This window comes from Pectobacterium carotovorum (genome assembly GCA_016415585.1).
GTDB lineage: Bacteria > Pseudomonadota > Gammaproteobacteria > Enterobacterales > Enterobacteriaceae > Pectobacterium > Pectobacterium carotovorum_K.
This window is the reverse complement of the sequence record CP066552.1, coordinates 2,883,567-2,998,909: the sequence shown is the minus strand read 5'-3', so window position 1 is coordinate 2,998,909 and position 115,343 is coordinate 2,883,567. Positions and strand designations below refer to the sequence as shown.

General features: G+C 51.4%; 110 protein-coding genes, 2 tRNA genes, 6 pseudogenes and 1 riboswitch (2 of these 119 cut by a window edge). Of the genes and pseudogenes, 76 read left to right on the top strand and 42 right to left on the bottom strand.

Annotation, left to right across the window (positions count from 1 at the left end; all coding sequences use genetic code 11):
* A protein-coding gene (locus tag JFY74_13300; protein QQG27100.1) for an adenylosuccinate lyase family protein crosses the window boundary here: on the bottom strand, nt 1-435 show its 5' portion. Its footprint begins 918 nt before the window's first position; the window shows 435 of its 1,353 coding nt (coding positions 1-435); the start codon lies at nt 433-435; its stop codon lies beyond the left edge, outside the window.
* Between the two features lie 226 nt (nt 436-661).
* On the opposite strand from JFY74_13300, the gene JFY74_13295 reads away from it, so the two are divergent.
* Entirely contained in the window at nt 662-1,402 is a 741-nt protein-coding gene (locus JFY74_13295; protein QQG27099.1) for a GntR family transcriptional regulator, read from the top strand.
* Nucleotides 1,403-1,488: 86 nt separating this feature from the next.
* Here the strand turns inward: JFY74_13295 and JFY74_13290 are convergent, their stop codons facing one another.
* Nucleotides 1,489-2,961, bottom strand: coding sequence for a GGDEF domain-containing protein (locus tag JFY74_13290; protein QQG27098.1), 1,473 nt, complete (start codon nt 2,959-2,961; stop codon nt 1,489-1,491).
* Nucleotides 2,962-3,234: 273 nt separating this feature from the next.
* Between JFY74_13290 and JFY74_13285 the strand changes: the two genes are divergently transcribed.
* On the top strand, nt 3,235-4,149 hold the full coding sequence (locus tag JFY74_13285; GenBank protein QQG27097.1) for a lipid kinase: 915 nt from the start codon (nt 3,235-3,237) through the stop codon (nt 4,147-4,149).
* Nucleotides 4,150-4,219: 70 nt separating this feature from the next.
* Here the strand turns inward: JFY74_13285 and JFY74_13280 are convergent, their stop codons facing one another.
* The 3 genes from JFY74_13280 to moeA all read right to left on the bottom strand — a co-directional run bounded on the left by JFY74_13280 (nt 4,220) and on the right by moeA (nt 6,916).
* Entirely contained in the window at nt 4,220-4,819 is a 600-nt protein-coding gene (locus tag JFY74_13280; protein QQG27096.1) for a nitroreductase family protein, read from the bottom strand.
* 106 nt (nt 4,820-4,925) lie between these two features.
* Nucleotides 4,926-5,678, bottom strand: coding sequence for a molybdopterin-synthase adenylyltransferase MoeB (gene moeB / locus JFY74_13275; GenBank protein QQG27095.1), 753 nt, complete (start codon nt 5,676-5,678; stop codon nt 4,926-4,928).
* A 2-nt stretch (nt 5,679-5,680) separates the two neighbouring features.
* The gene (gene moeA / locus JFY74_13270) at nt 5,681-6,916 is read right to left on the bottom strand and encodes a molybdopterin molybdotransferase MoeA (GenBank protein ID QQG27094.1); all 1,236 of its coding nucleotides are present in this window, start codon (nt 6,914-6,916) and stop codon (nt 5,681-5,683) included.
* A 478-nt stretch (nt 6,917-7,394) separates the two neighbouring features.
* On the opposite strand from moeA, the gene JFY74_13265 reads away from it, so the two are divergent.
* From JFY74_13265 to gsiD, 4 genes are all read left to right on the top strand, one after another.
* On the top strand, nt 7,395-9,296 hold the full coding sequence (locus JFY74_13265; GenBank protein QQG27093.1) for a dipeptide ABC transporter ATP-binding protein: 1,902 nt from the start codon (nt 7,395-7,397) through the stop codon (nt 9,294-9,296).
* Nucleotides 9,297-9,321: 25 nt separating this feature from the next.
* Complete coding sequence (gsiB, locus tag JFY74_13260; GenBank protein QQG27092.1) at nt 9,322-10,863, top strand: glutathione ABC transporter substrate-binding protein GsiB; 1,542 nt, start codon at nt 9,322-9,324, stop codon at nt 10,861-10,863.
* 108 nt (nt 10,864-10,971) lie between these two features.
* Nucleotides 10,972-11,892 (top strand): glutathione ABC transporter permease GsiC, encoded by a 921-nt coding sequence (gene gsiC, locus JFY74_13255; protein QQG27091.1) that lies wholly within the window; start codon nt 10,972-10,974, stop codon nt 11,890-11,892.
* A 9-nt stretch (nt 11,893-11,901) separates the two neighbouring features.
* Nucleotides 11,902-12,807, top strand: a complete 906-nt coding sequence (gene gsiD, locus JFY74_13250; GenBank protein ID QQG27090.1) for a glutathione ABC transporter permease GsiD — start codon at nt 11,902-11,904, stop codon at nt 12,805-12,807.
* Nucleotides 12,808-12,967: 160 nt separating this feature from the next.
* Here gsiD and pepT read toward each other — a convergent pair whose 3' ends face one another.
* Nucleotides 12,968-14,197, bottom strand: coding sequence for a peptidase T (gene pepT, locus JFY74_13245; GenBank protein QQG27089.1), 1,230 nt, complete (start codon nt 14,195-14,197; stop codon nt 12,968-12,970).
* Nucleotides 14,198-14,405: 208 nt separating this feature from the next.
* Here pepT and JFY74_13240 point away from each other — a divergent pair.
* A pseudogene (locus JFY74_13240) lies at nt 14,406-16,001 on the top strand (ABC transporter substrate-binding protein).
* A gap of 50 nt (nt 16,002-16,051) precedes the next feature.
* Here JFY74_13240 and JFY74_13235 read toward each other — a convergent pair.
* Nucleotides 16,052-16,723, bottom strand: a complete 672-nt coding sequence (locus JFY74_13235; GenBank protein ID QQG27088.1) for an epoxyqueuosine reductase QueH — start codon at nt 16,721-16,723, stop codon at nt 16,052-16,054.
* Between the two features lie 339 nt (nt 16,724-17,062).
* Here JFY74_13235 and dusC point away from each other — a divergent pair, with 339 nt between their 5' ends.
* From dusC to pbpG, 9 genes are all read left to right on the top strand, one after another.
* Nucleotides 17,063-17,995, top strand: a complete 933-nt coding sequence (gene dusC / locus JFY74_13230) for a tRNA dihydrouridine(16) synthase DusC (GenBank protein QQG27087.1) — start codon at nt 17,063-17,065, stop codon at nt 17,993-17,995.
* 313 nt (nt 17,996-18,308) lie between these two features.
* Nucleotides 18,309-22,100, top strand: a complete 3,792-nt coding sequence (locus JFY74_13225; GenBank protein ID QQG27086.1) for a hypothetical protein — start codon at nt 18,309-18,311, stop codon at nt 22,098-22,100.
* Nucleotides 22,101-22,246: 146 nt separating this feature from the next.
* The gene (gene mmuP / locus JFY74_13220; protein ID QQG27085.1) at nt 22,247-23,659 is read left to right on the top strand and encodes an S-methylmethionine permease; all 1,413 of its coding nucleotides are present in this window, start codon (nt 22,247-22,249) and stop codon (nt 23,657-23,659) included.
* On the top strand, nt 23,652-24,599 hold the full coding sequence (gene mmuM, locus JFY74_13215; GenBank protein QQG27084.1) for a homocysteine S-methyltransferase: 948 nt from the start codon (nt 23,652-23,654) through the stop codon (nt 24,597-24,599). Before mmuP ends, mmuM begins: the two co-directional genes overlap by 8 nt.
* A 16-nt stretch (nt 24,600-24,615) precedes the next feature.
* Nucleotides 24,616-25,164 (top strand): hypothetical protein, encoded by a 549-nt coding sequence (locus tag JFY74_13210; GenBank protein ID QQG27083.1) that lies wholly within the window; start codon nt 24,616-24,618, stop codon nt 25,162-25,164.
* 383 nt (nt 25,165-25,547) lie between these two features.
* Nucleotides 25,548-26,090, top strand: coding sequence for a class IV adenylate cyclase (gene cyaB / locus JFY74_13205; GenBank protein QQG27082.1), 543 nt, complete (start codon nt 25,548-25,550; stop codon nt 26,088-26,090).
* 58 nt (nt 26,091-26,148) lie between these two features.
* Entirely contained in the window at nt 26,149-26,505 is a 357-nt protein-coding gene (locus JFY74_13200; GenBank protein ID QQG27081.1) for an FMN-binding protein, read from the top strand.
* A gap of 36 nt (nt 26,506-26,541) precedes the next feature.
* A complete protein-coding gene (locus tag JFY74_13195) occupies nt 26,542-27,051 on the top strand; it encodes a hypothetical protein (protein ID QQG27080.1) in 510 nt (169 codons plus the stop codon).
* Nucleotides 27,052-27,200: 149 nt separating this feature from the next.
* Entirely contained in the window at nt 27,201-28,148 is a 948-nt protein-coding gene (gene pbpG, locus JFY74_13190) for a D-alanyl-D-alanine endopeptidase (GenBank protein QQG27079.1), read from the top strand.
* Between the two features lie 57 nt (nt 28,149-28,205).
* On the opposite strand, the gene JFY74_13185 is transcribed toward pbpG, so the two are convergent.
* Nucleotides 28,206-28,892, bottom strand: coding sequence for a glutathione S-transferase family protein (locus JFY74_13185; GenBank protein ID QQG27078.1), 687 nt, complete (start codon nt 28,890-28,892; stop codon nt 28,206-28,208).
* Between the two features lie 400 nt (nt 28,893-29,292).
* On the opposite strand from JFY74_13185, the gene bglX reads away from it, so the two are divergent.
* Together bglX and idi are read left to right on the top strand one after the other, a co-directional pair.
* Nucleotides 29,293-31,599 (top strand): beta-glucosidase BglX, encoded by a 2,307-nt coding sequence (gene bglX / locus JFY74_13180; GenBank protein ID QQG27077.1) that lies wholly within the window; start codon nt 29,293-29,295, stop codon nt 31,597-31,599.
* 100 nt (nt 31,600-31,699) lie between these two features.
* Entirely contained in the window at nt 31,700-32,257 is a 558-nt protein-coding gene (idi, locus tag JFY74_13175; GenBank protein ID QQG27076.1) for an isopentenyl-diphosphate Delta-isomerase, read from the top strand.
* Nucleotides 32,258-32,658: 401 nt separating this feature from the next.
* Here the strand turns inward: idi and JFY74_13170 are convergent, their stop codons facing one another.
* Together JFY74_13170 and JFY74_13165 are read right to left on the bottom strand one after the other, a co-directional pair.
* A complete protein-coding gene (locus JFY74_13170; GenBank protein QQG27075.1) occupies nt 32,659-33,306 on the bottom strand; it encodes a LysE family translocator in 648 nt (215 codons plus the stop codon).
* 52 nt (nt 33,307-33,358) lie between these two features.
* Nucleotides 33,359-34,204: a helix-turn-helix transcriptional regulator gene (locus JFY74_13165; GenBank protein QQG27074.1), complete on the bottom strand. Its 846-nt coding sequence runs from the start codon at nt 34,202-34,204 to the stop codon at nt 33,359-33,361.
* 179 nt (nt 34,205-34,383) lie between these two features.
* Here JFY74_13165 and dinG point away from each other — a divergent pair, with 179 nt between their 5' ends.
* The 28 genes and pseudogenes from dinG to JFY74_13025 all read left to right on the top strand — a co-directional run bounded on the left by dinG (nt 34,384) and on the right by JFY74_13025 (nt 58,400).
* Complete coding sequence (gene dinG / locus JFY74_13160) at nt 34,384-36,483, top strand: ATP-dependent DNA helicase DinG (protein QQG27073.1); 2,100 nt, start codon at nt 34,384-34,386, stop codon at nt 36,481-36,483.
* A 508-nt stretch (nt 36,484-36,991) separates the two neighbouring features.
* Entirely contained in the window at nt 36,992-38,404 is a 1,413-nt protein-coding gene (locus tag JFY74_13155) for a M10 family metallopeptidase (protein QQG27072.1), read from the top strand.
* Between the two features lie 105 nt (nt 38,405-38,509).
* A complete protein-coding gene (locus tag JFY74_13150; protein ID QQG27071.1) occupies nt 38,510-38,821 on the top strand; it encodes a protease inhibitor Inh/omp19 family protein in 312 nt (103 codons plus the stop codon).
* A 17-nt stretch (nt 38,822-38,838) separates the two neighbouring features.
* Nucleotides 38,839-40,566 carry a type I secretion system permease/ATPase gene (locus tag JFY74_13145; protein ID QQG27070.1) on the top strand — a complete coding sequence of 576 codons (1,728 nt, stop codon included), beginning with the start codon at nt 38,839-38,841 and terminating at the stop codon, nt 40,564-40,566.
* Between the two features lie 27 nt (nt 40,567-40,593).
* Nucleotides 40,594-41,922 (top strand): HlyD family type I secretion periplasmic adaptor subunit, encoded by a 1,329-nt coding sequence (locus tag JFY74_13140; protein QQG27069.1) that lies wholly within the window; start codon nt 40,594-40,596, stop codon nt 41,920-41,922.
* A gap of 2 nt (nt 41,923-41,924) precedes the next feature.
* Nucleotides 41,925-43,292 carry a TolC family outer membrane protein gene (locus JFY74_13135; protein ID QQG27068.1) on the top strand — a complete coding sequence of 456 codons (1,368 nt, stop codon included), beginning with the start codon at nt 41,925-41,927 and terminating at the stop codon, nt 43,290-43,292.
* A gap of 219 nt (nt 43,293-43,511) precedes the next feature.
* Nucleotides 43,512-43,841 (top strand): putative holin, encoded by a 330-nt coding sequence (locus JFY74_13130; GenBank protein QQG27067.1) that lies wholly within the window; start codon nt 43,512-43,514, stop codon nt 43,839-43,841.
* A gap of 1 nt (nt 43,842) precedes the next feature.
* Entirely contained in the window at nt 43,843-44,454 is a 612-nt protein-coding gene (locus tag JFY74_13125; GenBank protein ID QQG27066.1) for a transglycosylase SLT domain-containing protein, read from the top strand.
* Nucleotides 44,444-45,118: a hypothetical protein gene (locus tag JFY74_13120; GenBank protein QQG27065.1), complete on the top strand. Its 675-nt coding sequence runs from the start codon at nt 44,444-44,446 to the stop codon at nt 45,116-45,118. The genes JFY74_13125 and JFY74_13120 overlap by 11 nt, the downstream gene beginning before the upstream one ends.
* Nucleotides 45,108-45,437, top strand: coding sequence for a hypothetical protein (locus tag JFY74_13115; GenBank protein QQG27064.1), 330 nt, complete (start codon nt 45,108-45,110; stop codon nt 45,435-45,437). Before JFY74_13120 ends, JFY74_13115 begins: the two co-directional genes overlap by 11 nt.
* The gene (locus JFY74_13110; GenBank protein QQG27063.1) at nt 45,430-45,741 is read left to right on the top strand and encodes a hypothetical protein; all 312 of its coding nucleotides are present in this window, start codon (nt 45,430-45,432) and stop codon (nt 45,739-45,741) included. The genes JFY74_13115 and JFY74_13110 overlap by 8 nt, the downstream gene beginning before the upstream one ends.
* A gap of 262 nt (nt 45,742-46,003) precedes the next feature.
* Nucleotides 46,004-46,471 carry a Gp37 family protein gene (locus JFY74_13105; GenBank protein QQG27062.1) on the top strand — a complete coding sequence of 156 codons (468 nt, stop codon included), beginning with the start codon at nt 46,004-46,006 and terminating at the stop codon, nt 46,469-46,471.
* Nucleotides 46,468-46,665, top strand: coding sequence for a hypothetical protein (locus JFY74_13100; protein ID QQG27061.1), 198 nt, complete (start codon nt 46,468-46,470; stop codon nt 46,663-46,665). The genes JFY74_13105 and JFY74_13100 overlap by 4 nt, the downstream gene beginning before the upstream one ends.
* The gene (locus tag JFY74_13095) at nt 46,655-48,082 is read left to right on the top strand and encodes a phage tail sheath subtilisin-like domain-containing protein (protein ID QQG27060.1); all 1,428 of its coding nucleotides are present in this window, start codon (nt 46,655-46,657) and stop codon (nt 48,080-48,082) included. The genes JFY74_13100 and JFY74_13095 overlap by 11 nt, the downstream gene beginning before the upstream one ends.
* Entirely contained in the window at nt 48,082-48,606 is a 525-nt protein-coding gene (locus JFY74_13090) for a phage major tail tube protein (GenBank protein ID QQG27059.1), read from the top strand. The genes JFY74_13095 and JFY74_13090 overlap by 1 nt, the downstream gene beginning before the upstream one ends.
* 56 nt (nt 48,607-48,662) lie before the next feature.
* On the top strand, nt 48,663-48,959 hold the full coding sequence (locus tag JFY74_13085; GenBank protein QQG27058.1) for a ferredoxin: 297 nt from the start codon (nt 48,663-48,665) through the stop codon (nt 48,957-48,959).
* A 139-nt stretch (nt 48,960-49,098) separates the two neighbouring features.
* A pseudogene (locus tag JFY74_13080) lies at nt 49,099-49,347 on the top strand (phage tail assembly protein).
* Nucleotides 49,286-49,507 (top strand): GpE family phage tail protein, encoded by a 222-nt coding sequence (locus tag JFY74_13075; GenBank protein ID QQG27057.1) that lies wholly within the window; start codon nt 49,286-49,288, stop codon nt 49,505-49,507. The pseudogene JFY74_13080 and the gene JFY74_13075 overlap by 62 nt, the downstream one beginning before the upstream one ends.
* A 222-nt stretch (nt 49,508-49,729) precedes the next feature.
* A complete protein-coding gene (locus tag JFY74_13070) occupies nt 49,730-52,207 on the top strand; it encodes a phage tail tape measure protein (GenBank protein ID QQG30540.1) in 2,478 nt (825 codons plus the stop codon).
* Nucleotides 52,207-53,136, top strand: a complete 930-nt coding sequence (locus tag JFY74_13065; protein QQG27056.1) for a phage tail protein — start codon at nt 52,207-52,209, stop codon at nt 53,134-53,136. The genes JFY74_13070 and JFY74_13065 overlap by 1 nt, the downstream gene beginning before the upstream one ends.
* On the top strand, nt 53,126-53,338 hold the full coding sequence (locus JFY74_13060; protein ID QQG27055.1) for a tail protein X: 213 nt from the start codon (nt 53,126-53,128) through the stop codon (nt 53,336-53,338). Before JFY74_13065 ends, JFY74_13060 begins: the two co-directional genes overlap by 11 nt.
* Nucleotides 53,326-54,486 carry a phage late control D family protein gene (locus tag JFY74_13055; protein QQG27054.1) on the top strand — a complete coding sequence of 387 codons (1,161 nt, stop codon included), beginning with the start codon at nt 53,326-53,328 and terminating at the stop codon, nt 54,484-54,486. The genes JFY74_13060 and JFY74_13055 overlap by 13 nt, the downstream gene beginning before the upstream one ends.
* The gene (locus JFY74_13050) at nt 54,483-55,064 is read left to right on the top strand and encodes a phage baseplate assembly protein V (GenBank protein ID QQG27053.1); all 582 of its coding nucleotides are present in this window, start codon (nt 54,483-54,485) and stop codon (nt 55,062-55,064) included. The genes JFY74_13055 and JFY74_13050 overlap by 4 nt, the downstream gene beginning before the upstream one ends.
* A gap of 58 nt (nt 55,065-55,122) precedes the next feature.
* A complete protein-coding gene (locus JFY74_13045; protein QQG27052.1) occupies nt 55,123-55,470 on the top strand; it encodes a GPW/gp25 family protein in 348 nt (115 codons plus the stop codon).
* Nucleotides 55,461-56,564 carry a baseplate J/gp47 family protein gene (locus JFY74_13040; GenBank protein ID QQG27051.1) on the top strand — a complete coding sequence of 368 codons (1,104 nt, stop codon included), beginning with the start codon at nt 55,461-55,463 and terminating at the stop codon, nt 56,562-56,564. Before JFY74_13045 ends, JFY74_13040 begins: the two co-directional genes overlap by 10 nt.
* Entirely contained in the window at nt 56,557-57,138 is a 582-nt protein-coding gene (locus JFY74_13035) for a phage tail protein I (protein ID QQG27050.1), read from the top strand. Before JFY74_13040 ends, JFY74_13035 begins: the two co-directional genes overlap by 8 nt.
* A 2-nt stretch (nt 57,139-57,140) precedes the next feature.
* Nucleotides 57,141-57,452, top strand: a pseudogene (locus tag JFY74_13030) (phage tail protein).
* 399 nt (nt 57,453-57,851) lie between these two features.
* Nucleotides 57,852-58,400 (top strand): annotated as a pseudogene (locus JFY74_13025) (phage tail protein).
* Between the two features lie 823 nt (nt 58,401-59,223).
* Here JFY74_13025 and JFY74_13020 read toward each other — a convergent pair.
* Complete coding sequence (locus tag JFY74_13020) at nt 59,224-59,574, bottom strand: hypothetical protein (GenBank protein ID QQG27049.1); 351 nt, start codon at nt 59,572-59,574, stop codon at nt 59,224-59,226.
* A 24-nt stretch (nt 59,575-59,598) separates the two neighbouring features.
* On the opposite strand from JFY74_13020, the gene JFY74_13015 reads away from it, so the two are divergent.
* From JFY74_13015 to JFY74_13005, 3 genes are all read left to right on the top strand, one after another.
* A complete protein-coding gene (locus JFY74_13015) occupies nt 59,599-60,174 on the top strand; it encodes a recombinase family protein (GenBank protein QQG27048.1) in 576 nt (191 codons plus the stop codon).
* A gap of 109 nt (nt 60,175-60,283) precedes the next feature.
* The gene (ybiB, locus tag JFY74_13010) at nt 60,284-61,252 is read left to right on the top strand and encodes a DNA-binding protein YbiB (GenBank protein ID QQG27047.1); all 969 of its coding nucleotides are present in this window, start codon (nt 60,284-60,286) and stop codon (nt 61,250-61,252) included.
* Between the two features lie 85 nt (nt 61,253-61,337).
* A complete protein-coding gene (locus JFY74_13005; GenBank protein QQG27046.1) occupies nt 61,338-63,206 on the top strand; it encodes a peptidase M3 in 1,869 nt (622 codons plus the stop codon).
* A gap of 51 nt (nt 63,207-63,257) precedes the next feature.
* Here the strand turns inward: JFY74_13005 and glnQ are convergent, their stop codons facing one another.
* The 4 genes from glnQ to dps all read right to left on the bottom strand — a co-directional run bounded on the left by glnQ (nt 63,258) and on the right by dps (nt 66,309).
* Nucleotides 63,258-63,980, bottom strand: a complete 723-nt coding sequence (glnQ, locus tag JFY74_13000) for a glutamine ABC transporter ATP-binding protein GlnQ (GenBank protein ID QQG27045.1) — start codon at nt 63,978-63,980, stop codon at nt 63,258-63,260.
* The gene (gene glnP / locus JFY74_12995; protein QQG27044.1) at nt 63,977-64,636 is read right to left on the bottom strand and encodes a glutamine ABC transporter permease GlnP; all 660 of its coding nucleotides are present in this window, start codon (nt 64,634-64,636) and stop codon (nt 63,977-63,979) included. The genes glnQ and glnP overlap by 4 nt, the downstream gene beginning before the upstream one ends.
* Before the next feature lie 26 nt (nt 64,637-64,662).
* Entirely contained in the window at nt 64,663-65,409 is a 747-nt protein-coding gene (glnH, locus tag JFY74_12990) for a glutamine ABC transporter substrate-binding protein GlnH (protein ID QQG27043.1), read from the bottom strand.
* A gap of 396 nt (nt 65,410-65,805) precedes the next feature.
* Complete coding sequence (gene dps, locus JFY74_12985) at nt 65,806-66,309, bottom strand: DNA starvation/stationary phase protection protein Dps (GenBank protein QQG27042.1); 504 nt, start codon at nt 66,307-66,309, stop codon at nt 65,806-65,808.
* Nucleotides 66,310-66,655: 346 nt separating this feature from the next.
* On the opposite strand from dps, the pseudogene JFY74_12980 reads away from it, so the two are divergent.
* Nucleotides 66,656-67,206 (top strand): annotated as a pseudogene (locus JFY74_12980) (adenylate kinase).
* Here the strand turns inward: JFY74_12980 and rhtA are convergent.
* Entirely contained in the window at nt 67,194-68,081 is an 888-nt protein-coding gene (gene rhtA / locus JFY74_12975; GenBank protein ID QQG27041.1) for a threonine/homoserine exporter RhtA, read from the bottom strand. The pseudogene JFY74_12980 and the gene rhtA overlap by 13 nt on opposite strands.
* 376 nt (nt 68,082-68,457) lie before the next feature.
* Between rhtA and ompX the strand changes: the two genes are divergently transcribed.
* Together ompX and JFY74_12965 are read left to right on the top strand one after the other, a co-directional pair.
* Complete coding sequence (gene ompX / locus JFY74_12970; GenBank protein ID QQG27040.1) at nt 68,458-68,973, top strand: outer membrane protein OmpX; 516 nt, start codon at nt 68,458-68,460, stop codon at nt 68,971-68,973.
* A 288-nt stretch (nt 68,974-69,261) separates the two neighbouring features.
* Nucleotides 69,262-70,431, top strand: coding sequence for an MFS transporter (locus JFY74_12965; GenBank protein QQG27039.1), 1,170 nt, complete (start codon nt 69,262-69,264; stop codon nt 70,429-70,431).
* A 43-nt stretch (nt 70,432-70,474) separates the two neighbouring features.
* Here JFY74_12965 and JFY74_12960 read toward each other — a convergent pair whose 3' ends face one another.
* The gene (locus JFY74_12960) at nt 70,475-71,875 is read right to left on the bottom strand and encodes an EmmdR/YeeO family multidrug/toxin efflux MATE transporter (protein ID QQG27038.1); all 1,401 of its coding nucleotides are present in this window, start codon (nt 71,873-71,875) and stop codon (nt 70,475-70,477) included.
* A 399-nt stretch (nt 71,876-72,274) separates the two neighbouring features.
* Here JFY74_12960 and JFY74_12955 point away from each other — a divergent pair, with 399 nt between their 5' ends.
* Nucleotides 72,275-72,817 (top strand): rhodanese family protein, encoded by a 543-nt coding sequence (locus JFY74_12955; GenBank protein ID QQG27037.1) that lies wholly within the window; start codon nt 72,275-72,277, stop codon nt 72,815-72,817.
* A 32-nt stretch (nt 72,818-72,849) separates the two neighbouring features.
* Here the strand turns inward: JFY74_12955 and JFY74_12950 are convergent, their stop codons facing one another.
* The 3 genes from JFY74_12950 to JFY74_12940 form a co-directional block, all read right to left on the bottom strand.
* Nucleotides 72,850-73,317 (bottom strand): hypothetical protein, encoded by a 468-nt coding sequence (locus JFY74_12950; protein ID QQG27036.1) that lies wholly within the window; start codon nt 73,315-73,317, stop codon nt 72,850-72,852.
* Nucleotides 73,277-73,366, bottom strand: a tRNA-Ser gene (locus JFY74_12945). Before JFY74_12945 ends, JFY74_12950 begins: the two co-directional genes overlap by 41 nt.
* A 218-nt stretch (nt 73,367-73,584) precedes the next feature.
* Nucleotides 73,585-74,223, bottom strand: coding sequence for an RpiB/LacA/LacB family sugar-phosphate isomerase (locus tag JFY74_12940; GenBank protein ID QQG27035.1), 639 nt, complete (start codon nt 74,221-74,223; stop codon nt 73,585-73,587).
* Between the two features lie 434 nt (nt 74,224-74,657).
* Between JFY74_12940 and JFY74_12935 the strand changes: the two are divergent.
* Nucleotides 74,658-75,020, top strand: a pseudogene (locus tag JFY74_12935) (TetR family transcriptional regulator).
* 44 nt (nt 75,021-75,064) lie between these two features.
* Nucleotides 75,065-75,718, top strand: coding sequence for a tellurite resistance TerB family protein (locus JFY74_12930; GenBank protein QQG27034.1), 654 nt, complete (start codon nt 75,065-75,067; stop codon nt 75,716-75,718).
* Between the two features lie 94 nt (nt 75,719-75,812).
* Here JFY74_12930 and fabA read toward each other — a convergent pair whose 3' ends face one another.
* Nucleotides 75,813-76,331 carry a bifunctional 3-hydroxydecanoyl-ACP dehydratase/trans-2-decenoyl-ACP isomerase gene (gene fabA, locus JFY74_12925; protein QQG27033.1) on the bottom strand — a complete coding sequence of 173 codons (519 nt, stop codon included), beginning with the start codon at nt 76,329-76,331 and terminating at the stop codon, nt 75,813-75,815.
* Between the two features lie 113 nt (nt 76,332-76,444).
* On the bottom strand, nt 76,445-78,214 hold the full coding sequence (locus JFY74_12920; GenBank protein QQG27032.1) for a Lon protease family protein: 1,770 nt from the start codon (nt 78,212-78,214) through the stop codon (nt 76,445-76,447).
* Between the two features lie 177 nt (nt 78,215-78,391).
* Between JFY74_12920 and matP the strand changes: the two genes are divergently transcribed.
* On the top strand, nt 78,392-78,850 hold the full coding sequence (gene matP / locus JFY74_12915) for a macrodomain Ter protein MatP (protein ID QQG27031.1): 459 nt from the start codon (nt 78,392-78,394) through the stop codon (nt 78,848-78,850).
* Between the two features lie 151 nt (nt 78,851-79,001).
* Here matP and ompA read toward each other — a convergent pair whose 3' ends face one another.
* Nucleotides 79,002-80,087 carry a porin OmpA gene (gene ompA / locus JFY74_12910; protein QQG27030.1) on the bottom strand — a complete coding sequence of 362 codons (1,086 nt, stop codon included), beginning with the start codon at nt 80,085-80,087 and terminating at the stop codon, nt 79,002-79,004.
* Nucleotides 80,088-80,449: 362 nt separating this feature from the next.
* Entirely contained in the window at nt 80,450-80,956 is a 507-nt protein-coding gene (gene sulA / locus JFY74_12905) for a cell division inhibitor SulA (protein ID QQG27029.1), read from the bottom strand.
* 223 nt (nt 80,957-81,179) lie between these two features.
* Between sulA and JFY74_12900 the strand changes: the two genes are divergently transcribed.
* Nucleotides 81,180-81,800: a TfoX/Sxy family DNA transformation protein gene (locus JFY74_12900; protein QQG27028.1), complete on the top strand. Its 621-nt coding sequence runs from the start codon at nt 81,180-81,182 to the stop codon at nt 81,798-81,800.
* A 16-nt stretch (nt 81,801-81,816) separates the two neighbouring features.
* Here JFY74_12900 and yccS read toward each other — a convergent pair whose 3' ends face one another.
* Together yccS and JFY74_12890 are read right to left on the bottom strand one after the other, a co-directional pair.
* On the bottom strand, nt 81,817-83,952 hold the full coding sequence (gene yccS / locus JFY74_12895) for a TIGR01666 family membrane protein (protein QQG27027.1): 2,136 nt from the start codon (nt 83,950-83,952) through the stop codon (nt 81,817-81,819).
* A 20-nt stretch (nt 83,953-83,972) separates the two neighbouring features.
* Nucleotides 83,973-84,419, bottom strand: coding sequence for a YccF domain-containing protein (locus JFY74_12890; GenBank protein QQG27026.1), 447 nt, complete (start codon nt 84,417-84,419; stop codon nt 83,973-83,975).
* A gap of 197 nt (nt 84,420-84,616) precedes the next feature.
* On the opposite strand from JFY74_12890, the gene helD reads away from it, so the two are divergent.
* Nucleotides 84,617-86,674 carry a DNA helicase IV gene (helD, locus tag JFY74_12885; GenBank protein QQG27025.1) on the top strand — a complete coding sequence of 686 codons (2,058 nt, stop codon included), beginning with the start codon at nt 84,617-84,619 and terminating at the stop codon, nt 86,672-86,674.
* Nucleotides 86,675-86,759: 85 nt separating this feature from the next.
* On the opposite strand, the gene JFY74_12880 is transcribed toward helD, so the two are convergent.
* Complete coding sequence (locus JFY74_12880; GenBank protein ID QQG27024.1) at nt 86,760-87,218, bottom strand: methylglyoxal synthase; 459 nt, start codon at nt 87,216-87,218, stop codon at nt 86,760-86,762.
* A 137-nt stretch (nt 87,219-87,355) separates the two neighbouring features.
* Complete coding sequence (locus JFY74_12875) at nt 87,356-87,880, bottom strand: DUF2057 family protein (GenBank protein QQG27023.1); 525 nt, start codon at nt 87,878-87,880, stop codon at nt 87,356-87,358.
* Between the two features lie 193 nt (nt 87,881-88,073).
* Here JFY74_12875 and JFY74_12870 point away from each other — a divergent pair, with 193 nt between their 5' ends.
* Nucleotides 88,074-88,487: a CoA-binding protein gene (locus JFY74_12870; protein QQG27022.1), complete on the top strand. Its 414-nt coding sequence runs from the start codon at nt 88,074-88,076 to the stop codon at nt 88,485-88,487.
* 96 nt (nt 88,488-88,583) lie between these two features.
* Here the strand turns inward: JFY74_12870 and hspQ are convergent, their stop codons facing one another.
* On the bottom strand, nt 88,584-88,892 hold the full coding sequence (hspQ, locus tag JFY74_12865; GenBank protein QQG27021.1) for a heat shock protein HspQ: 309 nt from the start codon (nt 88,890-88,892) through the stop codon (nt 88,584-88,586).
* Between the two features lie 222 nt (nt 88,893-89,114).
* On the opposite strand from hspQ, the gene yccX reads away from it, so the two are divergent.
* On the top strand, nt 89,115-89,393 hold the full coding sequence (gene yccX, locus JFY74_12860) for an acylphosphatase (protein QQG27020.1): 279 nt from the start codon (nt 89,115-89,117) through the stop codon (nt 89,391-89,393).
* A 12-nt stretch (nt 89,394-89,405) separates the two neighbouring features.
* Here yccX and tusE read toward each other — a convergent pair whose 3' ends face one another.
* The gene (tusE, locus tag JFY74_12855) at nt 89,406-89,735 is read right to left on the bottom strand and encodes a sulfurtransferase TusE (protein QQG27019.1); all 330 of its coding nucleotides are present in this window, start codon (nt 89,733-89,735) and stop codon (nt 89,406-89,408) included.
* 109 nt (nt 89,736-89,844) lie between these two features.
* On the bottom strand, nt 89,845-90,504 hold the full coding sequence (gene yccA / locus JFY74_12850; GenBank protein ID QQG27018.1) for an FtsH protease modulator YccA: 660 nt from the start codon (nt 90,502-90,504) through the stop codon (nt 89,845-89,847).
* A gap of 289 nt (nt 90,505-90,793) precedes the next feature.
* Here yccA and JFY74_12845 point away from each other — a divergent pair.
* A tRNA-Ser gene (locus JFY74_12845) sits at nt 90,794-90,881 on the top strand.
* A gap of 390 nt (nt 90,882-91,271) precedes the next feature.
* Here the strand turns inward: JFY74_12845 and mazF are convergent.
* The 3 genes from mazF to JFY74_12830 all read right to left on the bottom strand — a co-directional run bounded on the left by mazF (nt 91,272) and on the right by JFY74_12830 (nt 92,277).
* On the bottom strand, nt 91,272-91,604 hold the full coding sequence (gene mazF / locus JFY74_12840) for an endoribonuclease MazF (protein QQG27017.1): 333 nt from the start codon (nt 91,602-91,604) through the stop codon (nt 91,272-91,274).
* Nucleotides 91,604-91,855, bottom strand: coding sequence for a PbsX family transcriptional regulator (locus JFY74_12835; protein QQG27016.1), 252 nt, complete (start codon nt 91,853-91,855; stop codon nt 91,604-91,606). Before JFY74_12835 ends, mazF begins: the two co-directional genes overlap by 1 nt.
* A gap of 131 nt (nt 91,856-91,986) precedes the next feature.
* Nucleotides 91,987-92,277 carry a transposase gene (locus JFY74_12830; protein QQG27015.1) on the bottom strand — a complete coding sequence of 97 codons (291 nt, stop codon included), beginning with the start codon at nt 92,275-92,277 and terminating at the stop codon, nt 91,987-91,989.
* Nucleotides 92,278-92,313: 36 nt separating this feature from the next.
* Between JFY74_12830 and JFY74_12825 the strand changes: the two genes are divergently transcribed.
* Nucleotides 92,314-92,538: a hypothetical protein gene (locus JFY74_12825; protein ID QQG27014.1), complete on the top strand. Its 225-nt coding sequence runs from the start codon at nt 92,314-92,316 to the stop codon at nt 92,536-92,538.
* 193 nt (nt 92,539-92,731) lie between these two features.
* On the opposite strand, the gene JFY74_12820 is transcribed toward JFY74_12825, so the two are convergent.
* The 3 genes from JFY74_12820 to JFY74_12810 form a co-directional block, all read right to left on the bottom strand.
* Nucleotides 92,732-93,103, bottom strand: a complete 372-nt coding sequence (locus JFY74_12820) for a helix-turn-helix transcriptional regulator (protein ID QQG27013.1) — start codon at nt 93,101-93,103, stop codon at nt 92,732-92,734.
* Between the two features lie 70 nt (nt 93,104-93,173).
* On the bottom strand, nt 93,174-93,434 hold the full coding sequence (locus JFY74_12815; GenBank protein QQG27012.1) for a type II toxin-antitoxin system RelE/ParE family toxin: 261 nt from the start codon (nt 93,432-93,434) through the stop codon (nt 93,174-93,176).
* A gap of 68 nt (nt 93,435-93,502) precedes the next feature.
* Entirely contained in the window at nt 93,503-94,108 is a 606-nt protein-coding gene (locus JFY74_12810) for an N-6 DNA methylase (GenBank protein QQG27011.1), read from the bottom strand.
* 1,219 nt (nt 94,109-95,327) lie between these two features.
* Here JFY74_12810 and uvrB point away from each other — a divergent pair.
* Together uvrB and JFY74_12800 are read left to right on the top strand one after the other, a co-directional pair.
* The gene (uvrB, locus tag JFY74_12805) at nt 95,328-97,340 is read left to right on the top strand and encodes an excinuclease ABC subunit B (protein ID QQG27010.1); all 2,013 of its coding nucleotides are present in this window, start codon (nt 95,328-95,330) and stop codon (nt 97,338-97,340) included.
* A 28-nt stretch (nt 97,341-97,368) separates the two neighbouring features.
* On the top strand, nt 97,369-97,800 hold the full coding sequence (locus tag JFY74_12800; protein ID QQG27009.1) for a glyoxalase: 432 nt from the start codon (nt 97,369-97,371) through the stop codon (nt 97,798-97,800).
* Here the strand turns inward: JFY74_12800 and yvcK are convergent.
* The gene (yvcK, locus tag JFY74_12795) at nt 97,776-98,708 is read right to left on the bottom strand and encodes a uridine diphosphate-N-acetylglucosamine-binding protein YvcK (protein QQG27008.1); all 933 of its coding nucleotides are present in this window, start codon (nt 98,706-98,708) and stop codon (nt 97,776-97,778) included. The genes JFY74_12800 and yvcK overlap by 25 nt on opposite strands.
* Before the next feature lie 286 nt (nt 98,709-98,994).
* Nucleotides 98,995-99,143: riboswitch (molybdenum cofactor riboswitch) on the top strand.
* Here yvcK and moaA point away from each other — a divergent pair.
* From moaA to JFY74_12765, 6 genes are all read left to right on the top strand, one after another.
* Nucleotides 99,131-100,120, top strand: coding sequence for a GTP 3',8-cyclase MoaA (moaA, locus tag JFY74_12790; GenBank protein QQG27007.1), 990 nt, complete (start codon nt 99,131-99,133; stop codon nt 100,118-100,120). Its footprint overlaps the riboswitch before it by 13 nt.
* A gap of 34 nt (nt 100,121-100,154) precedes the next feature.
* The gene (gene moaB / locus JFY74_12785; protein QQG27006.1) at nt 100,155-100,673 is read left to right on the top strand and encodes a molybdenum cofactor biosynthesis protein B; all 519 of its coding nucleotides are present in this window, start codon (nt 100,155-100,157) and stop codon (nt 100,671-100,673) included.
* Nucleotides 100,674-100,691: 18 nt separating this feature from the next.
* Entirely contained in the window at nt 100,692-101,186 is a 495-nt protein-coding gene (moaC, locus tag JFY74_12780) for a cyclic pyranopterin monophosphate synthase MoaC (GenBank protein ID QQG27005.1), read from the top strand.
* On the top strand, nt 101,183-101,428 hold the full coding sequence (gene moaD / locus JFY74_12775; protein QQG27004.1) for a molybdopterin synthase sulfur carrier subunit: 246 nt from the start codon (nt 101,183-101,185) through the stop codon (nt 101,426-101,428). Before moaC ends, moaD begins: the two co-directional genes overlap by 4 nt.
* 2 nt (nt 101,429-101,430) lie before the next feature.
* Nucleotides 101,431-101,883 (top strand): molybdopterin synthase catalytic subunit MoaE, encoded by a 453-nt coding sequence (moaE, locus tag JFY74_12770; protein QQG27003.1) that lies wholly within the window; start codon nt 101,431-101,433, stop codon nt 101,881-101,883.
* Between the two features lie 112 nt (nt 101,884-101,995).
* Nucleotides 101,996-102,703 (top strand): Bax inhibitor-1/YccA family protein, encoded by a 708-nt coding sequence (locus JFY74_12765; GenBank protein ID QQG27002.1) that lies wholly within the window; start codon nt 101,996-101,998, stop codon nt 102,701-102,703.
* A 400-nt stretch (nt 102,704-103,103) separates the two neighbouring features.
* Here the strand turns inward: JFY74_12765 and JFY74_12760 are convergent, their stop codons facing one another.
* The 4 genes from JFY74_12760 to hlyD are packed head-to-tail and all read right to left on the bottom strand — an operon-like array spanning nt 103,104 to nt 108,181.
* Complete coding sequence (locus tag JFY74_12760; GenBank protein QQG27001.1) at nt 103,104-104,240, bottom strand: ABC transporter permease; 1,137 nt, start codon at nt 104,238-104,240, stop codon at nt 103,104-103,106.
* Nucleotides 104,241-104,249: 9 nt separating this feature from the next.
* The gene (locus JFY74_12755) at nt 104,250-105,425 is read right to left on the bottom strand and encodes an ABC transporter permease (GenBank protein QQG27000.1); all 1,176 of its coding nucleotides are present in this window, start codon (nt 105,423-105,425) and stop codon (nt 104,250-104,252) included.
* Nucleotides 105,418-107,160 carry an ABC transporter ATP-binding protein gene (locus JFY74_12750; protein ID QQG26999.1) on the bottom strand — a complete coding sequence of 581 codons (1,743 nt, stop codon included), beginning with the start codon at nt 107,158-107,160 and terminating at the stop codon, nt 105,418-105,420. Before JFY74_12750 ends, JFY74_12755 begins: the two co-directional genes overlap by 8 nt.
* Nucleotides 107,153-108,181, bottom strand: coding sequence for a secretion protein HlyD (hlyD, locus tag JFY74_12745; protein ID QQG26998.1), 1,029 nt, complete (start codon nt 108,179-108,181; stop codon nt 107,153-107,155). The genes JFY74_12750 and hlyD overlap by 8 nt, the downstream gene beginning before the upstream one ends.
* 553 nt (nt 108,182-108,734) lie before the next feature.
* Here hlyD and JFY74_12740 point away from each other — a divergent pair.
* The 6 genes in view from JFY74_12740 to JFY74_12715 are tightly spaced (at most 12 nt apart) and all read left to right on the top strand, a layout consistent with a single transcriptional unit that may run on beyond the window.
* The gene (locus JFY74_12740; protein QQG26997.1) at nt 108,735-110,840 is read left to right on the top strand and encodes a TonB-dependent receptor; all 2,106 of its coding nucleotides are present in this window, start codon (nt 108,735-108,737) and stop codon (nt 110,838-110,840) included.
* The gene (locus JFY74_12735; protein QQG26996.1) at nt 110,830-111,849 is read left to right on the top strand and encodes an ABC transporter substrate-binding protein; all 1,020 of its coding nucleotides are present in this window, start codon (nt 110,830-110,832) and stop codon (nt 111,847-111,849) included. Before JFY74_12740 ends, JFY74_12735 begins: the two co-directional genes overlap by 11 nt.
* The gene (locus tag JFY74_12730) at nt 111,846-112,835 is read left to right on the top strand and encodes an iron ABC transporter permease (GenBank protein QQG26995.1); all 990 of its coding nucleotides are present in this window, start codon (nt 111,846-111,848) and stop codon (nt 112,833-112,835) included. Before JFY74_12735 ends, JFY74_12730 begins: the two co-directional genes overlap by 4 nt.
* Complete coding sequence (locus tag JFY74_12725; GenBank protein ID QQG26994.1) at nt 112,828-113,859, top strand: iron ABC transporter permease; 1,032 nt, start codon at nt 112,828-112,830, stop codon at nt 113,857-113,859. Before JFY74_12730 ends, JFY74_12725 begins: the two co-directional genes overlap by 8 nt.
* A 12-nt stretch (nt 113,860-113,871) precedes the next feature.
* A complete protein-coding gene (locus JFY74_12720) occupies nt 113,872-114,723 on the top strand; it encodes an ABC transporter ATP-binding protein (GenBank protein ID QQG30538.1) in 852 nt (283 codons plus the stop codon).
* On the top strand, nt 114,713-115,343 hold the 5' portion of the coding sequence (locus JFY74_12715; protein ID QQG26993.1) for a (2Fe-2S)-binding protein. It continues 179 nt past the right edge of the window; 631 of the gene's 810 nt are visible here — the first part of the coding sequence; it begins with the start codon at nt 114,713-114,715; the stop codon falls past the right edge of the window. The genes JFY74_12720 and JFY74_12715 overlap by 11 nt, the downstream gene beginning before the upstream one ends.

Below are 115,343 nucleotides of genomic sequence, written 5' to 3'. Positions count from 1 at the left end.
ACGGTAACGCGCGGCCAGCCCGGCCAAAATAGAGCGCAGGGCGTCGATGTCCGCTTCAATTAACGCGAAGGCATCACGGATTTGCAGCACCACGGCGGTATCCATAATGTCCTGTGTTGTTGCGCCCCAGTGTACATAACCGCCAGATTGACCGGCCTGTTTGGAAATTTGGTGTACCAGCGGCAGGATAGGGTAGCCCACAATTTCTGTTTCGTGGCGCAGTAACTCAAAATCGAGCGTGTCGGCGTTACAGCTGGCCGTAATTTCTGCTGCAGCGTCTTCTGGAATTACGCCACAGCGCGCCTGCGCATTGGCCAGTGCGATCTCTACTTCTACATACTTACGGATAAGTTCCCGATCATCGAAGATCGCCCGCATTTCCGGGGTACCAAATGAATCACGGAATAGGACTGAATCAAGCACATTCGAAGCCATAACGCCTCCTGAAGCGAGTGTATTAGTGATAAGATGCAGGCCATATTCGCAATAAAATGAAGCGTGTTTCCCTTGATAACGGATATGACCTGAAAGAGTAAATATACGGACAGGTTTAAATGTCCGTATATGCTATGCTTATGACAACATGTACGGACAAGTTAGGGAAGCAGATGAGTGTCATTTTGTGATGCAGGGCATCAATATTGATTAAGAGCGTGAGCCGATGAAAGAACCCTTGTATAAGCGTATTGCCCGTGAACTCAGCCAAAATATTACGCTAGGCCAGTATCCGGCGGGGTCGTTAATCCCCTCCGAGCTGGAGCTCTGTGAGCAGTATCAGGTCAGTCGACATACCGTCAGGGAGGCGCTGCGCGATCTAACGGAGGCGGGGTTGCTATCCCGTCGCAAGGGCGTGGGCTCGGTTGTTGTCGATAATGATGAAAAGCGCGAGCGCAACCATCCTCTGGCTAGCCTTGAGGATCTGTTCGTACTGGCAAAAACCAATCTGCGCGTCGTGAAGAAGATTGATGAAATCGTGGCGGATGTTGAACTGGCACAGATTATCGGCGGCAAGCCGGGCGATCGCTGGCTGCATATTGCCAGTATTCGTGAAGACAGCGAGAAAAAGGATTCGCCGATCTGCTGGACTGATAGCTACGTTAGCCCGGATTATGCCAAGGTCAAAAGTCTGGTGCGCAGCGATCCATTTGCTTTAATTAGCGATTTGATTGAAAAGCACTACGGCGTACAGGGGGAAGAAGTGCGCCAGACGATCTCTGCCGTGGGTGTTCCGGCCAAAATAGCGAAAACGCTGGGCGTTGATGTCGGCTATCCGGCATTAAAAATCATCCGCCATTATCTTGACCGCTCGGGAAACGTCTTTGAAACCACGGTATCGATCCATCCGGCAGACCGGTACACCTGTTCTATTACGCTGAAACGCCAAACGGGAAATCGAACGTAATCCGTTTGATACCTTATTGCAGCCCGCTGGTTTTCTATCGAAATGTGCCTGCATGATTAATGTAGGCACGATCTTTTCCCTTGTCCCTACTGTGCGCGTACCACTCGATTGCGCCCTTGTTGTTTGGCCTGATAAAGCGCGATATCGGCGCGGTTTATCAGCATACTTAGCGTCTCGCCTGCTCGATATTCAGCGACACCGCAGCTGACCGTTACCTGAATAGTTCCTTCACGGTGGGGAATCTGGGCTATCTCAATACTGTGACGTAGCGCTTCGGCACGCTGTTGCGCAGCGTTGATATCACAGTCGTCGAGTAGAATAACGAACTCCTCGCCTCCCCAACGGCAGGATTGATCGCTAGAACGGGTATTGCTCGATAAGAGGGCAGAGACCCCTTGCAGGACAAAATCACCGACGTTGTGGCCATACTGGTCATTGATTCTCTTAAAGTGGTCAATATCAATGAGAAGAATGGAGAGTGATTTATGCTGTAAGGCATTTTTCGTCGCGAGGCGACGGAATAGATAATCAAATGCCTGACGGTTCATGAGGCCCGTTAATTTATCGGTCGTTGCCATCTGCTCCAGACGACGTTGGTAGCCGCCAATGGTCAACCACAGCAGGAATAGGAAGAGAAGGCTGACAAACGTGCTGATTCCCAGGTTTTTTAGCAGCGTGGCGAATAGCCGTTTTTCACTGGGATGACTGGTTTGCTCAACCATCAAATACCAGCCGAATTCAGGGATGAGCCGGGTGTTAAGGAAAATATGTTCCCCGTTTGACTGATATTCATAAGCCCCGCCGGGAGAGGTCAAAATCGTGGTCGCGATCCGGTTCAGCCCCGGCTGTTGCTGAATTTGCAGTGGGCGAGTATAGCTTTCCCCATGTAGCGTAATGTTGCCTTCTTTATCAATGAAATAGATGGTCCTGTTATAGCGCTGTTCGTATTTTTCAATGAGGTGTTTAACGCGCTCAACCGGAATGCCCACGCCAGTAATGCCAATAAAATTGTCTTCATAATCCATGACCTTATGGTTGATGAAAATGTCCAGATGCGTGCGGTCTTCGGGGTCGACCCGGAGATCGATGGCATAAGGCATGGTGTCCGATAAGGTTTTGTACTGGAAATACCACTGGTCGTCTGGGGCGTCTTCCGAGACGGTTTTAAGGATACGCTGAGGATCGTAGTAGCGTTTGGTTTTATCCGAAATGAAAAACGAAAATACGGTATCGAAACGGCGATCGATTTCCCTCAGATAACGGAACATGGCCTGCGGATCGCTTTCGTCTTTCAGTACCCAATCACGTAAAAAAGTATCGTGCGCCATCAGCGATGAAATAAGTATAGGCTTTAACAAATCCTGCTGGATTTCAGAATAGACGTTGTCACTGGTCAGCGGCAGGGTGTTTTCTTCGATTTCTTCTTCCAGTGATTCTTTCGCCACTTCATAACTGGTCCAACTGATCACCAGAAAGGCGGCGAGCAGCATGGCGCCGAGTATTACGATTGCGCGTGTTTTATCCAGCCAGCGGGCGTTATTGATGAATCCAGTCTGCAAAGTAATCTCCCCAGAGAAGCATTGATGGTATAGGTGAATAAGTCTCTGTTTTCACCTAAAAATAGCGGTGCGCGTGCTACTGGAATAACAGTGTAACAAAGCAGGCAAAGGAATCGCTGACTCGTAGGGTTTAGTATAGTGGTTTCAGTGTGGAAGTATTAGCACAGATTGCTGGAACGTAATGTTTTGTATTGTATTGTGGGCTTGTTAAAGCTCCCTTGTCGGTTTGATTATCCCTATGGTTAGATCTAATCAATCAATGATGTTGGGTGGATGACGATGAGCCATTATTCAGCAGCGAAGGAATCAGGCCCAACAGCGCTTTTATTTATTAATAAACAGGCGCGGAACGGTGATTCCTCCGCACGCTATGTAAAAGAATTATTACAACAAAGCCAGATCGGCATCGTCGAACCGGATGAAAAAGACACGGGTTCGTGCAGCGATATTATACGTGCGTATGCGAATCGGGTGGATTTTGTGATTATCGGCGGTGGCGATGGCACGCTGAATTCAGCCGCGCCCGGCCTGGTGGATACCGGGTTGCCGCTGGGCGTGTTGCCATTAGGGACGGCGAATGACTTTGCCCGTACGGTGGGAATCCCCAGAGAGATTCGGCAGGCCGTACAGGTTATCGCTAACGGGCAGCGGCGCGCCGTTGACTTAGGTGAGGTCAACGGGCATCTGTTCTTTAACGTTTCCAGTATTGGGTTTTCTGCTGCATTGGCGCGCGGGCTGTCTGCGAAATCCAAGAAACGGTGGGGAACATTAGGCTATGCGCTGGCGGCTTTTAAGCTCTTGAAACAAAGTCGTCCTTTCCGCGTGCAGATTGAGCATGACGGCATCAAAGAGCGAGTGAGAACGGTACAGGTGTCGGTGGGGAACGGGCGTTTCTACGGCGGTGGCATGGCGGTGGCAGACAGTGCCGCGCCTGATGATGGTCGGCTGGATGTGTACAGTCTGGAGGTTTCTCACTGGTGGGAAATGGTGGCGCTGATTCCCTTTATCCGCAAGGGAACACATGGTCGCTGGCGCAAAGTCCGCGCCTTTTCAGCCAGAGAACTGACGTTGAGTACCTCGAAGCCGCACGATATCAATGCCGACGGTGAGCTGATTGGCAAAACGCCAGCGGTATTCGGGATCAGAGAAAAGGCGATTCAGGTTTTTGCGCCACCGGTGCCTGGTTAAAATCTGAACGTAAAACAAACAGGGACACCGCATGGTGTCCCTGTTTGTTTATAAAGAATGAGTCAGCGGATTATTTAAATACGCGGAAACGTTCTTCAAAGGAAATATAGGTTTTCTCACCGGCTGGCTGCTCGATTGAGCCAAATGGCATTTGAGCACGCAGCTTCCAACTGGCTGGCAGATCCCACTGTGCTTTAACATCATCGTCGATCAGCGGATTGTAGTGCTGGAGGGTGGCGCCAATTTTTTCCTGCGCCAGCGTAGACCACACGGCAAACTGAGCAATACCGGTTGAATGTTCAGACCAGACCGGGAAATTATCGGCATAAAGCGCGAATTTTTCCTGTAGTGATTCAATCACGGCGGTGTCTTCAAAGAACAGGACGGTACCCGCGCCAGCGGCAAAGGAAGCTAATTTGCTTTCTGTTGGGGCGAAAGCGTCCGCCGGTACAATTTTCTTCAACTGCTGCTTAACAATATCCCACAGTTTGTGATGCTGCTCGCCGAACAGAATCACAACGCGTGAGCTTTGTGAATTAAAAGAGGAGGGGCTTTCATTAACGGCTTCGGTAATGAGGGCGGTAACCTGATCTTCTGATATCGGTAACTTATTGCCGATGGCATAGATTGAACGACGGGCCTTGATTGACTGCAAAAAAGCATTACTCATGGTGTGTTCCTCAGTTTACGTGATGGCTTACCTTGATACTGTGTCACCGATTTTCGCCGTATTCAATGGTTTATCGTGCCGGATACCAATCTTTCCACTTTCTGCCTTATCCGCCGCAGACGTCGCAGTGCGGGTTTTTCGGCAGCATCATTTCGCGAAATTGCAGCGTCATCGCATCGAACATCAGCAGCCTCCCTGTCGCCAACCTGCCGTAACCGGTCAGCAGCTTAATGGCTTCCATCGCCTGCAAACTTCCGATGGTGCCCACCAGCGGCGACATCACGCCTGCCTCGACGCAGGTCAGCGTATTGGCACCGAACAGACGGCTGAGACAATGATAGCAAGGTTCATCGGGTTGATAGGTAAAGACGCTGATTTGGCCTTCCATTCGAATTGCCGCCCCAGAGATCAGCGGTGTCTTGAGCTGAAAGCCAATGCGGTTTAGGCGGTTGCGAATGGCGACATTGTCGGTACAGTCCAGCACCGCATCGTGTTTGCTGACCAGCTCGCTCAACGCCTCGTCATCGAGATCGCCATCAACCGTATCGAGCGAAAGATGCGGATTCATGTCGGATAACGTTAGACGCGCCGATTCAACCTTCGCCATGCCGATACGGGCATCGCGGTGCAGAACCTGGCGTTGCAGGTTAGACAGAGAGACGGTATCAAAATCCAGCAGCGTTAAATGGCCGACGCCCGCCGCAGCCAGATATTGCGCGGCGGCACAGCCTAGCCCGCCCAGCCCGACAATCAGCAGGCGTGAAGCCTTCAGTTTTTCCTGTCCGTCAAAATCAAAGCCGCGCAGTACAATCTGTCGATTGTAGCGCAGCGTCTCTTCATCGCTCAGCTCCGGCAACATACTCAGTGCCCCAGCAGCGCATTGAAGGGCTCGATTTCGACCCATTCGCCAGCGGCGACGCGACTGCGATCTTGCTCCAGTACGATGAAGCAGTTACCGAGGCTGAACGAGCTGAAAACGTGTGACCCTTGATGCCCGGTGGTTCTCACTTCCAGTTCACCCTGTGCGTTACGGCTGAAAATGCCGCGCTGGAAATCGGTGCGCCCCGGTGCCTTTTTCAGTGCGCTGGTGGTTTTGACGCGAACACGCGGCGGCAGGCGCCATTGCGTATAGCCAGACAGGCGGGCCAGCAGTGGCTGAACCAGTTGATAGAACGTCAGCGCAGCAGAAACCGGATTCCCCGGCAGGCCGCAGAACCAGGCGTGTTGCAATTTGCCGAAGGCGAAGGGTTTACCGGGTTTGATCGCCAGCTTCCAGAAGTGGATATCGCCCAGTTCATCCAGCATTTGTTTGGTGTAATCCGCTTCACCAACGGAAACGCCGCCGCTGCTAATCACCAGATCGGCAAGTTGATCGGCCTCGTGGAACGCGGCGCGCAGCGCGGCCGGATCGTCACGGATAATCCCCAGATCGTGCACTTCGCAGCCTAGCTGTTCCAGCATCAAACGAACGGCGAAACGGTTGGTGTCATAAATCTGACCGTCTGCCAGCGGTTCGCCAACGGGTTGCAGTTCATCACCGGTTGAAAACACCGCGACTTTCAGGCGGCGCACCACGTCAATCTGCGCAATCCCTAGTGATGCCAGCAGCGGCAGCTCCGCCACGCCCAGCTTGGTGCCTGCGGGTAACACGCTGGCACCCGCCTGAATATCTTCTCCCGCCAGACGAATATTTTGGCCGGGTTTTACCTCATGGGGAAAGCGGATACCGTCCTCGCTGACTTCAGCTTCTTCCTGCATGATCACCGTATCGGCTCCTGCGGGAATCGGCGCGCCGGTCATGATGCGAATGCAGGTTCCGGCAGGCCATTCGCCAGTGAAGGGCGCGCCGGCGAAGGCTTTACCTGCCAGCGGCAGCGGTGCGGCGGCGGACAAATCGGCGCAGCGTACGGCATAGCCATCCATCGCAGAATTGGCGAAAGGCGGGACGTTAATCGGAGAGACAATCGCATGGGCGGTGATCCGTCCTGCTGCGTCGAACAAGGATACGCGCTCTGCCTCGGTAAGGGACGGAACCTGAGAAAACATGTTTTCCAGAGCTTGTTCAAGAGTCAGTAAACCTGCGTTAACGCCTTCCATCTTCACTCCACAGTGTGTTTCATCAATACAACTGATTTTATTAATATGACTTATTTCATCAGTAAGAATCGTGTTCCGGCAACGCGCCGTTAATAGGCGAAAACCCGTTTCCTATGCCAATATTAATTATGTCAGAGTTCGTCACGGGGGTGAATGTATGCAGGTCAAGGAATAAGGCTTTTGGCGCATGAATTCTCGTTAGGCACGGAGCGGCAGGGTCATGGCGTAAAACAGTAGCCTTCTGCCCACAAGTTGAACCATTTCGGGCAAAAGTGAGCGAATTTGCAGGACATATTGCCCCTGATGGCGTGTCTTTACGGCAATTAACCTAATGTTATAAAAGAAATTTTTCGCCGTGCCGATTTCAGTTTCCGCTTTACATCATACCTTGCGCTAAATATAGTCGAAAATCGCTGATAATTTGTCCCTGACCGCGTTGCGCTGATTTCAGCCGCATTTATATGGAGATTCGCCGTTCATGTCGCCCACACAGGATCATTATGCCTCGCTGTCTTCCCCTGTTCCGGGGCTGGTTTTGCCTGAAAAACGGGTGGTGGAGGTGCGCAACCTGAGTGTCTATTTCGAGCAGCAGGAGCAGCGGACAGATGCGGTTCGTAATTTGACGTTCTCTGTCGATCGGGGCGAAACGCTGGCTATCGTCGGAGAGTCTGGATCGGGTAAGTCGGTGACGTCGCTGGCGCTGATGCGGTTGGTTGAACATGCGGGCGGCGTGATTCACCAAGGGGATATGCTATTTCGCCGTCGCGATGGGCAGGTGCTGGATCTCCGCGGTGCCCGTCAGCGTGCGATGCGCACGTTACGCGGTGCGGATCTGGCGATGATTTTCCAGGAGCCGATGACGTCGCTGAATCCGGTTTTCCCCGTCGGTGGACAGATTGCCGAGTCGATTCGTTTACATCAGGGGATGGACAGATGCGCTGCGCGAGCAGAAACCTTGCGCATGCTGGATCTGGTCAGAATACCGGAAGCGCGCAACGTGCTGGATCGCTACCCGCACCAGCTGTCTGGCGGTATGCGCCAGCGGGTGATGATTGCGATGGCGCTCTCCTGCAAGCCGTCGCTGCTGATTGCCGATGAGCCGACGACCGCGCTGGATGTCACCATTCAGGCGCAAATTCTGCAACTTATCCGTGTGTTACAGCGTGAAATGGAAATGGCTGTGATTTTCATCACCCATGACATGGGCGTGGTGGCGGAAATGGCCGAGCGCGTACTGGTTATGCACCGTGGGGAAAGCGTCGAAGCGGGGAGCGTTGGGCAGATCTTTACTGCACCGCAGCATCCGTATACTCAGGGGCTGTTGGCGGCGGTACCGGCGTTAGGATCCATGCGTGGCCAACCGTTCCCGGAAAAATTTCCGCTGCTGGAGCAACGCTCGGGGCGTATTGCGGACAACGTACCGCAAGATACCGTTCCCGCACAGTCGGAACCGATCTTGCGGGTTAGCAATCTGGTGACGCGTTTTCCCATTCGCAGTGGTTTATTGAACCGCGTGACCCGACAAGTGCATGCGGTGGAAAACGTCAGCTTCGATCTCTGGCCGGGCGAAACGCTCTCGCTGGTTGGCGAATCGGGATGCGGCAAGTCCACCACTAGCCGTGCGTTGCTCCAGCTCGTTGAAAGCCAGAAGGGTGAGATTACCTTTAACGGTCAGCGAATCCATCAACTGAAAGGGGGCGCGTTACAGCACCTGCGGCGTGATATTCAGCTGATTTTTCAGGATCCCTATGCATCACTGGATCCTCGCTTGACGGTCGGTTTCTCGATTATGGAACCGCTGCTGGTGCACAACATTTGCCGTCGGCAGGAAGCGGAAAAGCGCGTTGAGTGGCTGTTGTCGCGCGTAGGGCTGGAGCCAGAGCACGCCCGCCGCTATCCGCATGAGTTTTCCGGCGGCCAGCGCCAGCGTGTTTGCATCGCCAGAGCGCTGGCGCTGAACCCTAAAGTGGTGATTGCGGATGAAGCCGTATCCGCGTTGGACGTGTCAATTCAGGCACAAATCATCAACCTGATGCTGGAACTGCAACGTGAATTCGGCATCGCGTTTTTGTTTATTTCACATGATATGGCGGTGGTTGAGCGTATTAGCCATCGCGTGGCGGTGATGTACATGGGACAGATTGTCGAGATTGGCTCGCGGCAAGATGTATTCGAGCGGCCTCGGCACCCTTATACCCGCAAACTGATGTCGGCAGTACCGGTTGCCGATCCCTCACGCCGCCAGCGTGAGCAGGTGCTGCTGGTTGATGAAATACCCAGCCCGATTCGGGCGCTTGGCGACGAGCCGATCACGGCGCCTCTGGTTCAGGTCGGTGAGCGACACTTTGTTGCGCACCATCCAATAGCCGGCGCGTATTGACAGGGATTCACAAGGAGAACGTAGCATGAGCGTAATGACGATAAAGCGGCGCTGGTTAGTGGCTGGCGTAACCGCTGCGATGGCGGCTTCACCCGTCTGGGCAGCCAAAGATGCGGTTATCGCCGTGGGGTCCACGTTTACCAGCCTGGATCCGTATGATGCCAACGATTCGCTATCGCAGACGGTAGCGAAGTCCTTCTATCAAGGGCTCTTTGGCTTCGATAAAGATATGAAGCTGGTGAATGTACTGGCGGACAGCTATGACGTGAGCCCGGATGGCCTGACGTATACCGTCAAGCTGCACCCGGGTGTCAAATTTCACGATGGCTCGGCGTTCAACGCCGCCGCCGTGAAAGTGAATCTGGATCGCGCCAGTAACCCCGACAATCGCCTGAAGCGATATAACCTATTCAAGATGATCGACAAAACCGAGGCGGTTGACGATCTGACGGTGAAAATTACGCTGAAGACGCCGTTCTCCGCGTTCGTTAATAATCTGGCGCACCCGGCGGCGGTGATGATTTCTCCGGCGGCATTAAAGCAGTACGGCAAGGACATTGGTTTCCATCCGGTAGGCACTGGTCCGTACCGTTTTGTGGCCTGGAATCAGACCGACTTTGTCAAAGTCGAGAAATTTAACGGTTACTGGAAGGCGGGGTTGCCGAAACTGGACAGCATTACCTGGCGTCCGGTGGTGGATAACAATACGCGTGCGGCGCTGTTGCAAACCGGTGAAGCGCAGTTTGCTTATCCGATACCGTTCGAGCAGGCCAAGGTGTTGGAGAAAAATGACAAACTGGCGCTGGTGGCGTCGCCGTCGATTCTGCACCGCTACATCAGTATGAATGTGACGCAGAAACCGTTTGATAACCCGAAAGTACGCGAGGCGTTGAACTACGCGATTAACAAAGAGGCGCTGATTAAAGTGGCGTTCTCCGGCTATGCGACGCCAGCCGAAGGGCCACTGCCGAGCAGCATTGATTATTCGGTAAAATATCACCCGTGGCCTTACGATCCGGCCAAAGCGCGTGAGCTGCTGAAAGAAGCGGGCTACCCGGACGGTTTCACCACCACGCTGTGGTCGTCACATAACCACAGTACGGCGCAGAAAGTCTTGCAGTTCACGCAGCAACAGCTGGCGCAGGTTGGTGTGAAAGTGCAGGTGACCGCGATGGATGCGGGGCAACGTGCCGCCGAAGTGGAAGGTAAGGGCGTTAAGGAAACGGGTGTTCGCCTGTTCTACACTGGTTGGTCAGCCTCGACGGGGGAAGCGGACTGGGCGCTGTCGCCGCTGTTTGCCACGGCCTCCTGGCCACCGGCGCAATTCAACACGGCCTTTTACAGCAACCCGCAGGTGGATGCGGATCTGGCGAATGCGCTGAAAACGACGGATCGGACGGAAAAACAGACACTGTACAAAGATGCGCAGGACAAAATCTGGGCGGATGCGCCGTGGATTTTCCTGGCGACAGAGCGTTTGGTGTCGGCTAATAGCAAAAAACTGACCGGGTTCTACGTGATGCCGGATACCTTGTTCAGTTTTGAAGAAGCCGACCTGAAAGAATAACTCGCCGTAAAAGAATGACCAGGGAGTCGGGTGGCCGTTAGGCTGCCCGCAGTGGTCAACACGCGTTCACTCATAGGGAGTCCGACGCATGTCTGTGGAAAACCGTTCATGCTGAATTATTTTATTAAACGACTACTGGGACTGATTCCTACGCTCCTGATGGTGATGGTGCTGGTGTTCCTGTTCGTTCATCTGTTACCCGGCGATCCGGCGCGTTTAGCCGCCGGGCGGGAAGCGGATGCTGCCGTTATCGAGATGGTCCGGCAGGATTTGGGGTTGGATAAACCGCTGCCGCATCAGTTCTGGCACTTCTTTACCCATGTCCTGCAAGGGGATTTTGGTACATCGATCGTATCGAAACGCCCCGTCACCGAAGAGATCGCCATGCGCTTTATGCCGACCTTTTGGCTGACGGTGTGCAGCATGGTGTGGGCGGTGATTTTTGGCATGGCGATCGGCATCGTGTCCGCCGTGTGGCGCAACGGCTGGCCAGACAGAATCGGGATGACGCTGGCGGTCTCCGGCCTCTCTTTCCCTGCGTTTGCGCTCGGCATGCTGTTAATGCAGGTTTTTTCCGTCGAACTGGGATGGCTGCCGACGGTGGGGGCGGATACCTGGCTGCACTACATTTTGCCCTCACTGACGCTGGGCGCGGCGGTGGCGGCGGTGATGGCGCGTTTTACTCGTGCGTCGTTTGTCGATGTCTTGCAAGAAGATTATATGCGTACGGCGCGGGCAAAAGGCGTGCGCGAATCGCTGGTGGTGGTGAAGCACGGACTGCGCAATGCGCTGATTCCGGTGGTTACGATGATGGGGCTGCAATTTGGTTTCTTGCTCGGTGGCTCAATCGTCGTGGAGAAGGTCTTTAACTGGCCGGGGCTAGGACGGCTGCTGGTGGATGCAGTGGAGATGCGCGACTATCCGGTGATTCAGGCGGAGGTACTGCTGTTCTCGCTGGAGTTTATTCTGATCAATCTGCTGGTGGATATGCTGTATGCCGCGATTAATCCAGCCATTCGTTATAAATAAGGAAAGGGAATGAGACACTGGCGACGTAAAGCTATGCTGGCGACGCTCCCTGTCATTAGGGATAAACCCGTTCGCACGCCGTGGCGTGAATTCTGGCGGCGCTTTCTTCGGCAGCATGTCGCGGTCACCGCAGGCGTGTTTGTACTGCTGCTGATTGTAGTCGCGTTTCTGGCACCGTATCTGATGCCTTATGATGCCGAGAATTATTTCGATTATGAACGTCTGAATGAAGGTCCGTCGGCGGCACACTGGCTGGGGGTGGATTCATTAGGACGTGATATTTTCAGCCGGATCCTGATGGGGACGCGTATCTCGCTGGCGGCGGGTATTCTCTCGGTGCTGATCGGGATGATTATCGGCACGACACTCGGTCTGGTGGCGGGCTACTACGAAGGGTGGGCGGACAGGATCATCATGCGCCTATCCGATGTGCTGTTTGCCTTCCCCGGTATTCTGCTGGCGATTGCCGTTGTGGCGATTATGGGCAGTGGGATGGCGAATGTGATTGTCGCCGTCGCGATCTTCAGCATTCCGGCTTTTGCCCGTCTGGTGCGGGGGAATACGCTGGTGCTGAAGCAGCTTACCTACATCGAATCAGCCCGCAGCATTGGGGCCAGTGACTGGACAATCCTTTTTCGACATATTCTGCCCGGTTCGGTATCTTCCATCGTGGTGTTTTTCTCGATGCGCATTGGGATGTCGATCATCACCGCAGCCAGCCTGTCATTCTTAGGGCTTGGCGCACAGCCGCCGATGCCGGAGTGGGGGGCGATGCTGAACGAAGCTCGGTCGGATATGGTGATTGCCCCGCACGTCGCGATCTTCCCTAGTCTGGCGATCTTTCTGACTGTCCTGGCGTTTAATTTACTGGGTGACGGTTTGCGCGATGCGCTTGACCCGAAATTGAAAAGCTGAATAAAAATGCCACCTGAGCCAGCAATTCAAAAAGGAATACGGCATGACGCCATCGGCGCTGAGGCTTGCGCAGAAGTAGACCAGAAAAAGTAGACGGCAAACAGTCAGTGAGGCCTTATTGAAGCGGACCGGTGTCCGCCTCACGCTTTTCTGAACGTTATTATTTCGCTGCCAGCAGGCATAAATTCAATGCCACTTCATACGATTTCACAAATGACGGCACGGGTAAAAACTCAAACCGCGAATGGAAATTGTGCGCGCCGGTGAAGAAGTTCGGCGTCAGTAACCCTTTGGCGGACAGTGCCGCGCCGTCCGTGCCGCCACGCATTGGCGTCACTTTAGGTTCAATGTCCAGTTTCTCCAGAGCGGCAAACAGCAGATCGATGGCTCGACGATCGGAGGTCAATGCGTTGCTGATATTGCTGTAGATATCGGTGAGGGTATAGGTCACGCTGCCCGTCGGGTACTGCGCAGCAATCTTGTCGGCAATCGCGGCGATCTGCTGCTTCCGCTGTTCAAACGTGGTTAAATCAAAATCGCGGATGGACGCTTTAAGCTTCGCTTCATTGGCGTTTGCTGTCAGATCGTTAAACCAGACATAGCCCTCGCGTCCCTCCGTATGCTCCGGCGTCTGCTGGCGATCGAACTGGTTGATAAAGTCATGCGCCATGAGCAACGGGTTAACCAGCACGCCTTTCGCCGACATCGGGTGCGCGGGCACACCGGTAAAGCGAATTTCTGCGGAAGCCGCATTGAAGTTCTCATACACCACTTCACCCAACTCGCAGCAGTCGATGGTGTAGGCGAAATCGACATCAAAGCGTTTGAGATCGAGCGCTTTCGCACCACGCAGCCCAATCTCCTCATCTGGCACGAAGGCCACCACGATATCGCCGTGCGGCGTCGCGTCGGTCAGGTTCTCCATGAGCGTCATCACTACGGTAACAGCAGCCTTGTTGTCCGCGCCGAGTACGCTGGTGCCGTCGCTAAAAATGATGTCCTGCCCAACATACGGCAGAATTTCCGGGTGTTCCGCCGTGCGCAGCCAGATGTCCTGTTCGGCATTCAGACACAGGTCTTCACCGGTAAAGCGCAACGTTTGCGGATGAATATGCGGCGACAGGCCGACGTCAACCGTATCGATATGGGTAATAAAACCGATGCGCGGTGCGGACGGACAGTTGCCCGGCTTCACGGCCGTCACGGTGGCGTGCTCATCAATCACCACATCCTGTAGGCCCAGTGCACGCAGCTCATCCGCCAGCAATTGCGCCATTTCATGCTGTTCCGGCGTGCTAGGTAGCGTTGTCGAACTGGCATCGCTTTGGCTGGTGACGGCGAGGTAACGGTAAAAACGCGTGCTGAGCTGATGAGCCAAACGGTCTGTCATAACGAATCCTTTTTATTCACTCTTTTTTATTCAGTAATAGCTATGACAGTTATCCTAACGTAGAAATTATTTCATTCGATGGTTTTATTTGTCATTTTATGGTCATGATTTTTATATTTCAGACAGCGGAAGTCAGAAAGCCAGCGCAGTAAATGGGACACGAATAACACTAAATGGGATACGAATAACACAATAAGCGAGGACTGGAATGAAAAAAGCAGGAATACGATTGACTTTGGCAGCGTTGACGCTGGCGGTCGCCTCAGCGGCCTCGGCGAATACGCTGGTGTACTGCTCTGAAGGATCGCCGGAAAACTTTAACCCGTAGCTTTACACCTCGGGTACCAGCGTGGATGCCAGTGCCGTGCCGATTTATAACCGTCTGGTGGATTTCAAAGTGGGCACCACGGAGCTGGTGCCGAGTCTGGCAGAACGCTGGGACATTAGCGCCGATGGACGCGTCTATACCTTCCATTTGCGCAAAGGCGTGAAATTCCAGAGCAATAAATACTTCAAACCTTCGCGTGATTTTACCGCTGACGACGTTATTTTCTCCTTCATGCGGCAAAAAGATCCGCAGCATCCTTACCACAGTGTCTCGAAAGGGACCTATGCCAATTTTGAAAGTTTGTCCTTTGGCTCGCTGATCCAGAGCATCGAGAAAGTGGATGACCACACGGTGCGCTTTACGCTCTCCCATGCGGAAGCCCCGTTTCTGGCTGATTTAGCCTGGTACTTCGCGTCTATTCTCTCTGCGGAATATGCCGATGCGATGCTCAAAGCCGGGACGCCGGAGCGCGTGGATATGGAACCGATTGGCACTGGACCGTTTGAATTAGCGCAGTATCAGAAAGATTCCCGCATTCTGTTTAAGGCGTTCCCCGCTTATTGGGAAGGCAAGGCCAAGCTGGATCGGTTGATTTTCACCATCACGCCGGATGCCTCCGTGCGGTACGCCAAGCTGGAAAAGAATGAGTGTCAGGTGATGCCGTTCCCTAATCCTGCCGACCTGCCGCGTATGAAAGAGAACAAGGACATCGTGCTGATGCAAAAGGCCGGATTGAACACCGGCTTCCTGTCATTCAATACCCAGAAGGCACCGACGGATAATGTGAAAGTGCGGCAGGCGTTAACAATGGCGATTAACAAGCCGGCGATTATCGAAGCCGTTTTTCAGGGAACCGGAACGGCGGCGAAAAACCTGCTGCCGCCAGGTGTCTGGAGTGCTGATAGCGACCTGAAAGATTATGACTACGATCCCGAGAAGGCGAAGGCGTTACTGAAAGAAGCGGGTTTGGCGGAAGGCACTGCCATTGAGCTGTGGGCGATGCCGGTGCAGCGTCCGTATAACCCGAACGCCCGCCGCATGTCGGAGATGATTCAGGCCGATTGGGCGAAAGTCGGTGTGCAGGCCAAAATTGTCACCTTCGAGTGGGGCGAATACCTGAAAAGGGTGAAAGGCGGTGAACATCAGGCGGCATTGATGGGCTGGACAACGGCGACGGGCGATCCTGATAACTTCTTCGGGCCACTCTTTACCTGTACGGCAGCCAACGGTGGTTCTAACTCGGCAAAATGGTGTTATGCGCCGTTTGATAAAATCATTATTGAAGCGCGCGCTTCACAGGATCACGAGCAGCGTATTGCCCTATACAAGCAGGCACAGCAGATGATGCACGACCAGGCACCGGCCGTCATGATTGCGCATTCCACCATCTTTGAACCCGTGCGCAAGGAAGTGACTGGATATGAGGTCGACCCGTTCGGTAAGCATATTTTCTATCAGGTAGACGTGAAGAAGTAAGACGTAGTGAAAACGGCACGCCGTACGGCGTGCCTGACTTCGGCGTAGCGTTATTCGGTTTCATCACCGTAATACAGCTTACCGATGCGGATAATATCGCGCCCCTGTGATTTGCGATGCTTATTGGAATCGCGCAGGGAATAAATGCAGCCGCAATACTCCTGTTGATAGAAACGTTCGCGTTTGCTGATTTCGATCATACGCGACGAGCCACCGCCTTTGCGCCAGTTGTAATCCCAGTAGGTGACGCCGGGATATTTCTGCGCGGCGTTCTGCCCACACTCGGTAATCTGCTGCATGTTTTTCCAGCGTGAAATCCCCAGTGAGCTGGAAATAACGCTAAAGCCGTTTTCCGCGGCGTACAGCGCTGTGCGCTCGAAACGCATATCAAAACACATGGTGCAGCGAATGCCACGTTCAGGTTCCCATTCCATTCCTTTGGCGCGCTCGAACCAGTTATCCGAGTCGTAATCCGCATCAATGAAAGGCACGTTATGCTGTTCAGCGAAACGGATGTTTTCTTCTTTACGGATCAGATATTCACGCTGCGGGTGGATATTGGGATTATAAAAGAAAATGGTGTAGTCGATGCTTGAAGCGGTGATGGCTTCCATAACTTCACCCGAGCAGGGCGCACAGCAGGAGTGCAGCAGCAGCTTGTCGGCATTATTCGGCAGAGAAAGCTGTGGACGTTGCAGCGCGCCGGTTTTGATATTCGACATAATAGACTCGTCATACTTCGTTGTGGTCCGTAAGGACGGTGTCGGCACAAATTCGTCACGAATTATTGATGATATGTTCACAAGAGGCAACCTCCGTGCCTACCCAGCGTTATCTTTCCCGTTGCGTTCCCCGTACAATACCCCCTAACATTACCTAATGCCGATCGTTTAAGGATCAAGATACCGGAGGCTACCACGGTGCGAGGTATTCCTGCGGGAACCTCATCATCGTGTTTCCTCCTAAATCCACGCTTAAGTGAACAGCATTACCCTAAGATTGCCTGCTTTTTTTGGTCTGACTGGCTGTGATTAACGATCGAATGATTATTGAGTAGCGTTATGCGTGTTCTGCTTGCCCCAATGGAAGGGGTTCTCGACTCATTAGTGCGAGAACTGCTGACTGAAGTAAATGATTATGACCTGTGCATCACCGAGTTTTTACGCGTGGTGGATCAGTGCCTGCCAGTTAAATCCTTTTATCGCCTTTGCCCGGAATTACAGCATGCCAGTCGCACGCCGTCGGGTACGCTGGTGCGCGTGCAGCTGCTGGGGCAATATCCACAGTGGCTGGCGGAAAATGCGGCACGGGCGGTAGAGCTGGGCTCGTATGGTGTCGATCTCAACTGCGGCTGCCCGTCGAAGCTGGTGAACGGCAGCGGGGGCGGGGCGACGCTGTTAAAAGATCCCGAGCTGATTTATCAAGGCGCAAAAGCGATGCGTGAGGCGGTGCCCACACATTTGCCCGTCACGGTGAAAATCCGGCTGGGCTGGGATTCGGATGCCCGCCAGTTTGAGATTGCTGATGCGGTGCAGCAGGCGGGCGCAAGCGAACTGGCCGTGCATGGCCGTACGAAGGAAGACGGCTACAAGGCCGAATGCATTAACTGGCAGGCGATAGGGGAAATCCGTCAGCGTCTGCGCATTCCGGTGATCGCCAACGGTGAAATTTGGGACTGGCAGAGCGCACAAGACTGTATGGTGACTACGGGCTGTGATGCGATCATGCTGGGGCGGGGCGCACTGAATGTGCCGAACCTGAGCCGCGTGATTAAGTACAACGAACCGCGTATGCCGTGGCCGGAGGTCATGCTGCTGCTACAAAAATATGTGCGGCTGGAGAAGCAGGGAGATACAGGAATGTATCACGTTGCACGCATCAAACAGTGGCTCGGCTATTTGCGTAAAGAGTACGACGATGCCACCGAGTTATTTAGCGAAATCCGTACCTTGAAGACCTCGGCGGACATCGCCCGTGTGGTTGGTGAGGGCTGACCGGCACAGTCCTGGAAAGGTCTGGTTTTCAAATTGTACTGGTCTAAGACTGCCTCCGGTTCATCTCTAGTGTATCCCAGACGAGCTGGTTTTTATGCTGTATACCGATAAGTCATCAGCTCGGTATTCCATAATGTAGCTTTGCGTTCAGAAAAAGCTCGAGCTATTACAGTAATTAATTTTCATCCACAACTTCGAAGATAAATTGTTTTTTGAAAACATTATCAAACCTTATTTGGATAAAATACCCTGCCAGGCTACATTTTGTAGGTATATATAATACAATTAGAATAATGTAATATAGAGAACAGCCATGCCAAAAATTATTTCAACTTATTATCAACACCGACAGTCTATTGGTCATCATACTTATTGGAATGATAGAAAACAAAGCAGTCAGCAACAGTTCAATACAGTATTAAAAAAGATAGCAAGCAGGCCAGGTCTACATACTGGTAATGTCCATAGACAAAACACCGCACAAGCCATGGTAGGTTTACTTTCGATATTGAGTTCAGTACAAATCAGTGGTGCAAACTTAGGAAGTAGGCAAAATAGAAATAATGAACTTGTTATTGATTATCCTGTTGATAAAAAACCAGAACACTTCAGCTTTAGCCTAAATAATGGAAGTTTATCAATTCCCCATCCTATTAATTTAAGAAAAATTGATTTTTTTAGAGAATTACCTCCTCCGTCAAATATAACAAAAAGAAGTATTCTTTATTCAGATGATATACCTTTTAAAATTCTAAAGGCTATAAATAATTTTAACGGTAACTACCAACTCAGAAATACATTCGATATTTTGTTTCGATTGTCCCGCAATTCGCCTGAATATAGGTATGCTGTAAAAGAAACAAAGGGGTTATTTCTTTTGATGAAATTTATTCAAATGATGAAAATTTTTGTCATAAAAAATGAAAGCATAAAAAATAATGTATTTAATGAAGGGAGGGATATGTTAGATGCATTGATGAATATTGCAAGTGAAATTAATAACTCTCATGGAAAAACTATTTTTGATAAATTCAATGATAAATACATGTCTGAAGCGGCAGTTATAAGAATGATGGATTTACCTGATTCGATAATAAATAAAATTTCTCAGGGGAAACGATTTGATAGTGAATTGATTTATTTTTCAAATGATGAGAAAGATAAAATTATTTTTAGGATGAAACGGCATTTATTAAATAATTTTTTATCAAAAAATAGCCAGATAAATTACAGAATGACATCGTTTGAACAAGTGAATTCTATGATTGACTATATTTCTGGTGAGGGCAATGAAAATAAAATGGATATGATAGTAAATATTTTGTTGGAGCCAGTAAGTATATATGAAAGGATTGAAATAAATCCAATTTCAGAAGCTGGGAAAATGGCTGCCATTTCAGATTTTTTGAATTATAGTATTTTAAACATGTCATTATACTCTTGGTGTGTAAGTAGAATAAAAAATATGAGAGATAATGGGCGTAAGATATTTAATTATGGAAATGTTGAAAATAAACTTATTCATCTTATTAACACTAAGTCAAATAAAGTTAAACTTTCTGACATGGCTCGTGTTTATTATAAAAATAATGTGCTTGGGAAATTAATGCCAACATTGATGTTGCCATTATCATCAGCAGAACGTAAAAAAATGAAGAGAATGGATTTTCTTCAACCGCAATGGGGGTTCGTGCATGCTGGTGCTATGTTATTGAATGCTTTTTCCGTCGATGTTAAAAATTTAATATTGGCAGACTTTGAAGATGTCGGCATGGCATTGGATCTCCTTATTCGTAATAAAATAGTGCCTCAGGAATATATCCTCTATTTTGAGTTGCCCGCCATTTTATATTATTTTAGTCTTGATGATAGGCAACAAAATCTATCAAATATGAATGAGGGCGATATAAATAAAATATTCATTTCCTATTTTGAAAATACAAGTAATTGGATGGAAAGTAATAATCCTTATACCCAGCTCAATAATCAGGCTAATGGTTGGAAGTCAAGAACGGAACTTGCCATAGAATTACTGAAAAATCATAATGTTAATGAAGGGAGGCTTTCTGACTATCTCAATGCACACGAAAAATTAACAGTTATTACTGATGGAAACTATATTACACTTCCGAATGTAATTACACTTCCGAATATAGACGAGATTTTTAATAAGCAAAATAATGATCTGGCTGATGCCTCATGTAACGTTGATAAATTGCAGTTGTTGAATTTATTTAACTCCTCATTTAGTGAGGAAGATATTTATTTTATTCAACAATCATCAGTAGTTAGCGTTGCGGTTGAATTTAACGCCCGAGAAAGTATTTATAGTGCTGCACTTCCACCTAGTGCAAGAATGGGAATACAAAATGCGCACGCACTGATTTATAGTATGCCTGATCATACTGATTTTTTCCAGTGTAAACTGAATGACGAAAAACGTATTTATGCTTTGGCGTTTTCTAACAAGACTGGGTCGTACCAACTAAAACGTGTCGATTATAATAGGGAAGAGATGCTTTCTTTATTGGATGATAGTTCTGTACCACGTAGAGATAAGGATTACAAACTTAAAGTTTATCCACGGAAAATGTTAAAAAAGGAAGGCGAACCCATTCGAGAAATAATTAATAATTTAGCAGAATCTCATCGTAATAAAATCTTTGCTGAGCTGTATAATAAAGGTTATGACAAAACTTTTAATGAAAAAATGGGTGATTTCTTACTCAGCCTTATACCTTTTTATAGCTGTATTTCTGAGAGCATAAAAGGTAATGAGAAGGAGGCTATCCCTGCATGTATTATTGATATTATAAGTTTCATTCCATTTTTCGGCCAAGTTACCCGAGTGGGGGCCAAGTTTAGCCTTTCATTCGGAAAATATACTTTTCTTTCTCTGAAATATGGGGCGCGGCAGGCGACGCTTAGTGGAATGTTGAAGCAGACGGCTGAAAAAATGTCTATCTATGCCCCTTCAGTTGCGAAAAATATCTCACCTCAGGTTGTTCGTAACTTGGGGGTGGGTTTTTTACGCAGTATAGATCCTGGTTTTGAATTATTAGAATTAGGTGGAAAAGCAGGAATTCATGCGATGGAAAAAGTGTTTCCAAGGTGGACGGATAAATCACCCGGTATGGTTCGACTCACCAATGCTCTAAAGAAAAATAAGGGGAAATCTGGAGATATATTCAGTGAGAATAATGTTGTACATAGTAACTTAAATGGAGATGTGGCGATTAAAGAATCTATCCTCCAAGGAGGATTTATTAAACGTGAGATTGGTGATGGTTATTATATTCAATATTATACAAAGCCAATGGAAAATGAAGTGGGCAGTAAAGTTCTCGTTATTTCTGCTCATGGCGGATTTATTACGAGTGATACTATCGCCCCTGTGGTTGTGTTGCCTTCAGATATCACGATTAAAATGTTAACACCACATGGTACCTATCTTGAAGATCCTGGATTAGCTACTGTCGTTAATAGAAAGAGTGACTTTACCGCTTATGCTACATTTACACATGGTAAGCTTACTGATGTGAAATTTACACTGCAAACTGAGAATAAAGAGTGGTTGGACGTTGATGGTTATGACCCAAATAATATAATTAATACACAGGGGCGAGAAGAAGGTTTACAAAATTATCGTCATTACAGATATGAAAACGAAAGCGATGAACACATTAGTAACGTGTTAATCGATAATCGTGATCTTGCTAAAAATGGAAAGGCGGAATTGACGGATATCATTACGGTAAGCAATCGTATAAGCGATATCGGAGATACATCGCTAAAAGGAGCCAGTGTTCAGAAAATTATTGATTTAGATAAATCGGGTAAATTAGTGAATGGGAATGGTGAACGTTATAAGACTATCATTTTTTCTCATTGCCGTAATGATTTTCTAAAATCAGATAAGGCAATTTCGACCTATAAAATCGAGCCTCTTCAAACAGATACCTCACAATCGAAAGGTGCAAAAATTAGTAACGTTGAAGTAACTGTCTTATCTCGGAACGATGCCACTTTGCCGTTTACGATAAAACACTACTCTGTTGGCCGTTTTTTATTTAAAGAGGTAATGCCATTCTCTGAGAACCAATAATCTCCTAAAAAGTTGTACATCGGTAACGAATGATAGCCGTTCAGGTTTTATCACTCGCCGCCAGCCTGTACTTTACTTTACGAATCGGTTGACGGTATAACACTCCATCTATCTGGAAGTTTAGACGTCTATAACGAAAGGTCATCATGGAACAACACGCATCAGGCACGGAAGGGCAGTTTAAGCGCACTATGAAAGCTCGCCATTTGGTGATGCTTTCGCTCGGTGGCGTCATCGGTACTGGCCTGTTTTTCAATACGGGCTACATTATTTCAACGACGGGCGCGGCCGGAACGCTATTGGCGTATCTGATCGGCGCGCTGGTGGTGTATCTGGTGATGCTGAGTTTGGGCGAGCTGTCCGTTGCCATGCCGGAAACCGGCGCGTTCCATGTGTATGCTTCCCGCTATCTCAGTCCGGCAACGGGCTATACCGTGGCGTGGCTGTATTGGCTGACGTGGACGGTTGCGTTGGGCTCCAGCCTGACCGCTGCCGGTTTTTGCATGCAGTATTGGTTTCCGCAGGTGCCGGTCTGGACCTGGTGCTTGCTGTTTTGTGTGCTGATCTATTTGCTGAATATTGTGTCGTCCCGCTTCTTTGCTGAAGGGGAATTTTGGTTCTCTATCGTTAAAGTCGTCACGATTCTCGCTTTTATCGTACTCGGTGCTGGCGCGATGTTTGGCTTTATTCCGATGCAGGACGGTTCACCCGCGCCGTTCTTCCAGAACATTACCGCATCTGGCTGGTTTCCACACGGCGGCCTGCCGATTCTGATGACGATGGTGGCGGTGAACTTCGCCTTCTCCGGTACGGAACTGATCGGCATCGCGGCTGGCGAAACCGAGAATCCGCAGAAGGTGGTGCCAATGGCGATTCGTACTACCGTCGCGCGACTGGTGATCTTCTTTCTGGGGACGGTGCTGGTGCTGGCGGCGATCATTCCGATGGAAGAGGCCGGTATTGCTAAAAGCCCGTTTGTGCTGGTGTTTGAAAAGATTGGCATTCCTTACGCCGCCGACATTTTTAATTTCGTCATTTTGACGGCGATCCTGTCAGCCGCTAACTCAGGGCTGTATGCCTCGGGGCGTATGCTGTGGTCGCTGTCCAACGAAGGCACGTTGCCGCGTCGTTTTTCTCGCCTGACGCGTCGTGGTATTCCGCTTTTTGCCATTTCCGTCAGTATGCTGGGCGGGCTGTTGGCGCTGTTTTCCAGCGTGGTTGCACCGGATACCGTTTACGTGGCGCTGTCCGCGATTTCTGGCTTTGCCGTCGTGGCGGTGTGGCTGAGTATCTGCGCCTCGCATTATATGTTCCGCCGTCACCATGTCCGCTCGGGAAAACCGCTTTCCGACCTGCAATATCGCGCGCCCTGGTTCCCCATCACGCCGATTCTTGGTTTCCTGCTCTGTCTGCTGGCCTGCGTTGGGCTGGCGTTTGACCCAAGCCAGCGGATTGCCCTGTGGTGTGGAATTCCGTTTGTCGCGCTGTGCTATGGTGCTTATTATTTCACGCAGTCAATGAAGAAACGTAGATTAACGGGAGCGGAAGACATTGCGTAAAAATACGGTTACCGAAATGCTGGCGACGGCATCAACGATTGTGCTGGACGGCGCGTTGGCGACCGAACTGGAAGCTCGCGGCTGTGATTTAACGGATCCGCTGTGGTCGGCGAAAGTACTGGTTGAAAATCCGGCGCTGATTTATCAGGTGCATCTCGATTATTTCAAGGTCGGGGCGCAGTGTGCGATTACGGCTAGCTATCAGGCGACGCCGCAAGGGTTTGAGGCGCGCGGGTATAGTGAAGCAGAATCACTGGCGCTGATTGCCAAGAGCGTACAGCTGGCGGCGCAGGCGCGGGATGATTACCGTCGCGATAATCCGCAGGCTGGCACGCTGCTGGTGGCGGGGTCTGTCGGGCCGTACGGTGCCTATCTGGCGGATGGTTCGGAGTATCGCGGTGATTATCAACTGCCGCAGGCTGAGATGATGGCGTTTCATCGGCCGCGTATAGTGGCGCTGCATGAGGCAGGTGCCGATCTGCTGGCCTGCGAGACGCTGCCGTCTTTTGCCGAAATAGAGGCGCTGATTGCGTTACTGGCTGAGTTCCCCCAGGCTCTGGCCTGGTTCTCCTTCACGCTGCGTGATAGCGAACACCTCAGCGACGGCACACCATTGCGCACGGTGCTGGCGCGGGTCAACGCCTGCTCTCAGGTGGTCGCTGTGGGTATCAACTGCATCGCGCTGGAAAACGTGACGCCAGCGCTGACGCACCTGTCTTCACTGACGGATTTGCCTTTGGTGGTTTATCCCAATTCTGGCGAGCAGTATGATGCAGTAACCAAAACCTGGGGCAGCGCTCACGATAACGCCTGCTCGTTGACCGCGTATTTGCCCGAGTGGAAGGCAGCAGGCGCACGCTTGATTGGCGGCTGTTGCCGAACCACACCTGCGGATATCGCCAGTATCGCACGCTGTTGCCAACACGGGAGTCAGCATTAAATAAGGGGATGCCGTGATGGAAAATGATGTGAACCTGCAACAGGCGTACTCGCTTGCCAGACAGCGCGTCGCGCCGAATGTGCCGGTAACAGTACTGTATATTGGCGAACAGTTGACGACTGTCGTCTGTGGGACGGCATCACAACCGTCGGCAACCCTGCAATTAACCATCGGTTTTGACAAAACGGCAGCGGCATTTTTCAAGCATCTCCCCCCAACGCCGGACGAAATGGAGCTGGCGATCATGGCGGTTGAGGATGAAGTGACGCGTATTCGCCACGATATCCCTGCGGGTTCCGTTCTGTTTGCTTTCGATCCTGCATTGGTGACGATCGCACAGATCTCGGGATCCGAAGAAGAGGAGGCTGGCTGGCGCTTGCTGCAGGATGACATGGAGCGGACATTTAAACGTCTGGAACGCGTCATGCTAGGGAGTCCGGCTGCCTGGGAAGGGATTCCGCTAGAGAACACCTTCTCCGCCCGATTGCTGATTTTACGTGAGTTTATGCACCATCACGGCTTCGATTCTACACTGATTCAGCTATTACCTACCGTTGCAGCGTGAAGAACTAGCGGTTTTTCCCTTCTCAGCTACTATTAACGGCGGTCAGCGTCCAGCAAGGATTCTGACCGCATTTTTTTGCTGGGAAATCACCGATAGCATTCGTCAACAGATATTCATTGTCAGGAAATTGCGATCGGAATATCTGACGTTGTAAGGTAATAATGCGGCATGATTATCGCGGTGCCAAGATGTGACAGGACGTAAGGTGTTAATCAAGGAGGGTGAGAGGACGGCCATTCGGCCATATTATGTTACCTGTATGATCTATTTTGCGGATGACTGAACCATTATTATCTTGAATTTCCGTATGACAGCGTAATAAAACGCTGTTCTATATGACGGAAAATCAATTTTATTTCAGGGAATCCAGTGAGGGAAAGAACATGGTTGAACATTTCACAGGGAAATATGAAGTTGAACTTAAATTCCGCATCGATGATATAGCCGTTTTCAGGAATACACTTTTTAGCCTTCATCCCGAGGCTTTCGTCTTTGAAAATAAAGAACATGATGTTTATTACGATGATGCAGAGAATCGCCTGCAACAGCAAAATATCAAAATGCTGGTGCGCCGCATGGAGCCATCAGGCATTAAACTCTGGATTGTGAAAGGGCCGGGTGTCGATCGCTGTGAAGCGGTTAACGTTGAAGGTTTTGAAAAAACTGACAGCATGTTACAGACCTTGGGGTATCGGCCCCTTTTTGAAATTCATAAAATCCGCAGCATCTACTTTTTAAACGCCTTCCATATTACGCTCGATTATATTGAGTCACTGGGTTATTTCGTCGAAATATCGGTGATGACCGATGATGAAACCCAGTTGAAAGCACTCAGGGATCGGTGTATAGAGTGTGCGCTACGGCTTAAGTTGCCATTAGATAATATTGAAACGAAATCTTATTATCAATTATTAGGTTTTAATTAGCTGTTGTTTTCTGGTTGTTAAATTGTTTTTTATTACTCGGTTTAGACATGAGGAAATGATGAATAAATCTATTTCGGTGGCGCTGGCTACGGTAGTCATGGCTTTTTCTCTATCTGTTTATGGCAACGATGTGGCGCACTATAAAGACGGTACCTACATCGGTAAAGCTCAGGGGAAGGCTGCAGAGGTTGAGGTCACGGTCAGCATTAAAGAAGGGAAAATTGCCAACGCGGAAGTGCTGAAGCATGGTGATACCGAAGCGATGATGCTGAGTGCTACGGATCAAATCGTGCCGGAGCTCATTGAGACGCAGGATATTAACAAGGTGGATGCGGTAACAGGGGCAACGTTATCAAGCCAGGGCGTGATTAACGCGGTGAAACAGGCGCTGGAACAGGCTAAAATTACGCCGTAATTGTGACCATAGGGTTGATGAAGGAGTTGAGCTGCAGTGGAAAACTTGCTGATTATTTTGCGTCACACGCCTTATTGGGTGTGGATCGTTTTGGGTTACCTGATTTATGCCGGTGTAAAAGCCAGCCAACCGAGACGGCAATCGCTGGCGCGAATGTTAGTGATGCCGATAGTATTCATGGTGTGGGGCGTTAGCGCGATTTTTCACACGTTGATGCTCCCGCTGGCGGCGGCGGCGGGATTTCTGCTGGCGTTGATCGTTGGTCTGGGCATGGGGTGGATGTGGGGGAAGACGTCAGGAACCTATCTGCCGGAGTCGCGCTGTTTTCAACGTATCGGCTCGTGGTGGCCGCTGGTCTTGATGCTGTTGACATTTTGTTCTCGCTTCTATTTTTCCGTCCAACTGGCTCGGTTTCCCTCGTTGGCGCATGACCCCGTGTTCTGCCTGTTGTCCGGTGCGGCAAGTGGGATTACCGCGGGGATATTCAGCGGCGTCAGCCTGCGTCTGCTCAACCACATGCGCAAAATAAGACCCTCTCTGACGTAACATGATAAAAAACAGTAGGTTGCTCAAACCGTCTGTCAACATTTGTCACAAAGCTTTTCTGCTGTATGAGTGCGCAGGGAAGGGCGGTAAATTATAATGCTGATGCCCATCCCTTTCATTTAACAGAATACTGTTTAAGTTATTGAAGAATGACTAAAAATTTTAAGCTTTCTCTTTTTGGCCTGTTGGTGCTATCAACCCATGCTGTGATGTTGCCTCAGGCTGTGGCGAAAGCGCCGACGTACTCCGCTGGCACTGCGCATCAGGAAATTGCTTCCGGTAGTGCCATGGTGGTGGATCTACGTGATAACCACATCCTTTATTCCAGCAATCCTGACGTGGTGGTGCCGATTGCTTCGGTGACGAAACTGATGACGGCGCTGGTGGTGCTGGATGCCAATCAACCGCTGGATGAAATCATCTCTGTCGATATTAGCCAGACGAAAGAAATGAAAGGGGTCTACTCGCGCGTTCGTCTGAACAGTGAGATCAGCCGCCGAGACATGCTGCTACTGGCCCTGATGTCATCAGAAAACCGTGCTGCTGCCAGTCTGGCGCACCACTATCCGGGCGGCTATCAGGCGTTTATCCGCGCGATGAATGCTAAAGCCCGTGCGTTGGGGATGACCCACACGCGCTATGTAGAGCCGACTGGGCTGTCTATCAATAATGTCTCGACTGCCCGCGATCTCACCAAGCTCTTGATTGCCAGCAAGCAATATCCGCTGCTGGGCCAGCTTAGTACCATGCAGGAGAAAACGGCGACGTTCTCTCACCCCGTGTATAGCCTGCCGTTCAGAAATACGAACCATCTGATCTATAAAGAGGATTGGAGCATTCAACTGACTAAAACAGGCTTCACGAATCAGGCGGGACACTGTCTGGTGATGCGTACGGTCATTAATCAGCGACCTGTTGCGCTGGTGGTGTTGGATGCCTTCGGAAAATATACGCACTTTGCAGATGCTAACCGCCTGCGCAAGTGGATTGAAACCGGTAAGGTTAGCGAGGTGCCTGCCGCTGCGTTGAGCTATAAGAAACAAAAATCGCTGGCTTCTCGTCAACCGCAGAGCATGGCGAGTCTCGAAACGGAGTAACCCGTTTCCCTTCCCCTTCCCACTACTGTGGGAAGGGGGCGAGTTTGGACGGTGGCGCTAGGCGCGAGCGCGTAAATCCTCTACGACTTCACCCGCTTTTTTCACTTCTTCGTCATGCTCGGCCTCACGCCAGGTTTCCGCTAAGGCATCCTCTAGCCAGCACTGCATGGCAGGCTGCGCTAACAGATGCTCGCAATAGGTGGCTGCTTCCGGTGAGACAGGAAGCTGATAGGTTTTGATACGGAAGACAACCGGCGCAAAGAATGCGTCCACCGCCGAGAACTGTTTTCCTGCCAGAAACGGCCCACTAAAACGCGTCAACCCTTCCCGCCATAGTTCGCAAATGCGGTTAATGTCGTTGCTGAGCGCCGGAGGGATCTCGCTCATTCTGACGCGTACCCCGCAGCTCATAGAACAGATGTTACGCAGTGCGGTAAAGCCAGAATGCATTTCGGCGGCGGCGCAGCGCGCCCAGGCGCGGGTTTTGGCATCAGCAGGCCAGACGCTGGGATGTTGTTCGGCCAGATATTCGGTAATCGCCAACGAATCCCAGACAGTGGTCTCGCCATCGATCAGGCAGGGGACTTTTGCCGTCGGCGAAAAGGCCTTAAATGCCGGCTGTGCCATGCCCGGCGCAAAGGCGACCAGTTTCTCTTCGAAAGGAATCGACAGTGCTTTCAACAGCACCCACGGACGCAGTGACCAGGACGAATAGTTTTTATTGGCGATATACAGCTGATACATGTCTGAGGCTCCTTGTGTTAACGAAGCCTTAGCATTAGCACGAAAGGTGGGAGAAATCATCCTCCTCTCCGTGGCTTATCTATCGGTTTTGCGCATTGCTATCAGGATGATGATGCAAACGAAAGGTAGGGAATGTGAATTATGCGTATCGTTTAGCATTATTCTTGCAGTTTTTAGTAAATGAAACCTCAATAAATGCACTATATTACGCGCTGTGCATTTGAGTGCGTCGGTGCGGCAACCACTATCGGGAAGCCTTATTCGCTTAAGGCAGGAGAAGGTATTTTTTGCCTTGTCAGAGAAGGGATGTGACCGTCGGAATCTTCAACCTGTCTTGTGCTTCAGCGCCTTGCTCTGACCTGACGCTCTGACGCCTAGATTGACTGGGTCTTTATAACGAATGAAATGGCTTACTTCACTGACTATAGCAATTGGACTTGCCTGTAATCCGGCGTTTGCGCAGGAGCTGACGTCTGCGCCAGCCTCAATATCGCCTTCACATCAGCAACGTGATGCGTTTGTCACGGATCTGCTGAAGAAAATGACGCTGGAAGAGAAAATCGGCCAGCTCCGATTAATCAGCGTCGGGACGGATAACCCGAAAGAAGCCATTCGGGAAATGATCAGAAACGGCCAGGTTGGCGCGATTTTTAATACAGTGACCCGTCCAGATATCCGTGAGATGCAAGATCAGGTTATGCAGCTCAGTCGCCTGAAAATTCCGCTGTTTTTCGCCTACGATGTGGTGCATGGCCAGCGCACGATTTTCCCTATCGCGCTGGGGCTAGCCTCCAGTTGGGATATGGACGCGATTGCGAAAAGTGCGCGCGTAGCGGCGTATGAAGCGACGGAAGACGGTCTGAACATGACCTGGGCGCCGATGGTGGATATCACCCGCGATCCGCGCTGGGGCCGTGTGTCAGAGGGCTTCGGAGAAGATACTTGGCTGACCAGCAAAATTGCCGGTGTGGTAGTCAAATCCTTTCAGGGCGATGACGTAACCGGACGCCACTCGCTGATGACCAGCGTAAAACACTACGCGCTCTACGGTGCGGTGGAAGGCGGACGCGACTATAACACCGTGGACATGAGCCCTCAGCGCATGTTCCAGGACTATATGCCGCCTTACAAAGCGGCGATTGACGCGGGCAGCAGCGGCGTGATGGTTGCGTTGAACTCAATCAACGGTACGCCAGCCACCTCAAATAGCTGGTTGCTGAAAGAGGTTCTGCGCGATCAGTGGAATTTCAAAGGCATCACCATTACCGATCACGGCGCGATTAAAGAGCTGATTAAGCACGGTGTGGCCAGCGATCCGCGTGATGCATCGCGTCTGGCGATTAAATCCGGTATCGGCATGAGCATGAGCGACGAGTATTTCGTGCGCTATCTGCCTGAGCTGGTGAAAAGCGGGGCGGTGAGCGTGCAGGAGATTGACGATGCCAGCCGTCAGGTGCTGAACGTGAAATACGATATGGGGCTGTTTGAAGATCCGTATCGTCATTTGGGGCCAGTCGGTTCCGATCCGGTAGATACTAACGCGGAAAGTCGCTTACACCGTCTGGACGCGCGTGACGTGGCGCGTAAAAGTCTGGTGCTGTTGAAAAATCGCCTGCAAACGCTGCCGTTGAAGAAAGAAGGCACGATTGCCGTGGTGGGGCCATTGGCTGACAGCCAGCGCGATACGATGGGTAGCTGGTCTGCCGCAGGCGTCACGAAACAGACGATTACCGTTTATCAGGGCCTGAAGAATGCCGTCGGCGATAAAGCCACCATTCTCTATGCCAAAGGTGCCAACGTCAGTAATCACAAAGGGATTATTGATTTCCTGAATCAGTATGAAGATGCCGTTCAGGTAGATAAACGTCCTCCGCAGGTAATGATCGATGAAGCCGTAGCCGCAGCGAAGAAGGCTGATGTGGTGGTCGCCGTTGTTGGTGAAGCGGCCGGGATGGCGCATGAAGCATCCAGCCGTTCGAACATCGACCTGCCGCAAGGTCAGCGCGATCTGATTACGGCGCTGAAAGCCACGGGTAAACCGCTGGTTCTGGTGCTGATGAACGGACGTCCTCTGGCGTTGGTGCGTGAAGATCAGCAGGCCGATGCGTTACTGGAAACCTGGTTCAGCGGCACGGAAGGCGGCAATGCGATCGCCGATGTGCTGTTTGGCGACTATAACCCATCTGGCAAACTGCCGATGTCCTTCCCACGCTCCGTCGGTCAGATCCCGATTTATTACAATCACCTGCCGTCAGGTCGTCCTTACACGCCGGAAAATCCAGGCAAATATACCTCTCACTACTACGATGAAGCTAATGGGCCGCTCTATCCGTTTGGTTACGGCCTGAGCTACACCACCTTCAGTGTGTCAGACGTGCGTTTATCCAGCCAGACGATGAAGCGTAATGGGACGATCAACGCCAGCGTCACGGTGAAAAATACCGGTAACCGTGCAGGGGAAACGGTAGTGCAGCTGTATCTCCATGACGTGGTGGCTTCCATCAGTCGTCCGCTGAAAGAGCTGCGTGGCTTTGAGAAGGTGATGTTACAGCCGGGAGAATCCCGTACGGTCACCTTCACGCTCGATCAGGAAGCGCTGAAGTTCTACAATGCCCGCATGCAGCAGGTGGTGGAACCTGGCAAATTCGACGTGATGATTGGTCTGGATTCACAGCGTGTGAAGAGCGACAGCTTCACCCTGCTATAATAATGTTTGTCTCGCCGTCGAAAATTCCGGCGGCGAGACGCATTGTGATGATCGTAATACAGTGTGATTTCCGGAGAATCAGGTATTGCAGGAGAAAGGTATGCCGTTGACCGAAGTGGTGCTGGTTGATGAAAATGACAGGCCAACGGGCGTAATGGAAAAACAGGAAGCGCATGTAAAAGGAGTATTACATCGTGCGATTACCGTCTATATCTTCAACTCTCGCCAGCAGTTGTTATTGCAGCAGCGGGCAGTGGAGAAATATCACAGCGGCGGTCTATGGAGTAATACCTGCTGTAGCCATCCTGCGCCCGGTGAAGAGACGTTGCAGGCAGCACATCGCCGCTTGTATGAGGAAATGGGGCTACGCTGTGCGCTGACGCCGATGTTTACGCTGACCTATCGTTTGCCGCTGGATAACGGGCTGATTGAGCATGAACTGGGGCATGTGTATTTTGGCGTGACGGACGATGTGCCGCAGATGAATCCCGATGAAGTGTCGAACTATGCGTACGAGTCGATAGACGAGGTTGCACAGCGGATGGCGACGACGCCCGACCAGTTTACGGCCTGGTTCCAACTGACCTTCGCGCGTATTCCTGATTACTGGCAGACGTTTCAGTCAGAACAGTCGCATGAGTTAAAACAGTCACATTAGTTAAAAAATCACGCTAGCCCGAACAACCACGTTAGTCTGAACAGTCACGTTAGCCTAAATAACCGCGTTAATTGCCGCGTTTCCGTGCGGCACTGTTCGTGCATTCTTACCGTAAATTTGTGCTGTAAGATAGGGGGAGTGCGGCGGGCCGAAAGCCTCAGCCCGCGTGCTCGATAATAATGTAGCCCACCAGCATCATGCCAGACATTCCACCTAAGGCGAGCAGGGCAAAAAGACCGATAATACCGATTTTTTTAAGAGTCATCAGGTTATCCTTTTGTTAATTGCCCCGAATTATAAAGCCTTCCGCCCATGAAACAAGGCCAAAACGCTCCGCGCTTTTTAACTGCCCTTCATTACCGAAATAACAATTACCGAAATAACAATTACCGAAATAACAATTACCGAAATAACAGCAGTAGACCGAAAAACATCAGAATGACACCGGCTCCGCGTTCAATCGGGTTAAGCCAGCGGGTTAAACGCTGCTGAATCAGCGGGCGAGCGATCAGCGCGGCGATCAATAGATCCCACACCAGAACGACAGAAAACATCCAGCTACCGCTGACGACTTGCTGCGTAGGTGTCACATGTTGCCCAAGAATGCTGGTCATCAGGCTGATGTAGAACAGCATGTTCTTGGGGTTCAACAGTGCTGAACCGAGCCCCAGCAGGATTTGTTTACGCAGCGTCGGGCAACGGTCGGACTGCTGTTCTGCCTGTAGCGATAGCACAGAACGACTTTTCACTAACTGATAGCCAACCCAGAGCAGATATGCCGCCCCGGCTAATTCGATGAAGGTAAAAAGCGTGGGCGAATATTGAATACCTGCCCAGCCGATCGCTGCCAGCAGAATGTAAATGCCGTTGCCCAGCGCGATGCCCAGACAAATTCCCGCACTGCCGCGCAGTCGGTAGCGAATGGCATAGGCCGTCAGCAGAAAGAAGTCCGGGCCTGGGCTCAGGAGCGCCACAAAATGCGCCAGCGCCAGAGCAGGAAAGTGGGTGGGAAAGAGAGAATCGGCGGAAAAAAGGGTATTGATGAACATGCTATTTCTGACCTCGGTAAGTAATCGAGGTCAGTCTAGACAAGGTGTCCCGCTATTTATTGTCAAATATTGATCGCGCGTACTGACCCGGTGTCGCGGCAGTGTAGTGCACAAACGTTTTGTGGAAATGGCTTTGATCGCAGAAGCCGCTTTGATAGCTGGCATCAACCAGCGGCGTGCCTTGTTTCAGCAGCGATTTAGCATACTCAATACGGGCATTATTAAGAAATGCCATCGGTGTAATGCCCGTATCATGACGAAACTGTCGCACGATGGTTTCACGTCGCAGGTTCAGCTCTTCCGCTAGTGTTTCCAGCGAGGGCGATTCTTGCAAATTATTCAGCAGACGTTCGCGTACGTGTCGCGTCGTGGTTTGCGAAGCATGATGGGGTAAGGCGGGCAAACAGGACGGCGCAGGCAGGCAATATTGCCGCCAAATCGGTTCCAGCATCGCTCTGAGGTGATGATCTGCCGACGCAATGTCTCCCCGATACAGCAGGGTCACTACGTGTTGATAACGTATAAACAGTGCGGGATCGCGTAGGACAACGCGGCTGCAACGCAAGGTATCCGCTTGATAACCACTGTGCGTCGCAATCTGATCGAGACACCACTCGGTATCCAGATAAAGCATGTGATAACTGCGTGTTTTTCCAGGAAGTGGGTTACAGCTGTGCGGCTGTTGTGGATCGATGAAAATCAGGTCGCCAACCTGTAAGTGATGGGTTTCGTTGCGGTAATGGCAAAGCGTTTCGCCGTGTTCTATCGCCCCAATCGAGAATTGCGCGTGGCTGTGTGTTTTATAGGCGTGGCTGCTATTGCGCGTGCTGCGGCTTTCAACATGCGGTAACCGTGGCGAAAACCAGTACGATTGGTTAATGGCGTGGACTGAAGACATAATTTACCGAAGCTATTGTTTACGAAAATAGCGTTTACCGCTTGCGACACAGATAGGGTTTACCCTAATCGCTGTGCAGACGATTGTCGAGGCCGGAATTGTCGCGAACGTGATATCGGCTGACGTCGCCGGGCGTCTGTGGGACAATGGCGGCCAGATTACCCAGATACAGAGTATGCATGGCGCTGTCCCCCGCAATAAAATTGCAGATTGGTCAATGGTATAAGGCCCTGCAAGAGCAAATCCCGGATTTTATTTCCCGCGTACCCCAACGACAGATGATTGCCGAAGTGGCGAAAACGCTGGCGGGCGATTACCCGCGCCATCTGGCTATAGAAGCGCCAACCGGCGTCGGGAAAACGCTTTCTTACCTTATTCCGGGTATTGCGGTAGGGCGTGCGGAGGACAAAACGCTGGTGGTCAGTACCGCGAATGTGGCGTTGCAGGATCAGATTTACAGCAAAGATTTGCCGCTATTGCAGAAGTTTATTCCCGAACTGAAATTTACCGCTGCATTTGGCCGTCGTCGTTATATTTGCCCACGTAATCTGGCGATGCTGGCAACCGATCCTGACGCTCAGGGGGATTTACCGCTCTTTCTGGATGATGAACTGATGTCCGCCAGCAAGGAGGAAAAACGCACCTGTGTACGGCTTGAGAAAGCACTGCAAGGTCATGCCTGGGATGGGCTGCGCGATCATTATCAGGATTCACTTGACGATAGCCTGTGGCAGAAGCTGAGTACGGACAAGGCGAACTGTCTCGCGCACAACTGCCATTACTACCGCGAGTGTCCGTTCTTCATCGCACGGCGTGAGATCGAACAGGCCGATGTTGTGGTGACCAACCATGCGTTGGTGATGGCAGCGATGGAAAGCGAATCGGTACTTCCTCCCCCTAAAAATCTCCTGCTGGTGCTCGACGAAGGGCACCACATTCCCGATGTTGCCCGCGATACGCTGGAGATGTCTGGCGATATTCATCCAGCTTATATGATGGCGCAACTGGAACAACTGGTGCAGCTTATCGGGCAATGTATGGCGCAGTTTGCCCCTAAATCGCCACCGCGACTCGCTAACAGCGAGCGGTTAACCAGCCATTGTGAGGAGATCCGCGAGTGCGTGCTGTCTTTCTCGCAAATGTGCGGGCTGTTTCTTCCGCATGACGGACAGGAAACCGAATACCGTTTTGCGATGGGCAAAATGTCGGATGAAATGCGTGAACTCTGCGTGCGGTTGTTCAAACTGACGGATACGCTGCGGGCGCTGGCAGAGTATATGCTCAACGATCTCAGCGAGAAAACCGGCAAGCATGACGTGGTGCGTGTCTATCAGGCATTACTGAAAATGAGTCGCCAACAGGGCTACCTTGAGTCTATGAGTAAACTGTGGCGATTGGCGGCGATGGAGAAATCATCGAACGCACCGGTCTCCAAATGGATTACGCGGGAAATGCGCGATAACCAGCCGCATCTTCACCTGCACTGTGCGGGGATTCGCGTCTGCGATCAGCTTGAAAGGCTGCTGTGGGGGAAGGTGTCGCACGTTGTGATGACCTCGGCAACGCTGCGCTCGTTGAACAGTTTTGCGCGTATACAGGAGCTTTCTGGCCTGAGCGAGCAGGAAGGGGACACCTTTATCGCGCTGGATTCACCGTTCAACCACCGCGAGCAAGGGCGTCTGGTGATTCCCAAAATGCGTTATGAACCGCTGATGGAGTCAGAGGCGCAGCATATTGCTGAGATGGCACAGTTTTTCCGGGCGGAGTTAAAACAGGATAAGCATAAAGGGATACTGATGCTGTTTGCCAGCCAGCGTGCCATGCAACTCTTCCTGACGCAGGTGACCGATTTACGCCTGATGCTGCTGGTTCAGGGAGATAAGCCGCGTTACCGGTTGGTCGAGCTACATCGGCAACGGGTACAGGAAGGTCAGACTAGTGTGTTGATTGGCTTACAGTCCTTTGCGGAAGGGTTGGATCTGAAAGGGGATCTCCTTTCTCAGGTGCATATCCATAAAATCGCGTTTCCGCCTATCGACAGCCCGGTGATCCTGACGGAAGGCGAATGGTTAAAAAGCCTCAAACGGCATCCGTTTATCGTACAAAGTTTGCCCAGCGCCTCGTTTAACCTCATCCAACAGGTTGGACGCCTTATTCGTAGCCATGACTGCTTTGGTGAAATCGTCATTTACGATCGTCGTTTGCTGACCAAAGGCTATGGCGCACAGCTGCTGGCGGCGCTGCCCGTTTTCCCGATTGAGCAGCGGGATATGCCATAGCAAATTCCTATATATTCGTTTGCAGAATAAAGGGGTAATTAGTCCCTATTTAGCGCTATATTTTTTTATTCTTATTTGTTAGATTTATCTCGGAACAGCAAGGATGCCGTTAATACGTATGATAAAATGTGTCATTACGCAGTGCGGTTTTTATCAACCAAGGACAGGTACCATGATGAAAATTAACGCAGTGAATAAAATTTCCTTCCTTTTCAAAAACGAATGCTGTCTGGCATCCGTTTCTCTTGCTGTCCAGACCAATAATAAAAATTAGTCACCGTGACTTTATCATTTGATAATAACGAAAGTAATTGGCGTTATTTTTTAATTATTTCCTTATAGAGATAATTTTTATTTATATGCGTTTTTTGGATATAAATATTTTTAGTGAGCTTTGTCTACCCAGGAGAGGATTAGACCGCGGCTATGTGTGGTACATGCAATACCTCGATTGCATGAAGGGATTTAGGATTCTGATCATCCCGATCAGACTTATGGAGAAGAAAAGATGGCTTTACGAGATTTACAAGATGAAGACACGGTAACATCCGCATTGGATGCGGCTGGTACGGGATTGAACGATGTGGCGCCACTGTTTTATAACCATGTTCGTGGTGGTGATGTCGTTTTGTCGGGTAAACCTTCTTTCACCAGTGAAGAGGCTGGCTGGCAAATTGTTCGCGACGGTCTGACGTGGAATGGTACGGACGTATTCGGTAAACCCGCTAATCTGACCTATTCGTTCTTGCAGAACGTGCGGTCTATCCCTTCTGGCGATCAGGGCTTTGTGAAATTCAGCGCAGCCCAGGAACAACAAGCTAAGCTGTCTCTGCAATCGTGGTCAGATGTTGCCAAAATTACGTTTACTCAGACTACTACCCCTACCGAAAAAGCTACCATCACGTTTGGTAACTATACGCGTGATTCAAGCGGTCGGATGGACTACGATACTCAGGCTTACGCTTATATGCCGGGTAAGTACTCGGCAGCGGGCTCGACTTGGTATAACTACAATGCTGACACGGTGCGTGACCCAACGACGGAGTATGGCAAGCAGACGCTGACACATGAAATCGGCCATGCGCTGGGGCTGAATCACCCTGGTGATTACAATGCGGGTGAAGGTAACCCGACCTACAACGATGTGACTTATGCGGAAGATACACGTCAATATAGCCTGATGAGCTACTGGAGTGAGCACAATACTGGTGGTGACTTCAAGGGGCACTATGCTGCTGGTCCGCTGATTGACGACATCACGGCGATCCAACAGCTGTACGGCGCAAATATGGACACGCGTACCGGCAATACGGTTTATGGTTTCAACTCCAACACCGATCGTGATTTCTATACCACCAACAGCAATAGCCAGAAACTGATCTTCTCCGTCTGGGATGCCGGCGGTAACGATACGTTTGATTTCTCTGGTTACAGAGACAATCAGACTATCGATCTGAATGAAGGTCGTTTTTCTGATGTTGGCGGCCTGAAAGGTAACGTGTCTATTGCTCATGGCGTCACAATTGAAAACGCGATTGGCGGCTCTGGCAACGATATTATTATCGGCAACAGCGCGGATAATATTTTGCAAGGTGGTGCTGGTGCCGATACGTTGACGGGGGGGGCTGGCAGCGATACTTTCGTCTACACCAAAGCGAGCGATTCTTCATTGAAGCTCGGGTACGATACGATTACTGACTTTGAGCGCGGTATCGACAAAATCGATCTGTCAGCATTGAATCAAAAAGGTGATTTGCAGTTTGTCTATTCCTTCACCGGACGTGGCAATGAAGCACTGCTTAACTGGGATGCAGGTAGCAATACCACCGATTTGTGGCTGAATTTTGCGGGTCAGACCACGCCAGACTTTGTTGTGCATATTGTTGGTCAGCCTTCTGTGGCAACCGATTTTATCGTGTGATGTAGCAAGGACGGGGTAATCCCCGTCCTTTTCTGTTATCGACTTGGGGCCACTATGAAAAAGTTAATCATCGCGGCGCTGTTAAGTGCAATAAGCGGAGGATGTATGGCGAGTAGTTTGAAGTTGCCTTCAGCAAGTGAGCTAAGCGGCGTATGGCAATTGCGTGGCGGGGAACAGCAGTGTGAGGTTGTGCTGCACAATACGCCGTTAGTGGATAACACCTGGCGTCTTGAGGGTGATGCGCCGTGTTTAAACGCGCTGCTATCTGATGTGCCAGCAGGCTGGAGGCCTACGCCGGACGGTATCACGCTGACGAAAGAACAGGGTCAATCCGTGGCGTTCTTTAGCAAGGAAAAAGAGGGCTATACGCTGATATTGCCTGATGGCAGTGCACGTACGTTGCATAAACAGCCCTGACAGGAGAGGCAAACGCAGTGAGTCAACTAGCAAATAAGGAACGTTCGTTGTTGAGTATACTGCGTCCTTTCCGGCGCAGCTTTTGGAGCATTGGGATTTTCAGCGCCATCGTTAATCTACTGATGCTGTCGCCTTCGATTTATATGCTTCAGGTTTACGATCGCGTACTGGCTTCGGGGAATGGCACCACGTTGCTGATGCTCACCCTGCTGATTGCCGGTCTGGGGATATTCATGGCGGCACTCGAATGGGTGCGAAGTCTGGTGGTCGTAAGGCTCGGTACTCGGATCGATCTACAACTGAATCAACAGGTCTTCAACGCCGCATTTGAGCGCAATCTGGAAGCGGGTGAGGCCAAAGCCGGTCAGGCGCTGAACGATCTCACGCTACTGCGGCAGTTTATTACGGGCAACTCACTGTTTGCCTTCTTCGATATTCCCTGGTTTCCCTTCTTTTTACTGGTGCTGTTCCTGATCCATCCGGTTCTCGGCTTTCTGGCGCTGGGAGGAACTGTGGTGCTGGTGCTGCTGGCATGGCTGAATCAGTATCTCACCACGTCGCCTTTGGAAGAGGCAAACCATGAAGCGCTACAGGCAACCCATCTTGCAGATACGCAATTGCGTAATGCCGAAGTCATTGAATCAATGGGAATGCTGCCTAATCTGCGCCGCCGTTGGCTGGGGCAACACTACCGTTTTATTACGCTGCAAAATCTGGCAAGTGAACGGGCCGCGGTTGTCGGGGCCGCATCAAAACATGCGCGTATTTTTCTGCAATCGCTGATGCTCGGCGTGGGGGCCATGTTAGCGATTAAAGGCGAAATCACACCAGGGATGATGATTGCGGGATCGATTCTTGTCGGGCGCGTATTGAGCCCTATCGATCAGTTTATCGGTATTTGGAAACCGCTGAGCAGCGCGCGGCAAGCCTGGTATCGACTCAGCCGGATCATGACGGCTTATCCGCCCAAAGCGGAGGCGATGGCGCTGCCTGCACCAGTTGGCCAGCTCAGCGTCGAGAATGTGCTATTGCAGACGCCGCAAGGGGCATCACGATTACAGGATATTCATTTCTCGCTTCAGGCGGGAGAAACGCTGGCGATTCTGGGCGCATCGGGTTCAGGTAAATCGACGCTGGCACGTCTGCTGGTTGCGACGCAAACACCGACGCGTGGCAAGGTTCGACTGGATGGGGCCGATCTCAGTCAGGTAGATAAAACGGCATTTGGCCCGACAATGGGCTATTTGCCACAGGATGTGCAGCTCTTTAAAGGCACGCTGGCGGAGAATATTTCCCGCTTTGGCGAGCATGACGCGGAAAAAATTGTTGCGGCGGCGAAGCTGGCTGGCGTCCACGAAATGATTCTTAGCCAGCCGCAGGGATATGACACGCCTCTTGGCGCTGACGGCAACGGGCTGTCGGGCGGACAGCGGCAGCGTATTGCTCTGGCGCGTGCGGTGTATGGTGATCCCTGCCTGCTGGTACTCGATGAGCCAAACTCCAGCCTCGATAACGAAGGTGAAATGGCACTGGCGCAGGCAATCTCGCATCTTCAGAAGCGGGGAGCGACGGTGATACTGATTACACATCGTCCCGCATTAACCACGCTGGCGCATAAAATTCTGGTGCTCAATCAGGGTAAGCAACAGCGCTTTGGGCCAGCGCGCGACATTCTGAACGAATTGCAGCCGCGTCGTGCCGCCAATCAAGCACAAATGACACCTGCTGCCGCTGTCCAGCCGTAACAGGGAATGACGAATACAGGGAAAGACATGTCCGCATCAGAAATAAGTGAAGAGAGTATGAACCAGACGGCGCGACGCGATGAAAAACGTGCTGTGCGTCTGGGATGGTTGCTGGTGCTCGCTGGGTTCGGCGGTTTTCTTCTGTGGGCACTGTTTGCACCGTTGGATAAGGGCGTCATGGTGAATGGTAGCGTCGTGATTTCCGGCAACCGTAAGGTTGTGCAGCACAATCAGGGCGGCATCGTCGATAAAATCCAGGTGAAAGACGGTGACAGGGTCGAAGCTGGTCAGGTTCTGCTCACGCTGAATGAGGTTGATGCGCGTTCAGCGAGTGAAGGACTGGATGGTCAGTATTTGCAGTTGGTCGCGCGGGAAGGCCGGCTGCTTGCTGAGCAGCAGCGCCTGAGTGACATGGTAATAACGCCTCGCCTGCAACCGCTAGCGGAAAAGCCGGAGATGCGCGTGATTACGGCATTACAGCGTGATTTACTGCACAGCCGTCAGCAGTCGCTTAAGCTTGAGGCAGAAGGAATGCGCTCGAGTATCGCGGGGATGGAGGCGTCACTCAGCGCCCAGCGTCAGGTGATGTCCAGTAAGCAGAAACAGCGGGAGACGCTGGAACAACAGCTGCAAGGGCTGCGTTCACTGGCGGCGGAAAATTATGTGCCGCGCAACAAAATGCTGGAGAACGAACGTCTGCTGGCGCAGCTTAACGGCGATATCGCCCAGTTGGCGGGGGATATTAATCGTACCCGTCGTGATATTGAACAACAAACGCTGCTGATTGCCCAGCGTCAGCAGGAATACGACAAAGAAGTGAACAGCGAGCTGGCCGAGGTGCGGGCGCTGCTGAGCGATGTGGGCAGCAAGAAGGAAAAAGCCGATTTCAATCTGGCGAATATCCAGATGCGCGCGCCGGTTTCCGGCACGGTGGTCGGGCTGAAAGTGTTTACGGAAGGCGGTGTGATCGCGCCGGGTCAGACGCTTCTGGAGATCGTACCGGACGATCAGCCTTTATTCGTGGATGCGCGTCTTCCCGTTGAGCTGGTAGATAAAGTCTGGCCGGGATTACCCGTTGAACTTCAGTTCGTCGCGTTTAATCAAAGCACGACGCCACGCGTGGCGGGAACGGTCGAACTGCTGTCCGCCGACCGCCTGCTGGATGAGCGGGACGGTTCACCCTATTACAGCCTACGCGTTCAGGTGGATGAGGCCGGGAAACGTGCGCTGGAGGGGCTGGAAGTCAAGCCCGGTATGCCGGTGCAAGGGTTTGTTCGTACCGGAGAGCGGTCGTTCGTCAATTATCTATTTAAGCCTTTAATGGATCGCCTGCATCTGGCATTAACGGAAGAATAATCATGCAAAGGATCGCGATAATCGTGCTGTTTGGGCTGCTTTCTTCAGGCGCCAACGCATTAGGACTGCTTGATGCGTGGGAATTGGCGCTGCGTAATGACGCGCAGTTTCGCGCGGCGGGATTTGAGCATGCGGCAGGCCAGGAAGAAGAAACGATCGGGCGTGCCAATCTGCTTCCCAATCTCCAGTATGGCTATAACGCTAATCGTAGCCATTCCAAAGTCACCCAAACGGATAGCTTCACGGGTAACACATTAAAACGCGATTATGACAGCTACACGTCAACGCTGTCGCTGCGCCAGCCGCTGCTGGACTATGCGGCCTGGGCGCGTTATCAGCAGGGTGTTGCCCGCACGCTGATGGCCGATCAGCGTTTTCGCGATCGCAGTCAGGATTTGATGGTGCGATTATATCAAGCTTGGAGTAATGCGCTGTTGGCGCAGGAGAAGCTGCAATTGCTGGATGCGCAGCAGCGGGCCTATCGGGAACAACTGGCGTTGAATAAACGCCTGCTGCTGGCGGGCGAAGGCACGCTAACGGATGTGCGGGAAACGGAAGCGCGTTTTACGCTGATCGAGGCGCAGCGTATTGAGCAGCAGGACAATCTGGATGCTGCGATCACCGATCTGGAAAATATGACGGGGACGGCGCTGGATATCACGACGCTGTATCCCATGACGCTGACTCAACTGCCGTCTGCGGAATCAGGTAAGCAGACGCTGGCGCAGTGGCGCGATCTTGCCGTGCAGCACAATGCCAAACTGGCGACGCAGCGTGAAGGGCTAGCGGTCAGCCGCTATGAAATCGAACGCAGCCGCGCCGGGCATTTACCTACGCTGTCGCTGGTCGCATCGTCGCGCAATAGCCGTTCGGAAAGTGAATACAACTACAACCAGAAATACGACACGCAGAGCGTCGGTTTGCAGCTGAATGTCCCGCTTTACGCTGGTGGTTCCGTCTCAGCCTCCATGCGGCAGGCGGCGGCGGAATATCAGCAAAGTCAGGCGGAACTGGACGATCAAACCAAGCAAACGCTGGCGGAATTGAAAAAGTACTACAATCTGTACAATAACGGATCGGCAAAAATTAAGGCCTGGCAAATGACGGCCTCATCTGCCCAAGAAGCCGTTAATGCCACGCGGCTGAGCGTTGCAGGCGGAGAACGTATCAATCTGGATATTTTGCTGGCCGAACAGGATTGGTATAACGCTCGGCGAGAGCTGGCGGAAGCGAAATACAGCTGGCTTCAGGCGTGGCTATTACTGCGCTATACTGCGGGTACGCTGAACGAGAAAGATATTCTGGAACTGGCGGCCTGGTTTCAGCCTGCAACAGCGTCATTAGCCAACCACAAGATCGGCAGAAACTAAAACAGGTGATAAAAATCATATACGGATAATCGGTTATGATTTTTATCAGCAGGAAGTCTACGTATGGGCAACGTGAAGAATGAAGACTAGAAAGGGATGACGAATAGAAATGGTTCAATTCTGTGAGATCTTGCGCCTTAGTAATACTTAAACTCCTTTAAAATCATCAACCCCCCTCATTTTGCATAATGGCCTCCATTCTTATCAGGAGGCTTTATCGTGAAAAAAATCAAAAAACCGCGTCTTACCGGCTGGATTGTGACATCCGCTTTTCTCTTTGCTGTTATCGGGCTGATTTCACCGCAACAGCTTCCCGTCACCGTCTATAAGCTCTCGCTTATTTCACTCGCTGCGGTATTAGGTTATTGGCTGGATCGCTCGCTGTTTCCTAAAGCGCGTCCCGGTCTGTTCCTCGAACAAGGCGATGAACCTGTACCGCGAGGACGTTTCCCGGTTCGGGACGGCCACCATACCGTATTTGCCGCCGCGATGTTACGACGTGCGCTGATTGTGTCAGCCGTTTGCATCGGCGTAGCGATGGGGTTGTGATATGCGACACCTCCTCATCACGCTGTTTGTTAGCCCGCTGCTTTTTAGCGCTACGGTCTGTGCCGACACGATCCCTCGTGCCGCGCAGGCGTATCGCAGTGATGTGATCCGCAGCGCACGGTTGGATTGGGGCATGAATGCCCCGATTGCTGACTTTGCGGCGCAGTTGCATCAGGAAAGCGGCTGGAATCCTCGGGCCGTTTCACCCGTCGGTGCGCAAGGGCTGGCTCAGTTTATGCCGGCCACCGCCGACTGGTTTAGCGGTATCGTTCCTGAACTTCGCGCTAATCAACCGTTTAATCCTGCCTGGGCTATCCGTGCTCTGACGGGCTACGATCGCTGGCTGTGGACACGAATCAGCGCCAGCAACGACTGCGAACGTATGGCGATGACCTTGTCGTCCTACAACGGCGGGCTTGGCTGGTTACAGCGTGATAAGCAGCGCGCGAAGATCGCCGAGAAGGACATACTCCGCTGGTTTGGTCATGTGGAAACCGTCAATGCCGGGCGCAGTGCCGCCAACTGGCGTGAAAACCGTCATTATCCCGACCGCATTTTGCATCAGCTGGCGCCACGGTACTTGAGCTGGGGGAGGGCGAGCTGTGTGGAATAGTCTGTTTATCAATAGCCTGAAATCCTTTCTTTCGCCACGTATGGTCGCCGTCCTGCTTGTCGTGGTGTTGCTACTCGCGGTCTATCTGACCGGTCGTAATCAGGGTTATCAACTGGCGCAAGCACTGGGGGATGCCGCGCTGGCGAAACAGCAGGCGGCATTCAATTTGCTACAGCAGCAGCAGGCCGAAACCCAGAACCAGCTACTACGTGCGGCGGCGGAGCAATACCAGCAGCAGGTAGAGCGTGGAAATCAACTCGAACAGCGCTATGTCGCAGCGCGTCAAAAACTGTCGGCGGATAACGCCGCTCTACAACGGAAAATTGACCATGTTACTCAGCAATACATTGACGAAAAAGGCAAAGTTCAGCCTGTGCAGTGCGTGTTTACTCGTGGCTTCGTGCAGCACTATAACGCCGCTTTCGGTCTGTCCGCCAACAGTGCTTCAGACATTACCACCGCTGCCCGCCGCACTGTCACAGCGTCCGATGCCAGCGCAACCGCTGACGCCGAATTACAACTTTCAGGCGTCTCCCAGCGCGATATTCTCGCCAACATCAGCGACAACGGAGAGCGCTACCAAGCGCTGAGTGCGCAGGTTAACGCGCTGCTGGATTACATCGAAACGTTACAACAGGCAGGGGAGGTAACACGTGAAGATTGAAGTGGAATTCTGGTCGCTGGTCGGCCTGTTGTTGTCGTTTATGAGCTTCCTGTTTGCCGCCGGGCGAATTTTGCTCACGCAGATTGAAAAGCGGCTGAACGAGCGTTTCGCCGCCCTGGAAAATGCTCGCCAGAAGAGCGAGCAAGGGTGGACGCGGCTGGAGCGTGAATTTCTGGAATTCCGCGCCGATTTACCGCTGGTTTATGTGCGACGTGAGGATTACATCCGTGGTCAAACGGTCATCGAAGCCAAGCTGGATGCGCTTTATAACAAGCTGGAATTGGTGCAGCAGCGGTATTCGGGAGGCAATCATGGCTGATACGCAGCGTATCCGACAGGAATCGATGCGTTGGCACTTGCTCATCGCATTAAATAAAACGCGGCCTTACACCGCGAATGAAATGTTCCTGCTAGCGCTGATGCAGCGGCTGTATGCCGATGCTTCAGAGCCGGAGCTGCGTCACGCACTGGATTATCTGGCCGATCGCAAGATGGCGGTATTGACCAAGGAGGTAGGTGGCGTCTGGCTGGCGAATCTTACCCGCCTTGGTGTGGATGTCGTGGAATATGCGGTTGATTGTATGGTTGGCATAGCCCGGCCGGAAAAATATTGGGATCGATAATCCCATTGCATTGGTTTCTTTTCTGTCTTTGCACGTTATCGATATTGTCATATTCCTTTACGCCAGCACGGTTGTGTTGGCGTTTTTTTTATCGAAATAATTTTTATTATTCAGCCTATTAGGTGTGTTTTATCAAATAAATTACTTCGCTGTTTTTTCTAAAACAGATTAAAAGCCGCAGCCAACCCTTATCCGGATACTAGCGCCATCAACACGATGTGCCACCAAAACAGTGTGCCATCAACACAGTGGGTGAACGGATATGAATACCAGACCAATTATCGATGCGGTGATAGCCCGCCTCCAACAGCACTTACCGGCACGGCGGATTGTGTCCTGTCCAGAAAACATTCTGATCGAGCCAGACCTTCTGACTGCTGGCGATGTGCTGGTGGGGTATCGCGGTTCCGAATTTTCCGCACCGGAAGATGCGGATTCTCCGGTTCAGACGCAGCGGCCACAGCTGATGGTTGCCGTGCTGCTGCCGGAGCTGGATGGCGAAGACGGCGTACTGGCCACACTCGATACCGTCCGTCAGGCGCTGGGAGGATACCGACTGCCTGACTGTCATCGCGGTATTCGGCTAGTACGTGACCGTTACGTTGGTCACACCGAAGGACGCTGGCATTACGCCATCGATTGCACCACAGAAACCCTTTTTATCGAAGACCGCGAGCAGACGGATGGGCCGCTGCTTACCACGGTTAATTATGAGGAGAAAGACGCATGAAATACCGCTACACCGGCCCCGCCAGCGGCGTCACGCTGGCAGATGGTCAGGAAATTCTGCTTTGGCCCGCTCAGGTGACTGAACTGCCGGCAGATCATGAGTATGTGAAAACGCTGGTCGCGCTGGGCTATTTGCTGCCTGTCGCGGATCAGATTCTGGCTGATAGCGCAACGGAGGTGACCCTTGGCCGCTAATTATTTACATGGTGTAGAAACCATTGAAGTTGAAACCGGTGCTCGTCCGGTGAAAAGCGTCAAATCTGCGGTGATTGGGCTGATTGGTACGGCGCCGCAGGGTGCGGTAAATGACATTACGCTGTGTCTGTCCGAAAAAGACGCAGCACAGTTTGGTAGCCAGTTCGGCGGCTATACCATCCCGCAGGCGCTGGATGCGATTTACGATCATGGTGCGGGTACGGTTCTGGTCATCAACGTGCTGGATCCGGCGAAACACAAATCGTCTGTGAGCGCAGAAAAAGTCACGTTTGACAAAGCGACTGGCACGGCACAACTGGTAAACCGTGTGGTTGCCAAGCTGGTGCTGACGGCGGCAGAAGGCGGTCAGCCGTTTATCGAAGGTCAGGACTATACGCTGGATGCGCAAACCGGCGTCCTGAAAAATCTGGGTAAAAATATTGATGTTGCTGCCGTAGTTAGCGCGTCTTATGACTTTGCTGATGTCACGAAAGTGACTGCTGCCGACATCATCGGCAGCATCAACGCCGCGGGCAAACGCACCGGTATGAAGCTGCTGAACGATACCTACAACCTGTACGGCTTCTTTGCCAAGATTCTGATTTCGCCGGTGTTCTGTACGCAAAATAGCGTGACGACCGAGCTGATCTCGCTGGCTGACAAACTGGGTGCGATTGCCTATATCGATGCGCCAATCGGTACCACGTTTGCGCAGGCGCTGAGCGGTCGTGGCCCAGAAGGCACGATCAACTTCAACACCAGCTCTGAACGCGCTCGTCTGTGCTATCCGCACGTAAAAGTGTACGACGCGGAAACCAACAGCGAACGTCTGGAGCCGCTGTCGGCGCGTGCCGCGGGTCTGCGTGCCAAAGTCGATCTGGAGAAAGGTTTCTGGTGGTCGTCGTCCAATCAGGAAATCAAAGGGATTACCGGCGTAGAGCGCCAGCTGTCCGCGATGATTGACGATCCGCAGAGTGAAGTGAACCTGCTGAACGAGCAGGGCATCAGCACCATTTTCAACAGCTATGGTTCCGGCCTGCGCCTGTGGGGCAATCGCACCGCTGCCTGGCCAACCGTGACGCACATGAAGAACTTCGAGAACGTGCGTCGTACTGGCGATGTGATTAACGAATCCATTCGCTATTTCAGCCAGCAGTACATCGACATGCCGATCAATCAGGCGCTGATCGACGCGCTGGTGGAATCCGTCAACGCCTACGGTCGCAAGCTGATCGGTGACGGCGCATTGCTGGGCTTCAAATGCTGGTTCGATGCTGAGCGTAACGAGCAAACCGAACTGGCTGCTGGGCACCTGTTGCTTAACTACAAATTCACTCCGCCGCCGCCGCTTGAGCGTCTGACCTTTGAGACGGAGATCACCTCGGAATACCTGGTAACGCTGGAGGGCACTAACTGATGGCCGGGAAAATTGAAGTAAACCGTATTACCAACGCCAATATCTACATCAACGGCACCAACCTGCTGGGGCGTGCGCAGGAAATCAAACTACCGGATGTTTCCATGATCATGCAGGAGCACAAAGCGCTGGGGATGGTCGGCAAGATCGAATTGCCTGCGGGTTTCGATAAATTGGAAGGCGAGATCAAATGGAACTCCTTCTACCGCGAAGCGATGCTGGCAGCGGCAAACCCGTACCAATCATTGGCGTTGCAGTGCCGTTCCAGTGTGGAACGCTACGGCTCTCAAGGCCGTATCGAAGAAGTGCCTCTGGTGACGTACATGACCATCATGTTCAAAAAGAACCCGTTGGGCACGTTCAAACAGCACGAAAACCCGGATTTTAGCAGCGCGTTCAACTGCACCTACATCAAGCAGGTGATGAACGGTGAAGATCTGCTGGAGCTGGATTATATGTCCAACATCTTCATGGTGGGCGGTGTGGATCAACTGAACAGCTATCGTACCAATATCGGCGGTTAATTTATCTTCCAAACCCGCCTTTGGGGCGGGTTTGGCTATCAATCAGTGAGGTGACTATGTCAGCAAAAGTATTTGATATTATCGACTTGGAAAATAATATTCATTTCCAGTGCCGTGAAGATGTTTACATTTTGGATGCAGCAGAAGAAGCCAGTATTTCTCTGCCGTATTCTGGCCGAGCTGGATCAGACTCGTCATCTGTGGCTCGGTTGATCTCTGGTCAGGTTGATCAGAGCGATGGTTCATTTTTAGATGATAACCAGAAGGCCGCGGGGTTCTTTCTGACAGATACCTCTTATCCACTGAGCGACTGTTTTGTTCGCTTCTTTGCAGAAGAAGAGTTGCGACGTTAATTACCTATGTTCACGTTATCGTAATGAAAGGGGCTTCGGCCCCTTTTTTACACCCGGCAGTTTCGTTTCCTAATTCACTTTAAAATCGTTATTCCTCGCCGCACGCGATACTGCTCCCGACATTTACTAAGGAGCCGTTATGCACACTGAAACCTATTCTCTGCAATTCCCCTACACCACCTCTGCCGGTCAACGCGTGGAGTCCATTTCGCTCAAGCGTCTGAAAGTCAAAGACATCAAAGCGGTGAAAAAAATCAGCGATGACCCAAGCAACTGGGACGACGCGCTGCTGTCACGCATGACTGGTCTGGTGCCGGAAGACATCGATGAGATGGACGCACAGGACTACATGGCGCTGCAAAAACGATTTCAGCAGTTACTTGGGTTGGATAACGCAGCCGGCGCTGCTGTGGAAAGCGCAAGCCCTGCTGGCGAGGTGGTTTCGCTTTCAGCCGAGTGAGATTGATGCGCTGGAATTGGACGACTTTGAACGCTGGCTGGATGAAGCCAGCGAACAGATAAAACGTGAGAACGGTGAGGAAGACTGATTACTGACAGGATTAATGAGTCCACCATCCACCCACCCCGGCCAGCGACAGGACGCTGGCCGTTTTGCTCCCTCACCACCTGTCTTCTTCTCCCGCTTATCACTCGTCCTTTTCCTCGTTTTATCCCCGGTTTGTGATGGGGAAACCACACTGGAGCGGCGCAAGCCGCCGTCTCCGATCCGCCCCGCAAGGGGCTTTTCTGAATGAGAGTGAACCGTGGATATGCTTTTAAACGGTGTCATGCTGGGCAGGGCGTTTGGCGCCACGCTGGATGACACAAAAAAATCGCTGCAGCCACTTAGCGATAAACTCAAACAAGCTGAGGAGTGGCAACGTCTGTTTAATCAGTCGCTGGAGCGTTTTGGCAATGTCAGTTTGCGTAGCACACAAGTGACGTCCCGACTGAGCCAGTCACTAAGTAAATTGGTAACCAATCAGGAACGGCTGGAGAGTATCCAGTCACGTCAGGAAACGCTACGTAGCCGTCGGGGTGAACTCGCCGAGGATTTTCAGACTAAGCGTGCGCAGTTTGATTCTGTCATGAAGCCGATTGTGGCGTCGGTCACACGCTATGCGTCGTTTGAGGCGCAGTTGCGTGGCATTAGCGTTGCTCATGGGATATCGAGTGAGCAAGAAAAGTTGATGGGGCAGAAACTGCGTCAATCTTCTCAACAGGTGAACCAAAAGCCAGATGCATTGCTCGGTAGTGCCGGACAACTGCTTGCTTATGGCATGTCACCAGATCAGGCAACGGATGTTGCGGCAGTTTTAGGGAAAACGTCAACGGCCTCTGGCGCGGCGCTGTCCGATCTTACTGCACTTTCGGCCACGTTAGATGACGTGTTTAACCTGAAAGGTGCTAAGGCGCTGGAGGAATCCTTCTCCCGCATGCTGGCGGGCACGAAACAGGGTTTCTCCATGGCGTCGATGACGCAATACGCGACTGCGTTAGCTCCAGGGTTTACGGCGATGGGGGCGACGGGCAATCAGGCGTTGAGTCAGTTGGTTTCCAGCCTGAGCGCGACAAAAGGCGCGGATACAGAAGCGAACACGGCTGCCCGACTGGAGAGTTTCATGAATTCGGTGGGACGAACTGATATTGCCGACAGCTACTACAACGCGGGCGTTGATTATAACGCGTCACTAAAAAGCTACATGAAAGGTGGGTATTCACAGTACGACGCTGCGGTTCAGATTAGTAACCGATTCATCGACAGCAAAGGCAGTCAGTTCCAGCAACTGTGGGATAAGGCCAGTAAAGCGGGCAACGTAGACGCACAGCAAAGTTTAATGCAGAGCTACGGGTTGCAGGAGGTATTCCGTACGCCAGAAGCCGTGAATCATGCGATGTCGATGAAGCAGAACTGGCAGAGCTATCAAGCGAACCAACAGCGAATGAACAGCCCGGCAGCCACGCAAACGCTGGGTCTCGACTTCGCCCAGCAGAATGACACATTGACCGGGCGCTGGAATCAAATGACAACGTCATTGCTGAATATTGCACTCAATGTGGGAGAAGCGCTGGTGCCAGTATTGGTTTCCTTGAGCGACATACTGATTCCTATTCTGGATCAACTGGTGACCTGGACGGCGGCGAACCCTGAACTGGTTCGTGGGATCGTGATGGCCGTCGCCGGTTTCTTCGCGTTCAGAATGGCATTGAGCGGTGCGAAGCTGGGGATTATCACACTGTTATCGCCTTTACTGAGCGTTTGGGAAGGTATTTTGCAGGTTCAGCGTGGTTGGCAGCTATTCAATGCGGGATTAAGAACGACCGGAGTGTTGCAAGGTATTGGGGGGATTTTGAGCCGGTTGGTTGGTGGAGCCGGAACATTAGGACGCATGCTTGGTGGTATGTTACGCAACGGCTTGATGATGGCGGGTCGAGCAGTATTGTTTCTAGGACGTATGCTGCTGATGAATCCGATTGGCTTGGCAGTAACGGCAATCGTAGGGGCAGCTTACCTGATTTACCGATATTGGGAACCGATTAGTGCATTCTTTAAAAACCTCTGGTCACAGGTCAGTCAGGCTTTTAATGCGGGGTGGGAGGCGCTCAGCAATGCGGTATCTGGCGGAGTAGCTGGTATTGCGGCGTTACTGCTCGACTGGTCACCATTTGGCGTGCTGTATTCCATCTTCGCCACTACTGTCAGCGAATTGGGCATTCAACTACCCGGTAGTTTAAGTGAGCTCGGGGGCGTGATTATTGACGGACTGGTTAATGGTCTGACTAGCGCTTTCCCTGAGTTAAAGAGCGTCCTGGAAACGATCGATGAGTTTATTCCCGATAGCGTTAAAGACTTTCTGGGTATCGGGTCGAAAACGGTGTCTATCGACGCTAGCGGTCAATCTGTGGCTACCAGTGTTATGACTCCACCCGTTCTACAACCCACATTGGTATCTGCATTGTCGCTACAGCCGACAGCGCGTGTTGAATCACCTAACGCTGAGAACACTGCGTCAACCCCGCAACAGCGTGCTGCACTGACACCAACTGTCGGTGGAGCGAAAGATAAGTTAGTCACCGCAGCCCCTTCCGAGCGTGTTCAGGTTGCTTTCTCACCCACCATTTATCTTAACGGCCAGAAGGCTGCGCCAACGCCTGAAATGACGAAGACGCTGACGCTTAGCATGAATGAATTGGAAAATATGTTGAACAAGCTGCTCGCTCAGCGTGAGCGCAGGGGGTACGCCTGATGTTTGCGGTATTAGGAAATATTGAATTTAAAGTGACCGCCTACTGGGACGGCTTTAATACGTCATTCGGCGCAGATTATGCCGAGCATGGCCGTATTGAAGGCAAACCTGGCCTTCAGTTCATCGGTGCGAAGCTGGACGAGATTACTATTAGTCTGGTGTTTCACAAGCAGTACTGCACGCCCGATACGGAGCTGAAGCGGTTGGCTGAGGCGATGCGGGCGCATCAGGCAATGGCTTTGGTCTTCGGTAATGGGGATTATCGCGGCTGGTTTGTGATTACGGCACTGACCTCGACCAGCCAGCATACCGACGCGAAAGGCAACGTGTTGGCAATGAATGCAGAGCTTACGCTGCGAGAATATATTGGCGATCCGAAGAATCCACTCAAGCCGCCAGCGATAGAGACCCCTGTTCCTAACGTCAGCGCCATCACCACGGCGGTCCAGAAAGTGAGCGGCTTTGCGGACTCACTACGCACGGCTGTCACGTATGCCAAGAAGGCGCAGTCTGCCGTTAAGGCGGTGAAAACCACCGTTCAGATTGTAAAACGGATGAAGAACAATCCCGAAACCGCGCTGTTGCAAATTCCCGGGCTGCTAACGCAAGTCGGGAATGTATTGACGCCGTTAAGTGAGGTGGAACCGGCGTTTAAAAAAGCGGCAGAGGCCATATCTGAGACGGCGGTTCAGGCAGAGAAGATGATGCCTGAAATTACAGCGGTTAATAAAGCGGCGAATGAAATGCTGAAACAGGTCAAGCAAGTTGCCACCTTGTTGCAGGACGTCGACAGCAAAAATGTTATCGAGAAGCTGGAGGCCATCAGCAAACATGTTGATGCCGCGAGCGACACATTTAAAGGCGCTGAACCTGCGCTAAGCAAACTGACTGCGGAAATCGTGAAGAGGGTTAAACAATATGCACCTTGAACATATCACCACACAGGGTGAACGGTGGGATACCTTGTCCTATCGGTATTACGGCGATCCGCTTGGCTACCCACGTATTATTGCCGCTAACCCGCATGTCCCCATTGTGCCGCTGTTGCCATCGGGTATTGTGGTGCTGATTCCGATTATTGCACAGGCTGAGGCCAGTAAAGCGGAGGACACCCCACCATGGCTGCGTTAACGGAAGAACCAACACTGTTTTCTCCTGCAGTGTCGAACGTCCTGCAACCGGCGTTTACCCTGTGGTATCAGCAAAAAGACATCACCAACGATATCGCGCCATATGTCACCAGCGTGACGTATACCGACAGCATTAAGAACGAATCGGATTCGATTGAGGTCAGGCTCGATGATACCGACGGCCGCTGGATGGATAAGTGGTATCCCGGTACGGGCGATACGTTATCGCTCAAATTAGGCTATCTCGGTGAAACGCTGTTTAACTGCGGCACTTTCTCGATTGATGAGATTGAGGTTAGTGGACCGCCCAGCGAAGTCATGATTCGAGGTGTCGCGACATCGGTCAATCGTGCGTTACGAACCAAATCAAACCGCGGTTTTGAGGATACGACGTTAGCCGCCATTGCGACGCGTATCGCGAAAAAGCATCAGTTGATGCTCGTGGGGATGATTCAGATCATCAAGATCGATCGCGTTACGCAATATGCGGAAACCGATGTCGCTTTTCTAAAGCGGCTCGCCAGTGAATATGGCTATGTCGTGAAAGTGGTCAGCGACCAGCTGATTTTTTCCCATCTGGCAACGTTGCGTAATCAGGCGTCTGTTCGACAAATTAAGCCAACGGACGTCGCGCGTTTTTCACTGAGCGACACGATCAGCCACGTCTATAAAAACGCCAAGACGAAATATCAGAAAGGGAGTGAAAAGAAACTGATGGTTTATGAAGCCAACGGTGGCGCGAACAACGAAATGAAGTCTGCCGGTGCTGAGACCAGTGCGGATACGTTGAAAGTTAACGTGCGCGCGGCGGATGCTTCTGGAGCGAGGATGAAAACGGATGCTGCATTGGATGCGCACAACGAAAAGCAACAAAAAGGGTCGATGACGCTGATGGGCAGCCCGCAGTTGGCGGCGGGGAATAAAGTGGAGCTGGTGTCGTTCGGCCAACTTTCCGGCCATTGGCTGATCGAGTCGGCTCGCCATGTTCTGGAGCGTAGCAGTGGCTACACCACGGAGATTGGGCTGATTCGCGGGCCGATTACGGCGGGTAAGCGAAAGTCGGATAGCGGAAAAACGGTAGTGACTTACCACCCAGATGGCAGCCAGACAACACGGACTGTCAAGAGTAAAAAGGAGGTGTTGCCATGAGTTTATCTCGTCGAATTGGCACGATAAGCGCGGTAGATGAGGCTCGCGTGATGGTGCGTGTTCGCCTGCCTGAGTGTGACAATCTGCGTACGGCCTGGCTGCCAGTATTACAGCGTAATACGCAGAATAATAAGGATTATTGGTTGCCGGATATTGGCGAACAGGTTGAGGTTCTGCTGGATGACAACGGCGAAGACGGCCTGGTGCTGGGAGCGATTTATTCCGCCGCCGATGTGCCAATGCTGGCGGATAAGGACAAAAGGGCGGTAACGTTCGCTGACGGTGCGCATATTGAATACGATCGCCGGACGCATACGCTAACGATCAACGGCGGTGTGCAGCATATTGCGATTAGCAGCGGTGTTGACGTGGTGGTTAACGCCCAGCGGGTCACCATTAATGCGCCAGAAACGACGGTGACGGGCAAGCTACTGGTGCAAGGGCAACTCACCTACGAGAGCGGGATGTCCGGTTCCGGCGGTGCCAACCTCAATGGTAATGTCAGTATCTCTGGTAACGTCAGCGCTAGCGGCAGCGTCATGGATGCTGGCGGCAACTCTAATCACCACTCGCACTAACGTTTCCCTAAACCGCTTTAATATTCCTTCCTCTCATAGGGGGCGACAATAGCCCCCTATGAAAACTCAATCTGTTTTTTGGCAACCGGCGCTGCAACGTCCCGGCGACATCGTCGAAGGAACGGCAGATATCATGCAGGCGATTCACATCATCCTGCGGACACCCTGCGGCAGCGACCCACATCGGCCTGACTTTGGTAGCAATCTACATCTGTATCTCGATTATCCGATCGATCGTGCGATCCCGCATGTCGTCAGGGAATCGGTAGAAGCGATCAAACGATGGGAACCTCGCTGCCAGCTACTGGCGGTTAAACCTTCTGTGAATGGGGCTCACCTGACGCTGCACGTTAGCTGGAAAACCGCTAACGGCGCGACACAGACCACGGAGTTGTTATGGCGCTGACAGAACCCAATTTTATTGAACGTGATGCGGCGAAGATTACCGCCGAAATGATCGCGAAATATGAAGCTGATTCGGGGAAAACACTCTATCCGGCGCAGGCCGAACGCCTGCTGATTAACCTCTTTGCCTACCGGGAAACCTTATTACGTAGTGCGGTCCAGGAAGCCGCCAAGCAGAACCTGGTTGCGTTTGCGCGTGCACCGATGCTGGATTATCTGGCAGAACTGGTCGGCGTCTACCGTTTGGCGGCGCAGCCAGCACGTGCAGAACTTCGCTTCACTCCTGAAACGCCGTTAGTCAGCGATCTGCTGATTCCTGCGGGCACTCGCGTTAGCGCGTCAGACAGCGTGATTTTCACCACCGACAGCGATGCGCTGCTGAGAGCGAACGGCAGCGGTGTCACCGTGTTGGCGACCTGTACCGAAAGTGGCGATGTGGGTAATGACTGGCTGCCTGCCCAGATCAGTACGCTGTTGGATGAGATTGGCGACAGCGATTTAAGCGTCATCAATATCACCAAAAGCAGCGGTGGTTCCGCCGAGGAAGATGACGATCGCCTGCGTGAACGTGTTCAACTGGCACCGGAATCGTTCAGTACGGCGGGATCGAAACTGGCGTATCGCTTCCATGCGATGCGGGCACACCAAAACATTGTCGATGTGGCGGTGATGTCACCCGAACCGGGTGAAGTGGTGCTGTATCCGTTGCTCAGCACTGGCCTGCCGGACAGCAGCATACTTTCGCTGGTGGAAAGTTTTTGCTCCGACGAACAGGTGCGCCCACTGACGGATTTTGTCTCCGCCAAATCACCCACGCAGGTGGATTACGCCATCAGCGCTAAATTGACGCTGTTTAACGGCGAACAGGCTGGCGTCGTTCAGGCCGCTGCGGAGAAAGCGGTGCAGGCCTGGGTTGAAACCCGTACCGCTACGCTGGGGCGCGACATTGTCCCAAGCCAAATTATCGCCACGTTATCCATCCCCGGCGTGTATCAGGTGGAGCTCGTTTCACCGTCATTGATGGTGTTGGATGACAGTGAATGGGCGAACTGCACGGGCATCAATGTCAGCGTCGTCGGGGTGTCGAATGGCTGATTCACTACGACTGTTGCCACCGCCGCTGGCGGCTGACACCCGCTTTCGTTCGCTGGCGGAATTGGCCGACCGCGTTGATGACATCGATCTGAATGCCTTGCTGGTTTATCTGATCGACATTGCTGATAGCAGCGCGTTGCCCTGGCTGGCAGAACAGTTCTCGCTGTTTGGCGACGGCTGGGAACTGGCGGAATCGGATGACTCCAAACGTGCGCTGATCAAGGCCGCTATCGATCTGCATCGCAGCAAAGGTACGCCCTGGAGCATTAAAGAGATCATCCGTCGTTTCGGATTCGGCGAGAGCACGCTGATCGAGAATATTGGCCGCCTGAGCTACGACGGCGAAGCCACCTACAACAACCTTTATGTGCACGGCGATAAAGCAGCGTGGGCGGTCTATCGCGTGTTGCTAAAACAACCGATTACCAACGATCAGGCCAGAATGCTGCGCAATGCCATTGGGATGTTTGCCCCGGCACGGTGTCATCTGGCCAGTATCGAATATTGGGAAGTGCCTATCCGCTACAACCGGACGGCGATATACGACAGTAACTACAATCATGGGAGCGCTTAAACATGGCGAATTTGTCAGAGAACCCACAATGGGTTGACGGCATTTACCAAATCGAAACGTCGGATCCGGTCGTGGGTGGACCGGACGGCGTTTCAAACCGACAGGCTAAAGAATTGGCTAATCGTACCCGCTATTTGAAAAAAGAGCAGGAAAAAACGGGCAGCGATCTGGCGACACACGCTGCCGCCGCCGATCCGCATACGCAATATGCGCCGAAGGCGAACCCCACTTTCACCGGCACACCGAAAGCACCAACGCCTGCAACCGATAACAATAGCCAGCAGGTGGCGACAACGGCATTTGTTAAGTCCGTTGTTGCTGCACTCATTAATGGTGCACCTGCGGCATTGGATACATTGCAGGAGTTGGCGAAGGCGATTGGTAACGATCCGAACTTTTCGGCTACGGTGCTGGATGGGCTGGCTAAAAAGTTATCATTGTCAGGTGGTACGCTGACAGGAGAATTGTTGCTATCCACGACTAATGCATTACGCCTAATTTATGGTGACTATGGTGTCATCATGCGTAATGACGGTAACCGTTTTTACCTCTTATTGACGAACAAAGGTGATAAAGCGGGGAACTATAATACGTTGCGCCCATTTGATATTAATCTGGCGACGGGAGATATGACCGTTGGTCATGACCTAAATGTTACTGGATTACTCAACGAAAAAGGTCAGCGTGTTTATAGCCCGAATAATAAACCGACTGCGGCTGACGTGGGATCTTATACTAAAGCTGAGACAGACACTCGCGTTGCGGCTGCCACTACAGCGGCTAATAACGCAGCAACTTCAGCAGCCAATGCGAATACCAATGCTAATGGACGTGTACCGTCTGCGCGTAAAGTCAACGGTAAAGAGTTAACGTCCGATATCGCTCTGAGCGCAGGGGATGTGGGGGCTTATACCAAAGCGGAAACCGATACCGGTGTTGCGACAGCAACTACGGCGGCTAATAACGCAGCAACAGCAGCAACCAGTGCGAACACCAATGCTAATGGACGTGTACCGTCTGCGCGTAAAGTCAACGGTAAAGAGTTAACGGCCGATATCGCTCTGAGCGCAGGGGATGTGGGGGCTTATACCAAAGCGGAAACCGACACCCGTGTTGAGACAGCAACTATGGCGGCTAATAACGCAGCAACAGCAGCAAGCAGTGCGAACACCAACGCCAATGGACGTGTACCTTCAGGACGTAAAGTGAATGGAAAAGCATTAACAGCAGACATTGCGTTAACAGCGACGGATGTTGGGGCATTACCCACAAACGGAATTGCCGTTGCGGCGACGAAGTTAGCGACACCAAGGAAGATTAATGGTGTTGCATTTGACGGTTCGATGGATATTACATTAACTCCCGCAAACCTCGGTTTGGGTGAATTTAATTTGATACCTGTTGCATTGCTGCAATTTTCATCGCATTTAATTCAAAGGTCAAATTTCAAAGCAATTAGTAATGATACCCTTGAAGTAAGTTTCGAAATAAAATCGCATGGACGTTTTGTTGAAATAGATAAAACTCGTTTATTTATTTTGGATGATAACTCAACCATTATACCCGGAAAAGGGACTAGTCGTTTCAATCCTGTTGGGAAATTTATTGTTACGTCAATAGCATTCTCTGTAGGAAATAATAATCTGGCAACTGTTAGAATTTATTATCAAAATCATGGATTGGATATTGGAAGTAGCAAAGTATTTAGGGTGGCCGGATTTGTGTATCGCGAAATCGGCTGCTCATGGATGGGGCATGTAAGTACATCGGGTACATCATATAATTCGTACTATATGACTCTTAATAAACCTGTTTCAGTAAAAAATGCACCTATAGTTTCCTCGGCATATTCATCACATTATGATTTTGACGACTCATTAGATTCGGTCACTATCGGGGCAGATAATCAACCCACGTCAATTAGCGCTGCTATGTTGGGAAAAGATATAGTTTCATTTTCTATCGCAGACACAGATATTGTCTCACCTCGTGATACGGATATGGCAACTATTATCGTTTATGATTTAAAATAAAAATTATTAAATTTTACATTCAATATGCAAAGTGGCCCAATAGGGCCACAATTTATACGAGCTTAGCGATTATATGGTAGTGAATTTTTTTCTTATTCCAAATGCCATTCTCATTAAACCTATCCCATGAAATTAAAAATCCGGTGTTTGTTACATTAGAAACTCGTAGCGTATACGCATTTGGACCATTATACCCCCCGATATCGCTTACAGTGATAAAAATAACCTCATTAATATTAACAGGAAATACAACGTTTTTATTCGACCCCATTACAACTTCTTCGTTGGCGAAAAGTTCTATCATCGTATCTGCGTATTTTCGCCAGTAATATCCCGTTCCTGCCCCCGTTTCAGTGACTTCTTTAAAACCGAGGTTTGCGAGAACAAGATAATAAAAATACAATCAATTATTTCATGAGGTTATGTAATGCTGATTGGCTATGCGCGTGTGTCTACTACCGATCAAAATACGGAATTACAGAAAAAAGCGCTGATTCGCGCAGAATGTGAGCTGATTTTTGAGGATACCGCCAGTGGGAAAAATGCACAGCGGCCTGGGTTAAAAAAGGCGATCAGGCGGTTGCGGCGTGGCGATACGCTGATGGTATGGAAGCTGGACAGGCTAGGGCGCAGCGTGCGTGATTTGATTGAGCTGGTATCTGCATTGCAGGCGAAAGGCATCCATTTTCGCAGCCTGACGGATAGTATTGATACTTCTACCCCCGCGGGTCGTTTCTTCTTTCATGTGATGAGCGCACTGGCTGAGATGGAACGGGAACTGATTGTCGAACGGACACGTGCTGGCCTCGATGCTGCTCGGTTGCAGGGACGCATCGGTGGGCGTAAACGGCTTATGACGCAAAATGTGCTTTGTCGAGCCGGGGCGATGTTAGCGACAGGGGCTACGCGCCTTCAGGTAGCGAATATTATCGGCGTGTCAGAAAAAACCATCTATAAGTACTTTCCCGTGCGGGGTAAGGATGGCGCTCCTGGCGCTGGCTAAAAAGCTGCGCGATAGCAATTTCCTCTGCGCCAGAGTGACCAGAAACTCGGTAAACATGTTATTTTCATTGATAAGTTCTTTACTGTGTCGCCGCAAATGAGAGGCCAACATGGATTACACCAAAATTATCAAAGAAGTGGGGCGCGGGAAAAATCATGCGCGTGATGTCGATCAGGCAACGGCTTATGAACTGTATAGCGCAATGCTGCGTGGTGATGTGCCGGATCTGGAGCTCGGTGGGCTGTTGATTGCGTTTCGCATCAAAGGAGAATCGGAAGCCGAGATGCTGGGTTTTTATCAGGCGATGAACGAGCATGTACTGCGCCTGACGCCGCCTGCGGGCTTTCCTATGCCTATTGTGGTGCCCAGCTATAACGGGGCGCGGAAGCAGGCGAACCTGACGCCGCTGCTGGCGCTGCTGTTGGCAAAACTGGGTTTTCCGGTCGTGGTTCACGGCGTCAGCGACGATCCGACCCGTGTTACCAGCGCCGAGATTTTGCGTAACCTCGGTGTGACGATTGCCGAGAGTGCTGAGCAGGCTCAGCAGGAGCTTGATAGCGGTAGCCCGGTATTTATCCCTGTTTCGACGTTATGTCCGGCTATCGATCGCCAGCTACAGCTGCGCTGGCGTATGGGCGTGCGTAACAGTAGCCACACGCTGGCTAAGGTGGCGACGCCGTTTGGTGAAAGCGACGCGCTGCGCGTCGCCAGTGTTTCCCATCCTGAGTATGTTTCCCGCGTGGGAACGTTTTTTAATGACATCAACGGGCGCGCACTTCTGATGCACGGCACGGAAGGAGAGGTTTACGCCAACCCGCAGCGCTGCCCGGAAATTCATTTCATCCATCAGCAAAATACCAACGTGCTGCAGCTTCGGCAGGATATCAGCGTCGCACCTGATGCGCTGCCGATTGCGAAGGATGCCGTAACCACGGCGCGCTGGACGGTACAGTGCCTGACGGGGGAAATTGCGATACCACAGGCGATCCGTCTGCAACTGGCGTGCTGTTTAGTTGCTGCCGGCGAAGCGGCGACAATGGAACAGGCTGTCGCCACAATTAAAAAACGCCTTGGCTGATTGGTTTGCCGGAGCGGATTTGGACGCGTTTATCGCGCCACTTCACACAGCCAGACGGCTGTCATTTGAAGAGAGAAGGAATAGCATGCAACAGGTAGCGGACTATTTTAACGCATTGAATCGTGACTATCTTGCGGTTCATCAGGCGAAAGAAGAACTGTTTTGGCAACTGTATATGGGCACGGGAAATGATGAAGTGTCTGAGCGTTTCTCCGCCGCAGAGAGTGCCTATAAGCGTTTTATTTCGCAGCCACAGCGTCTGGCCGAGCTGAGAACTCATCTTGCGACATTGGAAAACAGTCCGCGTGATGAGCAACAGCAGACGCTATCGCATGGTTTGCAAGGCTGGTATCGGTTTTTCGACTGCAACGTGATTGAAGATCCGCAGGCGCAGGCGTTGATGGATGAAATTATTGCGGCCGAAAGTGCGTTATACGCCAAGCGTAAATCCTATGAAATGACGCATCTGGATGCCAAAGGGGAACGGGTTCCCGCCTCGCTCGGAGAACTGCTGACCAACCAGACGACCAATAATACCGAAGCCTATCGTCAAAGTTCCCAGCAGGCGCTGCGCGATCTTGAACAGTGGCTGTTGCAGAATGGCTTCCCAGAGCTGATTTCACTGCGTAACCGCTTTGCCCGTCAGATGGGCTACCGCAACTATTTTGACTATAAGGTCAACAAGACGGAGCGGATGACGCCGGAGCAGCTTTTTGCCATCCTCGATCCTTTTGAAGAACAGACGCGTGAGGCGAATGCTCGTAGCCTGAAAAATCTGGCGGATGAAAAGGGTGAAGAGGCTCTGCAACCGTGGAATATTCGCTATGCCAGCGCAGGCGATGTGACGCGCCAGCTCGATCCCTATTTCCCTTTCTCTGCGTCGCTGGAGCGTTGGATCAACAGCTTTAAACGTTTGCGAATAGGGTTTAACGGTGCAGAAATGCAGCTCGATTTGCTGGTGCGAAAAGGTAAGTACGAGAACGGCTTTATGCATGGCCCGGTGCCGCCGTTTGTGCAGGAAGGAAAATGGGTGCCGGCACGGATTAACTTCACCAGTCTGGCAAAGCCGGATCAAATTGGCAGCGGTGCCAGCGGCATTAATACGTTATTTCATGAGGGCGGACACGCCGCGCATTTTGCTAATATCCGACAGAATGCACCCTGTTTTTCACAGGAGTTTCCGCCAACCTCAATGGCTTATGCGGAAACGCAGTCCATGTTCTGCGACAGCCTGCTGGGTGATGCTGACTGGTTAAAACGCTATGCAAAGAATGCACAGGGAGAGACGATTCCTGATGAATTGATCCGCGCGGATATCAGCACGCAGCAGCCGATGCGCGCTTTCAATGAGCGGCACATCCTGCTGGTGCCGTACTTCGAGTGGCAGCTCTATTCGTGGGACGACGAGGCGCGTACGCCGGAAGCGATGACAAAACTGGCACGTGACACCGAACAGCGTATTTTGGGCATTAGCGGTAGCCCGCGCCCGACGTTGGCGATCCCTCATCTTCTGTCCATGGAGTCGGCGTGTTCTTATCAGGGATATCTGCTGGCATTGATGGCGGTTGAGCAGACGCGCAGCTATTTCCTGCAACGTGACGGCTACCTGACGGATAACCCGGCCATCGGCCCTGATTTGGCACAACACTATTGGCATCCGGGCAATAGCGTAAGTCATGACGATACGCTGCGTAGCCTGACCGGTGAGGGCTTCAATCCTGCTTATCTAGCGCAGGCCTGTAATCTAACGGTCGATGAAGCCTGGCAACAGGCGGAAAGCACCATGGCTCAGGCAACGTGTCGTCCTCAGCCTGCTGCGGATTTCGATCTGGGCGCACGTATTCGCGTGGTCGATGGCAGTCGCGTGCTGGCGGATAATGAACAGGGCGATGAGAAGATGTGCCAGGATTTTGCAGCGTTTATTGAACGAGAATATCCGCGTTCGCAGGCATAACGTTCGCTGACATTGCGAGTAAGAGAAAGGGGGCGAAAGCCCCCTTGTTGATCAAGATACGTGTTGCAGGAATTCACGCAGACGATCGCTGGGTGGATTCGTAATCAGCGTTTCCGGGTCGCCATCTTCTGCGATGCGGCCTTTATCAATAAAGATCAGACGCGAAGCTACTTTATGGGCAAAGCCCACTTCGTGAGTGACGATGACCATCGTCATGCCTTCTTCGGCCAGATCTTTCATGACGGTCAGCACTTCATGGCGCAGTTCCGGGTCGAGTGCCGATGTCGGCTCATCAAACAGCATCAGTTTCGGTTTAACTGCTAAAGCGCGGGCGATGGCCACACGCTGCTGTTGACCGCCGGAAAGTTCGGAAGGGTAATGATGCGCGCGTTCTGACAGGCCCACTTTCGCCAGCAATTCCAGCGCCAGCTTCTCGGCATCGGCTTTACTCGCGCCGCGTACCCGAATAGGGCCGAACGCGACGTTTTCCAGCGCGGTAAGATGCGGGAACAGGTAAAACTGCTGGAATACCATCCCGGCTTCCTGACGGATTAAACGCTCGTCAACGCGCGGATCGTTCACTTTAAGGCCGTCAACAACCAATTCACCGCTGGTAATTTCTTCCAGCTTGTTGATGCAGCGTAGCAGCGTGGATTTACCCGAACCCGAAGGCCCGATGATGACCACAACTTCACCCTGACCGATGGTGAGATCGATATTGTGTAAGACCTGTGTCTTGCCAAAGTGTTTGGATACGTTTTTAAATTCAATCATATAATCTTAAGTCTTCTTTCCAGACGACGCAGAATAAAGCTGAGGATCAGCGTGATGCACAGGTAAATAATGGCAACCGCAGTCCAGATTTCCAGCGCACGGAAGTTGCCCGCGATGATTTCCTGGCCTGAACGCGTGAGTTCAGCCACGCCGATAACAATAAACAGTGACGTATCTTTGATGCTGATAATCCACTGGTTACCCAGCGGCGGCAGCATGCGGCGCAGGGCGAGTGGGGCAATCACATGGCGTAACGTCGCGCTGCGAGACAGCCCAAGCGCCAGACCTGCTTCACGGAAGCCGTTATGAATCGACAATACCGAACCACGGGTGATTTCCGCGATGTAAGCACCAGAGTTAATCATGATGGTGACGACGGCGGCGGCAAAAGGGTCGATTCGTACGGATGTGAAAATCATCGGCAAGGCGAAGTAAATAAACATCACCTGCACAACAATCGGGGTGCCGCGAATAATTTCAATAAAAACGAGCGAAATGCGGCTGGAAAACCAGCCGCCGTAGGCGCGGGCAAAACCCGCGACTACGCCAATCACTAGGCCGCCAAGCAGACCCAGAACAGAAATCAACAACGTCATTTTTGCCCCTTCCATCAGGAGGGGCAGAGAAGGCCAAATGGCACTCCAATCAAACTGCATGAAATATCTCCAGATTAAATCGGCAATTACTTAGGTTCTACGCCAAACCACTTCTTGTAGATCTCAGCATAAGTGCCGTTTTCACGCAGTGTTTTCAGAGCGCCATTCACTTTTTCACGCAGCTCGTTGCTGCCTTTCGGGAACGCGATGCCGTATTGCTGAGCTTTAATGGAATCACCTACCGCTTTAAACTGGCCGTTGCCTGCGGTTTTGATGAAGTAGAGGATATTTGGCGTGTCGTGCAGGACGGCATCAGCACGGTTGGTACCCAGTTCCATATAGGCGTTGTCGATGTTCGGGAACTGGCGCAGATCTTTGGTTTTGATATTGGCTTTCGCGTAATCAACGGAACCTGTGCCGCTCTTCACCGCAACCACTTTACCGGCCAAATCCTGCTCGCCTTTAATATCGTTGTTGTCCGCTTTGACCATTACCAGCAGGCCGCTGTTGTAGTAACCGTCAGAGAAATCGATTGCTTTTTTACGCTCTTCAGTAATGGTAATGCCTGCGAGCGCCAGATCAATGTTGCGCGTTTGCAGTGCAGGAATAATGCCGCCGAAGTCCATTGGCTTCAGGGTGTACTTCAGATTGAGCTGTTTAGCGATAGCATCCCAGAGGTCGATGTCAAAACCGACGTACTTGTCGCCTTGTTTGAATTCAAAAGGGACGAAAGCGGTGTCTGTCGCGACAATCAGTTCTTTCTCAGCGGCATAGCTAGATACGCTCATCATCAGCGTCAGTGCAGCCAAAGAGGCCTTAAGTAGTGATTTCATCAAACCCTTCCTATTAGCAGTTGTGGGAGCTTTTTGTTTTACAGGCGTTTTAAGCATAGTACGAAAGTGAAACCTATTTAAGCATGAGGTTAATTATCATGCGTTACACTTAACCTGTTGTTTTTATTTTATTACCTTGCCTGCGATGAAATTTTAATCGCCGATTCGCTCAGGCAAGGTACTGCTATGATTAACTGATTTATAGGAGGGAAACAACCGTTGATTAGCGTTCTGCCCAATTAATGCAGGCGAAAGCTAATTTTTTGAGCGTCTTAACGGATAAAATACGTGGTTTATGCAGGTTATGCCAGAAAAGAGGGCGGTTTGAGTCGGGAGACGGGCAGAAAAAAGGCTGCCTAAGCAGCCTTGAACGCGTTCGCGGGATGATAACGCCGACTATTCGATGTTTGATTCAATGAACCACAGGAACTGATCCAGATCGCGTGATGCGGCGGTCAGAATGTCTGCAGAGGCCTCATCTTCCATTTTACCAATGGCTTTACGTACGTTGTTGGCAACAATCGCATAGCGCTCGGCCAACGCTTTAAGATGATCCTGAACGCTATGGATGGTGGTTGGGTAGCTTTTCAGTGAGGTTTGTTTACCCACGATTTGCACCGTACCCAGCGCAACACCGCCTATCTGCACCACGCGCTCGGCGATAGTATCCTGATGGTCAATAATTGACGTACGGAAGCCATCCAGCATTTCATGAATAGCGATAAAATTTGCACCGCGCATGTTCCAGTGCGCCTGTTTGGTAATCAATGACAGGTCGATGAAATCAACAACCAGTTGGTTTAACAGCGCGATCGTCGAGGTCTTCACGCTATCATCCAAATCATTGCGAGTGTAAAGTAGTGAGGACGGTGCTGATTTCACGAGTTTGGCGGTAGACATAATAGTTATCCTCTCTTTAATTATTCATAGTCTTACTGTTCAATGTGGTTAATTATAGCAGTGATAAAAATTAATATTGAAAAGAATTGCCTATCAAATGAATAGCCCTAGCATAACGATGTTGTGGATATTTGTAGTCAGGATTTATCTGAGACCAATAATGCGGTAAGCCGTCATGTAAGCGCAATATTTTATTACGTATGAAATATAATTCAATATATTGATAAATATCATCATCACTTAGGTGAAAATAGTTATTATTCGCCCGCTATCCTGATTGAAATAGAATGACAGCGTTGTTTTTTTCCTTAAAACATATGATGTGGGGTAAAGGGAGTCGTGCAGAATGAGAGTGAATATTATTGGCACCAGTGGAAGCGGTAAATCTACGCTCGCTCGCTGCTTGTCTGGAAAACTGGCTATTCCGTACATTGAAATGGATGCGTTGTTTTGGCTGAAGGATTGGCAGGGGCGGACGGATGCCGATTTTTTTCAAGGCCTTGAAAGGGCTCTGGAGCCTGAAAACTGGGTATTGGATGACAACTATAATCGAACGCGAGATATCAAATGGCGCAGTGTTGATGTTGTCGTTTGGATCGATTACGGTTTCACCCGTACGCTTTTTCAGGCGGTACGCCGCGCCTGCCTTCGTGCATGGCGCAAAGAGGAACTCTGGATCGGTACAGGCAATAAAGAGTCTTTTTTCGCAGTTTTTTTAGCCGAAAATCTATTATCCTCTGGACAATAAAAACCTATTCGAAAAACCGGAAACGGTATTTGGCGGATTTAGCCGATCCTCGCTATCACCATATCCGTTCTATGACTTTGCGTTCTCCTCGGGAATGTGAAACTTTTCTGCAACACGTCCCCAAGGAAATACGTACTCATTCTGCTTGAGTCGTCACTTTGGCTGCGCCCGCCGGTTTTATTGTCAGCGTTGCACCGATTGACGCGATGATAATAAAGATAAGCGCCATCCACTGTATGAACGATAAATGTTCACCGAGAAAAAGGATCCCAGAGAGGGCGGCAATAGCGGGTTCCATACTCATCAGCGTGCTGAACGTTCTGGCAGGCAGACGGGTTAATGCCACCATTTCCAGAGAATAGGGGAGCGTGGTGGACAGGATGGCGACGGCAATGCCGAGTGGGAGTATCGAGAGCGAAAACAGCGTACTCTCGGCGTAATACGCGCCAATAGGGCAGAAGATCAGCGCGGCAATACAGGAGCCGATAGCGACCGTTCCCGGCCCATGATTTGCCCCCGCTTTTTGCCCAAACAGGATATAGAGGGCCCAGCAGGCACCTGCACCCACGGCATAGGCCGCACCCATCAAATCAACATTGCCGATATTGTGGCTCAGCGGCAATAAGAACCATAACCCGGCAACAGCCAGAAAAACCCATAGAAAATCAATGGGCCTGCGTGAAGCCAGCATTGCAACGGTCAGCGGGCCAGTGAATTCCAGTGCAACAGCAATGCCGAGCGGCACCGTCTGTAGTGAAAGGTAGAACAGAAAATTCATCCCGCCCAGCGTAATGCCATAAACCAGCAGAGGCAGGCGGTTACTGCTAAAACGCATACGCCACGGCTTGAAAATGATGCCCAGAATGATCGTACCAATTCCCAGACGCAATGCTGTTACGCCTGTGGCACCTATTAGCGGAAACAGACTTTTGGCTAGGGCAGCGCCACTTTGGATAGAAAGCATTGAGATAATGATGAGCAATACAGGGACAAATGACGACGAGCGGTGGGAAAATAAGGTCATTCTTTTGGCCTTAAAGAAGGTATAACATTCCATTGCTATCATACTCAATTGTAAACAATTTGTCTGGTATGAATTGACGTTTATTGACCTTTATTTACTCATTATTTAACTGCGTTATTTTTGCCCAACTCAATTAGTATACAAACTGAGCGGAAAATTAAGAATTATCTGTTTAATCGATTTGCAGTGAATTTATTTTTAATCTAACTGTCACAATGAAAAAGTTAATACAATTAGTATGATAGGTTGGTCGTGACAATATTTGTTACATCTAAAGGCTAATTGATAAATATTTATAGGGCGGCAAGTCCCGAACTTCTTTGTTATATTTACTCCGTTAGTTAGTCTTTCATAAAATGAATTTGAGGCTGTAAATATGAAAAAAATCGCGTGTCTTTCCGCTCTGGCTTGTGTATTAGCCGTTGGCGCAGGTTCTGCATTTGCTGGTCAAAGTACAGTAACCGCAGGTTATGCTCAAGGTGATGCTCAGGGCGTACAAAATAAAGTTAAAGGCTTTAACCTGAAATATCGTTATGAGCAAGATAATAACCCACTGGGCGTTATTAGCTCTTTCACCTATCTGGAAAAAAATAGCAGCGATAGCGGTTTCTATGACAAAGGCCAGTACATGGGCTTTACTGCGGGCCCTGCTTACCGTTTGAATGACTGGGCAAGCCTGTACGGCGTTGTTGGTTTCAGCCATGGTAAAGTCACGAGCAACAACACCAATGGTCAGGACAACCGCAGCAATGATGATTACGGCTTCACCTATGGTGCTGGTGTTCAGTTCAACCCGATCGAGGACGTTGCTCTGGATGTCGGTTACGAACAAAGCCGTATCCGCAGTGTTGACGTTGGTGCCTGGGCTGTTGGCGTAGGTTACCGCTTCTAATCTAACCCCAGCAGGGTTTACTTACCCTCAGCGTTGGTTGTTAGCTGTGTCAGAAGAATCCGTCCTTTTTAGGGCGGATTTTTTATGGCTGCTTGCCTAAGCGGTGGCGAGTTTCTACAGTCGTTTATCTGGTAATTTTCCCGTCTGTTGATACCTTGTTCTCCTTCCTGCCATTGAAATACATGTTGTGCCTGTTTGTCATAAGATTTTATCTTGACGTTAAGATTCTTTATGTGAAGATAACAGGAGTTAGGTGGCAGTGATTTGCTCAAGCTATTGAGGTTATGCATGGTAATGACATCAACAACCCGCACGCGGGCTTTTCTTTTCTTCACGATTATCCTATTAGGGTTGAATTTACGCCCTGTACTGGCGGGTATTGGTCCGTTGTTGAATCAGATTCAGGCTGCGACAGGTCTGGATGACAGCATGGCGGGCATGCTAACTACGCTTCCCGTGTTTGCTATGGGGTGGTGCGCATTATATGGTGGTCAGTTGCAGGCACGCCTTGGTGAATATCGGGGAATCACGCTGGGTATTGTGGTGATTGGCTTGGCGTGTGGGGCTCGCTGGTGGCTGAATAGCGGTATTGCGCTGTTGGCTAGCGCCGCGCTGGCCGGGATAGGGATTGCTTTGATTCAGGCGTTGGTGCCGTCGTTTATCAAGCTTCATTTTGGTCGCCATAGCAGTTTCCTGATGGGCTTTTATACTACGGCGATTATGGCGGGGGCGGCATTTGCGGCTTCATCGGTTTCTCCGCTGGCAAATGCGTGGGGCTGGCAAAGTGCGTTGGCCTGCTGGGGGATTGTAGCGCTAGTTGCTGCGATAGCCTGGCGGTGTATCCCTAAAGCGTATACCACGAAACAGGATGCGGTGGTTGTCGTAGCAACGCGCCGAAGCGGAATGGACTGGTTGCTGATGGTGTTCTTCGGCATTGGTACGGGCGCGTATACGCTGGTGCTGGCGTGGTTGCCGCCGTATTACATTCAACTGGGGTTAGATGCGACGCAAAGCGGCCTGATGTTGGGCGGATTAACGCTGACGGAAGTGATTTCCGGCCTGCTGGTATCAACGTTCATTAACCGTTTTCCCGATCGACGTAAACTGCTGCTTCCTATCCTGATCGTGATGCTGGTGGGGATGATTGGGTTGATTGTGGCTCCACTGACGTTCACGTATCCCATCATTATTATGCTGGGTGTTGGTATTGGTGCGCTGTTCCCGCTATCGCTCATCGTGGCGTTGGATCAGGTGACCGAATCACATAAGACCGGTTCACTGATGGGCTTTGTACAGGGCGGTGGTTACATCCTTGCCAGCCTGATGCCTTTGCTGGCTGGTTTTATACGTCAGCATACGGCGGGTCTGGAGCAGGCCTGGATGATTATGGCCGTCGGTGTGGTCGTGTTGATTATCATGGCGACCCGTTTTGCTCCGGTGAAGAGCCCGAATCGCTAGCCGTTTGTGGTGTTATGAGCGAGCGGAACCCCGCTCGCTATCATTAATTTGTCGGTGGACGATAGCGCCATAGCCAGCGCCCGCTCATCAAGCGACGGTAATAGAAGAACCCGCGAACAATCCAGTCAAAGAACATCCCCATCCACACACCGATCACGCCAAAACCGAGCATCACGCCGAGGATATATCCCACGACGACCCGACATCCCCACATCCCCGCCATTGCGACCCACATGGTATAACTGGCGTCTTTCGCGCCTTTAAGACCAGCAGGAAGTACCCAGGATGCTGCCCAGATGGGCATAAATAGTGCGTTGAGCCACAGGAGATGTTTTGCCACTTCAATCACTTCTGGTTCATTGGTGTAAAACGACGCCAAAAAGCTGGCACTCGGCACCGACAGGACGGCAAGTACGCATAGACCGATATTGGACAGCCAGAAGATGTGCTTCAACTGGCGGGTAGACTGCATGATCTGGCCTTTCCCCAGCCGTGTGCCAACGATAATCGTGGCGGCGGCGCCGAGCGAATTACCGGGAAGGTTGATCAGCGTTGAGATGGAGAAAGCAATAAAGTTTCCGGCAATGACCTCGGTTCCCATATCTGCCACAAAACGCTGGGTGATGAGCTTGCCGATGTTAAACATCACGGATTCAATGCTGGCGGGAATACCGATACTGAGCACTTCATAGAGGATCGACAGGGTAAAAGGCGCAAAGTAAGACTTGAAGGGAATACGCAGCGCACCGTTAAAACCGTGCATCAGCGTCAGAATCACGAATACTGCGCCGATATAGCGCGAAATGGTAATACCAATGCCCGCGCCAACAAAGCCAAGGCCATCCCAGGAAAATGCACCGTAAATCAGCAGGCTACTGATGGCAATATTGAGAATGTTCATCCCAATGTTGATGACCATGGGCAACTTGGTATTGCCCGCGCCCCGTAACGCGCCACAGCCTACCAGCGCGATGGCGACAGCCGGATATCCCCACACCGTCCAGCGAAGGAACGTGAGGGCAAGGGCTTTAACCTGTACATCGGCTTGTCCTGCGATCAGATCGATAATCGCTGAGCCGGCGAATTCAACCAGCGCGACCAACAGAAACGATGACAGAACCAGTAATGACATCGATTGACGAGCGGCCGATCGCGCCTGCTTTCTGCTGCGCTGTCCCAGGCTGAACGCGACAACAACGGCGGTCCCTAATGCGACAGCGGTAAAGAACGCGATGATGACCATATTGAAGCTATCGGCCAAACCGACGGCCGCCATGGCCTCTTTCCCCAGCCAACTGACCAGGAAGGTGCTGAAAACCCCCATCAACACGACGCAAAGGCCTTCAATAAAGATCGGGAAGGCTAGCGGTGAGATTTCTCTCCAGAAGAGAACGCGGTTGGAGTAACGCTTTTTATACCAGTCTGTGTCTTTTAATTTTTTCATGAAACGATCTTGGCGGTATCGCAAGTTTCCCAGTCGGCACGGTAAACAGAGCCACAAGGTGGCTCGCAAATAGCATTATTTTTGCACGGTACTTACTCATACAGTGACTTATCCATACCGTTACCGATCCATTCTGTGCGATCGCGGCAGCATGGTCGCTTTTTAAAATAGCGTTTCTATTTACAGAGTATCAGTCGCTAAATCGATGTCCAGTCTCGATTGCTTTCCCTGCGTGGAAAGTTGTTGTGCGTGTTCATTATTTAATTTAGATTTTACTTTATTAGATTTTACTAAACTAAAGATGAGACGCGGACAATCGGCGATATCACCTTCCTTGCCGACGGAATGCCGTGTTTAACGAGTGCATTATGACGAGTTTCAACGGCTCAGAAGAGGATCATGATCATGCCAACACCCGTTTCTATCTCACCCGCTCAGGCTCGCAAATTGTTAGATGAAGGGGCGGTACTTATTGATATTCGCCAGCCAGAAGAATATGCCCGCGAGCACATCGCACAGGCAAAATTGCACCCACTGAATTCCTCTGTCGAGTATGTTCTTCCGGCTGATGAGAGGGAAGGAAAGATTGTGATTTTCCATTGTTTGTCTGGCATGCGTTCGGAGCAGAATGCCGACTTGCTGGCGCAGGCGGTTTCACCTGCAATAGTATTGTTTCTGGAAGGAGGAATGGCCGCATGGAAAAAGGCAGGATTTCCGACGGAAGTGAATCGTAAACAGCCAATTGAACTCATGCGGCAGGTTCAAATCGCCGCTGGCATACTGATTCTGGGTGGTATATTACTGGGCTACAGCGTAAACAGCGCTTTCTTCCTGCTCTCTGGTTTTGTTGGGGTAGGGTTGCTGTTTGCGGGGGGGGCGGGTTTTTGTGGCATGGCAAAGCTGTTGATGAAAATGCCGTGGAACCGTACCGCCAAACGCTGATATGCCGGGATGGCTTGCCGATAAGCGGAGTGTTAACTGATAACGTTAAAGAAGGCGATGCTCACGGTCGCTGTCGGACGATATTTTCGCGACGCTTTTGCCTGTAATCTCTGACGCCGCAGGTTGGCCGCAATGGTTTTTATGTTGTACATCGATGGCTCATCAACCAGACGCAATGCGCCATAATACTGTTTTGCTTTCAGGAAGGCCTCATGAACCGCATTATCACAACACAGCCGGAATTGTTGTCGTGACGAGTTAAAATGACGCAGTGTGAGCCAGACATAGCCTTCTCTGATTTTTTTTCTGCCTGTTGGGAAGTGGGTGTAGGAAAAAACGAACTTAATGAGAGGTGAGGTTTCACAAACAAAAAAGTCCGCCGAAGCGAACTTTTTATGTCTTACTTTATGTAGGACAAAACCGAATGCGATTCTTAGCTTATTGATTTTGCTTAATATATGGCGGTGAGGAAGGGATTCGAACCCTTGATACGTTTTCACGTATACACACTTTCCAGGCGTGCTCCTTCAGCCTCTCGGACACCTCACCGGGGGTTGCCTATAAGGGGCAACGGAGCGCTACTATAGGGAGTTGATTAGCTTCGGTCAAGCAGTATTTAGCGCGAACTGTGCGTATGGCTAAGCATTGAACGGTAATGGATAGTTCACACAAACGCGTTGTTAAAATGTAGGTAAAACGGGGTGGGGAATGGGCATAAAAAAACCACAGGCCGCAATGGGCTGTGGTTTTTCAGCAACAGGACAACGTTACGCCAGCAGCGTCTTGATGTAGCTGGTCAGTGCTTCATTTTTACTGTTAGCAAAGAAGTATTCCTGGAATTTAGGACCCGCAACTGCACCTTTAACCAGATCCTGATCGAGGCCTTTCAGGATGGTGATCAGATCGTTGTAGGTTACTGCTTTTACGGCATCCAGAATTTTCTTGTTACGTTGTTGAGGAACAACGCGATCGCTCGGATAGCCTCGGCCGCCTTCTTCTTTGAACAACTGGGTAAACAGGTTTTCCAGGTTCAGTTCCGCGCCCCAGCCAAAGCCTTTAGCGTAAGGAACAGATACGGCATTACCGTTGTTGATCTGAGAGAACAGGTAAGCATCAGATGGGTCAACAACCAGACCGCAGATTACGCCTGGGAAAGAGTTACAAGCCAACATTGCGCCTTGGCCAGTACCGCAACCGGTTACAACGAAATCAGCCGCGCCAGAGTTCAGCAGGATAGCTGCCAGAATACCGTTTTGGATGTAGGTCAACTGTGCTGCATCTTCAACGGCGTATTGACCGTAGTTGTGTACAGTGTGGCCCAACGGTGCAACCGCTTTGGTCAGAGACTCTGCGATGATGGCGTTTTTAGCAGCTTGGCTGTTTTCGTTAATCAGTGCAATTTTCATGTTCGTTCCTTTTCTGTGACGGGCAATTACATTTTTTAAAACTATATTTCAATTTGATGTGTGCAGTATACCGTTTCAAAAATAAAGCGCAAATCGTCGAAGTGAAGAATGCGGTACAGTCCATAAATTCAGGAAAAATGGGATGAAATAAAAAAGGATGATAAAATTTTAAGTGATTGAAAATTAATAGATACCCTTCTCCTTGAGAGCTTGTGCGTCAGGGAGGGCTAGGGCATTGCTCGGTACTTCTCGGCTGAAATGAAGAAAATCTGGATCTTGTTCGTACAGCAATAAAAAACATTCATTTTTTATTGAGTGCCCAATCAAAAAAATTTAATGGAACACAACGGAGCGTGAATCACTCTCTTTTTTCGGGATTAACCATACAAAAAAAAGGGAAAAGTGAGCGAGAAGTACGGTGCTCAAAGTCAAAAATGCAGTTCATGAGACGGTAGCAACTCATCAAAGCAACCCTGGCTGCAACTAACTACGATGTGGGGACGCATGATGCCTCAGTTGTACAGATTGCCCGACATGCGAGAATGTTGAATAGGATCATCAGCTATTACTTCCGCGATAAAAATGGCTTACATGGAAGCGACAATGCGCTATCTGATTGATCATCTGGGCTGTCGGTGAAATCAAGGTTGCTGAGCCTGATGGAAGATACGCCTTGCGCACGCTCGAGGGCGATTGTTCCGGGGAATTTTTATTATAACTGGACGAATAGCGCGGCTCATACTTTTCATTGCTATACACAATCTGACAAACAAACGCCTTCCGCACCATTACTATGAGTGACAACACCATCAGTGATGTCACTTTTCCTTGAGGAATGAAAATGAATAATTGGCTGCAACAGATTCAGGGCTTATTGGGCTCCGGTAGCAAGCAGGGGAATCAGCATCAAGGGGGTAAAAACGGCAATTTAGGCGATATGCTGAAGCCTGCTGCGCTAGGCGGTTTGGCGGGCGTGTTGTTGTCGAATAAGTCCACGCGAAAAATCATGGGTTCGTTGGGTAAAAATGCGTTGATTATTGGTGGTAGTGCGGCGGCGGGCGTGGTGTTGTGGAACCAGTACAAAAAACGCGTTCGCGATACGCATCAGGACGACCCGCAGTTTGGCACCCAGTCCTCTGGCGAAAGTATTCGCGCGCGTCGTCTGATTCAGGCTTTGGTTTTTGCTGCCAAGAGCGACGGCCATATTGATGCGACTGAGAAACAGCGTATTGATGAAAATATTCAGCAACTGCAACTGGGCAGTGAAGCGCACCGCTGGGTGCAGGAAGCCATAGAACAACCGCTTGATCCGATTCTGCTGGCGAAAGATGTGAAAAATGAGGAAGAGGCGCTTGAGGTCTACTTCCTGAGCTGTGCAGTCATTGATGTCGATCACTTCATGGAGAAAAGCTATCTGGATGCGTTAGCGACCGAATTGAAGATACCGCAAGACGTACGGCAGTCGATCACCAATGAACTGAAAAGTCCATCATAGTAGGGCGAATGGTTTAAGCGGTGGTGAGATAACGTCGGAGAAATAAACGGATAACGCGGGCGAAAGGTTTTTCGCCCGCAGTGCTATCTGAGGCTTAGAAAGCGCTGGTGTCTTTGAACAGGCCCACTTTCAGTTCGTCAGCGGTATAGATCTGCTGACCGTCAACCAGTACTTCGCCATCAGCAATCCCCATTACCAAACGGCGATTGATCACGCGTTTGAAGTGAATGCGATACGTCACTTTCTTCGCTGTTGGCAGCACTTGTCCGGTGAATTTGACTTCACCCACGCCGAGCGCACGGCCTTTGCCTTCGCCACCCAACCAGCCTAGATAAAAGCCGACTAATTGCCACATGGCATCCAGACCGAGGCAGCCTGGCATCACCGGATCGCCGATGAAATGGCAACCGAAGAACCACAGGTCAGGCGTGATATCCAATTCGGCTTCCACATAGCCTTTGCCATACTTACCGCCGTCTTCCGTCATTTTAACGACGCGGTCCATCATGAGCATGTTAGGGGCAGGCAACTGAGGGCCGTTCGGGCCGAACAGTTCGCCACGACTGGAGGCAAGGAGGTCTTCTTTTGTATAGGATTCGCGTTTATCTACCATGGTCTCTGTAAGCCTTGTTTTAATGAAGCACGCAGGTTAGCGTACACCTGTACGCAGGTTAGCGTACACCTGTACGCTGGGCAAGTCTGTTGCGTCTGGTTAAACCAGTTGGTTTAACGGAAAAACCAAGGGAAACGTCTACGTTCTTGCGGTGCAAGTTGTCCAATTCTCTCACGAATGGCGGACAGCAGGTTTGGCAGCTGTTCATCGTCATAAGCTAAGTTGGTCAATAATGACAACGCTTCCGGTGCAGTTTCTACCGGGAAAAGATGGAATTTCCCTTCGCGTACCGCTTCAACGACATCTTCCTGTAAACAGAGATGACGTAGATTAGCCGCAGGTAAAATCACGCCCTGTGTTCCCGTCAGCCCACGACGCTGGCAGACCTCAAAGAAGCCTTCGATTTTCTCATTCACACCGCCAATGGGTTGTACGTGACCAAATTGATCGACAGAACCGGTCACAGCGAACTGCTGATTGATTGGCCGCAAGGAGAGGGCGCTTACCAGCGCGCACAGCTCTGCGAGTGAGGCGCTATCGCCATCAACTTCGCTATACGATTGCTCGAAGACGATGGAAGCCGAGAAGGGCAGTTGTTGATCAAGCTCCAGTTCTGTAATCAGGAACGCCTGCATGATCATCATACCCTTGGCGTGTAAATTGCCAGCAAGTTCGGCTTTGCGCTCAACGTCGGTGAATTCACCGTCGCCAGCGTGAACCACGCAGCTGATACGTGTTGGTTCGCCAAAGGCAACGGGATAGCCTGGGAATTCCAATACGGAAAGTCCATTAATCTGGCCGACGACTTCGCCTTCCGTTTCGATCAGGATCTGGCCTAATTCGATTTCATCCTGCATGCGTTCACGAAGGTAGCCTTCACGCCATTGGCGAGCGGCAACGGCGTCAACCAGCGCCTGCTCCGTGATCTGGCCATCTCTGGCGTATAGCGATGCATATTTTAACTGGCCGATTAGCCAACGTGGGCATAATGGCAAATTGCCTTGATCGCCGCTGTAGCGTATCGCCACGTTCACTAATGCTGGCCAGGCATCGGCATCCAGCAGCGGTAACTGATTTTCGCTGCATAGTGCATTGATGTAGGAGCACCAGCGCGCCATGTCGTCAGTTTCAATCAACTGCAATTGCGCTTCGAATTCGCCGTAAATCGCGTGTTCGCCTAATTCTGGCTCCATATCATGAATATCTGCCAGACTTTCGCGGTCGCCGAGAATAATCAGGCGAACATCAAGCGGCATCGGCGGCACATCAACAGGAAGTGGCTTGCGCTCGTCTGGTGATAGCCAACGATAGATGCCTTCAGCCATAATCTGTTTCAGACGCAGCCACATCAACGGCTGAGCCAGCAGTGCTCTGGCCGACAGGATCAACGTACCGCCATTAACCTGGTGAATCAGCCCCGGGTGCAGCGTGACGTCATCGTGAAAACTGCGCACGCAGCCGAAGAGCTGTTCAGGCTCAATCCATTCCTGATAGCCACAGGACTGCTGTGCGGCAAAGTTATCCGCAGGCTGTGTGGCGGGTTCGACCCGGATATGACGACCCTCAATGATATATTTACTGCCATGTATCGCCCCGGAGTCTGGCCTGATGGCGCTCAGCGCACGGGCGATCAATGCCATATATTCATCATTCTCCTGCGCTTTCAACAGCATAAAGCGCGAAGGTGAACGAGGGTGGCAAAAGAGCGTCAGGCTATCTGCCAGACGTGACTGAATAGCGGAGAATTCAGCAGGAGCAAGTTGAGCTGCCTGAGTGAATAGCGTGTGATAAGGCGTATTATCGGGCAGTAAATGCTGCCATGAGAGTCGGTTACTGGTCAAAGTATCAATGTAATCGTCTGAAGGAAAAGCGTGATTATACAAGAATAATCTAGACTTCACATAAGGAGAGTCATCTCTCCGTCATCTTTCATACGGTGAAGCTCAGACCACGTTTGGCTAATCGTCTTAAAAGCTGTCAGAAAGCCGCCAGAAAGCGGTCAAAATCAGGGAAAACTGTTATGCTGAAAGTTACGTTACGCGGTCACTGAAGAATTTAATATGAAATATCAACAACTAGAAAATCTTGAGTGCGGGTGGAAATGGAAATACCTGGTGAAGAAGCATCGGGAGGGAGAAGAGATTACGCGTTTTCTCGAGCAAAGCGCTGCGGATGATGCCGTACAGGCATTGCTTAAAATGGAAAACCAGCCGGTGAAAGTGTTGGAGTGGATTGCGCAATGTATGAATCCCACCTTAGAAAACCGGATGAAGCAAACGATTCGCGCACGGCGCAAACGCCATTTCAACGCAGAACACCAGCATACACGCAAGAAATCGATCGATTTGGAATACTTGGTCTGGCAGCGCCTTGCTGCTCTGGCTCAGAGACGTGGGGTTACTCTGTCAGAAACGATCGTGCAGTTAATCGAAGACGCTGAGCACAAAGAAAAATATGCCAGCCAGATGTCGCTGCTTAAACAGGATCTTAAAGCCATTCTGAATAAAGACGAGACGTGATCGCTTTCTTCATTTATTGGGCTGACAAACACGCATAAAAAAACGCAGGGAGCGTTTTTCAACGTTGCGCAGCAACGACCCACAGGGTGACGGACAAGGATGTCCGGCATAAAAAAACCTCGCCGGAGCGAGGTTTTTTTTCGTTAATAACTTAAGCCTGAGGCTGAGTTACAACGTCTTTGATGCCTTTAACTTCGATCTCTACGCGACGATCTGGTGCCAGGCAGTCGATCAGCGCAGCACGAGGTTTCACGTTGTCACAGGTAGAACCCGTAACTGGTTGAGATTTACCCAGACCACGAGCAGAGACTTTGTTCGCAGGGATACCTTTAGAAACCAGGTAATCAACGACGCTCTGTGCGCGTTTTTCAGACAGGGCTTGGTTATATTGCTCTGAACCTAAACGGTCAGTGAAGCCCAGAACAACAACAGAACCGTCTTTCGGATCCAGAGAGCTCAGCTGAGTGTACAGTTGATCCAGTGATTGCTGGCCTTCTGCTTTCAGCGTTGCTTTGTTGAAGTTGAACAGGACGTCAGATTTCAGCGTGAAACGCTTGGTTTCAACAACTGGAGCTGGAGCTGGAGTTGGAGCCGGAGCAACAGCTGGCGCCACACGGTCATCCTGGCCGAAACGGTAAGACAGGCCAACGCTCATCAGCATGTTGTCTGGACGGGCACCAACGGTACCTGCATCACCAATGTTGCTTACCCACTGGTAGTCAACACGAGTAGCCCAGTTTTTATCGATAGCGTATTCAACACCGATCGCAGCCAGCGGGGAAATGCCCGTGTCGTCGTTGTTGAGATGAGTTCCGCTTCTGTCAGCGTGGCTGTCAGCGCGCCATACCATACCGCCCAGACGGGTATAAACGTCCAGATCGGGCATAACCGGGTAGCTCAGTTTAGTTGCTAGTTGGATGCCCTGTGCTTTGAAGCTTGCACTGTCTGCTACGTCAGAAGTAGAACCTGCATACTTCATGCGACCCAGCCAGTCGTAGCCCAGTTCAAAACCCAAGTAAGGGTTGGCTTGATAACCAACAAACGCACCAGCGCCTAACTTGCTTTTGATTGGGTTGTTGTTGACACCAGTGTAACCATTTCCGTAGAAACCAGTATCGTGGAATTGAGACACACCCAGTTTACCACCGGTGTACCAGGTATTGTCTTTAGGAGCTGCTTGCGCGACGGTCGCGAAGCTAGCCAGTGCCACTGCAACTGCGATAGCTGTTTTTTTCATTTTACGCCTCATTATCATCCAAATCGGTAATTAACCTGAGGGGCTAATAAACCTTTGGTTAAAATCCTTTGGTTGGAGACTTTGCCCTTATTTATGACTTGCTGTCAGTCAACTGACGTTATAAAAGAGCAACTCCAGCGGGTCAAAGTCTACAACGTGATGAGAAAGTTACAAGTATGATGTGATTTGCATCATAAGAAAACCGCACGATTCATACATACTTGCTAACAAATAGTAGATGCTTTTGACAGATCTTACGCCTTTTCGCTGTATTAAATATACCCAAAAAGCCCGAAGAATACCGCTCTGCGGCGATCTGTATAGCACGCAACCTGACGGGGCTGAGAAAATTCTTAATTTACTTAATGATACAATGTCGAATGAATTTTCAGGCTGGGAAATAGTCTATAGGCGTCATCGCTAGTACTTTCTGGCCGCATGATAAAGCCACATGTATTTCCTGCCTGTGCGGCATGCCGTAGCCGAACCTTATCTTCTTCCGTTAATTCGAGTGGTAGCCAGCACAACACCGCGCTGTAGTTTCCTGTCAGCAAGGCTCTTTCCATGGCATCAACCGTAAACAGCGGATTGATGTGGTGAAGTTGCACTATTTTATCCAACGGTAACCCAGATTGCTGTACCCAGGGACGGCTCAATTTTTGTTGAGGCGAAAGCCATAGCAACCAACGGGATTGCGTACCTAACTGCAATAAGAGCGGTAATAGCAGGTATGTGACTATGGGTTGAGCGGCGTTGTACACGATTTCGCTGATGATTCCGCCCGCGTCGATCGAGGTTTCCGCAGCATGCTGATTTGCAGAAACCGATGACGACTGCATGTTGTGAGAGCGAATTGATTGTGCACGCATAATGAGTTCCACCCATAGTGTTACTGTATGAATATACAGTATCTTCTGTGTGTGTGAAAATCAACCTGATTTTTTGAAAGCGCTTCGCATATTCCATATGCAAGAGACAGTAAACACATTTACTGTTTGAAGCCGTATCGGGGCTGTGTTTAATTATTTGTTCCTGCTACAGATATTTTTAATTGTTCAGGAAGAGATCATTTCAATACTAAGGATTATGGCAATGAAACAATTATGCAAAAAAAGGATTTTGCAATCTCAGCATTCTTTTTCATCTTTGGGGGACATCAGTTCACGCTCCCAGTTCGGTGGCTATAGCATAGCAGCAAATAAAACCATTTTTGGACTGGTGTCGGAAGGGGAGCTTTATCTTCGCGCTAGTAAGAAGGATGAAGAATATTTTCAGCAGCGTGACATGCCTAATTTGATTTATACCAAACGCGGTATGCCAGTCCCGTTGAATTATTTTCTTGTTGATGAATCATTATGGCAAGAACCTGTTCAGCTATTGTATTTTGCCCGTCTGGCGCTGGTCGGCGCGCAGTATGATAAAGCCATCAAAAGTACGAACGGGCGTTTAAAGGATCTTCCGAACCTTAACCACGATATTGAGCGTCTGTTATGGAAGGCGGGGATAACGAATGTCGATGAATTGCAGCATTGCGGCGCGAAAAACAGCTATCTCGAATTGCGGAAAGTTCGCGCTAATCTGAGTGTCAACGTGCTATTGGCGCTTGCTGGTGCAATTTGTGGTACGCATCAGGCGGCACTCCCTCGCGGTATTCGCAATGAACTGTTGGAGTGGTATAAAAATAACGCTGTCTCCAAAGGGTCAAAGCACTAGGAGATACGTCATATTTTTACAGTGTCATCATGTCATTTTTTAGCTGTACGAGTTCAGGTAAGAGGCCGATCAGCAGGCTGATTTGCTGAATAATTAATGATTCTTTACTGTCTGACTCGGGTGAAAGGGATTGAAGGCTGGCGGTGATGGTTTTCAATCTCTGATTGATACGCAAACTTTCCTCTTCGCTGCAGTGTAGCGCATCATCAACGTGACAAACGACATCATCCAGCAATTGCAGAGTTTCCGCTGAAGTAATTTTCCCTCGGTGTGCGCCAAGCGTCGAAATATAGCTTAGTAACGTATGATTCAGGCACATGAAGCGGAATGCACTGTCCAGCTTGCTTCTGGTCGCATGAGGCTCTGAAGACATATTCGATACGACGGATGCCAGCTCTGCATCGCAGTTATGTGCATCGCGGCGTGCAATGCGATAAGGCAAGCTATTATCTTTCCCCTGATAATATTGAACCATGATCGCATCAAGATAACGGCAGTTGGCGTTCAATGTCTTATTGATGACGGTTGGCAGACCGCGAAAGCGCCAGTCCGGCCAAATAAAACTCACTGCCGCCCAGGCGATGGCACATCCGAGTAGCGTATCAATGATGCGTGGCACCGCAACGTCAAAGCCTTCACCTAACAGGTTGAAACAGAGCAGGACAAGCAGCGTAATAAACATGGTCGCGTGGGCGTACTGCACGTTGCGAAAGGCGAAAAACAGTACGCCACTAATAACGATCAACGTCAGTTGTCCTTCCAGCGAAGGAACGAAGTACAGGATAGGTAGGCCGAGCAAAATACCGGTCAATGTCCCGATAATTCTTAACGTCAGCCGCCGCCGAGTGGCGTTATAGTTGGGCTGACAAACAAACAGGCTGGTTAGCAGAATCCAGTAACCGTGTTGCAAGCCCGTGATCTGAATTAACGCGTAGCCACTACAGAGTAGCACGGACATACGGATGGCATGACGAAACAGTGCTGACTGCGGCGTCAGGTGGCGGCTAATGCGTAAGCGGATGTCACTCCAGCCCGTGATTTTGTCGTCTGCCAGCGTGTTTTCCGGGTTGTTCTCTTGCTCAATGGCCTGTTCGGATTCGATAGTCGCCAACTGAGCATCAATGGCGCGCAGGTTATTCAAGAGATAGGTGAGTGCTTTGATTTGTGCGGCGTCTGCCATGTTGCTGGCTGCGATACGTGCAATAGCGGATTCGAGATGCACGAAAGCTCGCTCAATGCGGCCGTCATGCTGATATTTTTGGTGCAGCAGAATGGATTGCGACAACTGCTGACAGGCTTTGGCCTGCCTACTCAGCAGGCGCTGAAAACGAAATAGGACGTCGCTATAGCGCAGTTTCTCACGCAATTGCGGATAGTAAACATGCGATGAGCTGGCCCGTTCGTGAATATCCTGCGCGACAAAATAGTAGTGCAGCGTTTGACGCGTTCCGCGCTGGCCGCGATCGCCACGCAGACGCGTTAGCAGCGATGACTTGGTCTGGTTGAGCGTCGCAACCAGTTGGCTGTTTGCCATCGCGACGTCAATTAAGGGCTTGTCGGTTTCTTCTTCAATATCGGGATCGAAGAGATTGGCTTTGGCATCCAGATAGCGAGCCAACAGCTGATAACACTGCGCGAGGTTATCCTGCAACGGGCGGATGGGGAATATCAGATGGCCGAATAGCGTCAGCAGGTTGTACCAGGAGGCTCCGATCAGCAGCATGATGGGCTGCTGATACCAGTTGTCGTAAAGGGATATGCCCAGCATGGTGTAAATCGCGATCAGCAGTGCGCCGAATGCGATGGTTGCATAGCGCTGCCCTAATGCACCGAGCAGAATAAAGCCGCAGGTCGATACCGCCAGACCAAGGCCAAACAGCCAGGGATGGGGGAAAAGCAATTCAATCGAGACGGAAGCGACAAAAAAACAGGCCAGCGTAATGAACAAATTACGCAAACGCCCGGTGAGGCGATCGTCAAGGTCGGTGAGGGCGGCCGCGACGACGCCAAGCGTGACGGGGATTGTCGATGTTGGCTGCCCTAGCCACCAGGGAACGGCCGCCGCACCACTCAGTGCAATGAGGATGCGAATGGTATACAGCCAACTGCTGTTATACACATAGCGGCGAATTCCCGGGGCGAAGGTGAGCAACGTAATATCCTTAGATGCCGTTAGCGAAAGTGGCGGCGGGCATTATTTTCCCGTGCTGCCTGCGCCAGTTCGACGGAAACCACGCGACGCCCTACTGGCCACAGCGCGATGGCAGCAATTTTAAGATTGGCGATGCCAACAGGAATGCCAATGATCGTAATGCACTGTGCTATGCCGGTAATGATGTGCGACAGGCAAAGCCACCAGCCAAAGAAAATGAACCAGAAGATGTTCAGCAGCGATCCGCCCGCGCTGAGAATCGCGCTCTTTTCATCTGGCCGTAGCTCATCAACATGGATCGCTTCATTACCATAAGGCAAGAGCGACAGCTTGGTGATTTCCCAGCATGAACGCGTTAGCGGTAAGGTAAAAATCAGCAACACGCTGACGACTGTTGCCAGAAGCCAGGCTAACGTGGTGAAAAAACCACCTAATACGAAATTAAGGATATTCAACACAGTACGCATAGTCTCTCCTGTACTTGTAAGGTAACCAGATAACGTCCCAAACTCGCTGATGGTAAAAGAATTATCACATTAAGCATCAGGATATCCTAACCTGTTTTTAAGGCTAGAGCGTGAAGTCCTATAACGGGTAAACTAGGGAACAGATAAACGATAAAAAATGGACGAATAACCTCTCACATAGTCATGGCGCGAACATCATGGAACTGAAATCTACCTCGTTAGGTAAACATCTGGCCCAGCATCCTTACAACCGGGTGCGGTTACTGAATGCCGGTGTCGAAGTGAGTGGCGATAAACATCAATACCTGATCCCCTTTAATCAGTTGTTGAGTATTCACTGTAAAAGAGGGCTGGTGTGGGGAGAGCTGGAATTTGAATTGCCAGCCGGAAAAGTGGTGCGCCTGCACGGAACAGAGTGGCAGGAAACGCAGGCTTTTTACCGCCATCTTCTTAAATCCTGGTTCGACTGGAGCGAGGAGATGAGTCTGATCAGCGCTGAAGTTTTGCAGCGCCAAACGGACAGCATTCAAACACTGACGCAGCAAGACAAATGGTTTAGCCGTCAGGCTCTGGCAACGTTGCAAAATGCCATTCGCGATTCGCTGGGGGCATTGCCTCTTCCTGTGTCTCGTCTTGAAGCCTTTGATAACTGTCATGATCACTACCAGCATTGCTTGCGCTGGCTTGAGCAGGGCGATGAGACGCGCACTGCGGTGAATCAGGCATGGATGGATCGCACGCTGGCGGCAGAACAGCCTTTCTTTGAAACAGTGGAGAGTTCGCCATTAAATGTGTCGCAGAGTAAAGCGGTGATCAATGGCGAAGAGGGCGTGTTGGTATTGGCCGGGGCTGGCAGCGGAAAAACCTCCGTGCTGGTGGCCCGAGCAGCATGGTTAATGCATCGTCAAGAAGCCACGCCCGATCAGATTTTACTGCTGGCATTTGGGCGTAAAGCGGCGGAAGAGATGAACGAGCGCATCCAGGAGCGGCTCAACACGGATGAGATTCAGGCTAAGACGTTCCATGCGCTGGCATTGCACATTATTCAGCAGGCTAGCCGCAAGGCTCCGATGATAAGCCAACTGGAAAGTGATGCGAAACAGCGGCGAGAACTGCTGATTTCTCACTGGCAGCAGCAGTGTGCCGAGAAAAAAACGCAGGCTAACGGGTGGCGATGTTGGTTAACGGAAGAGCTGGAATGGGAGGTGCCAGAAGGCGATTTCTGGAACGACCCGAAGCTGGCGGGGCGGTTGGCCGGGCGACTGGAGCGCTGGTTAGGATTGATGCGTATGCACGGCGGCAGCCAGAGCGAAATGGTTGAGCAGGCGCCAGAATCCATTCGGACAGCGTTTCAGCAACGAGTTCGCCTGATGGCGCCGTTGTTGAAAGCCTGGAAAAAAGCGCTTAAGGACGAAAATGCCGTCGATTTCTCCGGTCTTATCCATCAGGCTGTGAACTTGCTGGATAAAGGGCGCTTTGTGAGCCCCTGGAAGCACATTCTGGTGGACGAATTTCAAGATATTTCGCCACAGCGTGCAACACTGTTAGCAGCATTGCGTCGACAAAATAGCCGTACCTGTCTTTTTGCCGTAGGGGATGACTGGCAGGCAATTTACCGTTTTAGCGGTGCTGAGCTGGCGTTGACGACAGCATTTGAACAGCATTTCGGCGTAGGTGAACAGTGTGCGCTGGATACCACCTACCGTTTTAATGAACGCATTGGTGAAGTCGCCAACACGTTCATACAACAAAATCCGTATCAGTTGAAGAAACCGCTTAATAGCCTGAGTAAGGGTGATAAAAAAGCGGTGGCCATCCTGCCTCAGGATCAGCTTGAGCCACTTCTGGATAAACTGAGCGGCTTTGTGAAAGCTGATGAACGCATTCTCGTGCTGGCGCGTTATCACCATTTACGCCCGGCGATTTTAGAGAAGGCTGCGACCAAATGGCCGAATTTGCAGATTGATTTCATGACGGTGCACGCCAGTAAAGGGCAGCAGGCGGAATATGTCATTATCGTGGGTATGCATGAAGGGAAAGACGGATTCCCGGCTCCGGCAAGAGAGTCTGTGATTGAGGCGGTGCTGTTACCTGAACCAGAGGATTTCCCCGATGCGGAAGAGCGACGTTTACTGTATGTGGCGTTGACGAGGGCGAAGCATCGCGTTTGGTTGTTACAGGATGTGGCGAATCCATCGGTGTTTATTGAACATCTTCATCGTTTAGGTGTACCGATGCTGCGTAAGCCGGGATAACAAAAAAGAGATGTAGAACAGAAGAGACCAGCGTCGACGGTGTAGTACATGTAGTGCGCCGCTGGTCCATTGTGATGTGCTGATATTATTTCAGACGGTCTTGCAGGTAGCGCTGATAATCAGGAATGGCGATTTGAACCGGTTCTTTAAATAGCGCTGAGTTAATCAGGAAATCAGCCGTTGCCCGGTTGGTGGCAACAGGAATGTTCCAAACCGTAGCCAGCCGCAGCAGCGCCTTCACATCGGGATCGTGTGGCACGGCGTTAAGCGGATCCCAAAAGAAGATCATTAAATCGATTTTCCCTTCAGAAATGAGTGCGCCAACCTGCTGGTCACCCCCCATCGGTCCACTTAGCATGCTTTTTACGGGCAGACCCGTGTTCAATTGAATCAGGTTACCGGTAGTTCCGGTAGCATAAAGCGTGTGCTCTGTGAGCTGTTGTTTGTTCGTACCAACCCAATCCAGTAAAGATTGTTTACAGTGGTCGTGTGCTACCAGCGCAATATGTTTTTGCGCGGGGATGGTACGGGTGGTGAACTCCATGGTTACGTCCTTCAATCTGGTGTAGTAAAGCTGACGCTAGGGTACAGACAGATTACGGAAACGCAGTTTCAGTGCAAAGCGATAAAAGCAGGAAAAGGCGAACGGGTATCAAAAATCTACGGTGACTGCGTATAAAATCACCAGCTTACGGATTCATTCAGTGCGGCAGCAAAGCCTGCGACCGAAGCGCCTTTCGCTGCTGCGTTGTACTCGGACATTTTTCGCTCTATATCGAGTAGCTCACTGTCTGCGATCACAATTGCATCGGTACGCACGGGGATAGCTTGGTTTTTTTCATCAAGCAATTGATATTGAGGTTGGGCAGTGAAGTTCTTACGATCCTGAGGGGTTTGTAGTGGCGGTAATTTGAATGACACCGATGCTACTTTTTCTGTGTTGAATGTTGCAATGAATGTTGAAGGAAAATAGGTGACTGGCGTGCCAGTCTGGGTATCGAGTATATTGACAACCTTGAAGAGAATCTGGTGTTGCCCCTTGCCTAGTTCGAGGCTATCGGCACCTTTCAGCAACGAGCCTGACATTTTCTGCCCGTCAACCATCAGAAGATCGATTTTCTGATCTAATTTCAACGTTGTTGCCGCAATTGCAGAGGAACTTAAACCTGCAATAAAAAGGCAGACAGTGATGAAGCCGAATTTCATAATTTTCCCAGATCGCACGTAATTTGAGTATTGTTGAGGAATTGTCTGAATGTGTCAAAGGTTTCAATTTGAAACAGGCTGTTATGGCATTTTTCGCTCTATAAGGTATCTATGGCGGGGCGTTAAGCCATTTTCGGCTATTCGTAGAATGTGCGATACACTGTAGTAAATCACGTAAAAGAGGCGGAATAGCATGCACGACAGTGATATTGAATTTGTACTGAAAACGGTAAAAACCATTGCATTAGTGGGAGCCAGTGATAAGTCGTCCCGTCCGAGTTATGGCGTGATGGCGTATTTACTTGAGCAAGGCTACGAGGTTATTCCCGTTAGCCCCAAATTGGCTGGTCAGACGCTCTTGGGGCAAACCGTGTATGCCAGTCTAGTGGATATTCCGAAGCCAGTTGATATGGTTGATGTCTTTCGCCAATCGGAAGCGGCTTATGAGGTCGCCAAAGAAGCAATCGCCATCGGTGCTACCGTTCTATGGTTACAGATTGGCGTCATTAATGAGCAAGCGGCAATTTTGGCTCACAATGCAGGGTTAAAAGTTGTAATGGATCGCTGCCCGAAAATTGAAATCCCACGACTGGGTTTGGGAAAATAAGTGTTTGGATAAATAGATTGCAGCCACTGACGATGCTGATAATCACAACATCGCCAATGTCTGTTTTCGGTAGCCATTATCTACCATGGATGAACATTAATGGCGCAACTGTGGCGCGCGGCGTTGAAGCACCTCAGCTAATTCGTTTAGTGAAGGGTGCTCATGCTCAGATCGCTCTTCCTTTATCAACTGTGCCTCCGCCAGATAAGTATGTATCGGTTGGCCTTCGTCATCTTCCATTACAACGTGGTACCACGGTTCGGAGCGTGAAGTGTCATTGCCACTAATTTCTTCCCAGGTGGGCGTGTCTAGTGAGTATTCGGGATCGATATCGATAATGACCCCTGGGAATCCCAGAAGCTTATGACGAATCTGTTGTCCGATGCCAAATTTGCTGATTATCATATAACCCCCTGGAAATTGATTACACTTTCTACTCACCACGGATTTTTCGAAGGGAGGCTAGCGCATCCGATAGTGTCTTTTAGCGTACAGAGGTTTTTCAAGCAATAACGCCATGTGCTCATTGGTAAATCACAGGCCGAACACACTATTATAGTATGGCGTAAATTTTTAGAAGATACAGTCCGACTAATGAAATGTTGTTTGGGTTGAAAAGGGGGGATGATGGCAAAGATAGCGACTGTAGCCTATGTCTATGGTGTGGTTCAGGGGGTAGGTTTTCGCTACAGCACGCAATATCAGGCTGTGCGACTAGGGCTCAATGGGTATGCGCACAATTGTGATGATGGCTGCGTTGAAGTGGTGGTAAATGGTGAACCTCATGCGGTAGACGCGTTGATTGAGTGGTTGAAACAAGGGGGCCCACGAAGCGCCAGAGTTGATAAGGTGCTTATTGAGCCACATGGCAAGACGGATTATGAAAATTTTACGATCCGCTATTGAATCTGGGTGACGCTAGATGCATTTCACCGGTTTGGGTAAGCCGGCGATTTTAGTTGCCTGCTTGGCTGGCCCTTTTGGAAACAGCTTATACAGGTAGCGGCTATTTCCTTTATCCTCACCGTACTTTTGCGCCATCGCCTTAACCAACATACGTATCGCGGGGGACGTATTGAACTCCTGATAAAAATGCCGCACAAACCGGACGACTTCCCAATGCGGTTCAGTCAACACTATGCCTTCCTGTTCCGCTAACACGTGAGCCAATGCTTCACTCCATACAGTGCTGTCCATCAGGTAACCCTGCGCGTCAGTTGCGATTGTTCGCCCTTCAAACTCCAACATCTTCTCTCCGACTGCGATAGTTCAGCCCGTAGTTTAACAAATTTTGCTGTCTGCACCGGAATAAAAAAAGCCCCAGATGGGGCTTTCTCGGTGTGGCAATAGACGAGACTTAGTCGTTACGCATGATGCCCAGAATGCTCAACAAGCTAACGAAGATATTGTATATCGCGACATACAGGCTAACCGTCGCTCGGATGTAGTTGGTTTCGCCACCGTGAATGATGTTACTGGTTTCCCACAGAATGGCACCCGCAGAGAACAGAATAAACAGGGCACTGATTGCCAGATGCAGGGCCGGAATCTGCAAGAACAGATTGGCGATAACGGCAACAACCAGAACAACGAATCCTGCCATCATCATGCCAGACAGGAAGGACATATCCTTACGTGTTGTTAAGACATAAGCTGAACAGCAGAAGAACACCACCGCCGTGCCGCCCAGAGCCAGCATGACAATGTCGCCTGCGCCTGAGGAAATCAGCGAGCTTAAAATCGGGCCCAGCGTATAACCCATGAATCCGGTCAGTGCGAACGCCGCCAGAATACCGGCAGGACTGTTCGCCAGTTTGTGCGTCAGGAACATCAGACCATAAAAACCAACCAGCATCAGAATTAAGCCAGGTGCGGGCAGGTTAAGTACAGTACTTGCCGTTGCGGTAACGGCAGAAAAACCCAGTGTCAGCGACAGCAGGAAATAAGTATTACGCAGCACTTTATGGGTGCTGAGTAGCGAGCTTTCACGGGTAGAGGAAACAACAATACGATCCATAGTCAGCGACTCTCTCTTCAGGGTGCTATTATCCAATGTCAAAGAGTAAATAGTTGCAGGACGTTATTAAAGGTGGTTTACCCTTCTTTACGCTGCCAATGCGTCATGCTTCCTTTTAGTGTTCGTATTTTGTCCTGCAATTCATATGTTCGCGGGGATAAATTGCTCTATTTTATGTGTCTTATGACGATTTTGCGTTCAATTGCGTTGTGTTAGGTTGTTTTTCAGGCAATTGAGCGCTGTGATGCTTTACAAGATCTCACACACTGTTTATAGTTCGCGTCATTGCGGAGGAGTGGCCGAGTGGTTGAAGGCACCGGTCTTGAAAACCGGCGACGCGAAAGTGTTCTAGAGTTCGAATCTCTACTCCTCCGCCACGCATTCAATAGAATCAGTGACTTAATTAGTTTTTTTGATTCTTTACTGCATAAAGTGCAGCATAAAAGCCTCCTTAACCAGAGGCTTTTTTGTTTCTGGCCTACCTGTTTTTTTCTCTTATTATCCCCCCAGATTGCTACTTATCTCCTCTTGTGCATATCGTCAAAAATTCATCTTTACCTGTTGCCAAGTGCTGAAATCGATAGAAAATGGATTGAGATATTTCAGCTAACAGCAAAGAAGGGATGGCGGTAAAAGCAAGCGAAGTCATGAAGGCGGTAAAACAGTGGTTCAAGCTGAGTAACTATGATGTTTTACAGGAGATAACCGTTAGTGGCCTGAAAAGGGAGTTGGTTACTCGATTAGATCTGGCTGAACATGACTTTAATTTAGCCAATCAAAGCTTTAGCTTTTGCTCTGATGAGTTCTAACTCATCGGCTGTTACTTTGCCTTTCTTTGTTGCCTTCCGATTACGCCAATCTACACAAGTGACCTGATCGGCGAGAGCCACGCTTTCACGGTCTCCAGATAATTCGACTTCGAAGTTATACCCTTTGCGCTGGGTTGTGCAGGGGGTGCATAAGCACATTCCGGTCAAATTATTATAAGGAAAAGGACTAAGAACAACAGCGGGGCGATGTCCTCCCTGTTCATACCCCACTACCGGATCAAAATCTAACCAGATCAAATCGCCGGAATCAGGAACAAAACGAGAAACCATTAAAGCAGCTCCTTGCCGACTGGTGCGCCAAAATCAACTTTCTCATGGACATGTTCAGGCGTCATTCCTTCAAGCAACTCATCCAGCGTAAACTGATATTTGGGTTTTTTCTTGGGGATCAGGGCAATTTCTGTTTCCCTGATCTCCATGTCAAAGCTATCGTTAAACGTCATATCAAACGCTTGCATAACAGATGAGGAAAGACGTATTGCAGGTGAGTTTCCCCATTTTTTAACTGGAACATCGATCATAAAAAATCCTCATTGAATTGAATGTATCTACAATGTAGAGCATTTAAGTGTCAGTGTCAATCTACATTGTAGATACACAACAAGATCTGACATTTCTTCAAAACCAGTGAAATGAGTGACCATGGCGTATCTTAGCGGCTTTCCCGCGCAAAGAACGCCGCCGCTTTTTTCAAGATGAGCTTATCCTCTTCCAGTTCAGCGATTTTGGCTTTAAGACGGCGAATCTCCAGTTCCTGTACTGAAAGCTGCGGCGTGTTGGAGAAAGCCGCCTCCGGCTTATCCTGATAGATTTTTTTCCAGTTGTAGAGTGTGTTTTCTTTGATATCAAGCTCCTGAGCCATACGGGCAACAGACTTCCCGCTTTCGAACAGTAACGCTCCAGCCCTGCGCTTGAACTCTGGGGTATATTGTTGTCTCGTCATAGTGACCTCACTTTCGTTGACTGATTTGAAAACAAGGTGGGCACTAAATCAAGGACAGATCAGTGCATCAAAAACGGAAAAATGGTGCGTGATACCGGTAATATCCCGATCGCCGAAAATCTGTTTCAGGACGAAATCCAAAATTATCTGCTGCTGCTGGGCAAGGTCTTAAAGGAGAACATCGGCCCTTTCTGGAAGCTCAGCGCAGGGAGCGAAAACGGCGCAAGCGCAACAGCGACGAACGAGACGACAGCGGCGTAGACTTATTTCTATGGCGCCTGTGTTTGGGGGCAGGTGATGCCTGCCCACCGTTGGCGAGATGGGCTGATATGCTCGATGGCACGTACACGGTTGGTGATGTGCAGATCATGCACGCTGTAATTGAGGCGGCGATCGATAGCGTGGAGCGGGCGAGAGAAAATTCAAAAGGGTAAGCCCGGCGAACCGGGCTGATTTACAATATTAGCTGTTCTGGGGTGCATCTATACAATTCAGATAATTTTACTCTGGTCCTTTTTTGCGGTCTTGAATCTGGTGATTCAAGTTGAGAGACGGCCGCTTGAGTAATGCCAAGTGCGCTTGCAACATCCTGCTGTGATAGCCCTCTGTGTATTCTCCATGCCGCCTGTATACTCACATCCTGATCAATGTGAATACTGACAACTTCTTGAGGGATAGTAACGTCATCATCATCATCGGCTGTGTAGGGTATACTCTCGTAAAGCGCGTCATCGTCTGAGTTTGCAATCAGTCGTTGATATAACTCGTATGGAACCACCGCGTATTCAGGGGTGCCGTTTTTATCGTGGATAATTTGGATGCTCATGTTGACTCCAACATTTAATTTCGGTTGGCGAAACCTCTTCTAACTTAGGAATTGGGCGGGTTTCCCCGCCTTAGTATGTTGTTGATGTTCTACGTTTGACTTCGAGTATCTCGCAAACTTGCGGTGTGCCGTCTATTAACTCAAATATGACTCGATAATCGCCAACCCTTAACCTGTATTGCTTGCCAGATGATTCGAGTTTTTTCAGATCCAAACTCACATCGGGGAAGCTGGTCAGCTCGCCCACTCTGTTCTTGATGCGTTTTCGGTATCTAGTGTCAATCGTTCCGAGTTGTTTTAATGCTCGTTTTGACCAACTAACCTGAACCATAATCCCTCAGTTTTAAAGATCCACACCGTCTTACCATAAGATTAATTATAAGTAAATAAGTTTTTTAGTCAACGGCTTTCTTGTGTTTTCTTATGCGCCCTGATGGTTTGCTTAACTGTGGGTTTCTTCGTTACTGATAAACGTATTATTCCTGCTGCCGATAAACTGTCCATGGGTCTAACCGTGTTGCAGATTTTTTTGATGTCACATGCGCGCAGCTTATTGCTCTTGCCTTCTTTGGCAAAGCCTTTGGAGGCATCAACGATCAGCTTGTCACTGTTTTTACGCTTCTGTTTGAGCACCAGAATAATGGTGGGAATGCCGGTGCCAAAGAAAATATTCGCCGGTAAGCCAATGATCGTATTAAGGTGGTCGTTTTCGATAAGGTTCTTACGGATCTCACCCTCCTCACCGCCGCGGAAGAGTACGCCGTGGGGTAGGACGATAGCCATGATGCCATCGGGTTTCAGGTGGTAGAGATCGTGCAGAAGAAAAGCGTAGTCGGCCTTGGATTTTGGCGCTAAACCAAAACGAGGATAGCGCTCAAGCTTATCCGAAAGGTATTTATAAAAGATGAAGCCGAGGATGTAGTCTTTGTATTCGTTGGCATCGATTTTAGACCGCATCTGGTTGGCGGATTCCCAGATTTTTGCTGCAAGCTGCTGTTTATTCACTCTCAATCCTGTTAAGTGTCATTTTTTCGGTAAAGGCTATTTTAGGTTTTCGATTGTACGTGTGATAAGTGCTTCTTGTCAGTTTGGGCTGACTCAACGCCGTTGGCATATGGTAAGGATTTTTTGCGTGTTGCAGCGCTGAATCCACGCTGGCGATAGCACGTCAATGGGCTAAGGACATCGGTGCGGACTCGGGAGCGGATGTGTCGGTTCGCTCTTTTTCAATGGACTAAGGAATAAGAAGTGAAAGCCACAGAAGCTAATCTGCTTAAATTTTTGCGCAAATCTCCGCAGTTCGTTAGAGGTAGGATTGTCAAACCAAAGCGATCTTCCTTACGTGATGGGTTTGATTCGTCAGTCCTTTGATCGTCAGATGGGAGGGTTACAGGATGTATGGGTCATAATCCGCTTGTCTGCTGCGGATTTTATCGAATTGACAAAAGATATGTTAATACGGCTGCCCAGGCTTTGACCCCTACTTGTGCTTCATCATAGCCAGGGCTTTTGTCATTTTTACCGTGGGCGGTCTCATGCATGTAATATCGACATTTTTATTTCAATTAATAGATAAAATCTTCTTGAATTTTCCCCTAAACTCCCGACGTATCTGAATTTTTGCAATTTAGTCCTCTGCTGTTTTTAGTCTTTTTCCGTCTAATACTTATGCGATAAATCAAAGAAAGAGTGTGAAGAAAATCCATATCGGAGGGAATCGCGAATGAAGCGGGTATTTCTCTAATTCAGTACTGACGCGGGATTGTGGGAGTTATCCACCATTTCTGTGGATAACTATGTGCATTATGGAAAGACAACGCATTCTAACCGAGAGCTGACGCGGGTTGTCGCCAGTTTGACGTTATTCTCCTCGGTTTTTCTAATCTATTTATTATCATATCGTTAAGTAAAATCAAGCGCCTTGAACATCAACGCTGCGTAGTTGCATAAATTAACGTCATCGCCCATCTCTGCATGTTACAGGTCTACCAACATTGGGGATAAATCATGATGATTTTATCTGGTAGATTGAATATGAATGTGCTAGCAAATTCATTTGTCGATTAGCCATCCAATTCGGCGACAATTTGCTTGATGCTGTTTTTCTATCCAGTATCATTGCGATGGCGAATCTCGCCATTGGCATCCAGAATAAAGTTCCGAACATCCACCCACGGTCATCGTCTTGAGCGATGCGTAATAACGATAAGTAGCGTGCTTGACGATGAGTAAAGTATTTACACTGAATTCTGACTTTAAACCAGCAGGCGATCAGCCGAAGGCCATTCGTCGTTTAAAAGAGGGCCTGGAAGATGGGTTGGCGCACCAAACGCTACTCGGGGTAACGGGCTCAGGTAAGACGTTCACTATCGCCAATGTGATTGCCGACCTCAATCGGCCGACGATGATGCTGGCGCCAAATAAAACGCTGGCAGCCCAGCTGTACGGCGAGATGAAAGAATTCTTTCCCGATAATGCCGTCGAGTACTTCGTTTCGTATTACGACTATTATCAGCCAGAGGCCTACGTTCCCAGCTCTGACACCTTTATTGAAAAAGATGCGTCAGTTAACGAACATATCGAACAGATGCGCCTTTCCGCGACAAAAGCGCTGCTGGAGCGGCGCGATGTCATCGTCGTGGCCTCGGTATCCGCGATCTATGGTCTGGGCGATCCCGATCTCTATCTGAAAATGATGCTGCACCTGACGCAAGGGATGCTGATTGACCAGCGCGCTATTTTGCGGCGTCTGGCCGAGTTGCAATATTCCCGTAACGATCAGGCGTTTCAGCGCGGTACGTTCCGCGTGCGTGGTGAGGTGATCGATATCTTCCCTGCGGAATCTGACGAAATCGCTCTGCGCGTTGAACTGTTCGATGAAGAAGTAGAACGGTTGTCGCTGTTTGACCCGCTGACGGGTCACGTGCTCCAAACGGTACCGCGCTATACCATCTATCCTAAAACGCACTACGTCACACCGCGTGAGCGTATTTTGCAGGCGATGGAAGATATCAAGGTTGAACTGGCCGACCGTAAAAAGGTGCTGCTGGCCAATGACAAACTGGTGGAAGAGCAGCGGCTGAGTCAGCGCACCCAGTTTGATCTGGAGATGATGAACGAACTGGGCTACTGCTCCGGTATCGAAAACTACTCACGCTACCTTTCCGGTCGTGGCCCCGGCGAACCGCCACCGACGCTGTTTGACTATTTGCCTGCGGACGGGCTGCTGGTCATTGATGAATCCCACGTCACCGTTCCCCAGATTGGCGGTATGTATCGCGGCGACCGCGCGCGTAAAGAAACGCTGGTCGAATACGGTTTCCGGCTACCTTCAGCGCTGGATAACCGACCGATGAAATTTGAAGAATTTGAAGCGCTGGCTCCGCAGACGATCTACGTGTCTGCGACGCCGGGTAACTATGAACTGGAAAAATCGGGCGGTGAAGTGATCGATCAGGTGGTTCGCCCCACCGGATTGCTCGATCCGATCATTGAAGTGCGGCCTGTCGCGACACAGGTGGATGACCTGCTTTCCGAAATTCGTCTGCGTGCCGCGATTAATGAGCGGGTACTGGTGACCACGCTGACCAAACGCATGGCGGAAGACCTGACGGAATATCTGGAAGAACACGGCGAGCGGGTACGTTATCTGCACTCGGATATCGACACCGTCGAGCGCGTGGAAATCATCCGTGATTTACGTCTTGGCGAGTTCGATGTGCTGGTGGGGATCAACCTGCTGCGTGAAGGGCTGGATATGCCAGAAGTGTCGCTGGTGGCGATTCTGGATGCCGATAAAGAAGGCTTCCTGCGCTCTGAACGTTCTCTGATCCAGACGATTGGGCGTGCGGCACGTAACCTGCGTGGCAAAGCCATTCTCTACGGCGACCGGATTACAGCATCGATGGCGAAAGCGATTGGTGAAACGGAGCGTCGCCGCGAGAAGCAGGAAGCCTACAACACCGAGCACGGCATTGTGCCGCAGGGTATCAATAAGAAGATCTCCGATATCCTGCAACTCGGTAAGCCGACGAACAAAGGCAAAGGGCGTGGCAGTCGTAAAGCGGCAGAGCCAGCAGCAGGTTATGAACTCATGACGCCGAAGGCGCTGGAGCTGAAAATTCGCGAGTTGGAAAGCAAGATGTTGACGCACGCGCAGAACCTTGAATTTGAAGAGGCGGCCGCTCTGCGCGATGAAGTACACGCACTGCGCACACAATTTATCGCCGTATCCTAACGATGCAAGCACTCACTGAGGATCAATGATGGATCAGACTATACCGGGAGTAGAAGTGCTGTTTGTGGCGGGTTTCGGGCCGATCGTGAAATCCCTTTCTGACAGCCATGCGCTCTATGTCGATACGCTGAAGTTGCCGCTGAAGCCCGTTGCGGAAGGAAGCGACTATCTGGTGAGCGATGAGATGGATGGCGTGAAGCATTTCGCGCTGTGGCCGCTCTCACAGGCCAGCGAATCCTGTTTCGGGCACGGAAGTTGGCCTGCGGATCTTCCGGAACCGCAAAGCTGGCTGGAGTTCGAAGTGGCTGACATGATGGAAGCGACCAGCACGCTGAAAGCGCAAGGCTATGCGTTGCTGGTGGAAAACCGTCTTGAGCCTTGGGGACAGCAGGTCACGCGTTTCCTGAGTCCCGAAGGCATTCTGATTGGTGTGACTTATACGCCATGGCTGCGGGATTGAGAGCCTAGCAGCTGTAGCGCACGTTCGATGGCCTGACGCAGTAACTCACGGTCATGATGGTGGGGAACATCTTCTGCGGCCAGCGCCTGCTGCACGACCAGACGGTCGCCGATCTGGCTGATATCGACTTTTGGACCGACAATCGCGACATCAACCACGGGTTTCCCTACCTTGTGTTCAATCCAGGATAGCTTCTCCACCAGCGTCAGGCGGGCTGCGGGGTTGCTCTGCTCATTGCCCAGATTGCCGATGTACACCATAGGGGCGGGCGTGCGGCGGAGTGCCTGTGTCAGATCCTCCAGCAACAGCAGCGGCATCAGGCTGGTCAGAAAGCTGCCGGGACCAATCAAAATCAGGTCGGCTTTTGCGATGGCATCAATCGCCTCGCGCGTGGCCTGCACCGTCGGATACAACATCAAGTCCTGCGGCAAGGCTGCCAGCTGATCGATCTCGACTTCACCATAAACGGGGTTGCCCTGTTCATCAATCGCCATCAAATCGACAGGATGCTCGGACATCGGAATTAAAAACGCGTCTACCTTGAGCAGGTTGCGAATCAGATTGATGGCTTCCAGTGGGCGGACGCTCAGGTGGTCGAGCGCTTTTAGCATCAGGTTACCCAGATTGTGTCCGGCAAGCTCACCGTTACCGTTAAATCGGTACTCAAACATTGCGGATGCCACACTGGGTGTCGTAATCAGTTGATTCAGGCAGTTGCGGGTGTCGCCCCAGGCAATGCCGCCTTCAGAGCGACGGATGCGGCCAGTCGAACCGCCGTTATCTGTCGTCGTGACAATGCCGGTTAGCCGTGAACCCAGGGAAGAGAGCGAAGACATCACACGACCTAAACCGTGCCCGCCTCCGAGTGCGACAACTCTGTCGAGGTCGGCCAACGTGCGATTGCGCATAGAAAACCTTATGAATGAGCCAGAGGAATATGAAGTGTGTGTGACAATCGTCGCTAAGGTAGCTGATTTCACCTTAAAACGCGAAAAATCCTCACGCAGGCATGACCTGAGACAATTTCTGCCGCGTATTTTTCCGTATGCTGTGCACCATAAGATATTGAAAAATCGCTATATATTTAATTATATACCGTTTTTGAGAGTGGTTGCCTGTGCTTTTTCGCAGTAGACTGCTTAATGAAATCACGATTCTTGAGCGGTTATCTCGCGGCTGTTTAACGGATAACTGATAGGAATCAAACTCCTAGCCTTGGTGCCTAAGTGATGCGCTTGTTGCGTGTGATACGGTGCCCTGGCCGTGGCCTTCGCGGTCACCAGGGTGCGAGGCAGAAATGCTTGCATCTCCCGTATTTGGAAAGGTGTTTATGGTGAGTCAACTGACTGATGCGTTTGCGCGCAAGTTTTACTATTTGCGTCTGTCTATTACAGACGTCTGCAATTTTCGCTGTACCTATTGTCTGCCGGATGGTTATCAGGCCAATGGTACGAATCCACATCGCTTTTTATCACTCGATGAAATTCGTCGCGTCAGCCGCGCCTTTGCCGAATTAGGGACGGAAAAAGTCCGCCTCACCGGTGGTGAACCATCTTTACGTCGTGATTTTGTCGATATCATTGCGGCCATCCGTGAAAACCCCGCTATCCGCACGTTGGCGGTAACCACCAACGGCTACCGTTTGGCACGCGACGTTGCTCAGTGGCGAGATTCAGGCCTGACGGCGCTGAATGTCAGCGTCGACAGCCTTGATGCACGTCAGTTTCATGCGATTACCGGGCAGGATAAATTCCGTCAGGTCATGGACGGTATTGATGCGGCCTTTGACTGTGGCTTTGCCAAGGTCAAAGTCAACACGGTGCTGATGCGCGATGTGAACGCGGGTAGCCTGCAAACTTTCCTCGACTGGATTAAACACCGCCCGATTCAACTACGCTTTATTGAACTGATGGAAACGGGCGAAGGGGGCGACTTGTTCCGCCGTCACCATGTTTCCGGTGAGGTGATCCGCCAGCAACTGCTGCAACAAGGCTGGCAGCAGCAGCAGCGCGCACGCAGCGACGGCCCGGCTCAGGTGTTCAGCCATTCCGACTATCAGGGAGAAATCGGGCTGATTATGCCGTATGAGAAAGATTTCTGCCTGAGCTGCAACCGTCTGCGCGTATCCGCTGTGGGTAATCTTCATCTGTGTCTCTTTGGCGAACAGGGCATTCCGCTGCGTGATTTGCTGGCCGACGATCGTCACCTCGATGATTTGAAAATGCGTATCTCGGGCGGGCTATCGGCGAAAAAGCAGACCCATTTCCTGCACGAAGGGAATAGCGGCATAACGCAAAACCTGTCATTTATCGGCGGTTAATCCGCGATATCACTGATTCTTAAAGGAGCCTGATATGAGCAAAGTCAGCAGCGAATTCGTTTCTCTCAATCTTGCAGTTTTGACCGTGTCCGAACGTCGTACAGCGGAAGATGACACCTCCGGCGACTATCTGCGCGAAGCGGCGCAGTCAGCAGGGCATCGTATTGTCGACAGCGCCATCGTGAAAGAGAATCTGTACCAGATTCGGGCACAGATCTCGGCGTGGATTGCCAGCGATGAGGTGCAGGGCATTTTGATTAATGGCGGGACGGGCTTTACGGCTGGAGATGTGGTGCCGGAAGCCATCGGCATCTTGTTCGATCGGGAAATTGAAGGCTTCGGCGAGCTGTTTCGCATGGTGTCATACGAAGATATTGGCACGGCGACGCTGCAATCCCGCGCGCTTGCCGGTCTGGCTAACCAGACGGTAATTTTCGCTATACCGGGTTCGACTCGCGCCTGCCGAACCGCATGGGAACGCATCATTCAGGAACAGCTGGATGCGCGCCAGAAGCCGTGCAATTTTTACCCGCACGTGAAAAAATCCTCTTAACGGTAAGCCTTATTCACTATGTCATCACTTAAGCCACAATTGACCCACATTAACGCCGCTGGCGAAGCCGCGATGGTAGATGTTTCCGCCAAAGTTGAAACTGTGCGTGAAGCCCGCGCGGAAGCTTTCGTTGAAATGGCACCGCAGACGCTGGCGATGATTATTGCTGGCAGCCACCACAAGGGCGACGTGTTCGCCACCGCACGCATCGCTGGGATTCAGGCGGCGAAACGCACCTGGGAACTGATTCCGCTTTGCCATCCGCTGCTGTTGAGTAAAGTCGCTGTCGAGCTGGAAGCGCAGCCGGAGCACAACCGGGTTCGGATAGAATCCGTGTGTCGCCTGACGGGGAAAACTGGCGTGGAGATGGAAGCGCTGACGGCGGTTTCTGTTGCTGCGCTGACCATCTATGACATGTGCAAGGCCGTGCAGAAAGACATGGTGATTGGTCCGGTGCGCCTGCTGGCGAAAAGCGGCGGCAAATCCGGCGACTTTACGGCGGAGGGAGCATGATTACGATTCTGTTTTTTGCACAAGTCCGTGAACTGATCGAGACAGACAGCGTGTCGCTGCCTGCTGAGTATGCAACTGTAGAGGACGTCCGACAGGCGCTATGTCAACGTGGCGCGCGCTGGGCGCTGGCGCTGGAAGCGGGCAAGCTGCTGGCTGCGGTGAACCAGTCGCTGGTTGAGCTCACGCACCCGTTACAGGACGGCGATGAAGTGGCATTTTTCCCACCGGTAACGGGAGGTTGATCGTGGCGGATACGCGTATTCTGGTTGGCGAAGAGAACTTCAATGTAGGTGATGAATATCAGTGGCTGGCGCAGTGCGATGAGGACGGCGCGGTGGTGACGTTCACCGGTAAGGTGCGTAATCACAATCTGGCGAAAAACGTTAGCGCGTTGACGCTGGAACATTACCCCGGCATGACGGAAAAGGCGCTGGCGGAGATTGTTGAGCTGGCACGCGAGCGCTGGGAACTGCCGCGTGTGAGCGTGATTCATCGGGTGGGCGCACTCTATCCGGGGGATGAAATTGTGTTCGTTGGCGTCAGTGCCGCTCATCGCAGCGCGGCGTTTGATGCCGCCCAATTCATCATGGATTATCTGAAAACCCGTGCGCCATTCTGGAAGCGAGAAGCGACGCCGGAAGGCGAACGCTGGGTGGAATCACGCGACAGCGATAAACAGGCCGCGCAGCGCTGGTAGTCCATTTCTGTGTTAGGATAAAAGGATGGTGGGGAGAGAATATTCCGTCTCGCTCCCCCAATCAGGCGGTTCGCGCCGCGTTAATCAGATAACTTTATGCAAAGGTAACATCATGGACAGATATCCACGCTCGGGTTCAATCGTTGAGCGCTCGCAGTCTGGTCTCCAGGCCTATATGGCACAAGTTTATGGCTGGATGACCTGCGGCCTGCTGCTGACGGCGTTCGTCTCCTGGTATGCGGCGAATACGCCTGTCGTACTGAATTTTGTTTTCTCCAGCCAGATCACCTTTTTCGGGCTGATTATTGCCCAACTGGGGCTGGTCTTTGTGATTTCTGGCATGGTGCAGCGCCTGAGCGGTACGGTCGCCACATCGCTGTTTATGCTCTATTCCGCGCTGACGGGGCTGACGCTCTCCAGCATTTTCATCATGTACTCCGGTGAATCCATCGCCAGCACCTTTGTGATTACGGCAGGGATGTTCGGGGCTATGAGCTTGTACGGCTATACCACGAAGCGTGATTTGAGCGGCTTTGGCAGCATGCTGTTCATGGCGCTGATTGGGATTGTTCTGGCTTCGCTGGTGAACCTGTGGCTGAAAAGCGAAGCGCTGATGTGGGCAGTAACCTACATCGGTGTGGTGGTGTTTGTCGGTCTGACCGCGTATGACACCCAGAAGCTGAAAAACATCGGCGAACAGTTGTCCGTTGATGACAAAGACAGTTTCCGTAAATACTCCATCGTGGGCGCATTGACCTTGTATCTTGACTTCATCAACCTGTTCCTGATGCTGCTGCGTATTTTCGGCAATCGTCGTTAAGGACAGCGCGATAATTTAAATGCTTCACTGCGTTATGTTAATCAGTGCAAAGGTTTCGGGCGTGTCAAACACCATGTTTTTTGTGCCTCATCACACGCCCGACAAGGAGCGCTCAGTTGCCGCAGCTCCTTGACCTATGGCTCTATGGCGTTAATTGTGCCGCTACGCGGTGCCTTCGGCGCTCATGACCGCTGTTCGTGCCGCCAGTGACGCGTTTACTCGCCCCATAAATGGGGCTCACCCTTCGGGCCAGCACAAGTGCTGTTCAAAAACGGCTATTGCGTTTTTGTCCGACGCGGCACTGGCTTTCGCGGCGTCCTGCCGCTCACACTGCGGTCATGTCACCTCAGCACAATTTTTTACGCCTCTCTGGTTATGTGCTTCCCTTACCTGTCTGCTATTACGCAATATTCCGTCTAAAAATGGCGTAGGCTGCCGAGCCGGTGGTTAGCGTGATGATAAACAGCGGCCATAAGCTGCCCCAGATAATGCTGAAATCCGCATCTTTGAGGTAAATCTGCTTAGTAATATCGGTGAAGTGGCGGATGGGGTTAATCCAGGTAGCGTGCTGTAACCAAATCGGCATGTTCTCAACCGGTGACACATAGCCGGAAAGCAGAATAGCGGGCATCAGGAAGACGAACACGCCGATAAACGCCTGCTGCTGCGTTGAACAGAGCGAGGAAATCAGCAGGCCAAAGCCCACTAGCGACAGGCCATAGATCAGCATCGTGGTGTAAAACAGCAGCAGCGATCCGGCAAAAGGGATATGGAAAATCAATATGCCCGCCAGCAGCACGATCGTAGCCTGAAACGTGGCGACAATCAGCGCTGGCACGGCTTTGCCAATAAATATCTGGCTGGTGGACAGCGGCGAAACCAGCAGTTGTTCCAACGTACCCTGTTCCCGTTCACGTGCCACGGAAAGCGCGGTGACAATCAGCACGCCGATAGTGGCGATCATGGCAATCAGTGACGGCACCACAAACCATTTATAGTCCAGATTCGGGTTATACCAGTGGCGTACCACCAGCTCGCTGTTGTTTGGATTTGAATGGTTCTGAGTGGCGGCGTTTTGAGCCGGTCTGGCCGCCAGCAATGCTAACTGATAATCCCGTACGATGTGCTGCACGTCGTTGGCGGCGATCTGCGCGCTGTTTGAGCGCCTGCCATCCAGAATAAGTTGGATCGATGTACTGTTCCCGCTGGCGATATCGCGCGAAAACTGCGGGGGGAAACGCAGAATAAGAAGCGCGTGCTGATTATCCAGCGTCGGTGCAATATCCTGCGAGTGATGCAGCATTAGCACGTGAGAAAAGGATTTTGCCTTGGCAAAGCGCTGCGTCAGCTCTATCGCATGCGGCCCGTTATCCTCGCTGTAAATCGCAATAGTCGCATTGGTCACGTCGAGCGTTGCGGCGAAAGGAAACAGGGAAACCTGAAGAATGACGGGTAACACCAGAATGGAGCGTGTTTGCGGATCGCGCAACAGCGATTGCAGTTCCTTGATAATCAACGTCCACAGACGATGTAGCATAGTGGCTCCCTAATCCAGCCTGCGCCGGGTTTGCCAGGCCGTTAGGCCAATAAAGACCATCGCGGAGAGAATCAGAAACAGCAGGTTAGTCATCAGCACCGTACCGATATTTCCCGCGAGAAACAGCGTTTGCAGCGTGCTGACAAAATAGCGTGCTGGGATGAGGTACGACACGCCGCGGACAAATACCGGCATGCTGTCGATTTCAAAAATAAAGCCGGACAGCATGATGGCCGGCAGAAATGCGGCATTCAGCGCCACCATCGCGGCGTTGAACTGGTTGCGGGTGAGGGTGGAGATCAGCAGCCCCATACCCAGCGTGCTGGCAAGAAACAGGCTGCTGATAACAAACAACAAAATCAGCGAACCGCGATAGGGTACCTGCATGATGAAGGTTGACACCAGAATACACAGCGTCATAGCGATCATCCCAAGGAAGTAATAAGGAATGAGTTTGGACAGCAGCAGCTCGGCACGGGTGACCTGCGTAGAGAGTAGCGCCTCCATCGTCCCACGCTCCCATTCGCGGGCGATCACCAGCGAGGTGAGAATCGCGCCAATCACCGTCATGATAATGGTAATCGCGCCGGGAATGATGAAATGCTGGCTAATGGCGGCCGGATTAAACCAGTAGCGCGATTGCACCTCGATAAGCTGCTCAAAGGTATAACCGCGATCTTCCGCCCGCTGCTGTTGCCAAAGTAGCCAGATGCCTTCCGCGTACCCCTGCACAAAATTCGCCGTGTTGGGTTCGCTGCCGTCGGTGATGACCTGGATCGGCGCGCGATCGCCCGGCCGCGCCAGCCGTTCAGCAAAGTCGGTGGGGATGACGATCAGTCCGCGAATGCTGCCGGTTTGCATCTGCTGAATCAGATGCTGACGATTATTGCTGATGGTCGGCGCGATAAACGGCGATGCCGCGAAGGTATTCGCCAGATCGCGTGCGTCTTCGCTCTGTTGCTCCATCAGGATACCAACGTGCAGGCGGCTGGAGTCTAGATTGATGCCGTAGCTAAAGATAAACAGCAACAGCAGCGGAATGACGAATGCAATCAGCCCGCTGCTGGGATCGCGCAAGATTTGGCGCGTCTCTTTCAGACACAGCGCCCGCAGGCGACGCGTGGAGAAATGCGTGCTGCCGCGCTGGCTCGTTTTAGCCTGCTCAGGCCTATTCTGTTCAACCATGTTCCGCCTCTCCGTCGTACGCCTGAATCAGTGCAATAAACGCTTCCTCCATCGTCGGTGATGGCGTCTGTACGCTGGCCGCCTGCTGTTTCAGTTCGTCCGGCGTGCCGCTGGCGATCAGCTTGCCGCGATACACCAGTCCGATGCGATCGCAGTATTCAGCTTCGTCCATGAAGTGCGTGGTGACCATCACCGTGACGCCACGGTTGACCATGCCGTTGATATGTATCCAGAACTCGCGTCGGGTGAGCGGATCGACGCCGGAGGTCGGTTCGTCGAGAAATAAAATGTCGGGTTCGTGCATCAGCGCGCAGGCCAGCGCCAGCCGCTGCTTGAATCCCAACGGCAGGGCATCTGGCGTTTGGCGATAAATCGGTTGAAAGTTGAAGGCGTCAGTCATTCCTGCCATTTTATCGCGCTGCGCTTTGCCCTTAAGCCCATAGACGCCGGAGAAAAATCGCAGATTCTGTTCGACGGTCAGGTTGCCGTAAAGCGAGAACTTTTGCGCCATGTAACCCAAATGCTGACGGGCTTTACCGGAGCTGGTTTTCAGATCCATGTCGAGCACCAGCGCCTTGCCGTCAGTCGGCACCAGCAGGCCGCACATCATCTTGAAGGTGGTCGATTTTCCCGCGCCGTTCGGACCGAGCAGGCCGAAGATTTCTCCTCGCTTCACCTGAAAACTGACGTGATCGGTTGCAGCGAAATCACCAAATTTTTTCGTTAGCGCCTGAGCTTCAATCACCGTTTCGCCACGACTGACGTCAATCTGCGGCATGATGCTCGCCAGCGATGAGTCACTGGCCGGGCCGCCGCCGAGCAGATCGATAAACGCATCTTCAAAGCACGGCTCGGTATCGTGCAGGCTGCCAGCTTCCAGATGCAAGGCGGAGAGCAACGATGCCCGATCTGCGTCGGGTTTCAGCATCAACCTGACGTACTGCCCCTGAATCACGCCGTCGCTGACCTGTGGCAGGCGCAGCGCTTCCTGCAATACATCCCGATGTCGGCGCTCGCCGGTATCTATCGAGATACAGCGTCCCGTCATGCGTGCAGTCAGATCGCGCGGCGCACCGCGATACAGCAGTTCGCCTTCGTTCAGCAGCAATACATCCCGACACTGCTCCGCCTCATCAAGGTAAGACGTGCTCCACAGGATCAACATGCCGTCGTCGGCCAGTTCGTGCACCATGTGCCACAGTTCACGACGAGAGATCGGGTCGACGCCCACGCCCGGTTCATCCAGCAGAAGCACCTTAGGCTGCCCCAGTAGCGTACAGGCCAGCCCCAGCTTTTGTTTCATACCGCCAGACAGTTTGCCCGCCAGTCTGTTGGTAAAGCGGGTCAGATCGGTAAATGACAGCAAGCGGTCAAAGGTTTCTTTGCGCACATCGCCGGTGATACCGCGCAAATCGGCATACAGCGTCAGGTTTTCCATCACCGTCAGATCTTCATACAGACCGAATTTTTGCGGCATATAGCCCAAAATGGCATGGAGCTGACGATCCTCTTTGATGGGATCCAGATTCGCCACGCGCAGCGTACCGTGGCTGGGTGTTAATAATCCTGCCAGCATGCGCAGCAGGGTGGTTTTCCCTGCGCCGTCGGGGCCAACTAATCCGGTAACCGCACCGCTGCGTATCTCGGCGGTGAGGCTGGCGAGCGCGGGCTTTTCCTGTCCGGCGAAGCGTTTTTCCAGCCCGTCCAACGTAATCTGCGTAGAAGCATTAGTCATGACGAACGGGCTCGTTGGCGCGATTGGTATCTCCTATGTGCGCATCCTCAAAACGCAGCGTGACTGGCATCCCTTGCCGTAATCCATCATCGGGATCGGTAACGATAATGCGCAGTCGGTAAACGAGATCGGTGCGGAGATCTTCCGTTTCGACGCTTTTCGGCGTGAATTCGGCGCTGGGTGAGACAAAACCGACTTTACCGCGATAGGGCTGGTTGGGGCGGCCATCGGTGTAAATCAGCATTTGACTACCGGGCACGACGCGGCCGAGATCTTTCTCGCTCACGTAGGCGCGAACCCAAACCGGGCGAGTGAGGGAGAGGGTGAAAACTGTGCTGCCCGATGCCAGCATACTGCCTTTTTCGGCGGCGCGAGTGAGGATCACGCCGGGAGAGGGCGCAAGCAGTTCGGTATCCTGCTTATTCAGTTCCGCCTGAGCCAGTCCGGCTTCGGCCTGTGCCACCGCTGCCTGCGCAGCGGCAATTTCCTGCGGTCGGTTACCGCTTTCGAACTGGCTCAGCTTGTCTTTCGCCGCCTGTAGCGTCGCAAGCGCTTGATTGCGCGTCGTTCTGGCATCGTCCAGCATGTTGGCGGAAATGGCGCGTTTGTCCCACAGCCCTTGCTGACGCTGGTAGAAGCTGTTGGCGTAATCATAGGCCGCCTGACTCTGGACAACCTGAGATCGCACCTGCGCGATCTCTTCCTGCCGGTAGCCTTCCTGCGCAAGCTGAAGCTGTGCTTGCGCGCTGGCGAGGTTCGCCTGTGCCTGATTTTGTGCATTCAGGTAAGGCGCGGCATCGAGCGTTGCCAGCGGTTGGCCAGCCTGCACGGCATCGCCTTCATCTACGTTCAACTCTGCCACTCTGCCGCCGACGCGAAAGGCCAGATTGACGGTGCGGATATCGATATTGCCGTAGAGCGTGAGCGGTTTTTCCTGCTGCTTCTGATGGTGATAAAAGCCGTAACCCACGCCGAGCAGGATAAGGACGAGGGCGGCGAACGCCAGTTTTCTCTTGTTCATCACGCATAGTTCCTTGTTTATCAAGCATAGTTCCTTGTTTATCAGCGGTGTGCTTGTCGGCGGTAGCAATCCCGCAGGCCGTTAAGAGGGCAGGTCGTCTCTTATTTCTGAAGGTTATTAATCATATGACGGGTTACAGGGGTTTATGACGATTTAGAGTGATCGAGATCACAAAAATGCGTTACATCCGGTCGAGGTTTTTGCGCAATACCGACGTTATCTGGCGTAACGCCTTTATTTTGTTAAAAAAATGGAAGGAATTCGAAAAAATTGTAATTTATTCCGTTGAATGATAATAATTGTTATTAGCAATTACATCTTTATTGCACCGATATAGTGATCTGGCAGCACTGGCGCGGCGTACAGAGTGAAAATCCCTGCGTTCAATGCCTGAACCGATCATAACCCGCCAAGATGTTTCGCGTGAAACGAAGCATTTTGGCATTTTTTTGTCTGTGTCGCGGTGCCTGTTTTTTAGATAAGCCACCCGTCACCGGTAATGACTTTTATTCACGGTTGGATACATAACCAAAGGGGAAGGACAGTGAACCAGATGCGTACTTTACTCGCACTGATGCCATGCGTGCTGATTGCTCCGGCGTATGCACAGGATGACACGACCAAAAAGGATGAGGCGAGCGGCGATGAGATGGTAATTACCGCCTCACGCTCGAATATCCAGCAGCAGAAAGCGCCGCAGGTGGTCACCGTGATTACCAAAGAGCAAATTGAGCAACAGATGCAGGTCACTTCCGACTCGTCGCAAATTCTGAGCAATCTGCTGCCTTCGTTCTCCCCCAGCCGGCAGAAAATGAGCGGCAGCGGTGAAACCTTCCGCGGTCGTGCGGCGCTGGTGATGATCGACGGCATTCCGCAATCCAACCCGTTGCGTCCGACCGGGCGTGAAATGCACACGATAGACTACTCGATGGTCGAGCGTATTGAAGTCATCCACGGTGCCAACGCGACCAACGGCATGGGCGCGATTGGCGGGGTGATTAATATCATCACTCGTCGACCGGAAAACGGCTCATTTAACCAGCACGTCAATGTACAAACCACGATCCCGACGGAGAAAATTCGCGGTGAGACCGCCAGCTATAAAACGACTTATCGGGTCGACGGACGTGAAGATTATCTCGATTACCTGTTCGCGATTGGCTATGAGAATCAGGGATTGTATCTGGACGGCAACAACCGACCTGTCGGCGTGGATAATACGCAGGGCGATACCATGGACTCTCGCTCTTACGACCTGTTAGCGAAAGTTGGGTACTGGCTGGATGACTATCAGCGCATTCAACTGAGCGTGAACCGTTACCACATCAAAGGCGAAAATAACTACCTCAGCGTAGATGGTATTCGTGCACAAGGCATTCCGACAACGTCGGTACGCGGCACACCGCCGGGTGAAGCACCGAATAACAGTATCTGGACGACGGGATTAACCTACGAACACCACGATCTGGCTGGGATGAAACTGTCTGCGCTGGTGTTTAATCAACGCTATGAGGCGCTGTTTGGTGCAACCCTGTCGGATACTTTTCAGGATACGGCCATTGCGCCAATGGATACGCTTTACGATCAGTCGCGCGCGATTTCCAATAAGTACGGTACCAAGCTGGCGCTGACCAAAGATGACCTGCTGGATGATACGCTGAAAGTCACGGTGGGTTTCGATACGCTGTACGATAAGGGTAAGCAGGATCTTTACCTGACCAAGCGTACCTATGTGCCAGAGATGGAGTACACCAACTATTCACCGTTTATTCAGGGTGAATATCAACTGCTGGATGATTTAGTTCTACATGCTGGTGTACGTCATGAGAGCGCTAAACTTAAAGTGGACAGTTTTCAGGCTCTGGCTGCGAATAACGGCGTATTCGTTGAGGGTGGGTCACTAACGTTCAATGAAACATTGTATAACGTTGGTGCAGTTTACTCAGTGACGAACTCACTGGACGTATTTGCCAGCTATTCAGAAGGCTTTGGGATGCCGGAAGTGGGGCGCGTGCTGAGAGACGTGAAAGCGCCTAACGTGAAGCTTAGTAATTTTAATAATCTGAAGCCGATTGTCACAGACAACGTAGAAACGGGATTCCGCTTTAAGAAGGATCGCTTTGATTTTGAAGCCAGCTATTACCAGTCCAACAGCAAACTGGGCGATCGTGTAGAGCAGCAAGGCGATACCTTTGTCTCTAAGCGTGAGAAAACGCGTATTCAAGGTATTGAAGTGACAGCCGGTTACCAAATTAACGAGCGGCACAAAGTCAATGCTTCCTACGCACACAGCGAAGGGAAGTATGACAGCAACAGCGATGGCAAGCTGGATAAGAAACTCAATGGTTTGAATATCGCACCGGATCGTTTCATCACCAGCTGGTCGGCGAACTGGAATGATCAATGGAGTTCGTTCGTGCAGGCAAATTATGCCTTTGGCCGCAGCTTTGACGATGCAGGGTTAGCGTTTGACGGCTACCTGCTGATGGATGCTGCGGTGGGCTACAAACTGCCGTATGGTCGTCTCAATATGGCGGTGGCTAACCTGCTGGATAAGCAGTACATCACCTACTATTCGCAGGCGGGGCTTGTTAACGATACGCGCTATTTCTCTGGGCGTGGACGCACGGTGACGCTGGGTTATTCGATTGATTTCTAAGCTTAACCGATTTAATTCCGTCCTCAATTCAGCAACACGACCGCGTTTTGCGCTGGCCGTGTTGTTGTCTTTTCTGCTGGTGACGTTGGCGCAGGCATCTGAGTCGCCGCGTCAGATTCGGCACGCGCTGGGCGTGACTACGGTAACAGGGACACCGCTGCGTATCGTGACGCTGTTTCAGGGCGCGACGGACTCTGCCGTCGCGCTGGGAATCAAGCCGATTGGCGTGGTGGAATCGTGGACGGAAAAGCCGATTTATCGCTACCTTCGCCCCGCCTTGCAGGGCATAACACTGGTCGGGCTGGAAACGCAGCCCAGCCTCGAAACCATCGCGCTACTCAAACCTGACCTCATCGTGGCGTCTACGTTTCGGCATGAGAAAATCTACGGCCTGCTGTCGCAGATCGCGCCGACGATTGCGTTGGACAGGGTGTCTGAATTTAAAGAAACGGTGCAGATGATGGGGGTAGCGCTGAATCGGGAAGATAAGGCGAACGAGATTTTATCCCATTGGGATCGGCGCGTGGATTCTCTGCGCGACAGGCTGAAAGCCCGGTTTGGCGAACGCTGGCCGCTCAGCGTGTCTATTCTTGAATTCCGTGAAGATCACCTGCGTACCTATCTGCCCGCCAGCTTTGCCGGATCGGTGCTGTCGGAAATCGGTTTTGTCTGGTCGCGGCCGGAAAGCTATACGACGGGTGTGATGCAAAAGCTCACGAGCAAAGAGAGCATTCCAGTGGTGGATGCCGATTTGTTCTTTGTTTTGCTGCGGTCAGACAAGCCCGCGGTAGCGCAGAACTATCGCGACTGGCAGGCTCATCCGCTCTGGCAGCGACTGCATGCGCCTCAGCAGCAACAGGTTTATCCGGTGGATAACGTGGCCTGGAGCCTGTCTGGCGGTATTTTGGGCGCGAATAATATGCTGGATGATATCGAAAGTCAGTTCGCCGGTAACATGGATCCTGCTGGCAAAAAAACCGATATCACCAAGGAGAGTCAGACGCGATGAGACAGTGCATCGTGACGGCAGTGGGTGTTGTATTGCTGCTGCTGAGTATCGTCGCCAGCCTGATGCTGGGGCAAACCACTATTTCATTTGGCGCCGTGTTCAACGCGCTATTCCATTACGATCCGCAGCAGATCGATCACATTTTGGTGCTGACGACCCGCCTGTCGCGGACGGTGATTGCCATCGTTGTCGGTGCCAGCCTTGCCGTTGCCGGCGCGCTAATGCAGGCGCTGACGCGCAACCCGCTGGCCTCGCCGGGGATATTTGGCATTAATGCGGGTGCCATGTTCGCCATCGTCCTGCTGTCTTCGCTATTTACCTTTTCCTCGCAGATCGCGCTGGCGTGGACGGCCTATCTGGGCGCGGCTGTTGCTGGCGTCATGGTGTACGTGCTGGGAACGCTGGGCAATGCTCGTTCTAGCCACTTACGCATTGTGCTGGCCGGAGCCGCCATTAGCGCACTGTTTATTTCGTTTACGCAGGCGCTGCTGGTGATCAATCAGGACGGGCTGGATAGCATGCTGTTCTGGCTGGCCGGATCGGTGTCCGGCCGCAGTCTGTCGATGCTGTTACCGCTCCTGCCGTACTTTGTTATCGCGCTATTCCTCGCGCTGCTGCTGGCGCGTCATCTGAATATTCTGGTGGCAGGCGACGAGATTGCCAAAGGGCTGGGACAGCGAACCGCGCTGGTGCGTGCGCTGTCTGGGCTGTGCGTGATCGGACTGGCGGGCGGTGCGGTGGCGATAGCCGGAAATATCGGTTTTGTCGGGCTGATCGTGCCGCATATTGTGCGCCGCGTGCTGTCTGCCGATCACCGCTGGCTGCTGCCCGGCTGCGCTATTTTCGGTGCCACGCTGTTGCTGCTGGCTGATGTTGCCTCGCGTTTGCTGATCGTGCCGCAGGAAGTGCCGGTCGGGGCAATGACTGCGCTGCTGGGGGCGCCATTCTTCATTTATCTGGCGAGAAGAGGAATGCGGCATGGGTAAGGTATATACCGTGCGCGTGGGAAGGGTATCGCGCCAGATTGATCGCCGTACGTCTGCGGTGGCGTTGTCGCTCCTGCTGGTGCTGTTAGCCGTCGTGTTCCTCTCGCTGTCGCTGGGTGAGGTGGTGCTGTCGCCCGCGCAGGTGATGTCGGCGCTGCGGGGAAAAGCAGACAGCGGCGTGCACTTTATCGTCAACGACCTGCGGTTGCCGCGTGCGCTGCTGGCGCTGTTGGTGGGTGGCGCGCTGGCGATATCCGGCTTGATTCTGCAAAGCATTGTGCGTAATCCGCTGGCCTCGCCGGATATTCTGGGGATTACCAGCGGCGCATCGGCAGCGGCAGTGTTCTTCCTCTCATTTCTGGCGACGGCGATAAGCCAGCGCTGGCTCCCTGTGGCAGCAATGGGCGGGGCGTGGATCACCGCCGTCGCCATCTATCTGCTGGCCTGGAAACAAGGTGCATCGCCGCTGCGGCTGGTATTGGTCGGCGTTGGTCTGTCTGCCATTATGGGCGCAGCGGTGACCATGATGCTGGTGTTTAGCCCGATAGGCACCACGCTGACGGCCTATGTCTGGCTGACGGGCAGCATTTATGGCGCACAGTGGCAGCATGTGTCGGCGTTGACGGGCTGGCTGCTGCTCGGTGCGCCGTTTCTGGTGGGGCTGGCGCGACACGTTAATGTCCACGAGCTGGATGACGCGCTGGCCTGCGGTGTTGGGCAATCTGTCGGGCGTATCCGGCTCGCGTTGTTGACGCTGAGCGTCGCGCTGGCAGGGGCGGCGATTGCCTATGCCGGCGCGATGGCGTTTGTCGGCCTGCTGGCTCCGCATATTGCGAAAAAGTTGGCGAACCGTTCATTCCCCGGACTGGCGTTGGTGTCAGCACTGACGGGCGGATTACTGGTGATGGTGGCCGATTTGATTGGCCGCACCGCGTTCCTGCCGCTGGATCTGCCTGCCGGTATTTTTATCTCCGTGCTTGGGACGCCTTTCTTTATCTATTTACTGCTTCGGCAACGTTACTGAGATCGCAAGATGATGCTAGAGAATGTGTTGCCAACACACGTCGCCCCAACTGACCGAGAAGCGATTGCCAGCCAGTCGCTGACGCTGAGTTACGAAAAACAGGTCGTGATTGATGCGCTGGATATCACACTGCCAGCCCGAAAAATTTCGGTGCTGGTGGGCAGCAACGGCTGCGGCAAGAGCACGTTATTGAAGTCGTTTGCCCGCCTGCTGAAACCCACGAGTGGGACGATTATTGTCAACGGGGCGGATATTCATCGGCAGTCCACCGTTGAGGTGGCGAAGGCACTGGCGATTCTTCCGCAAACGCCGACCGCGCCGGAAGGCCTGACGGTCTATCAACTGGTGAGGATGGGGCGCTACCCGCATCAGTCGTGGCTAAAGCAGTGGTCGGCAACGGATGAAGAAAAAGTGCTTCAGGCGTTGCGCAGCACCGGCGTGCTGGCATTAAAGGATCGTGCGGTGGATTCGCTGTCCGGCGGGCAGCGCCAGCGCGTCTGGATTGCGATGACGCTGGCGCAGGATACCGATATCGTTCTGCTGGATGAACCGACGACCTATCTCGATCTGGCGCATCAGATGGAGGTGCTGGATTTGTTGCGGGAGCTGAACGCACAGCAGCACAAGACCATCGTGATGGTGCTGCATGATTTGAATCTGGCGTGTCGCTACGCGCATCACATGGTGGCCGTACATAACCGGACGGTGTTTGCGCAGGGCAACCCGCGTGACATTCTCACGGAAGCCACGGTAAAGACGGTGTTTAACCTGAACTGCCGCATCATTGACGACCCGTTCTTCGGCACGCCGCTGTGCATTCCGTTTGGGCGTGAAGCGGCGGAGCATGTGGCCGATGTCGGCTAACCGCCTGACGGCACCGCAGTGGGCGATGCTCTCCGGCACGCTGCAATTAACGGATGCCTCACAGCGGGCAGGGCAGGAGAGTTGCCCGAGCCGTAGGGTGCTGGATCCTGAGTATTGCCGCTGGCTGCTGGAAACACTGACGCCGCCGTTGCTGTCGCCATCGATCAAGATTACCGCTTCGCTGCTGGTAAAGCGGATAGGATTCTTAACCACGGCCGCCAGCCTGTATGCCATGTCGGTGTATAACAAAGGGCTGAACATGACGCTGGATAACAGCGTGCTGGAATTCGGACACAACCGCCTGTGGACATCGACCATGCCGCTTTACGATCTGACGGTGTCCCAGCCGGAGCTGGGGCAACGAGACGCGTGGCGCGATAGCCTGTTCGACACGCTATTTGCTCAACACCTGTCGCCAATCCTGCATACGCTGTCTACGGTGTCGGGCGCGCCGCTGCGCATTCTGTGGGAAAACGTCGCGGTGCGGGTGTTTTCGTTATACGAGCAGCGCATTGAGTGGGACGATCCGGCGGCGGCCTGTTCGTCGGGAATGACGCTGGCACAACAGGTGCAGCAGGATTTCGACGCCTTGCTGGCTGCGCCCAGTGAACGTTTTGGCT

Bases quoted from the DNA above. Each gene is read 5' to 3' on its own strand.
- JFY74_13295 (QQG27099.1), top strand. From the start codon at position 662: ATGAAAGAACCCTTGTATAAGCGTATTGCCCGTGAACTCAGCCAAAAT.
- JFY74_13285 (QQG27097.1), top strand. From the start codon at position 3,235: ATGACGATGAGCCATTATTCAGCAGCGAAGGAATCAGGCCCAACAGCG.
- JFY74_13280 (QQG27096.1), bottom strand. From the start codon at position 4,819: ATGAGTAATGCTTTTTTGCAGTCAATCAAGGCCCGTCGTTCAATCTAT.
- moeB (QQG27095.1), bottom strand. From the start codon at position 5,678: ATGTTGCCGGAGCTGAGCGATGAAGAGACGCTGCGCTACAATCGACAG.
- moeA (QQG27094.1), bottom strand. From the start codon at position 6,916: ATGGAAGGCGTTAACGCAGGTTTACTGACTCTTGAACAAGCTCTGGAA.
- JFY74_13265 (QQG27093.1), top strand. From the start codon at position 7,395: ATGTCGCCCACACAGGATCATTATGCCTCGCTGTCTTCCCCTGTTCCG.
- gsiB (QQG27092.1), top strand. From the start codon at position 9,322: ATGAGCGTAATGACGATAAAGCGGCGCTGGTTAGTGGCTGGCGTAACC.
- gsiC (QQG27091.1), top strand. From the start codon at position 10,972: ATGCTGAATTATTTTATTAAACGACTACTGGGACTGATTCCTACGCTC.
- gsiD (QQG27090.1), top strand. From the start codon at position 11,902: ATGAGACACTGGCGACGTAAAGCTATGCTGGCGACGCTCCCTGTCATT.
- pepT (QQG27089.1), bottom strand. From the start codon at position 14,197: ATGACAGACCGTTTGGCTCATCAGCTCAGCACGCGTTTTTACCGTTAC.
- JFY74_13235 (QQG27088.1), bottom strand. From the start codon at position 16,723: ATGTCGAATATCAAAACCGGCGCGCTGCAACGTCCACAGCTTTCTCTG.
- dusC (QQG27087.1), top strand. From the start codon at position 17,063: ATGCGTGTTCTGCTTGCCCCAATGGAAGGGGTTCTCGACTCATTAGTG.
- JFY74_13225 (QQG27086.1), top strand. From the start codon at position 18,309: ATGCCAAAAATTATTTCAACTTATTATCAACACCGACAGTCTATTGGT.
- mmuP (QQG27085.1), top strand. From the start codon at position 22,247: ATGGAACAACACGCATCAGGCACGGAAGGGCAGTTTAAGCGCACTATG.
- JFY74_13210 (QQG27083.1), top strand. From the start codon at position 24,616: ATGGAAAATGATGTGAACCTGCAACAGGCGTACTCGCTTGCCAGACAG.
- cyaB (QQG27082.1), top strand. From the start codon at position 25,548: ATGGTTGAACATTTCACAGGGAAATATGAAGTTGAACTTAAATTCCGC.
- JFY74_13200 (QQG27081.1), top strand. From the start codon at position 26,149: ATGAATAAATCTATTTCGGTGGCGCTGGCTACGGTAGTCATGGCTTTT.
- pbpG (QQG27079.1), top strand. From the start codon at position 27,201: ATGACTAAAAATTTTAAGCTTTCTCTTTTTGGCCTGTTGGTGCTATCA.
- JFY74_13185 (QQG27078.1), bottom strand. From the start codon at position 28,892: ATGTATCAGCTGTATATCGCCAATAAAAACTATTCGTCCTGGTCACTG.
- bglX (QQG27077.1), top strand. From the start codon at position 29,293: ATGAAATGGCTTACTTCACTGACTATAGCAATTGGACTTGCCTGTAAT.
- idi (QQG27076.1), top strand. From the start codon at position 31,700: ATGCCGTTGACCGAAGTGGTGCTGGTTGATGAAAATGACAGGCCAACG.
- JFY74_13170 (QQG27075.1), bottom strand. From the start codon at position 33,306: ATGTTCATCAATACCCTTTTTTCCGCCGATTCTCTCTTTCCCACCCAC.
- JFY74_13165 (QQG27074.1), bottom strand. From the start codon at position 34,204: ATGTCTTCAGTCCACGCCATTAACCAATCGTACTGGTTTTCGCCACGG.
- dinG (QQG27073.1), top strand. From the start codon at position 34,384: ATGGCGCTGTCCCCCGCAATAAAATTGCAGATTGGTCAATGGTATAAG.
- JFY74_13155 (QQG27072.1), top strand. From the start codon at position 36,992: ATGGCTTTACGAGATTTACAAGATGAAGACACGGTAACATCCGCATTG.
- JFY74_13150 (QQG27071.1), top strand. From the start codon at position 38,510: ATGGCGAGTAGTTTGAAGTTGCCTTCAGCAAGTGAGCTAAGCGGCGTA.
- JFY74_13140 (QQG27069.1), top strand. From the start codon at position 40,594: ATGTCCGCATCAGAAATAAGTGAAGAGAGTATGAACCAGACGGCGCGA.
- JFY74_13135 (QQG27068.1), top strand. From the start codon at position 41,925: ATGCAAAGGATCGCGATAATCGTGCTGTTTGGGCTGCTTTCTTCAGGC.
- JFY74_13125 (QQG27066.1), top strand. From the start codon at position 43,843: ATGCGACACCTCCTCATCACGCTGTTTGTTAGCCCGCTGCTTTTTAGC.
- JFY74_13110 (QQG27063.1), top strand. From the start codon at position 45,430: ATGGCTGATACGCAGCGTATCCGACAGGAATCGATGCGTTGGCACTTG.
- JFY74_13105 (QQG27062.1), top strand. From the start codon at position 46,004: ATGAATACCAGACCAATTATCGATGCGGTGATAGCCCGCCTCCAACAG.
- JFY74_13100 (QQG27061.1), top strand. From the start codon at position 46,468: ATGAAATACCGCTACACCGGCCCCGCCAGCGGCGTCACGCTGGCAGAT.
- JFY74_13090 (QQG27059.1), top strand. From the start codon at position 48,082: ATGGCCGGGAAAATTGAAGTAAACCGTATTACCAACGCCAATATCTAC.
- JFY74_13085 (QQG27058.1), top strand. From the start codon at position 48,663: ATGTCAGCAAAAGTATTTGATATTATCGACTTGGAAAATAATATTCAT.
- JFY74_13075 (QQG27057.1), top strand. From the start codon at position 49,286: ATGAGATGGACGCACAGGACTACATGGCGCTGCAAAAACGATTTCAGC.
- JFY74_13070 (QQG30540.1), top strand. From the start codon at position 49,730: ATGCTTTTAAACGGTGTCATGCTGGGCAGGGCGTTTGGCGCCACGCTG.
- JFY74_13065 (QQG27056.1), top strand. From the start codon at position 52,207: ATGTTTGCGGTATTAGGAAATATTGAATTTAAAGTGACCGCCTACTGG.
- JFY74_13060 (QQG27055.1), top strand. From the start codon at position 53,126: ATGCACCTTGAACATATCACCACACAGGGTGAACGGTGGGATACCTTG.
- JFY74_13055 (QQG27054.1), top strand. From the start codon at position 53,326: ATGGCTGCGTTAACGGAAGAACCAACACTGTTTTCTCCTGCAGTGTCG.
- JFY74_13050 (QQG27053.1), top strand. From the start codon at position 54,483: ATGAGTTTATCTCGTCGAATTGGCACGATAAGCGCGGTAGATGAGGCT.
- JFY74_13045 (QQG27052.1), top strand. From the start codon at position 55,123: ATGAAAACTCAATCTGTTTTTTGGCAACCGGCGCTGCAACGTCCCGGC.
- JFY74_13040 (QQG27051.1), top strand. From the start codon at position 55,461: ATGGCGCTGACAGAACCCAATTTTATTGAACGTGATGCGGCGAAGATT.
- JFY74_13035 (QQG27050.1), top strand. From the start codon at position 56,557: ATGGCTGATTCACTACGACTGTTGCCACCGCCGCTGGCGGCTGACACC.
- JFY74_13015 (QQG27048.1), top strand. From the start codon at position 59,599: ATGCTGATTGGCTATGCGCGTGTGTCTACTACCGATCAAAATACGGAA.
- ybiB (QQG27047.1), top strand. From the start codon at position 60,284: ATGGATTACACCAAAATTATCAAAGAAGTGGGGCGCGGGAAAAATCAT.
- JFY74_13005 (QQG27046.1), top strand. From the start codon at position 61,338: ATGCAACAGGTAGCGGACTATTTTAACGCATTGAATCGTGACTATCTT.
- glnQ (QQG27045.1), bottom strand. From the start codon at position 63,980: ATGATTGAATTTAAAAACGTATCCAAACACTTTGGCAAGACACAGGTC.
- glnP (QQG27044.1), bottom strand. From the start codon at position 64,636: ATGCAGTTTGATTGGAGTGCCATTTGGCCTTCTCTGCCCCTCCTGATG.
- glnH (QQG27043.1), bottom strand. From the start codon at position 65,409: ATGAAATCACTACTTAAGGCCTCTTTGGCTGCACTGACGCTGATGATG.
- dps (QQG27042.1), bottom strand. From the start codon at position 66,309: ATGTCTACCGCCAAACTCGTGAAATCAGCACCGTCCTCACTACTTTAC.
- rhtA (QQG27041.1), bottom strand. From the start codon at position 68,081: ATGACCTTATTTTCCCACCGCTCGTCGTCATTTGTCCCTGTATTGCTC.
- ompX (QQG27040.1), top strand. From the start codon at position 68,458: ATGAAAAAAATCGCGTGTCTTTCCGCTCTGGCTTGTGTATTAGCCGTT.
- JFY74_12965 (QQG27039.1), top strand. From the start codon at position 69,262: ATGGTAATGACATCAACAACCCGCACGCGGGCTTTTCTTTTCTTCACG.
- JFY74_12960 (QQG27038.1), bottom strand. From the start codon at position 71,875: ATGAAAAAATTAAAAGACACAGACTGGTATAAAAAGCGTTACTCCAAC.
- JFY74_12955 (QQG27037.1), top strand. From the start codon at position 72,275: ATGATCATGCCAACACCCGTTTCTATCTCACCCGCTCAGGCTCGCAAA.
- JFY74_12940 (QQG27035.1), bottom strand. From the start codon at position 74,223: ATGAAAATTGCACTGATTAACGAAAACAGCCAAGCTGCTAAAAACGCC.
- JFY74_12930 (QQG27034.1), top strand. From the start codon at position 75,065: ATGAATAATTGGCTGCAACAGATTCAGGGCTTATTGGGCTCCGGTAGC.
- fabA (QQG27033.1), bottom strand. From the start codon at position 76,331: ATGGTAGATAAACGCGAATCCTATACAAAAGAAGACCTCCTTGCCTCC.
- matP (QQG27031.1), top strand. From the start codon at position 78,392: ATGAAATATCAACAACTAGAAAATCTTGAGTGCGGGTGGAAATGGAAA.
- ompA (QQG27030.1), bottom strand. From the start codon at position 80,087: ATGAAAAAAACAGCTATCGCAGTTGCAGTGGCACTGGCTAGCTTCGCG.
- sulA (QQG27029.1), bottom strand. From the start codon at position 80,956: ATGCGTGCACAATCAATTCGCTCTCACAACATGCAGTCGTCATCGGTT.
- JFY74_12900 (QQG27028.1), top strand. From the start codon at position 81,180: ATGAAACAATTATGCAAAAAAAGGATTTTGCAATCTCAGCATTCTTTT.
- JFY74_12890 (QQG27026.1), bottom strand. From the start codon at position 84,419: ATGCGTACTGTGTTGAATATCCTTAATTTCGTATTAGGTGGTTTTTTC.
- helD (QQG27025.1), top strand. From the start codon at position 84,617: ATGGAACTGAAATCTACCTCGTTAGGTAAACATCTGGCCCAGCATCCT.
- JFY74_12880 (QQG27024.1), bottom strand. From the start codon at position 87,218: ATGGAGTTCACCACCCGTACCATCCCCGCGCAAAAACATATTGCGCTG.
- JFY74_12875 (QQG27023.1), bottom strand. From the start codon at position 87,880: ATGAAATTCGGCTTCATCACTGTCTGCCTTTTTATTGCAGGTTTAAGT.
- JFY74_12870 (QQG27022.1), top strand. From the start codon at position 88,074: ATGCACGACAGTGATATTGAATTTGTACTGAAAACGGTAAAAACCATT.
- hspQ (QQG27021.1), bottom strand. From the start codon at position 88,892: ATGATAATCAGCAAATTTGGCATCGGACAACAGATTCGTCATAAGCTT.
- yccX (QQG27020.1), top strand. From the start codon at position 89,115: ATGGCAAAGATAGCGACTGTAGCCTATGTCTATGGTGTGGTTCAGGGG.
- tusE (QQG27019.1), bottom strand. From the start codon at position 89,735: ATGTTGGAGTTTGAAGGGCGAACAATCGCAACTGACGCGCAGGGTTAC.
- yccA (QQG27018.1), bottom strand. From the start codon at position 90,504: ATGGATCGTATTGTTGTTTCCTCTACCCGTGAAAGCTCGCTACTCAGC.
- mazF (QQG27017.1), bottom strand. From the start codon at position 91,604: ATGGTTTCTCGTTTTGTTCCTGATTCCGGCGATTTGATCTGGTTAGAT.
- JFY74_12835 (QQG27016.1), bottom strand. From the start codon at position 91,855: ATGATCGATGTTCCAGTTAAAAAATGGGGAAACTCACCTGCAATACGT.
- JFY74_12830 (QQG27015.1), bottom strand. From the start codon at position 92,277: ATGACGAGACAACAATATACCCCAGAGTTCAAGCGCAGGGCTGGAGCG.
- JFY74_12820 (QQG27013.1), bottom strand. From the start codon at position 93,103: ATGAGCATCCAAATTATCCACGATAAAAACGGCACCCCTGAATACGCG.
- JFY74_12815 (QQG27012.1), bottom strand. From the start codon at position 93,434: ATGGTTCAGGTTAGTTGGTCAAAACGAGCATTAAAACAACTCGGAACG.
- uvrB (QQG27010.1), top strand. From the start codon at position 95,328: ATGAGTAAAGTATTTACACTGAATTCTGACTTTAAACCAGCAGGCGAT.
- JFY74_12800 (QQG27009.1), top strand. From the start codon at position 97,369: ATGGATCAGACTATACCGGGAGTAGAAGTGCTGTTTGTGGCGGGTTTC.
- yvcK (QQG27008.1), bottom strand. From the start codon at position 98,708: ATGCGCAATCGCACGTTGGCCGACCTCGACAGAGTTGTCGCACTCGGA.
- moaA (QQG27007.1), top strand. From the start codon at position 99,131: ATGGTGAGTCAACTGACTGATGCGTTTGCGCGCAAGTTTTACTATTTG.
- moaB (QQG27006.1), top strand. From the start codon at position 100,155: ATGAGCAAAGTCAGCAGCGAATTCGTTTCTCTCAATCTTGCAGTTTTG.
- moaC (QQG27005.1), top strand. From the start codon at position 100,692: ATGTCATCACTTAAGCCACAATTGACCCACATTAACGCCGCTGGCGAA.
- moaD (QQG27004.1), top strand. From the start codon at position 101,183: ATGATTACGATTCTGTTTTTTGCACAAGTCCGTGAACTGATCGAGACA.
- JFY74_12765 (QQG27002.1), top strand. From the start codon at position 101,996: ATGGACAGATATCCACGCTCGGGTTCAATCGTTGAGCGCTCGCAGTCT.
- JFY74_12760 (QQG27001.1), bottom strand. From the start codon at position 104,240: ATGCTACATCGTCTGTGGACGTTGATTATCAAGGAACTGCAATCGCTG.
- JFY74_12755 (QQG27000.1), bottom strand. From the start codon at position 105,425: ATGGTTGAACAGAATAGGCCTGAGCAGGCTAAAACGAGCCAGCGCGGC.
- JFY74_12750 (QQG26999.1), bottom strand. From the start codon at position 107,160: ATGACTAATGCTTCTACGCAGATTACGTTGGACGGGCTGGAAAAACGC.
- hlyD (QQG26998.1), bottom strand. From the start codon at position 108,181: ATGAACAAGAGAAAACTGGCGTTCGCCGCCCTCGTCCTTATCCTGCTC.
- JFY74_12740 (QQG26997.1), top strand. From the start codon at position 108,735: ATGCGTACTTTACTCGCACTGATGCCATGCGTGCTGATTGCTCCGGCG.
- JFY74_12730 (QQG26995.1), top strand. From the start codon at position 111,846: ATGAGACAGTGCATCGTGACGGCAGTGGGTGTTGTATTGCTGCTGCTG.
- JFY74_12725 (QQG26994.1), top strand. From the start codon at position 112,828: ATGGGTAAGGTATATACCGTGCGCGTGGGAAGGGTATCGCGCCAGATT.
- JFY74_12720 (QQG30538.1), top strand. From the start codon at position 113,872: ATGCTAGAGAATGTGTTGCCAACACACGTCGCCCCAACTGACCGAGAA.